Raw genomic sequence first — 113,884 nt, forward strand, 5'->3', positions numbered from 1 at the left:
AGATGGAGGGCGTTGTTCTTCCAGATGGCTATAAACTGGAACTATTAAGTACCGGAGGCAGCCGACAATTTGATACAAACGCAATCATCAACCGCTATGATAACCGTATTGCAATGACGGTACTGGCGGATTTTATATTTTTGGGGCATGAGCAAAACGGCAGTTGGGCGTTGAGTTCCGATAAAACGGAGCTGTTCTCAATGGCGTGCGGAGCATTTCTTGATATTATCTGCGAAACATTCAACAGCCAGGCAATCCCGGCTTTGATTGATATTAACGGAGAGCATTTCAAGGGCATCACAGATTATCCCAAAATGACGCATGGGGATATTGAGGATGCAGACATCACGAAAGTTTCTGCATTTATCAAAGATATGACCGGTATCGGTGTACTGGTTCCCGATGATGGTTTGGAAGATTACATTAGACAGGTGGGACATTTACCGGAGAGAACATCTGACACAAGAACACCTGATGAGGTAAGAGCAACACAACAGACGCAGAACCAACCGCCAGAAAGCGCAACGGCGGCAGGGAAAGAGCCAAAGGATGGCGATGGAGAAATACCCAGTGACATTACTGAGCTGCCAAACGGCGGCTAGGGAGGTACTAATCATGGCAATATTGATAAGACCTGGGAAGAGGTTCAGAAAAGCCAGAGCCGGTAACGGTGCGGAAATCCTGAAAAAGTTGGAGGATTATCTGAAAACAGCCAGTTCAGAACCGGTTGAGCTGTTATGCGGATTCTGGAAAGACCAGTCCAATGCCATCACGTATCAGGAATTAAGACAGGCAGTGCTTGATGGAGAGCTGGACGAAAAGACAGCCGATGAATGGATGCAGGACTATTCTTTATTGGTGCAGGGAAAACTCAACGGTATGTGGCAGAATGCGATTATAGCCGGTTCCACAAGCCAGCCAATAATCCAGGCTCTTGCAGATATGGATTATATTTTTTCAACGAAGCAGGTTCTTGGATGGATACAGGAAAGAGGGGCCGAGCTTGTGACACAATGCACTGATACGCAGAAAGAGGCAATCAAGGTATTCCTGGAAAGGACAGTTCGGGAAAGACATTCGGTTGATGAACTGGCAAAGATGATTCGCCCCTGTATTGGGCTGACGAAGCCGCAGGCGCAGGCAAATCTCAAATATTACGAAAATATGGTCAAAACTTTGAGAGAACAGCATCCGAGGATGAAAGCAGAAAGCATCCAGAAGAAAGCCAGGACAGCCGCAATGAAGTATGCAGAACGTCAGCACCGGCAGAGGGCGGACAATATTGCACAAACGGAAATGGCATACGCTTACAACAAGGGAGCTGATGAGAGCGTGCGACAGGCGCAGGAACAGAAACTTATAGGCGAGGTCATAAAGAGATGGAGCACATCAGGCGATGATATGGTGTGCTCTTTGTGTAGTTCTTTGGAGGGTGTGGAAATTGGCATGGATGAGGAATTTTCTTTCAAGGGAATAGGAACCAAAGTTACAACCGACCTCACACCACCAGCGCATCCGAGATGTGCGTGCGCTATTGAGTACATAGAGGTCACACCTGATAAAAATAAAAAGTAGAGGAGGCGAGGAATCATGCAGAAGTTTTCGGAGCTGATAAAGAAATCAACGGAAGATGGAGTCGGAAAGAAGAAACCGGCAGTGCAGAAAGGGCGGTTCAAGATTGCAAAATCTGATGATGATAAGATGCTGGCGTTTGGATGGGCGAATGTATCCATCACCGCAGATGGGGAATTGATAGAAGATTACCAGGAGGACATCATCGAACCGGAGGAACTTGAAAGTGCTGCTTACAAGTTCGCAGAACTGTACCGGGAGGGCGGAGAGATGCACGAAAGAGGCGGAGCCGCAGTCCTTATCGAATCGGTGGTATTTACCGAGGAGAAAATGAAAGCAATGGGAATCCCGGAGGCACGTTGCCTGTCGGATGGTGGATTGGCTTCAAGGTGCTTGATGAGGATGTCTGGGAAAAGGTCAAAAGCGGCGAATACCCGATGTTCTCCATTGAGGGAGAAGCAGAGCGAGTGGAGGTTGAGGAAGAATGACAATACTTGCAGGAATAGGGATTTCCTTTTCGGTATGGCTGTTGGGGTGCTGTTAATATCCCTAAGCACAGTCACGAGAAAATATTTTGATGAAAAATAATAGCGGTAATACAGGGAGACATCCGGGAGGGTGCTTTTCTTGCATTATAAAGAATTTTTAAGAAAGGAGCAGAGCGATGGCAACAAAATTGAAAAACCTCAAAATCACAAAAGTTGATTTTGTGGACGATGGAGCCAATCCAGAGGCACACATCCGATTGTTTAAGAGCAAGGACGGTGTGGAGCCGCCACATGATGAGGGTGCAGAGAAGAAACCGAATATCTGGAAACGCCTGATTACGGCGATTACAAAAGCCGCAGGAAGTGAACCGGATACATCGGAGCTGGAAAGCGTGATAGATGATATTCAGAAGAGTTCGGAGAGCTTCGGAGAAAGAATTGCCGAAGTAAAAAACCGAAAAATCGCAGATGAAATCTGGGATATCTGTTACGCCCTCCAATCTTCTCTGTGTTCCATTCTGAATGATGAGGAAATGGATGGAACCAGTGCAGCAACAGCAATGCAGGAAAGCCTTGACGAGTTTTGCGAGTTTACAAAAGATGCAATCTCGCAGTGGTCCAGTGGTAAGGCAACCAACATTGTGAAGAAAGAGGAGGTTACGGCATCAGACCTGGCGATGATGAAATCCATCCGCAAGAGATTGGATGATACCATCGAAAAAGCAGAAAAGGCGCAGGATGAGCCTGGAACCGGAGAACCAAAGAAAAAGGACCAGAACAAAAATCAGAACGATGCGAAAGGAGCAGAAGAAATGAAAATTGACAAGAGCAAACTTACACCTGCAGAACTGGCTTTCTTACAGTCCATTGAGAAGCGTTACGGCGAAGAGGAGGTAGCCGCAGGAGCAGAGGGCGTAACTCCACTGGCGCAGAATCCGGAGGGAATACCGGCAACAGAGGTCGGTAAATCCAATACACCGGCGCAGGGAACAGATGGCGGAGAAGATATCTACAAGGGTATGCATCCGGCAGTAAGAGCGGAACTTGAGAACTTAAAGAAGTTCAGAGAGGCAACAGAGGAGCGTGAGCTGAGGACGTTGCCAAAAAGTATGAAATCATCGGAAAGAAGAAAGAAGAGCTTGTACCGGTACTCAAAAGTCTGAAAGCCGCAGGAGGCACAGCATATACAGATATGATTGCTGTACTCGATGGAGCGGTTGCAGCCGTTGAGAAGTCCGGTGCTTTTACTGAAATCGGTAAATCCGGTGGAGCTGGCACAACAGATGGCGCAGCATGGTTAAAGGCAGAAACCCAGGCGGCAGAGATTATGAAATCAAAGAATGTGACAAAGGCGCAGGCACTTGATGAAGTATTCCAGAATGACCCGGAACTTGCAGCAGAATGTGAAAAGGAGGAGTAAGACATGGCAGATTATTTTGGCACAAGCATCAATGAAAGCCCGACTATCGTGTTAGAGGCTGGAAAAGACATTGAGGGCGCACAGGGAATTGCCCTGGCAATCAAGAATGGTAAGGCTGAAAAGCCGACAGCCGGTGCAAATGTTATCGGCTTATCACTGTTTACGAATGATGAGAAAGTAAAGGCCGGTGATGATGTAGACATCCAGGTAAAGGACATCGGAAAGTGGATTGCCGGAGAGGCAGTTGCGGTTGGAGATGAGCTTACAACCAATGCAGAGGGAAAGGCAGTAAAAGCGGCGGCAGGTAATTTTATTACAGCAGTTGCCCTTAGTGCAGCAACAGAAGCAGGTAGCGTGGTAAAGGTTCAGCTTATTAAGGCTGGCTACAAACCGAAAGAGTAAGAAAGAGGAGGACTATAAACGATGGGCAACACAAGAGAAGTAAACGGAAATGCGGCGATTCTTGCGAGAATCAATAAGGGATGGAAACCTAACCGCTATTTAACAAACATGAGCATGGCTTATTTTGCTGACCCGAAAGACCATGTTGCAACCAGTATTTTTCCGATTTGTCCGGTGGATTTTTCTACCGGATTTTATTATGAATTTCTGAAAGGCGACCTTGCAAGAGATAATGTTGCGAGAAAGCCGGCTTTCGGTAAAGTATCACCGGCAAAGATGGGACACACTGATAACAGCTACAAATGCGTTGTAGACCAGATTATCGTAGGCGTAGACCAGATTGGAGCCATAAACTATCAGCGTGCAGGAGTACCGGCATCCATCGACCCAAGACGTAGCAAGGTACGTTTTGTATCAGAACAGCAGTTGCTTCACCTTGATATTTTATTCGCAGAGAGCTTTTTCAAGACAGGAGTTTGGGCGAATGAGTTCACTGGTATTTCATCTGGTACACCGAGCGGCAGCCAGTTCCTGAAATTCAATGATGCGAATTTCGACCCGGTTAATTTCTTCGATGCAAGAAAGAGAGAAATCAAGCTGGCAGGCAGACGTATGCCGAATAAGTTAAGCCTCGGCTATGATTCATTCACAGCATTAAAGAATCACCCGGACATCCTGGAGCGTGTGAAGTACACAGGCGGTACGGCAAATCCGGCAATCGTAAATGAACAGGTACTTGCACAGGTACTTGGATTTGAGGAAGTAAAGGTCCTGGAGGCAACATACAATGCCGCAGAAGAGGGACAGCCGGACGATATGAAGTTTGTATGCGAATCTGATGGAGCATTACTTACATACACAACAAATGCACCGGCTATTGATGAGCCGTCCGCAGGATATATCTTTACATGGGATATGCTCGGCAACGGAAACTACATGGCAACAGACCAGTTCGAGGGCGAGGGTGGTACTCATTCAGAGTTCATCGAGGGCTTAATGTCTACGGATATGAAGAAAACCTCCGATGACCTGGCTTGCTACCTGTCTGCGTGTGTGTAAACAGTAAGGAGGTACAGCGATGAGCTATGTTTGTACAAAAGCTCTTCGTATCAGTGGTGTTGATTATGCCCCTGGGGATGCAATCCCTGATGGGGCAATCCGCCCTGAAAGAGTAAGAGCATTAAAAACATCCGGCTTTATTGGAGAGCTTACAGAGGAAGTAGCACCACCGGCTGATAAGAAACCGGAGGAAAAAGTGGTTATCGAGCAGGTAACAATCCCGGTAAAGGCAGAAGATGGCAGAGAAATGGAGGTATCACTTGTGCTTTCAGGAGTTGTGAAAGTATTTGAGGTTATGCAGATGCCGGAAGAGGATGCTGTCAAAGAAATTGCAGGAATTGAGGATGAAAACATTCTTATTACGATTCATGCCACAGAGAGCAGAGAAGCGGTAAAAGCGGCGGCAAAATCCAGAGCCGTTGAATTAAGCACAGGCGGCGAGAAAAAGGCAGCCACAGGCGGTAAGAAGCCTACAAAGGGTAGTGCGAAAGACACAGACAAAGATACGGAGAAAAAGTAAAGGCGGTGCGTGAATATGGCAACAGGAACTTACAGTTACAACCCGGCAGACCTTAAAGGAAACACGATGAGCCGTATGCGTTTTGAGCTTGGCGATACGATGGTACAGGGAGCCGAAAATACTTGTGCGGTAACGGATGAGGAAATCAATGCTGCCATTGAAATGTACCCGAAGTCATGGAAGAAAGCAAAGCTGATGCTGGTAGAGAGTATCTACCGGCGTTTTTCGTATGAGGTGGATACAAAGACAGGACCATTATCTTTGAGCCTACACGAAAGGGCGGAAACCTGGAAAGAGGCATACGAGGCATTGAAGAAAGAAGTCAAAGCCGAAAATATTTCCGTTCCGGCATTTGCAGGAAACGCAGGCAAGAAACCACCGTATTTCTTTACCGGTATGCAGGAGAATGAAAGGACGAGGCAGGGATGATAAATGCAAACATGATGTATTTAAGACCTGGCAACCTTTTCAAAGAATTTGTGATTGAAAATAACCGGCAGAAAGTGACATCCACCGGGCGAGTAGTGAATGACCATAAAGGGGACGGCATAAAAACTCTGTATGGATGCCTTGCAGATGCAACCACAGAAACTGCGAAAAATAAGTCTACCGAGGACCATACCGTTACACATACGATTGTGCAGAGAGGAACACCTTTAGCGAAGAAAACTGATAAATTAGTGCTGGGAAATCGTGTTTTTTATGTTGTTGCAGTAGATGATACAGGAGGTCTTGGAATTTCCACCCTGTATTATGTCGAGGAAAGGGATGATATAAAAAATGACACCAGAACAGGCTCCTGATGGAGTAAGAGAGGCAGTCGAAAAAGAGGTAAAGCACATCAATCAGAAAGTCCGGTCAAAGGCAGCCAGAGTAAATAATGCATTGAGAAATGCAGAGCTGGAAGTGCTGAAAGGACAGAGAGGCGGAAAGAGATACCGCAAGCCGCATTCAAAACGTACCTATCAGGCATCATCACCCGGAGAACCACCGGCAAGAAGAACAGGTGCATTGCGATTACAGTGGGCCAAAGGCGTTGATGGTGGTTCATCTGGAAGTGGTGGAGCAAAATATACGGCATACATCGAAAGCCAGGTTCCGTATGCAGGGTATTTGGAAAACGGTACAAGCAAAATGGCGGCAAGACCGTATGTGGAAAAAATCAAAGAAAAGGCACTGCCGGAAATAGAAAGTATTTTCAGCGAAGATAGCTGATAGGAGGCGAAGAGATGGAACTGATTACAGAAAAGCCAGTGAAGCAGTTCGACACATCCGCCATAGCGAAAGGCAATCTCATATATGCAAAGCATTCCTCATGGGATGCAGGAAAGAGTGGATTCGTTACAGGAGTGAACGGAAATGAAATTGCGGTGCAGTTTCATCCGGGCATTGGGAATGTGACGAATCATTTTTTTATCCTGGCATCAGAGGCAGCCGCAGGGCAATGGGAAATCCGATGGTCTGTGGATATGTCCGAAGTATATGAGTACGGCATAACGCATGAGGAGGAGCCTGTCGAGAATGGAGGGCAGGAATGAAACTGGAAGAACTGATTCAAAAAAGATTTACAGAGCGTGAGGGATTAACAAAATTCCTTGTCAAGTTTGGAGATTACCCGGCGATATTCAGCCCGGAGGCTCCAAAGGATAACCAGAACTGGGGTACAGATGTTCATTATCCGAGGCTTGTATATAACTATGATATGCAGGCGGATGAGGAGCGGAAGAGCGCAGGAACATTGTCTGTATCGTTGCTATGCCAGAACACAGAGGATGCGACAGAGGAAGATATAACACCGGAAATGCTTGAACCGCTGGTTCGGGATTGTCTGAAAGATGTGTTGCTCCATTCCGAAGATGGAAAGCTGTATGCATTCGCATGGAACCGGACGGACGCATTTGAACTGGCAGAAAGCAAAACAGACCTTATTATCGGTAGCGATGTGAGGTTTGACATCCTGGAATATACAAGCCAGGAAACAACCGACCCGGACCCGGTAATGGCAATGAATAAGTTCGTAAAAGAACTGTATCCAGAGTGCATCGTGGTAGGGCTTGACCGTATGGAGGAAATTACAGAGGCTTCAAGAGAAACGCCTGTTATATATTGCAGGCTCAATAGCATGGAAAAAGTAGAGGAAACGAATACGGTTGTTTGGATGGATGGTAAACTTGCCATCCATATTTTATGCCCGGACACTGATATGAGGCTGAAAATGGCAGCCGCTATCACAAATGCGATGTCACCAGACGGAGAAGTCACAATGCTGGATTACTCACCAATGTTTATCCGCAAATTACAGATGGACAATAAATCTGATTACCTGAAAGACGGTCAGATTTTTGTAACAGGCAGATATGGTTTATTGCGATACAAAGCAAAACCACATCAGCTTAATAGAACCACGCAAAATTATTTTTAGGAGGTATGAAGATGCCAAGAACAAAAGCAGAATCCACAGCAGATGCAGTGGAGGAACAGAAAACCGATGCTGTCGAAGATACTGCACCGGTACAGGCAGAAGAGCCAAAAGCTCCGGCAGAATCCGAGTACACAATCGAGGAACTTGCAGACGGGGCAGGAAACATTTTCAAAGTCCAAAGAGAATGTGTTGTTGCGGCATTAAAAGTCGCAGGAGTAACAACGTGTACAGTGTCTAAAGCCAAAGAGCTTGTGGACGCATTCATGAAAAAGGAGGTCAAATAAGATATGGCTGGAACTTATGTCTTAGGAGAAACAAAAGTCAGACCGGGAGCATATTTCAATATTCAGAAGAAAGGGACAGGACAGCAGAGTGGCACTGTAAGCGGTGTTACGGCTGTCCTTTTTCGTTCCGATTTTGGACCGTTAAATACTGCGGTTGAATTAAATCCCGATGATGGATTTGCAAACACTTTCGGTAATGGAGGCACAACAGATGCCATCCAGGAGGCAATCAACGGCGGAGCGCAGACAATTATTGCTTGCCGAGTTGGTAATGGAGGAACATCGGCAACTGCCACTCTGAACACAGCAGAGGGACAGGCGGCAGTAAAAATCACAGCAGCATATCCGGGAAAGAAAGCCTTTACCGTAACGGTAAGGGAAAAGCTGACAGACAGCACCCTGAAAGAGTGTATCATCTATGCCGGTGTGACAGAATTTGAGAAAGTCGAATTTACCGCAGGCGCAGGAGAAGCAAAAGCACTTGCAGATGCATTTGCAGCAACGAAGAAATTCAAAGCAGAGGTACAGTCTGGAAAAGACCAGGCAATCGTGATGAATGTATCACAGAACGCCTTTACTCCGGGAACCGACCCGCAGGTTACGAATGAGGATTACTCAAACGGATTTGTAGCTGTCGAGCCTTACGAGTTCAATACAATCTGTGTTGATACGGAGGAAACAGCAGTACATATCCTGATGCAGTCATTCATGAAACGTATTTTCGGTGTAGGTTCCCTGACACAGGGAGTTGTAGCAGAAAAGCATACTGTTGACCTGGAAACCAGAATGAGCCATGCGGCATCATTCAATGATGAAAAAATGAACTATGTTCTCAATGCTTATGTGAATGAGCAGGGCAAGGAGATTGACGGATACCAGACGGCGGCACGTTTGGCAGGAATGATTGGAGCTTGCGCTTCAAATTCTTCCCTTACACATACTGTTGTGAGTGGATTCAGTGAAATCCTGGAACGCCTCACAAATACACAGATGATTGCTGCAGAAAAGAAAGGCTGCATCGTACTCAGCTACAGCAGCGCAAAACAGGTGTGGATTGATAATGCTATCAACACTCTTATTACACCGGCTGACAATCAGGATGATGGTTGGAAGAAAATCAGAAGAGTAAAGACCAGATTCGAGCTTATCCGCAGAATGAATGCGGCGGCAGATGCACTTGTCGGAAAGGTAGACAATGACAAGGATGGTCGAAGCACTGTAGTAAGCCAGTTACAGGCAATCGGTGACAATATGATTGCCGAGGGAAAACTGACAGCGATTACCGTTTCCGAAAGCGCAGTAAATGTGGCTGATGGGGACAGTGCTTGGTTTGATATTGACGTTGTTGACAAGGATTCTATGGAACACATCTACCTGTCTTATAGATTCCAGTTCAGCACAAATGCATAAGGAGGTAACGGAAGATGATTAACACAAGAGCAGCCGGAGATTCTCGTTTTGCGAGAACCGGTAAAGATGGAGCGATTTACAACGCTGACGGCGTGTTGCTGGCTACCGTAGACAGCTTCACAGCTAATGTAACTTATAACAATGCCGCATATTCCGTTTTAGGAAATGCGCAGGAGCTTGAAACCGCAAACACATTTAAGGTTGCCCTTACAATGTCCCAGGTTGTGGTTGAGGATGATGCTTTCATCCAGGAGCTTGTCGAGGCTATGGAATCACAGACAATGCCTGTATGGGATTTCCAGGGCGTGCTCAAGGGAAGAAACGGCACCGAGGAAAGAATGGTGTATCGTGAGTGCATTCCGAGTGGACAGGTTGATTTACAGAACATTACCGTCGGGGATGTTATCAAGAGAGCATGGAACTTTGCGGTCAACAGACCACCGAAATTACAGAACTTACTTGCACTGGGTTAAGAAATACAGTGCGATTCACCGGAGGGTGCCGAGATGGCATCCTCCATTTAATTTTAACAATATTTTTTGAAAGATGGAGGAAAAAACGATATGGCAGATACAACAAAAAAAGCAAGTGTACAGATTGTAAATGAGGAGCAGGAGAACATGGCAGTTACGGAAGTGGAAACAACCGAAGAGGAGAACAAAACCCTCATCAGAATGAATGAGGATGATTTCATCCAGGGACTTATCAGTGCGGCTGATTATGCGAAAGATGATACACAGCGCATCGAAATTGCCAGAAATGGAAAGGTGCTTTTCGCATTTGAAATCAGACCGTTATCCGAAGAGGAATACAACAAGTGCAAGAAGAAACACACCAAGTACGTGAGAAACAAACAGTTCGGTATGAAATTACCGGAGGAAACGAACACTGTCAAATTCAGAGATGCACTGATTTATACAGCGACGGTTGAAGCAGACCGCGAAAAGCTCTGGGATAACAAAAAGGTATGGGAAAGCCTTAGAGCAAAAGACCTCCAGATTATGAATGGTCTGGATGTTATCGAATACTGCCTGAAAGCCGGAGAGAAAGACAAGATTATTGAGTGCATCGATTCTCTTAGCGGATTCGAGGAGAATATCGAGGAAGTAGCAAAAAACTAATTAAAGCCGGAGGAAAGACTTGTCTGTTGCATCACATATTCCAACGGACAGGAATTACACCGGATGAATTTTATAAAAAACCGCATGGAGTACAGGCGTTTATGCTTGCGTCCATGCGGATTTATTTAGAAAGCACGAAAGGAGGAGAGGAGGACGGCGGAAACAATACGAATTGAGATACCTATCGAAGTCGATGATAACACTGGTCCTGGTACATCGAGTGTTGAAAAGAACATGAACAAAGTCAAGGATGCAGCCGACAAAGTGAAAAGCTCTACCGACCAAATGAGCACATCTGCGAAAAAGGCAAATGATGAGGTTACAAAGTTTGACCGGTCGGCACAGAAAACACAGAAAAGTTTGTTATCATGGGCGAAAGAAAAGTATTCGGTGCTGTTGGAGGCGAAAGATAAGATTTCACCAATATTGTCAACAATCAAGGGTGGTCTTACCAGTTTTGGAAGAAAGACCTGGAGCGTGACAATGAAAGCAGTAGACCTTGCCACCGCACCGATACGAGGCGTAATAAACCTCCTAAAAAATCCAATCTTGCAAGTGGGGGCGGTTCTCGGTGTCAGTATCGGATTGAAAGATACGATTGATACATATAAGGACTTCGAGGCCGCTATATCACAGGTCAAAGCAGTAAGCGGGGCAACCGGCAGTGAATTCGATAAATTAACAGCCAAGGCAAAGGAGATGGGAGCGACCACAAAATTTACCGCCACGCAGAGTGCAGAGGCATTTAATTATATGGCTATGGCCGGATGGGATTCACAGCAGATGCTTGATGGTATCGAGGGAATCCTGAACCTGGCAGCTGCATCCGGGGAGGATTTAGGAACAACCAGTGATATTGTAACAGATGCGCTCACAGCGTTTGGTTTGAAAGCCAGCGATGCGGCGCATTTTTCAGATGTATTGGCACAGTCGGCGGCGAGTGCAAATACCAATGTTTCCATGATGGGAGAATCTTTCAAATATGTTGCACCAATCGCAGGAGCGATGAAGTACAGCGTTGAGGACACATCTCTTGCCCTGGGACTGATGGCAAATGCAAGCGTAAAGGGTTCGATGGCTGGTACATCCTTAAAAACAGCGTTGGCGAATATGGCGGCACCAACAGATAAGATGGCAACCGCCATGAAGAAATACGGAATCAGCCTTACGGATAGCAACGGAAATATGAAAACGCTGAAAGGCGTTCTTGATAATTTACGTTCAAGCCTGGGAGGATTATCTGAAACCGAAAAGACAGCAGCCGCAAGTACCATTTTCGGTAAAGAGGCTATGTCTGGTATGCTGGCAATTATCAATGCGACAGAATCCGATTACAACAAACTGGCTGAATCTATCAACAATGCAGATGGAGCCGCATCTAAAATGTCTGACACTATGCTGGATAACTTAGAGGGTTCAATCACATTGCTGCAATCAGCTATGGATGGAGTAAAAATCTCATTCGGAGAAAGATTATCTCCTTATGTGAGAGGCATTGCGGATTGGCTGACGGAGCAGATGCCGGAAGTTGAGCAGGGACTTAATGAGATGATGGACTGGGTAGACAGCAAAGTGGACCGAATGAAGAGGAAATTCAAAGAATTATCACAGTCGGATGAGTGGAAAAATGCGGATTTCTTCGGAAAAGTGAAACTTGCCTGGGATGATTTCATCGCAGAACCGTTCAGCGAATGGTGGCACAGCACCGGAAAGCAGAAAATCGCAGATATTGCAGGCGATATGGGAACCAGCATCGGAACCGGATTAAAGCTCGGAATATTAACACTTCTTGGAGTGGATGTTTCGGACACTTTGAATGAGGGTGCGAGCGTTGGGGCTTCGTTTGCGAAAGGATTTGCAGAGGGGTTCGATACAGATGCGATAGCAAGCAAACTGTTTGAGGGCTTCGGAAATATGGTAAAGAGCGCAGGAAAGTTACTTCCAGGGGGAGAATCGGCAGATTTATCCTCCATTTTTTCTGCAATTATGCTTGCCAAAATCGCAGGTCCAGTTGCGAGCCTTGGCAAAGGTGCTTTCAGCGTAGGAAAAGCAATTTTCGGTAAAGATGCAGCCACCGGAACATCACTGGCCGGAAGTATTGGAAGTTCAATCATAGGTTCAGCCGCAAAGGGAACCGGTCTAAAAGGACTTGGCGTAACGATGGGTATGATTGGAAACACATTCGGTTCTGGAGCCACTACCGGTGCAGGATTGATTGCGGCAGGAACAGCCGGTACAGCCGGAGGGGTAGCCGCAGGAGCAACACTTGTAAGTGCAGGAATTGATGCGTACAAAGCATTGAAATCCGATGATAAAGCCGAAAAGTCAGCTTATGGAGAATCCGCCGCATGGAAAGCAGGGGGAGTTGCAGCCGGAGCAGCCGCAGGCGCGGCAATCGGTAGCATTATTCCTGGTCTTGGTACTGCGGTAGGTGCCTTGGTAGGCGCAGGAGTTGGAGGCATTGCAGGTTGGATAAAGGGAAACAAGGTCAAGAAAGAGTATCAGGACAATGTGGAGGAGATGCAGAAAGAAGCTGAAAAAGCTCAAAAGGTATTCGATGCCACTGGATTATCAATCGACAAAGTAAGATTTGCGAATGATGATTTGAACGATGCAATGAATGACAGTTCCGTAACCGCAGAACAGCTTGCATCATACATCCAGGAGGATGTTGCAAAGGTCGGAAAAGAGGCTTTCGGTAACATAAAGTTATCGCTTAGTGAAATTAAAGACCTTGCGAACAAAATCACGTTTGCTGATATGGGCGATGGAATTACAAAGTTCAATGAGGCAACGGAGAGCGCAAAAGAATCCTTATCATCTTTGGAGAGTTCTGTTTCCACGATGAAAAAGGAAAACTGGAAAGTTGGTCTGGGTATGCAGTTATCCGAAACGGATGTGGATGATTACAAAACATCCATTGATAATTTTGTGAAGTCGGCGCAGGACTACATCGAAAACAGCCATTACGAGGCTACAGTTGCCCTAGAATTGCTTACAAACGGCGAGGGCAGCACAGAGGGGCTTGACAGTATGTATAACAACATGAAATCCCAGATAGAAGAACTATCGGGAAAATTGAGTGATACAGTGAACATTGCCCTGGAAGATGGAGTTATCACGCTGGATGAATCGAAAGAAATCACAAATCTGCAAGAACAGATTACAGAAATTACAGAGAAAGTATCAAAAGCGCAGGAGGATGCATCGTTCCAGACCTTGAAAATCAAGTACGGAAATGGTGCAAGTCTTGATATTGATTCATTCAATCAGTTGCAGGAGGAGTTGCAGGCACAGGTAAGTTCTTTCAAAGAAACTTATGATAATGCGCTTACAGTAACCCTCACAAACCTTAATTTGCAGTTATCCGAGGGAGCTATCACGCAGGAGCAGTACGATGCGGCTGTACAGCAGGCTACCGATGGATATTACGCAAACATCAACGATATGGAGGTGAGAGTATCAAGTTTCAATCTGGATACGATAGCAGAGGCTTGGAATGATGAGCTTGCCGGTATTATGCCGGATATGGAGGGTAGCGTTTCTGAAAAATTGAACGCTGCTTTACAGACTGCATTATCAGAAAAACCGGATATATCAAGCTGGACCCAGGAGGATATGATGGGATGGCTTGGACTTGATGATATGACAATAGACACATCAGCTTTTGAAAATATCTATCAGGAGTTGGTGGCAACAGCAGAAAATATGGCACCGACAGCTAAAGAGGAAATCGTGCAAAGTCTGAAAGAATCCATCCCAACGATGGAGGAAGTCATGGCAGAGTACGGTCCAATTTCCAATGAGGCATACGAATCCATAGTAGAGCAATACAAAGAAGCGATGAACAGCTCTTTCGAGAGCGCAGATTTTTCTAGTATTGGCACAACATTAAGCACGAAAATGAGTGATTCGATTTTGAATACTGATACGTCAGCATTCTCAACAGCATTTGCGGAGCTTGGAACGAAATCTGGAACCGATGCGGCAACAGCTTTCCAGGCTGCGGATTACTCCGGTGTAGGTGCGGCTGTTGGAAGTGGAATCAGCAGTGCTATTACAAATGCTGATATGGCACAGATTAACAGTGCGGTAGATGCACTGAAATCAAATACGGATAGTTCCGTAAACAGTGCGTTTGGCGCAGGCGTTTCTACAACAATGCCGGTAAGCGTAACCCTGGACTATTCACTTGTGAATCCGACAAAGACGTTCACGATAGGCGGTGGAGGAAGTGGAAGTACAACACTTACTGTATCGGCTCATGCAAGCGGCGGTTATGTAAATGACAAGCAGTTGTCATGGGTTGGAGAAGAGGGACCGGAGGCAATCATACCTTTAGTTCCCGGCAGAAGAAACAGAGCGCTGGAACTGTACAAAGAGGTTGGGGACATTCTCGGAGTACAGGCAAATGCGAATGGTAACATCATCGGAGAGGCAGCACCTTTAGGTGGAGGAAGTGGAAGTACAACCATCGGAAGTACAGCAACAGAAATGTTTGCTTACAGCTCCATTTCGGACTTTTTATCTCTCAATGATAATTTGTTAGCCGAAGCGATTAGAAACGGAGCCACAGGCTATAACGGATTCACAGAGGGTACAGAAAGCGATTCAGATACGCAGATGAACCTTTGAGCAGTTCGAGCACAGTGGAAACCGGAAAGACAAATATAAACCTTAATATCCAGATGTCACCGCAGTTCAATATTTCGGATTCAGGCACCGGAAAAATGGATGAGGCAAGCATCATGGCAATTATCCGAAAGAACATGAAGTCAATGGCTGATGAACTGGGAGGAGAAATTGCTGACAGACTGGAACAGGTATTTTCAAATATGCCGGTAGTGAAGGAGGGGTAGGCGATGGAAATAAAACTGTTTGAAGCGGCTGATAAAAAGAAGTCGTTTACGTTCTCTTCGTTGCCGGAGAAGATAAGCGGCAGTCTTGGGACGAAGTATCAGACCTATGATATTATCTCCCAGGGTGCCGTAAAGGTGCCAAAGGGAACAGAAGTGGCGGAAATCTCATGGGATGCCGTTTTCTTCGGACCGGACAGAAAGAATCTGGCGGTTGTGAAAGCGGAAAGTTACCAGAAACCCGATAAGTGCATTAAGCAGTTGAGGGAATGGCAGGAAAAGGGAACGGTGCTGAATCTGCTTGTAACAGAAACATGGATTAACATGGATGTTACGATTGATTCATTTACACCCGACCCTTTTGGTGCTTATGGAGATGTAAGCTATGGCATTAAATTTTCACAGGCAAAAGACCTGAAAATCTATACAACAAACGAATTGAAAATTGCCGCCTTTGTAAAAAAGACAGTTCCGAGAAATGATAACTCAAATAAAGGCTCTTCCTACACGATTGTCAGTGGCGATACGTTGTGGGGGATTGCTTCACGAAAACTTGGAAGTGGTACAAAGTGGACGAAGATTTACGATGCAAATGCTTCAACGATTGAGGCGGCAGCCAAGAAACATGGCAAAAGCAGTTCAGACCATGGTCATTGGATATGGCCGGGAACAACGCTGTCGATTCCGGCGGCATAGGAGGTGCGAAGATGATAGATTTATCAAAAATCGCATACCGACTTACCGTTATGGATAGTGGCGGAAAGCAGTATAACATAAAAGAATTTGTCACAGGTCTTGGCTGGGAAGAAAACAAAAATGAGATTTCTGTCCGAACTTCATTTACAGCAAAGAATGATAAGACATCTGCGGGGCGATTATCAGAGTTAATCAAACCCGGATGTCTTATTGGTATTTTTGCGAGTGATGGAGGAAAGCAGGACAGAGAAGTGGCAAGGGGAACGGTGCAGGAATGGAATCCGCAGGAGCAAAGCAGTTCCAATACCCTAAAATGCGTTGCATATGATTCTCTGTATGATTTGCAGAGGAGCCAGGACAACAAATTTTATTCCGCAGGAACCGGTACAAAATCCATTATGACCGGTGCATTTGACGAGTGGGGAATACCCACAAAAGGATATAGCGGACCGAATGTATCTCACGAAAAAATGAAATACAGCAGTTCGTATGTATCTGATATGTTGCTGGATGTTTTGGACGATGCCTACAAAAAGGGCGGAGGAAAATTCATCATCCGGGCGGCGGAGGGGTATGCAGATGTGGTGGAGCGTGGCACGAACACAGATGTTTATGTGTTCCGGGTGGATAACACAAAATCTATCAGCCAGTCAATAAGCACCGCAAGCCTTGTTACCAGGGTAAAGGTGCTGGGGCAGGCAGACGATGATGGTAATTCTCCGGTCGAGGCAACGGTAGATGGGCTTACAAAATACGGAATCCGTCAGAGAATCTACACCAGAGGAAAAGACGAAAGCCTGGATGAGGCAAAGACAGCCGCACAAAAAATCATCGATGAAGATGGTGTGATTGATGAAGAAATCACAGTGCAGGCTCCAGATGTGCCATTCATCCGAAAAGGCGATTTAGTTTACGTTATGATAGGTTCCGCACAGAATTATTATTACGTGGTTGGAATCCGGCACGATTGCGATAATTACAGCATGACAATGGACCTGGAACTTGCTAAGACCGAAACAGCAACACAGACAACAAAGAAAAAGGATTACAATGTCGGAGATATTGTAAATTTTAAGGGCGGTACGCATTATGTATCGTCCTATTCTGGTTCAAGAGGATATAGCGCAAGAGCCGGAAAAGCGAAAATAACAATCAAAAATGGTTCTGGAAAAACTCATCCCTGGCACTTGATACACACTGACAGTGGCAGCAATGTTTACGGATGGGTGGATGATGGAACTTTTGAATAATGGGAGGCGATAACGTGGAAAATTTCGATGCGAATGCCGGTACAAATAAGCTGGCAAATGTTTTAAGTGACAGGATGCGAAGAGAAAATGATACATCGTTATGCCTGGACTTTGGAGAAATCCAGGGAAACGGCAGCCTCATCACAAATACTTTCCCAGTAGCAATTCCGAAAGGTCAATATTCGGTATGCAGACACGTAGGAGGATTATCTTTTACAACAAGCGGCGGAAAGCATGGAGGACATTCAAGCGGCGATGGTTCACATGGTCACACAATTACGCCTCCACAGATAAAGCCTGGGGACAGGGTGCTTGTGGCGTGGGTAATGAATGAAGCCTGCGTCATAGACGTTGTAACAGGTTCGTAGGAGGTAAACGATGGCAAATATTGTAACAGTTGCCGTTCCTGCGTTTATCGAAGAAAGTTCCGAGTATGATACACAATACAAAAGGACAATGAAATGGAATCCCGAAAAAGGGGATTTCGTGAGAAATGCAGCAAACCAGGTTGTGGAGTGTACCGGAGAAGAGGGCTACATGATTTGGTGCATGAAAGTATCTATGACAGAACGATATTCCTGCCTTGCATATTCCAACGATATAGGTGTTGAGATGGAGGACGCACTGGCGCAGGACGATGAAAAGACAGTCGAATCAATGGTGGAGCGAACCATCAGAGATGCACTGCTTGTAAATCCGAGGACTGAATGGGTGCGAGATTTCGAGTTTGAATGGAACGGCGATAGCATGAACTGCTCTTTCAAGGTTAAGGGGAAAGAGTGGGACAAAGTATTTCAAATCAATATTTAGAACGGAGGTGGTAAGATGGCGCAACCAGAATTTCATAGACCGGAGTGCTTCGATGGGAGCACAACCGATGAAATACACGAGCGAATGATGGCGAGCTTGCCGGATGATATAGACGATATGCCTGCCGGATTTCCTTATGATTTCACAAGACCGGCGGCAGAGGAAAAATCAGAGTTTATCAATTATCATCTGATAAGGGCAGTAATGCTTGCGTTTCCGCAGTATGCCTGGGATGATTGGCTCGATTTGCATGGGGCGCAGGTTCATGTGACAAGGCACGCAGAACAGTATGCGACTGGAAACATAACAATTACCGGTGTTGCAGGCAGCGTAATAGCCGCAGGCACCGTTTTTTGCGTACCGGCTGTAGATGATAACCCTGCGATAGAATTTGCCACGAATGAGGACTGCACAATAGCTGATGATGGCACTGTAACAGTAGCCGTAACAGCAGTTGAAAGCGGTATCGGTTCAAACGTGGCAGCGCATACCGTATGTATCATGGCAAAAAGTGACAAGAACATTACCGGCATAGATAATGCAGAGCCGATTTCTGGCGGAACGGTACGGGAAGAGGACGGAGATTATTTCGACAGGATATTTGCTGAATATGATAACAGCAAAACATACCTCGGAAATGACAGCGATTTTGTCCGATGGGCGAAAGAAGCAGGCGCAGGAGATTGCATCGTTGTGGCGGCTTTTGATGGACCCGGAACCGTAAAACTGGTACTGGTAGATGGAAACGGACAGCCGGCAAATGCAAAGTTGATAAATGATGTATATAACTACATTGTTTCTCCGAATGACCGGATGCAGCGATTATTGCCGACAGCGTGCGCAAAACTGTCATGCGTGGCTGCAACCACTGTAAAGATGAATTATACCATTACTGGATTGTTGCTGGATGAATCGGTGGACAAGTCGCGTGTGGAGGAAGATTTCAAAAAGTTGGTGCTTACCGTTTACGGTGTGGCGAAAAACGAGGGGATACTTCGATACAATGATGTGCGCCCGCTGATAACTGCCATTGATGGAGTGGAGGACTTCGACACATTCCTGATAAATGGCAAAATGAGCAATATCAAGTTGGAGAAAGAAGAATATCCGGTTACTGGAACGATTGATTTCAGAAGTTAGGAGGACGGACGATGACAGATGAAGAATTGGAATTATTCCCGACGAGCGAGAGCGCCTTAAAAATGCTGTCCTATGTGACACCCGGATTTTACGATAAATCGTATGTCGGCAAATGGATGTTTCAGGTCATGGGGTTGGAATATGACAAGGCCTTGAAGCTAGCGGAGGAATTACCGGAACAGTTTTTCCCGGAAACAGCGACCTGGGGATTATGCTGGCATGAAATAAAATGGGGATTGCCGGTGCAGGAAAATCTTTCTTACCAGGAGCGCAGACAAGCGATATACGAAAAGAGAGATTATCATTCGCCAATGACACCGTACATTATGGAGCGGTATCTGGAAAATGCAACCGGATTTACGGTACATATAGCAGATTGCCACGATGCAGGACCATTGAAGTATAAGCCGCCTCACCCGAATGTATTTAAGGCTTTTTTCAATGGCGATGGCACGCTGGATTCAAAGAAAGTCCGAAAGCTGATTGATAAATTAAAGGAATCACATACAACATATTTTGTGAATGACTATTCGATGTTCGAAATTGTGTTTTCTGAAAAATTCATGGTCAGCAATATAGGGTTGCTATTCAAAATACCGTTCTGGAAAGCTCGACGGTTTGATGGTTCCGAGTTGTGGGATGGTTCACATCTCATGGATGCGGCTATCGAATATGAAATGCGACTCGGAGTGAAATACAAAGAGGGCGAATTTCGGATTGCAGAAACGTTGGATATTGAGCGAATGACAGCGAGGGCGAAAGTTCCGCTATCAGAAAAAATGCATATTGAGAAGCAGACTGTCAGTGCGAAAGCATTTAACTGGCAGTCTTTGTTTTTTGATGGCTCTGTTCCGATGGATGGAAACTTGCTGATGAATTATTGCAGAGCAGACAATAAGACTACGGCAAATATCAAAATACCGGTGGCATCCATTTCTGAAAGTTATGGAAATGCTACCTGCACAGTGAAAAGGAATCTGGCATATTTTGATGGTTCATTGAAAATGAACGGTTCAAGATTGCTTAATTCATTAAACAGAAAGGAGACTATCTAAGAATGGCACAGAATGTAATTATTACAAAATCAGCCAGAAAGAAAATGGTACAGGCAAGAGCAGGAGCGATTACACTTCCTAAAATTGTCGGCATGGCATTTGGCTCTGGAGGAGTAGACAGCGCAGGAAATGTTATTTCTCCGTCTGAAACACAGACAGCACTGAAAAAGGAACTGCTCCGTAAGCCTATCAGCGGCTATAACTTTATCACAGAAACCACATGCAGATACGAATGCACGCTTGGAGAATCAGAGCTTGCCGGACAGTATATCAGTGAAATTGGGCTGTATGATGCCAACGGCGATATTGTTTGTATCAAGACCTTTACCAGAAAGGGAAAGGATAACGATATTGAAATGACATACACGCTGGATGATGTTTTCTAATCCGGCAGAGAGGAGGAAACCATGAAAGCATACAAACCGAGTTCCGCTACCTACAAAGACAGCATTCCGATAGTGGAAACAACCGACACAAACCATGCGGATAATGTGAACCAGGCACCGAAACAGCTCATTGAGAATGACATCGCATTAAAAGAGCAGATGGACGGATATGGATTTTCAGTTGTCGATGGCACGTTATGCGTAACCTATGAAAGTGAGGAATAAAAGAGATGAGCAAAATTACAGAACCGATGCTGTTGGATAAAACCGGTCAGCAGTTTCTTGGATTGATGGAGAAACAGAACGAATTACTCACAGCGATTGCCAGTGGGTACAATTACAAACCGACTTCCATTGCAGATGTGTTTGCAGTGGTTCAGTCAGGAAATGCAAGCCAGGTTTTTAATTATGGCGACCAGATTATTTTACCATGGACCGACAAAGCAACCGGAAAAACATATGAGTGTCCGCTTGATGTGGTACATTTTGGAGATGTCACACTTGCGGATGGCGAAACTGTACCGGGAATGTTGGTACAGTGGCATTATGCAACGCCTTTTGGCGTGCAGTTCAACCAGTTCCAGGCGTTTAAGTATTGCGAGGAGCAGTTACCGGCAGGAACCTACAATGTCATTATCGGTGATACCTGGGGAAATAACTGCGTAAAGGGTAAAACATACCAGTTCACGCTTACGAAGCCTGTACCAGCGAAAGGACAGCTTGCAGGATTATACAGAGCACCGGATGTCAGCCCGAGCGAATGGAAAGTATATTCATTCGAGAGCAATACGGCAACAGACCCTATCGAAACTGTAGCGATGGTGGAGGGAACAGGCGGAACCGCCCTTGGTACATTATCTTTCAAACCGACATCGCCATTGAATGGATTGCAGAGCACAGCTTACGGATATAACCGTTGGGCGCAGAGTGCTATGCGTCAGTGGCTTAATTCCGAAGAGGCAAACGGTAAGTGGTGGACACCACAGCACAATTTTGACCGTACACCGGACCAGCTCAAAGAAAAGCATGGATTTCTTACCGGATTCGATGAGGAATTTACAAAGAGATTGAAAGCAACGAAAGTATCCACCTGGAAGAACACTCTTACAGACAATGGAGATACGGACGGTATTGAGGTAACTTACGATAAAGTGTTCCTGCCGAGTTTGGAGGCAATGTCAATCAATCCGCAGAAAGCTGGCGAGGACGATGTATGGGAATACTGGAAACGTGCATCCGGTATGGCGGAGAAAATGCAGCAGTACAAGACTTATCCGCAGATTCGTACATTTGCGATTGAGAATCACACTTCGCCGCATTACGTCCGCCTGCGCTCGGCTTATCGGGGCGCCTCGCACGGTACGTGGTATGTGTACGCCGATGGTAACGTCAACTACTACAACGCGTACTGGGCTGTTCGCTGCGCTCCGGCTTGTTGGCTTTGCTAATCGAATAATCGTTTTAATCCCCGGCACCCACGGATGCCGGGATATTTTTTGAAAGGAGGAATCAAGATGGCAGTACCAGAGGGAGAAAGACGACCATGTAAGATGGACGTATTCATGCACGAGTTGGACCTTGTGACATATACGCTCCAGATTACAAGAAATGAGAAAATATTTCTTCCAGAATATAAAGGCTGCGTTACGGACGATATTGTGGAAACCGCAAAGAATATTTACATAGATTCATGGGACGCAAACAATATCAGAGTACAGAAACGTGGCGATAGCAACTGGGAGGAGAGGAGCCGTCTACAGTTAAGAGCCGCAAGAAATTGCAACAGGCTTTTAGCACTCATAGGCATCGCAAAATCCTCGTTTCACCTGAAATCAAAGCGTGTCAAATACTGGGTTGGTAAAGTATTAAAAATCCGGGGAATGATACGAAACTGGAATGAAAGCGATAGTGAACGCTATGCCGTAAAACAACGGAAATAGTGTTTATTATACAGGGATGAGGACTGAAACGCAGAACGTCCGCCTGCGCTCGGCTAATCGGGGCAACTCGAACAATACGTGGTATGTGAACTCCGATGGTAACGTCAACAACAACAACGCGAACTGGGCTAATCGCTGCGCTCCGGATTGTGTGGTATTTAGGACATACGGCTGCCTCACAGAGGTGGTGCTCCGACCAATCTAACACAAGGAGTTCTTATCCTTGCCGAATGGCAAAACACCACTGTAGCGATGCAGTCAGCCCTTGAAAGGACTGGTACTGCTATATACGTTATGGACAATAATTCAAATTACGTGGATAGAGAAGAGATAATCGGTTTCGATGCCTTGTACGATTCAATGATGAAAAGTAAGAAAGGGGTTACCTGGAAAGGTTCGGTTGCTCATTATGTGCTTAACAGCATGGAGGAAACTTACAAATTGAGCGAAGAGCTTGAAAAGGGAACCTATAAAGCAAGGCCGACAACACAATTTAAGATAACATCACCGAAACCCAGGGACATAATAAGTACTTGCTTTCGGGATAGGGTATATCAGCGGAGTTTGAATGATAACGCTCTATACCCGATTATGACAAAACAGCTCATTCGTGATAATTGGGCTTGCCAGAAAGGAAAGGGAACGGACGATGCAAGGGATAGAATGAAAATATTTCTGCAAAGGATGTACCGGAAATATGGCACAGATTTCTATGGTTTACAATGCGACATTCATGGATATTACCCGAATATGAGGCATGACCTTACAAAAGAATTGTTCCGGGATAAACTGGACGATTGGCTGTATGAGCAGACTGCAACTGTTCTTGACGGACAGTACGCAGGGGATGTGGGATATAATCCTGGCAGCCAAATGATACAGATAGCCGGTATTACATTTCTAAGTGAGTACGACCATATGATGAGGGAGCAGACCGAAGCCGAGGATTACGGCAGATATATGGATGATTCAACACTGTTCCATCCATCAAAAGAATATCTGGAAAACCTAAAATTGATAAATGAGAAATACCTTGCAAGCAGGGGAATGGAGTACAACTCGAAGAAAACGAAAGTATTCAGCATTAAAGAGGGCTTTACATTCCTGGGATTCAAGTATCGGTTGACGGATACTGGAAAAGTTATCATGACAGTCAGCTCGGAGAAAGTCAAAGAAAGGCGCAGAAAGCTCCGTAAGCTGGTGAGGAAAGCCAAAAGAGGCGAAATCACAAAGGCGAAAGTAGATGACTGTTATCAAGCATGGAGGAGCCATGCGAGCAAAGGAAATTCCTTTCACCTTATACGCCGCATGGACAAATTTTACAAGAGTTTATGGAATGACCAAGAAACGGAGGTAACTGACAATGAGAATTAAGCAGATGGACGGCAGTATTTATGATAGCCGGGCGAATGAAAACCTGCGTGCAACAGTTGCAGAGCAGGCAGCCACGATTGATTATCTGGCTATGATGGCAGATATTGATATTCCGACAGAAGATAAAAACGAAATGGGAGGCGTAGACGATGAGTGATACACAGAACATGGAACAGGCGCAGGAAGTACAGCACAGTCCTAAATTTGAGGACATCAAAGGTTACCATGACAGCGGTTTCTGGAACGCCGCCATGGTAAAAAATGCTGTCAAGAAAAAGAGAATCACAGCAGAAGAATATACGGAGATTACCGGAAAGGAATACCAGTAAGAGGAGGGAAAAAGCAGGTGCTTTGCAGAAGTCCACCTGGCATAATGCCTTATGAATAAAATATCGATACCGCCCTTGTCAGAATATTACAACTTTGACCGGTTGGAGGATGCGGCAAGGGAATTACATCTGAATACAGAAGAGCAGGAGAATGAAGAAAAATTATTCAACCTGCATAACCATTTGATATGGCATTCGTACCGTCCTTTCGAGGATGCGCTTACGGATGCCATTTTCAGTGTTGTTATTCAGAAAATAATTGAGGATTACAACCTTACTCCGCAGGACGCACCGGCTGACTACCGGGATTTGTTGGAGTGAGAGAAAGGAAGTATAGGACAATGGATTTATTTTCATTAGCCATCGCCATAGGGATTCCATCGGCAATCACAGGTTTTTGCTTTTGGTGCTTGGAACACCACATGGAGAAGCGAGAGGAGCGGGACAAGGAGGAACGCAAGAAAAGGCAGAAAGAGCAGGACGAGAGGGAACAGGCGAGAGAAAAGGGCGAGCTGTGCATCATCAACTGCATAAATGCCTCGCTTGCGCTCGGAGAAGCCACAGCAAAAGCGGTACAGCGTATCCCTGATGCGAAATGCAATGGAGATATGCACGCCGCCCTGGATTATGCTCAGAAAGTGAAGCATGAACAGAAAGATTTCCTGAACTCCCAGGCTTTACATCAACTTTACTGATTGGAGGTTGCGGAGTGAGGAAAAGAAGAGTTACTAAAAATAAAAGTAAAGCCGCCATTCTTTGGATGTGGGAGCATACCAAAATGATTGTGAACTGCCTGTCGGTATTGTATGTGCTGAACTGGCTGTATTCCCTGGTCGTGATTGTGGTTGCGATAAAGGAAACCGGGCAATTCAGCTACCTAGATACTCTTATAAGCGAAACGAATGAAACGTTCCGAATTGTGGTGGGGGCGAACATAGTCAAAGCAGGTGTTGAAAACATATTCAAATACAACGATTTTGGCGGCAAGGGTTCCCGGTATATGGGGACCAGTAACAGTGAAAATGAAAACATAGAAAATGTGGAGGACAACAGAGGATGAATGACATTATTTTTGAAGCATTAAAGTTACTGATTATGGTTTGCGTGGCTGTAATTGCCAGATACGTTATTCCTTGGCTTAAAAGCAGAATCGAGCAGGATAAGATGGCAGCCATCGAAAAGATGGTTACACAGGCCGTACTATACGCGCAGCAGGTACTCACATCAAAGAGTGGAGCCGAGAAAAAAGCTATTGTTACTGACCTGCTAAAAGAAATGCTGACAGCAAAGAATATTTCCATTACTGATGAACAGCTTAACATTTTGATTGAAGCGGCTGTCAAGCAGATGAAGATGGAGGAAAACGCAGGAATCGTAATCGAAGCAGTAGACGAACAGACAACAAAAACTGAATAAAAGACAGGAGATGATACCATGTCGCTCAAAGGAAATAGCAATGAAGAGCGCATCTGGAATTTTCTGATAAGCAAGGGGCTTAATCCATTTGGTGTTGCAGGTTTGATGGGAAATCTGGACCGAGAAAGTGGGTTGAGCCCTATTAACTTGCAGAATACCTACGAGAAAATACTGGGATTTACGGATGATACCTACACAACATCCGTAGACAATGGCGATTATCAGAATTTCGTACATGACAAAGCAGGATACGGCATTGCGCAGTGGACGTATTGGAGCAGAAAACAAAACCTGCAGAAGTATGCGCAGAAAAAGGGAGCCTCCATCGGTGACCTGGAAATGCAACTCGAATTTCTTATACAGGAATTGAGCAGCAGCTATAAATCTGTGCTGAACGTGCTGAAAACAGCAACGAGCGTTTCCCAGGCATCAAATGCCGTACTGCTTAATTTTGAAAAACCGGCAAACCAGGGAAGTTCCGTACAAAAAGAAAGAGCCGAATGCGGACAGAAATTTTATGACAAATATGCGTCTGGAAAAGGAGGAACATCTATCATGGGAAAGACGATTACAACAGGATGGCTTTCAGCCGTTATCAATGGAATTAAAATCAAATCTGATTTGAGATGCAACCTGGATAATTACAGCAGCAGGTCAAGCAGAGATGCTTCATACGTGACTATGCATTACACAGGAAATAATAAGGACACAGCAAGGGCGAATGCAAACTATTTCGGTGGAGCCGGAAGAAATGCATCCGCCCATTTGTTTGTGGATGATACGGAAATCTACCAGAGTGTACCGTTAAATTCTGTAGCATGGCATTGTGGAGCGCAGACATATAAACACGCATATTGCAGAAATGCAAACAGTATCGGTATTGAGATGTGCTGTACCGCCGGAAATTATAAGATTTCCGAAAAGACTAAACAGAACGCCGCATATCTGTGCGCGTATATCTGTAAAATGCTTGGCATCAGTGCAGGCGAAGTTGACAAGTATGTACTCCGTCACTGGGATGTTACAGGAAAGAATTGCCCGGCACAGATGGCAGGAAGTAACAATGCTGAATGGGTAGCATTCAAAAATATGGTAAAATCCATCCTTAATGGTGGAGGAACCGGCAACAGCACTTCCGGTGGAACGCAGACAAAGCAGATGTACAGAGTGCGTAAAACCTGGGCTGATGCAGCGAGTCAGAAAGGTGCATTTACGAGCCTGGAAAACGCAAAAAAATGTGCTGACGAAAATAAGGGTTATAGCGTATTTGATTCCAACGGAAACAAGGTATATCCGGCATCGGCAAATACCGGAACGTCATGCAACTATGTGGTAAAAATCACAGTTGATGGATTGAGATACAGGGACAATCCTGGAACCAGTGGAACAAAGGTACTGGGATATTTGAAAAAGAATTACAAATATACAGTAGTGGAAGAACGCACTGTAAATGGCGTAAAATGGGGCAAGCTGAAATCTGGCGCAGGATGGTTTTCGTTACAGTCAGAATATTCTGTACGCTGTTAATGCTTGACAAATAAGGAGAACGGACCTCTCTATCACACAAAATGTGGTGGAGGGGTTCTTTTTTTATACTCGAAAATATTATGCATATATGGTAGACTGTAGAAAAAGCCAGGAGGTCTAAGAGGAATGAGAAAAAGACATTTTTTATTATTGGCGTTTGCCATAACTGGTCTTGCCCTGAACGGATGTTCGGGGGGGGGTACAACGGATGTTGATACCTCGCAGACCGAGAGCGTAGCGGAAAGCGAAAGTAGCGAAGTAGAGCCGACATCGACGGTAGAAATGCCGGACGGATTCACAAAAATAACGCAAGAACAGGCTGAATCATGCCCGGATGGGGATGGAGCGGTCAAAGCTCTGGAAACGGCTTTACAGTCGATTGGAGTAAAGAAAGTTTCTGATTGCTATTGGGGGAATTACAAGACAGCCGGAAGTGTTGTCGATATGGAGGCTTACCTTATCACAGATGCACAAAACCTTATCGTCAGATGCCAGTACCTGAATAATAACTGGACGGTTGTTTATATCACTGACAGCGAGAACGGACATTTGTATTATCCTACAACCGGTAAGGATGCGTATAACTACACAACAGGGGAATTGATAAAGCAGGAAGAAACAACAGAGCCTGCGGCGGTAGAGGACACGCAGGAGGAATCCAAAGAGCCTGAAACGCAGGAAGTACCACACCGGGATGGAATGTACGGAATCAGTGACAAGAGCTGTCACGATATAGATGCAACCTTTTCCAGGGATAAAGTGCGGAATGATGTTACTGGAAAGTGGAGAGTGTCTGCCATTTCTGCGGATGTGCAGATGGTGGAATACGCAAAAGATTACTACCAATGGAAATTTACGAACGATGATGAGATTCACTGCATTGTGAATTTTTATAATAATACAACAACGAAGATACAGTATCTTAGCGGAAACCTGTTCGTTACGGTCCATGAGTATGTAAAGGGAGAGGAGCACGATGCTAACCTGATGTTCAGTGGAACAGTCCTCCAGGATTTTATAGTTTATCTCGATAATGGAGATATTGAGCAGATACAATAACAGAGTTATCCCCATAGTTATTCACATTATCCACAAAATATTGAGTTGATAAAATAATCGTTTGGTAACCGACCGATACCGAACGGTTATTTTTTTATGCGTTCGGAAAATTTCGGTTTATTTTTTGAGTTTGTACCAGGTTCAAACCTGGACTTCAAAATTTGTACCACCAGTACAGAAAACCGAAAAACCGAACGGTTATTTTCTTACAATCCTTGAAAGCCGCATAAAATAAGGATTTTCTGATGATTCATTTCTAAAATAAAAACCGAATTACCGAACGGTTATTTTCTGAACCGAAAAAACCCGATACAGATACAGAAACAGATAAAGATACAGATATATAAATATATTTATGTTCATTTGTACCTCAAAAACTTTTTCAAAAATTGTAAATAAGCATATTGACACTACTAACCTACGTGTTATTATAATGTCAACAACTCAATAAAACGAGTTGGAATAAACCAAGGCAGGAGGTTAAGAGTACATGGAGGAATTTGAAATGACACAGACAGAGTTGATTTTATTTTTAGAAACATTAGCAGAAAACGTGGAGCTGAAAGCAAAGACCGGAGAAGATGCCGCAGGCATCATACGAAAGAAAATTGAGGTATTAAAAAAGGAAACCCCGACACCTGGTAAGTAAGAGGGTTTCCAATCCGTAATAAGGGTAAGGCGGTTCCTGCCACCGCCAAGCCTTACCCTTTTATTATAGCAGGGCGGTGGAAGAAATCAAGAGCGGAATGCAGGAGGACATAGAGATGGCAGCAACCAAAGAGCAGGAACGGAAAGCGTTGGAAAAAATCAAAAAAATCGTGACAGACCTTGGAGAGGATAGCTATATCAGCATGGCATTTGAGGGATGCTTTGAAATTGCCGAGGGAAACATTGAAAATGATTTCGGATGCAGCATGAAACAGAGAGCCGAAAGTTCGGCGGCAGAGGCAGCAAAATATAAAGAAATGTACGAAAGTGCAGTGAAAGATTATGAAGCAGAGAAGAGAACTGTCGAAGAACTTGAACAGAAAGTTCTCACGTTGGAAGAGGCTGGCGCAATAAAAGCTATTCTTATTGATAGCAAGACGGAGGCGATAAGAAGAACAGAAGAATCCGCCAGAAAAATTGTTGAATTTGCGGACAATCCGGATAGCGCAGAATTTAAGCAGGCTGTGCAGGACAACAGACATAACAAACAGTTGGTTGAGGAAAGCGAAAAACTTATCCAGAGGATTCTTGATACTATGTTTTAGGAGGAGCAGAGCTGATGAAAAAGTACAGAGTAAACGAGAGCGAACATTTCAACCTGTATTCGATGCACGATAAGCTGAAATGCATCGAAATTGACATGCAGGAGGCACCGGCACACACATATACAGACGAGCAGTGGGATGAGGTCCAGGAAAGAATCAGCGAAGTCGAGGAGCTTATGGAAAAGGCGTATTGCGTGGGCGCATTGGTGGACTGGCCAACCTTAAAGAGAATCAGGGAGATTAAAGAGGAACGGCAGTTGATGAGATACAACGCTGCATGGAACAGGGAGCATCGGAGAAAGATGCAGCAATGGCATTTGAATTATAAAACAGTTACCCGCCCCGGAGGTACGAGGGCAGAAAGTGAGGACATACAAATGATGGCGAATATTGTAGCAATGTTTCATTCAGCACTGCATATGGATGATGGATACGTGAATCATATCGCAATAGTCCAGGACGTTGATGGATACCACAATCATTTTCTTTATGATGAGGACAAGGGAAAAGGAGCCGCAGGGACAGGACCATTCAAAACAATAGAGGATGCGAAACAGGATGTCATAGCACATTACCCTGATGCGAAAGAAAAGAAAATCTCCCCGGCAGGGTACAGGTATTACAGCACACAGCGTCCAATCATGCCGGGAGGATACCCGAAGCCAAAAATAACGAAGTCCTGGAGATTGAGAACTTCGACAATAAAAAGTTTGTTGAGGAAGTAGGCTGCCAGGCATGGGGCTATATCGAATACAAAAAGCCGCTCGGACATTTTGATGTTATCAATTATGAATTGGCTGCTGTAAAGATAAAACATTGCATCTGAAATATATCGGCAGGGATGATTGGGGACGGTACGTGTATGAGGATGAAAACGGAAAGCTCTGGAAGAATACAGACTGTTGCAGTCCGAGAGAGTGCTGCGAGGAAAGAGGAGATACGCTCAACTCATCCGCAGGCAACGAATTTGACGGAGAACCTGATTGCTTCATGGCGGCTCACATTAAAGTTGAGTATTTACCGGAAGAGGGAGGCGAGCAGGATGGATAAAGAAAATACCGGCGAACAGCCGGCGAAACTGTACCGGAATAAAGAAACAGGAGAGCTGTTTACATATCGGGAAATGTTGAAAGAATGGCGAGAACGGTACGAGGGGATTAACCCTGCCAATGGATTTTACCAATACCACTGGCACACAAGGTACGATTACTTAGGATAACGGAACAGGAGGGCGGAAAGTGAGAACGATTGATTTACTGTATCAGGCATATGTCGATGAGCGCATGGAGAGCGCAGAAAGCGGAGAGGAGCAGGAGGCGATTCGCCAGTTTAGAAATATATGCAGCAAAGCAGATAACAGCCTTATGAAATTGCAGGGCGATATATGGGACAGTATGGTCCAGTATGGAGATAGCAGAGAAAAGCAGGGATTCATCGCAGGCTTTATGATGGCGTGTGATTTATTCAGAACAGGAGGTACAGGGAGCTATGACAGTAAGGGAAATGCTTAACAGTGCAAGCGATGATGCGATAGCAAGTGCAATATTGAGAGGGGCATTCAAGAAATGCGCGTACTGTATTTATGATGATGCGATTGCACATGAAGCTGGCGAGCGAGCGTGTCCGAATCCGTACACAGGACAGTATTGCAGAGAGGGAATAAAGAAATTTCTTCAAAGCGAGGCAACAGAAACAAAGGCAGATAGAATCAAGAAAGGCAGATAGGAGGCGTGAGGCATGGAGGATTTAATTCTACACCCTGATATTGCAGAGCCGGTAATGACGTTGAGCGATAGAGATATGGGGGCACTCTTCAAAGCGCTTATGATTTACAGATGGAGGGGCGAAGAACCAAAAGACTTGAGTGCGGCGGCGGATATGGCATTTATATTCATTCGGACAAAAATGGATATGGAAACCGAGGCAAGAAAAGAATACTGCCGGAAACAGCAGGAAAGAGGAAAACTTGGAGGCAGACCGAAGAAAAATCCAGAGGAAAGCAAGGAAAAGAAATAAAACTCATTTTTTGAGCTTTTTGTAAATAAAGGTATTGACACCTACCTACTACGTGTTATATTAAACTCATAAGAATGAGTTATGAAACGCACAAAAGTGAGTAGGAGGTCAAAATCATGGCAGCACAGATTATCCAGTTTCCGGTACAACATAGCAACGGTTATAACAATCTGATTCAGTTATTTGAGATTTGCGATTCTTTAGAATCCTGCAATTTCTATCTTGAAAGCGTAGAACAGCTTTTTCAGAAAGGATATATTTCTGAAAAAGAGATGTACACTCTTCGCAGGATTGGCAGAGGAAAACGCCTGGAGCTGACACAGCCAGAAAAGCAGGAGTCGCAGGAGGCAACCGAACCTGGGGTGTATCAGTATACGCCGGAGATGGGAGGCGCAAAGCCTGATTGCCAGATGGAGGCGAGCCGGGGATATTATGGCGGTCATTGGTTTATTGATACGCCACTGGAAATCAAAGGCCGGGGAATTACATTCCTGAAAAAATATACGGATAAGGATTTCTGCACACCGGGGCATTACCGGGTAGGCTGGAACGAATACCGAGTAACCAATAAAGCGTTCGATAAATTAAAAGAACAGTACACAATTTCACAGGAAGTCTGCCTCGATTAAGAGGCAGATACAGAATGGAGGGAGGGCAGAAGCGTGAGCCGGAGAAAGATGCACGCATACGGAGAAAGAGAAAGCGGAGGGAGATACATTCTGGATGATTACGATTTTTCTCGGAATCATACAAAAGCACAGACAATCAAAAGATGGAAAAGGAACTTGAAAAAGAAAGCAAGGTCTGAACGCCGGAGAGTGGAGCACAAGGCGATGAGCACAAACGATGAACAATAGGAGGAACAGCTATGGCAGATATGACATTAAGACAGTTTTGCGAGAGATACCGCAAGGGAGATTTCCTTGCGAAAGACAGAGAAACACAGATTGAGGCAGGCTGGTATGACTGGTTTTGCGATGATAAGGCACTTGCAGGAAGATTGGCGAAAATCTGGGGGATTCTGAAAGGTATCACAAGCGATTACATACTGGATAACTACCGGGTGTGGTTCAAAAATAATTGCCCGATGGTCGGGCCACTTTATGATGATGTAAGATTCGAGCCTCTTGATGAGGAGCAGAGAGATGAGTTGTATTTCGGAGTTGCCATTGATGATAAGCGCAGGGAAAAGAAATACGTTATCTTCACAGCCAGAAATGACTATGAAAACGAATGCGGGTTTAATAATGTCCGGGAGGTTCGACAGTTCATAAATGGGTGGGAAGATGAGCTGAAAAATGAAGAATTTTACAAGGCAAGAGAGAAAAAACGCCAGGAGATGGAAGAGGCAAACAATAAATTTGCAGAGATTATGCAAAGGGCAGATGAAATCCTGGGGAATCTCAAGGAGGACTAAAGTGTGGAATATACCGGATGAGGACGAATACTGGGAGCGCAGGCGAGAAGAATTTGAAAACCCACCACGCAGGCGGAGCCAGTGGGATGATGAAGAGCCGCCGCCATTGAGAGAGGACTATCTGTTCCTGGATGAGGAGCAGGAAGAGTTGGAAAGCAAATACGGCTGCCCGATGGTGGAACTGGACGAAGATGAACTGTTAGAGATTGTAGAACAGTTCGTAAAATTAACGCCCGAGTCTGCCAAATGGGAAGAGAATATGCAGGGCATAAAATATAAATACCAGGAGGAATGTGCGTAATGATAACAGCAAAAATCGTAAAGTATTATAACGATTATAACCAGAAAGCGTTCGACAAGACGTTTGAAAATCTGGACGAATTGGCAGATTGGATATTCGACCAGATGCAGCTTGACTACACCAAAAAGCCGGGATGCGATTTCTTGACATTTCCGACCGATAGATTCGGAAAGTGGTATGAAATTTCAGTACGACCGAATTATGGGGGATATGTGTACTGGATTCACGAAATTGACAGTGAAAGTGGCATTATTTTTTCGAGTGGGAAATATACAGCCGGGAAAGATTTCTGTGCAGAAAAGGTGCAGGAGTGGTTCCAGAAATGCGAGGAGCGAAAGAAACATCCAAAATTCAATTTTGTGGAGGTGTAGGCAGTGGATATTATAGAAAAATTCAAGCAGTATATGCTCGATAATGGTATCACATACGAGGAGGCGGCAAAACGTATCGGATGGACCAGGCAGAATCTGTGGTACAAACTGAATGTGGGAGTATCACCAACCTATGGAACAATCAAAAAAATTGCGGACGGTCTTGGTTTTGAAATTAAACTGACGCAGGATGGAAAGCCGGATATAACAAAGCTGGAAGATATAGCGGCTGATACAGAGGATGATTCTGCAAGATTCATAATTATTGAGCACGTCATAAATTCTATGGGATATTCTCTCGAAATAGTACCACCTGAAAAGTAAACTCAAAAAATTGAGATTTTGTTAATAAAGGTATTGACACCTACCTACTACGTGTTAGTATATACTCAAACAACTCAATATAGTGAGTTACAACACAAGGAGGAATGAAGATGGGATTATTCAAAGAGCTTATGAATGCAGTCGAAAACAGGTTATATGGAACAGGGGCAACCGCTACAGCCAAGGAAAACAACGGCGTACAGATGATTTTGATTCAGACAGGAAAAGCATTACAGGCATTGTATGTTGGCTCAATCCTGAATGAGATGGCAGCCGGTATCATGGATGCGGAAGAGGGAGCAGAGGAAGTGGAAAGAATGTTCTTCCACGCAACAGCAGAATAAGAAAGGAACTCACAAAAATGAGCAAAGAAAAAATTGAAATGACAGAGAAACAGTTCGAGGAATTATGCAAAGCAGTATATCCGCACCTGAAAGCAATTCAGGAGGCATTAAAAGGGAATGGCGAGGAAATGTCAGCGAGCATATCAGTTGGCAGTGATGGATACCTTAACTTCCATCCTTACAATTCAGATTGGGAGCTTTCAAAGTTCAAAGATTCACAGGCAACGATGAAATATGAGCACAGAACAATCTTAAAAATGGAGGAGGACGAATAATGGAGATTCAGTTCTATACAATCAGCGAGGATATGGCAAGAGCCGCCAACGATGCCAATTCAATGAGTGATTATAAGCAGGGCAGCGCAACAGAGGAATACCGCAAGCGAGTGGAGAGTGTCTATGCGGTTGTTGAGAAAATCAAACAGAAGAGACCGAACCTTGCTGAAAAGGCAGAGAGAATGGCAGGGAGATACAGCAAAAAGCTGGCGGAATACTACAATTCCTACTACAGAAACGAAGCGAGCTGTCCGTCAGTTCTGATTTCTGGAGCCGGTAACTTCCCGGTTAAGAAAAAGAACAAGCAGAACAGCCGCAGGGATTCACTCATGCAGGAGTGGAACAGCCTGGAATCCTATGCAAAGAAGATTACAAATCTGCTCACAATGAACCAGCCGATTTTATCCGGGGACGCACAGGCCATTGAGATGTTGGAGGAAAAGCTGGAAAGCCTTACAGAGCTTCAGGACAGAATGAAAGCGGTCAATGCATATTGGAGAAAGCACAAAACAGTCGAGGGATGCCCGGAACTTTCCGTTTCACAGCAGGAAGAATTGAAAAAGGCTATGTCAGAAAGTTGGCATTTGAGCGATGCACCATTCGCAGGGTATCAGCTTTCAAACAATAATGCAAAAATCAAAAATACCAAGGCAAGACTGGAAAGACTGAAAAAGGCAAAAGAGGCAGGAACTAAGGAAACAGGGAACGATTTCTTCAAAGTGGTAGAAAATACAGACCTTATGAGATTACAGCTTTTCTTTGATGGAAAACCGGATGAAGAAACAAGGGATATTGTAAAAAAACATGGTTTCAGATGGTCACCGAAGAATGGATGCTGGCAGAGGCAGCTTACAACGAATGGCAAATATGCTTTGAAAGAAGTTATCACAGAATTACAGAAAACGTCTGCTTCGGGCGTATAGGAGGTAACAGAGGTATGGCAGAACTTTTGACAAGGGCGATTGTAGAAGAATACCGGAAACGTGCAAAAGCTCTGCCGGACACAGCAGGGCAGGACATAAGGGAGCGAAGAGAATTAAGAATTGAGTTACAGAACCGATGCGGAATAACGGAATTACAGGCAGTTAATATCCTGAACGGATTCCATGCGGACAGCTACATAGTAAGTGAATACAGAAAGGCGGCTGAAAATGCATCGGAGAAAGCTCAAGACCATGAAAGACTGGGAAAGAGAGGCAAACGGTAATTGCCAATATAGCTGGTATGATTATGCGAAACCGGGTGACCTGGTGGATGAAAGCGTATTCATATATTTTATGGATGTCACAACACCAAGAATATACAGAGATGGATACTTGCAGGTGGGTGCGCCATACAGCAGAGTGATGGACGATGAGATGGGAACGGAGCGTGACACTTTCCCGACTTTTGAAAGGGTGGAGAAAGGCATATACCGGTTCTGCGGAAATTGCTTTGCAGGAGAAACAAAACATATCGAATAACAGGAGGACAAAAAGAATGAGTATCAATTCAATCAGATTAAGTGCATACGGATTCCGTATGGAGGCAGTAGGCAGCAAGAAGTTTATCAAGAGGGAAAGAGATGCGTTTCTGGAATTTGCGGCAGGAAGAGTAAACGAAACGGCACAGAAATTAGCAGAGGCAGTATGCGCAGAACCGTTGCATCCATTTTGCAACTGCGCCATGCCTGGTGTGGATTCGGACCAGGAGCATGAAAAGTCAAAAGATACCGGAAAAGAGCTGAACATCACACATAAATACAAGAAAACATTTACGCTGGATGAATTAAGAGCACTTATCAGAAACGGAGAAATCCAGAACCATGTTTCGGTTGGAGATACAATCTGGATTATGTTTGACGGAAAAGAGGTTCCATACGATGTTATCGGCTTTGATGTGGAGGAACTTGCGGACAAAACGCTTGACCATAGCATGACAATCCAGGCTCATGTAGCGATTGAGGCGAGAGAGTTCGATACAAAAGGAGATTACGGCAGTAATGTATGGGCGGATTCCGAGCTGAGAGAATATTTACAGAGTGATGAGTTCAAAGAAAGATTTGCAGACCTCATTCCTTACCTGGCAAAAGTGAAGAAAAACAACAGCAATGGAGAACAGACAGAAGATTTGTTTTTCCTACTCTCAAAAGAGGAGTTCGACCCGGAGGAAACACCATACGAATTTTATGAAAATAAGGCGAACAGAGTGAAATTCACAGAGGATGGCAACACCTGCCGACACTGGACCCGCTCGGCTCTTCGGGGCACCTCGTACCTTACGTGGTATGTGTACTCCGATGGTTACGTCCACGGCTACACCGCGTACTGGGCGTTTCGCTGCGCTCCGGCTTGTACCATTGCATAGAAATCTATCAATCTTCTCATCCCGGCACCCATGGATGCCGGGGAGGGGATAGAAAAGAGGCGCAGAATGGCGAAGAAAAGGACGAGAGCAGAGGAATTGCAGGAAAATTTGCAGAAAGATTTTCAAAGATGGGAATATCTCAACACGCATGGAGGCAGCGACCCATTATATGAAGATGGCTTCAACATGAACATTGTGCGGAACCATATCATATATGACAAGCGGAAGTGCCAGGAGGAGTTGGAAGAAAAGGACTACCCGAAAGAATATTTCAGAGAAACACCGCCGCAGGTAGACAATTATTATATGGCGAGGATGGATGAAATCAGGGAAAATGCTAAAAGCTCTCTCTTGGTTTATAAGGCAGATGAAAATTATATTTTTATCATGCAGAATCTTGGGAAGTTGAACGAAAGGCAAAAAGAACAGTGCCATATCGGTGCGGTCATGGGATATATTACAGGATTGCAGAGTTTTATCAATGGGAATGATTATGTCGGAATGAGGCGGCACGAACGCCCGGAAAGATACCAGGACAGTTTTAAATATTGTCGCAAACAGATTGAGGAATACCTGAAAGAGATTCCCAAAGAAAAGGTACTGCCTACCGGACAGCTTACGTTATTTGACCTATTCGATATGAGTGGAGGCTAGAAGATGGAGGAAAGAAAGTGCTTGTATTGCAGGAAGATATTTCAGACGGATATTCCAGGAAAGAAATATTGCTGCCGCAAGTGTTCTGTAAAATACAGGAGGCACAGAAAAGATGGATATAAAAAATAAAAATGAGTTGAAACGGCGAATAGACCTATTCCTGCATGATTTCACACATGAGGAATACCGAATCAACGAAGAATATTGCAAAGAAACCATGCGGATAATGGTAGATTTCATAGGTCATGTAGATAATCGCCTGGATGCGGCGGACAAGAGATTGAAAAAGGCGAAAGCCGGAGAAAAAGCTCTTGCAGAATACATTATCTCAAATGCTCATAGTTGCCCTATACCGGTGGAAATGGTATGCAAACCAGGATTTCAGCAGATAGGATGCGTGCAATGCTTGATAAAGCATCTGGATGTTTTGAATAAGCCGAGGGAGGACTAGGAAATGCTGTTAAATACAAAATGTGAAAGATGCAATGAACCGACCAAACACGTTGTCGGGTTTTGGGATGGAGAAAACGGAAAAAGCGGCTTTGTACATGATTGCGAGAATGAGAAATGCGAAGTACGGCAACTGATTAAGGCTACAGAAACAAAAGCCATGCAGGAAAGATTCAGAATCCAGAATCTGAACAGCCGAAAAAGAATGTACGCAGGGTACATAGCAGCATTACGGAAAGACGCAAAAATATCGATGATGGAAATGTCAAAGATTGCCGGTTGCAGTCCGGCTGAATACAGTGCATATGAGCATGAAAGAAAGCCATTTGATGAGGAGACTTACAGAAAATGTGAAGAGTATTTGCTGAAAAATGAAAAGAAGTTTAAGTCGAGTGGATTATCTGCATCTGAGAGGCTACTGCTCCTTGGACCTTTTGCAGGGGAACAGAAAGACTGGAAAGAACTGGAACGGTGGGTTGATACGGTAAATGGAATTATTTACGATTTGCAGAAAAACAGACAGTAAGGAGAAAAAAGATGGAAGTTAAAATTATTAGTGGATATGGAGAAAATACATTTCAGATGGACGATGCGGATACAATGTCACTTCTTAATAACGCCATGAGATTCCATAATAAAATCAAAGCGATTGACGGTGTTGAGGATAATACTGGTATCAAAGCTGAAAAGGAAGAGGAAATCAAGGAAAGTATCACAGCACAAGAATTTGTGAAAAGAATGCAGGAAAAGCCTCACAGCCGGAATGACAGCCTGTTTGGTACTGGATGGAAGAAAGAACCAGAGAAAACCGAAGAGCCGCAGGATATGGAACATCCTGACGGATACAAAGGGTTCCTGTATATCAAATGCGATAAATGCGGAAAGGAAAAAGGATTCTGTGCAAAAGAAAAAATCAAGTCCTATAAATGTGAATGTGGCAAAGAAACGGAACTGGTAAACCTTAAACCGCTTTATACGAAATGCAAGTGTGGCAATGAATTTAAGTACATGACAAATATGAATACTGCGGAATTTACTTATAAATGCTTTACTTGCGGTAGTCCTGTAGATGTAAAGATGAACAGCAGAAGAACAGCCTATATTACAATCGGGGGGGGTACTAAAGGTTATACCGCAAGCTGGCTCGGAAATATGGTGCATCAGTTAGTTGCTGGTAAAAGAAAGAGAGGCTAAAAATGAATAAAGCAATCGAGATAGGCCGCCTTACGCGCGACCCGGAAGTTAGATATTCGCAGGGGAACAATACAGCAGTAGCAAGATACACTATTGCGGTAGACAGAAAATTCAAAAGAGAGGGAGAACAAACAGCAGATTTCATCCCTTGCGTAGTGTTTGGAAAACAGGCGGAGTTTGCCGAGAAGTATTTCAGAAAAGGAACAAAAGTTGTTATTTCTGGAAGAATCACAACAGGAAGTTATACAAACAAGGATGGTCAGAAAATATATACCACTGAAATAACAGTGGAGGAGCAGGAGTTCGCAGAGAGCAAAGGAAGTAGCGAAGCACAGGGAACCGGTCAGATGCCAACTCCGAATGGCGATGGTTTTATGAGCGTCCCAGATGATGATACCGGCTTACCGTTCAATTAGAATTATGAGGAGAAATATCAATGCTTGCAAATTATGAAAAATTCGGTTTCAAAATTAAGGCGGAGCATCTGCCTGAATCATGCACATGGTGTCCTTTTTGGACGGCTCCAATGGCGGATGTAGAATTTGCTGGATGCTATATAACCGGAAGTGAAGTTCGGCTAGATACCGGGGAGGCTGACAAAAGGCGAATGCCTGATTGCCCGATAAAGTGCAAGAGAGGCAGGGAGCGTAGGAAAAAAGTTTACCGAAAAAAATAAAAGAATAAATAGGCAGGAGGAATAACGATGGACGATTATACAATCAAGGAAAAAGACAAGGAAGTTGCAGGGATTACGGTAACGTATGACGATGGGAGCACGAAAGAAATTCAGCAAGGATGCTGTGTAGACCTGAAAAACGGCAGTGACGATTTAAGCGTAGAACTGTTGAATATAAAAGCGTTCGATTTAGTAAAACTTACATATGGTCTGATGGTTGTGATAGAAAAAAATAGGGCTTGAGGATGCTTTCAATGCGTATGCCAGAGGAGAAACAATACAGGAGGCGCAGGATGAATAGAAAGGCACTGGAAGAAAACCTGGGACGAAGAATAAAGGTCAGACTATTCGACGGAGCAGAATACGAGGGATATTTAAGAAAATCGGGAGATGAACGATATCGGAACGACCCGAACCTGTATTTGCCGAAGAACTATTACTTCTTGACAGATGATTATGGAGTATGCAAAACGTGTTTGTTCCGGGTATCACATATCCAAAATTACAAAATATTAGCTTAAAAGGAGCAGAGAGAATGAAGAAAGCAAGAGCAATGGCGGTTCTTGTAATTGTGGCGGTACTTGTATGTGCCGCCTTTGCTATAAGCAAGAATAGTGCCGAAAAAAGAAAACAGATGATAGCGCAGAAATATGGAATCACGCAGGAAAATACAAAAAATGTTATCAAAATCGAAGAAAATGTATGCAAAACCCAGGAAAGCGATTCAAAAACTCAAGAAAGTGCGCAGGAAGTTCCGGAAAGCGTTATCATACCGGGGAAAAATGAAACAGGGAATCCACTGATTGATGCAGAGTTGCAATCCAAAATAGTAGGCGATAGCTTGATGGCATACATTGAGGTTGACAAAGACACCTTAAAGGGAATATCAGAGGAGGAGTACAGAGCGTTCGCCGAAGAGGTTGTGAGGAACAGCGGATACAGATGGTTCGTAATTAAATGTGGAGATGGCACCGGGATAGTTCATGCCGGCTCATATTATGCTTGTGCCGTATATGGGAAACTGGATACGGATGGATGCATAGCGGAACCATACGGATACATATACCTTACAGACAACGGATTTATTTATGAGGAATAGTACAGAAAAAAAGAACTGGATTACTTCCTATATATATGATATACTGACAAATGTAACATTTCGGCTACATTCCTAAAGGTTCGGGGATGCCATGTTTATCCACGACTAAGGACGCGGGGAAGCAATACAGGCTATCTCCATGGTTTGGGGATAGCCATTTTCGGCTTATAAAAGGAGCAGGTACATGATAAAAGAGACCTGTGCAAAAAAGGGATTGAAAAAGCCTGTGCATGCAAAGAAACCTGTGCAGAAGGTACGGAAAGGGTTACTGTACACTGTTTGGGCAACGCGTGAACAGTGACCGGAAAGGAAGCAAACATGGAAGAAATCCGTTTAAACAAATATTTGAGTGAGCAGGGAATCTGCTCCCGCCGTGAGGCAGACCGCCTGATCGAGGCAGGAAAGGTGACCATCGACGGCCGGAAAGCCAGATGGGAGAAAAAGTAACAGGTCAGGAAGTGATCGTCTGTGATGGAAAGCCGGTTGGAAAGGCGGCGGGCGGCAAAAAAGTAAAACCGGTGCTTCTGGTTGTAAATAAGCCGCGCGGAGTGGTATGCACCACTTCCGACAAGGACCGTGCGGTGAACGTTGTGGACCTGATCCAGTATCCGGCGCGTGTGTATCCGGTGGGACGTCTGGATAAGGATTCCGAGGGACTTCTCCTTATGACGAATCAGGGAGAACTGGCTAACGAGATCATGCATGCAGGCAATTTCCATGAGAAAGAGTATCTGGTCACGGTAGATCAGCCGTTCAATGCCGCATTTTTAAAGAAGATGCGTGAGGGTGTGGAATTAAAGGAGCTTGGAGTGACCACAAGACCATGTCAGGTGGAAGCAACCGGCATGAAATCGTTTAAGATCATCCTGACACAGGGATTAAACCGTCAGATCCGCCGCATGTGCGCGGAGCTCGGCTATCGTGTGGTGACTTTAAAGCGGATCCGTATCATGAACATTCATCTGGGCAAATTAAATACTGGGGATTTCCGCCGGGTAACGCCGCAGGAGATGGAAGAACTGGAATGGCAGTTGGAGCAGGCGCGTCTGGAGCGTGAGGAACTTCTGGAAGGCAGAGACGAGTAGAAGACGAGTTGTTGCCGGACACGCATGCGTGACGAACAGCGACGAAGACAGAATAGAACAACGCCCGATGAAAATGCTGGCGGAAAGATGACAGACCGAAGACATGACAGGAAAAATGGCAGGTGACGAGAATGGATCAAAGAAAGAATGACGATAAGATCACGCGTATGAAGGAGCTGCACCGGCAGCTTTTGGCGGCATCCAGGGCATATTACCAGGAGAGCCGTGAGATCATGAGCAATTTTGAATATGACCGGCTGTACGATGAACTGCTAAAGCTGGAAAAGGAAACCGGCATGGTATTGGCCGGAAGCCCGACCCAGAAGGTAGGTTATGAAGTATTGAGCGAACTTCCGAAGGAGGCGCACGAGGCACCGATGCTTTCTTTGGATAAGACAAAAGAAGTTCCGGTTCTTCAGGAGTGGCTGGGAACCCAGAAGGGACTTTTATCCTGGAAGCTGGATGGTCTGACCATTGTTCTGACATATGAGGGCGGTGAGCTGGTGAAAGCAGTCACTCGCGGCAATGGCGAGATCGGTGAGGTCATCACCAACAATGCGAAGGTATTTTCCAATGTGCCGCTTCGGATCCCGTATCAGGGACAGCTGCTCCTTCGCGGGGAGGCAATCATCAAATATTCGGACTTTGCACGCATCAATGAAGAAATCGAGGATGTGGATGCGAAGTACAAGAATCCGAGAAACTTATGCAGCGGCTCTGTGCGTCAGTTAAACAATGAGATCACGGCGAAGCGGAATGTGAATTTTGAGGCATTCATGCTGGTGCGGGCGGTAAATCCGGCGGATACGCAGGCACCAGATGCAGCAAATGCAGATGGCGTGGATGCAATTGTGGACGATGGAACAGATCATGGTCGTTTCCACAATTCCCGCAAAGAGCAGTTCGAGTGGCTGAAGACACAGGGCTTTGATGTGGTGGAATACAAGGAAGTGACGGCTGCCACACTGCCGGATGCAGTGGCAGAATTTGCCGAGGCAATCCAGAGCTATGATATCCCCTCTGACGGTCTGGTACTTCTGATGGATGACATTGCCTACGGCGATGCGCTTGGCCGCACAGCAAAATTCCCGCGCAATTCCATTGCTTTTAAATGGGCGGATGAAATCCGCGAGACCACGCTTCGGGAGATTGAATGGAGTGCATCCCGGACCGGTCTGATCAACCCGGTGGCGATTTTTGATCCGGTGGAACTTGAGGGGACCACGGTAAGCCGGGCCAGCGTCCACAACATCAGCATCATGGAAGCGATGGAGCTGGGGGTAGGTGATACCATTACGGTATACAAGGCGAACATGATCATTCCGCAGATTGCCGAGAATTTAACCCGCAGCGGAACTATTGTGATTCCGAAGATCTGCCCGGTCTGCGGCGGCGAGACCCAGATCCGCCAGATGAATGATGTAAAATCCTTATATTGCACGAATCCGGACTGCCAGGCAAAGAAGATCAAGAGTTTTTCTCTGCTGGTGAGCCGTGACGCGTTAAACATTGACGGCCTTTCCGAGGCAACCCTGGAGAAGTTCATTGCAGCTGGGTTCATCCACAGCTATGCCGATATCTTTCATCTGGACCGCCATCGTGAGGCGATTGTTTCGATGGAGGGCTTTGGCGAAAAGTCCTACGAGAATCTGATGGCAGCCGTGAAAAAGGCTTCCCACACCAATCTGGTCCGTGTGGTTTACGGCATTGGTGTGGCAGGCATTGGGCTGGCGAATGCGAAGATGCTGTGCCGGTCTTTCGACTATGATTTCGAACGGATGCGCCATGCCACGGAGGAAGAACTGACTGCGATTGATGGAATCGGCGCAGTTTTAGCCGATGCGTGGATCGCATACTTCGCATCTGAGAAAAACGCAAAGCTGGTGGATGATCTGCTTGCAGAGCTTACCATAGAGAAAGTTTCGGAAAATACAGAGGCAGCGATATTTGCGGGGATGACTTTTGTCATCACCGGAACGGTAGAGCATTTTGCAAACCGGAAGGAACTGCAGGCGGCCATTGAGGCACGCGGCGGAAAAGCGACCGGTTCGGTCACCGCAAAGACTACGTATCTGATCAACAATGATGTGACTTCGAATTCGTCAAAAAATAAAAAAGCAAAAGAACTGGGAATTCCGATCATTTCCGAGCAGGATTTCCTGAACATGATGGGGGAAGAAAATAATGCCGATTAAAGTACAAAATGATCTGCCGGCCAGAGCCATTCTGGAATCGGAAAATATATTCGTGATGGACGAGAACCGTGCGATGAGTCAGGATATCCGTCCGCTTCAGATCCTGATCTTAAACCTGATGCCGATCAAGGAGGATACGGAAACCCAGCTTCTTCGGGCACTTTCCAATACACCCCTGCAGGTGGACTGCACCTTTTTGATGCTTTCCACGCACGTTTCCAAGAATACCTCGGCCAGTCATCTGAATAAATTCTATGTGGCGTTCGATGAGATCCGCCGTCAGAAATTTGATGGTATGATCATCACCGGGGCACCGGTAGAAAATATGGAGTTTGAGGAAGTCAATTACTGGGACGAGCTGACGAAGATCATGGAGTGGAGCAAGACCCACGTGCATTCCACCCTTCATATCTGCTGGGGAGCGCAGGCAGGTTTATATTACCATTACGGTATTCCGAAATACAAAAGAGAAAAGAAATTAGCAGGAATCTACCGGCACAAGATCTTAAACCGCAAGATCCCGTTAGTCCGCAGCATGGACGATTACGTTATGGCGCCGCATTCCCGCTATACTGAGGTGCGCCGGAAAGACATAGAAAAACATCCGGAGCTGACGATTGCGGCAGAGTCCCCGGAGGCCGGTATTTTCCTGGTACTTAACAATACCGGAAGCCAGATCTTTGTGCAGGGGCATCCGGAATATGACCGTATGACCTTAAACAACGAATATCATCGTGATTTAAAAAAAGGACTGCATCCGGAACTTCCATGCAACTATTATGAGGACAATGACCCGTTCAATATTCCGGTCCTGTCCTGGAGAAATGCCTCGAATACCCTGTATGCAAACTGGCTGAACTTCTATGTATACCAGACAACCGATTACATTCTGACAACCGATGAAGAGTAACGGTAACGGTTCACCGGCAGGAATTTTCGAAAGGGAAGATTTCATGTGATATCGTTTGGAAAGCAGATGTGTTTCCAAAGTATCACTGAAAACGAGATGGAGGAGGATATGCCGATGAGAGTGTTTCTGGATCAAGGGGAAAAGAAAGAAGCGCTTTGGAAACTGATTCCAAAGCGTTTCCGTTTCCAGCCAGTCCGTCTGCTTGGATGTGAGGCAGACAACGGGGTACTGGCTGGAGAAACAGTTCTGGAAAAAACAGGGGCGGATGTAAAGCTTTTGTGGCTCTGGGTGGAACGCTCATTCCGGAAACAGGGAGCAGGCACGATGCTTCTGGATGCTGCGGTCAGTCTGGCGAAAAAACTGGGAGCAGAGAGTCTGGTTACCGACTACCAGGCTACGCAGCAGGAGAGTAATGTGGGAAGAACTGGACGGGCCGCTGGATGAATATCTCTGGTACCACATTAGGGGAGTACAGGGAAAGACGGGCGGCAAGAATCTGGAGAAACGTCTCGAAAAGGCAGACCAGGCAGCACAGTTTGCACAGTTTCAGGCACGTCAGGCGAGTGTGCAGACGATCCTGGATATGAAGAAGCTGTCAGCGTTTGCATTTTTGCGCCAGGAGATGCAGGATACCGCAGACTGCCTGAACATGGGATTTTATACAATGGGAGACCAGGAGTTTAAAGAGCTTTATGAAAGCCGGAAACGTTATTTTGAATCTGCGGATCTGGCATGCAGGGTGATCCAGGAACAGACTGAGCAGGTGAAAAAGGAGCAAGGATATGCCTGGTCATCAAGTCAGATGCAGGCAGGACTCCTTGCGATTGTAACCTCGTTCTAAATAAACCGTCATGCGGTATCTGACTGATTAACAAATGAACAAAGAGACTGTGGTTGGAGCCTATTTACAACCATCAAGTGGTAGGAGCAAAAAACCAATCCACAGTATCTTAATAAGAATAGCCTAACCTATAGAAAAGGTAAAGAATGGCTATGACTATATAATACGAGGAGACAAAAACAATATGAAAACACAGATGGAGAACTGTTACCCGGCTGTGATCCTGGCATCGGCATCCCCGCGCCGCCTGGAGCTTTTGCGTCAGGCGGGCATAGAGCCGGTGGTAGAGCCGAGCCATGTCACGGAGGTGATCCGCAGCACAAAGCCGGATGAGGTCGTGATGGAGCTTTCCAGGCAGAAAGCAGAAGACATTGCTTTCAGACATACCGGTGAGAATGCTGTGGTGATTGGCGCGGACACTGTGGTGGCATTTGACGGAAACATCCTCGGAAAACCGAAGGATGAGGCAGATGCCATCCACATGATCTCATCCTTTCAGGGGAAAATCCACCAGGTATACACAGGCGTGACCCTGGTATTTTGTGGAAAACCGGGAGAAAATCCAAGCGAGCAGTGGAAAACCATAACCTTTGCGGAAAAGACCGATGTACATGTCTGCCCGATGACAATGGAGCAGATCAAAGCATATGTCAGAACCGGGGAATCTATGGATAAGGCCGGGGCCTACGGGATTCAGGGACGTTTTGCGGTCTGGGTAGAAGGAATCCGGGGAGACTATAATAATGTGGTCGGGCTTCCACTGGGGCGCGTCTGCCGGACACTGCTTGAAAATATAGCAACACAGGAACGACATCAGGAGAATCTATGATCAAGAAAAAAGATTTTTTGAAAGAATATAACATTGAAAAAGAAACCCTGAAAAAGACAGGGATGAAGTGGGAAGAGCTGAATTCCATTTACGACAGCTACTGCCGCATTGAGCCGCAGTTAAAGAAGATCGGCAAGGATTTCGTTAACGATTATCTGTATGACATTGAGAAAGCAGGGATTCACTCTTACCGCTATCGGACCAAAAAGGCAGGGCATCTGCTGGAGAAGATCATCCGCAAAAAGAGCGAGCAGCCGGACCAGTACAAATATATCAACCGGAAGAACTACTATAAATATATGACGGATCTGATCGGAATCCGTGTCTTCTTCCTTTACCGGGAGGACTGGATCTATTTTCATAATTACATTACTTCGGTATTTGAGAATGATCCGGCCAATTATATTGAGGACCGGCTTCTGGACTTCGATGATGACCCGGACCATTACTACATCGCAGAACGGCCGAAGGTCTACCGCAGAACCGGCGATACCCGCATTTACGATAAAAAACTGATCGACATCAAATCGGACGGCATTTATCGTTCCCTGCACTATATCATCAAATACAAGGGTTACTATGTGGAAATCCAGGGCAGAACCCTGTTCGAGGAGGGCTGGAGCGAGATCGATCACGATATTGTGTATCCGTATTATCAGGACGATGAAATGCTTTCCGATTTCTCCACGCTGTTAAACCGTCTGGCCGGTATGGCAGACGAGATGAGCTCCTATTTCCGCCGCATCAAGCAGCAGCGCCAGGAGCAGCTGGAAAGCGAGCATGCGGAGAAAGAAGCGCAGAAGAAGCAGGAGCTGGACCAGCAAAAGAAGCGGGAAAAGCAGGAGCAGAAGAAGGCGGCTGCCAAAAAAACGGAATCGCCGAATTAAACAATATCGCACAGTAACAAATAGAAGGTCCGGGCGTATACGAGTCTGACTTCCTCCATTTTCACATATCGTTGTTCGCTTGCTTTCGCTGACACATGTTCGCCTGCATCGGATTTACATCCGCTGCAATCGGACATGTGTCCTCAAGAGGCGAAACAACTGATATGCTGAAAATTTCAGAAGTCAGACTCATACACGCCCTACTTTTTTGGCTCCGCTGCGTACGAAAAAAACTGCAACCATCACTAAATTGGCGGGGCGGGGGCTTTCGGACTTACTGTGCGATAATGTCGTTTCACCGCCTTAAAATATGTGCGTAGAGCAGCAAAAATCCGTAGCAGAATGAGAGCAGCAGAATCTGGAGTGCGGTCTTGATAAAGAGCGGCATACTCCCGGCAGTTTCCGGCAGCAGGCCGGACAGGGCATAATGGATGCCGGTTGCCAGAAATAACAAAAGAGCCGGTTTTAAGATCATGTCCCAGGCGCTCCAGGTAAAGGCTACCCGCTTTTTCAGGGAGTACAGGTGCATCAGCGCCAGAAACAGTTCACTGGCGAGCATTCCGCAGAGATAGCCATAGATTCCAAAACGCGGGATCGCAGCCAGTACAAAGAAGAGGCGCAGGAGCATGGATGCTGTGTTCTGCAGAAAGGTAATGCGTGTACAGCCGAGTCCGTTTAAAATGCTGCCCATGGTCGTTGCGAGGTAGAGGAAGGGGCACAGCCAGGCAAGAATCTGCATATAGCGTCCTGCGTCCTCATTTTTAAAGACGCTGTCGCCGAGCGGAACGCCAAACAGCACAAAGATCCCAATGCAGAGGATGCCCATATAGAGACTGTAGCGCAGGGCCATGGCTACACTCTGGGCGATGCTTTTTGTCCGCCCTTCTGCCTGGTCCTTTGCCACGCTGGGAAGAAGGAGCACGGCAATGGAATTGGTGATGGCAGAGGGAAAGAGGATAAAGGGCAGGGCCATGCCGGTCAGGACGCCGTAAACAGAAAATGCCCCGGCATCACTTAGTCCGTATTGCTGGAGACGGTTAGGAATCCAGACTGCTTCGGCTCCGGCCAGCAGGTTTAGAACCAGGCGGTTTCCCATTAGCGGCAGGGCCAGTGCCATGAGAGGGAGAAAGCAGGAAGCGGAAAACGGAGCGGTATCCTGTGCCGGAGGTGAAGCTGTGAAGCAGGAGGACGTTTTGTCTGCCAAAGGTGCAGACTGGGATGCGTCAGGAGCTGCCTGTACCGGAGCTGGAAACACGGAATCGGAGTTTTTTCGTGTCCCTGCCTGCGGTGGAAACAGCAGCAGACACAAAAAATTAAAGGAAGCAGCCCCAATCTCACCGATCAGATGCCCGTAAACAGCCAGGCGCACGGTGATCTCCTGACCGGTCGCGGTGCGCTCTGTGGCGATCAGAAAAACGAGAGTCATCCGGACAATCTGCTCTGCAACCTGCGAAAATGCCGGTACTTTCGATTTCTGGGCGCCGTAGCAGTAGCCGTTGGCGCAGGCATGGAAGGAAGCGAAGGGCAAGGAAAGTCCCATGACGGGAAGATACGGGCTGCAGCGCGGCTCCATGAGGATGCGCTCCGCAATCCAGTCCGGATAGCGGCAGATCAGAAAGGCAAGAAGCCCGGATAACAGCATGGAAACACACAGGCCGGTGCGAAACACGCGGTGTCCTTTTTCTTCGTGGGCAGCTATGTACTGGGAAAGCGCAGTCTGGATCGCGCCGCCGCAAAGCGCAAAGCAGATCCCGTAGACGGGATGAACCATGTTGTAGATGCCGAGTCCTTCGGCACCGATGGTGCGGGATAAAAAAATACGGTAGAAAAAGCCCAGAAGCCGGCAAAGAAACCCTGCTGCGGTAAGCAGCAGGGTGCCGGTGAGAAAGGCGCGTTTTTTTTCGGAAAGACCGGAATAAAAAGACATAAAAGCAGCCCCCGGCCGGAAATCTTATTACAGGATATGTAAGTCCTGCGATAATCAGAACCGGGAACGGGGCTGCCTTTTTGGAAGATCGGATCAGAACCGGGGATCCGGTCGGGGTTCGTTTAGTTTTTTACATACCGCTCAACCAGAAGTCCGCTGTGGTAAGCCATGAGAAGCTGCTCCAGATCTGCAATCTTTTCGCGGAGCACGGCACCGGTGTCGGTATCGCCTACCAGCTTTCTGCGGTCTGCATGGCGGACGATGACGCTGTCGGAATGAATGTCAATCTCGCGCTCAATGGCTGCTTCCGTAGATTCAAACGGCTCTAAGGCAGACAAGATCAGACCATAGGAGTTGTAGGTTAAGGTATATCCGGCAATGCCGGTCTCTTTCTGGTATGCCTTAGAGAAGCCGCCGTCGATGACCAGGATCTTGCCGCCGCATTTGACCGGGCTCTCGCCGTTTTTCGAGCGGACCGGAACATGACCGTTGATGATGTGGCTGCCGGTCTCCGGAAGACCGAATTCGGTCAGAATGTGGTTCACCACGGTTTCATTTTCCAGATATTTGTAGTACGGATTCTTCTTTTCCGCGTGGGTCTCTTTTTCTGCCAGGAAGTAGCGCTCAAAGGTAGCCATCTTATCTTTACCGAAGAGAGGTGAATCCTTATTCAGCCAGATGTACCACATGATGTCGCGTCCAAGGCGTTTTTCGCGATCGGAAACACCCATGAAAGCCTTGCGGATATAGCTTTCCAGAACGTCGTAGAGTGCCCTGCCGTGGAAGTAGGAGCCGTTGATCTCTACCTCCTGGAAGGTTCCGTCTGGATTTAACGGGATGCAGCCATGGTAGAGCAGGTTCCCGTTGTAGATCTTGTAGAGACTTCCCTTAGCCAGCAGGAATCTGACATGCTGCTGGAGCTTTTCACAGTTTAAGAATGCCTTGCTTAAACGATCCATGATATCAGCCTCGATCGGGGTGTAAGCGTATGGATCCTTCGGGTCGATGGTCGGGAAGTTGTTGTCTAACAGGGTGTAGGTGTGCGGAGTCAGGTTACCCTTTTCATCCGGCATGTCCAGGGTGATGGTGCCGTGCTCGTAGTCGATGCGGTGCAGCAGGTTGCGGTGCTCCATGTGGTATTCCGGATGCGCCTTAATGAGCTGTCCCTCTGCCTTGAACTGGATGATGGAGATGGCCTTGTGCATTTTTAAGTTGACCTCTACCTCGTACTGGTTTAACTCGTTGGAGCCTTTTAACTTAAAGCAGGTACACGGGTCATCGCTGTAGGTGTTTAAGGCAAAGGTGGCAAGCGGCAGCAGGTTGATGCCGTAGCCATCCTCTAAGATGTCCAGATTTCCGTAGCGGGCACAGATACGGATGACATTGGCAATGCAGCCAGGCTGGCCAGCGGCAGCGCCCATCCACAAGACGTCGTGATTGCCCCACTGGATATCTACGGAATGGTAGCTCATGAGCTTGTCCATGATCTTGTGCGGACCCGGGCCACGGTCGAAGATATCGCCCACGATATGTAAGTGGTCAATGACCAGACGCTGGATCAGCTGGCTCATGGCAATGATGCATTCCCGGCCGCGCGACATGAATGATCGTGTTGACGATCGCATTGTAATAGGAGGCCTTGTCCACGCTGTCATCTTTTTCAGTGATCAGCTCCTCCAGAATGTAGGCGAAATCCGGTGGCATAGCCTTGCGGACCTTGGAACGGGTATACTTGCTGGCAGCCCGCTTGCAGATCTCGATCAGGCGGTACAGGGTGATGCGGAACCACTCATCTTTGTCTTCCGTGACCTTTAAGATCTGGTCCATTTTTTCCCTTGGGTAGTAGATCAGTGTGGCAAGGGTCCGTTTGTCCTTGTGGGACAGGGTATTTCCAAATACCTCATTGACCTTGCGGCGCACGGATCCGGAACCGTTCTTCAGCACATGGGCGAAAGCTTCGTCCTCCCCGTGGATATCGGTCAGAAAATGTTCCGTTCCTTTTGGCAGGTTTAAGATTGCCTCCATGTTGATGACTTCGGTAGAAGCGGCTGCGATCGTGGGATACAGGTCCGCGAGACGCTCTAAATAACGGATTTCCGGATAATTCATAAAAACCCTCCTTGTGAAAGAACATATTATATAGTAGATTATATCATAGATAAAGAGAAAAGCCGGGAATCGGATTGTACTTTTTCGGAAAATCGAGAAAAATTTTCATAAATTCATCAATTCCTATTGAAATACTATGAAATAAATACTATAATAAGCCTGTCATAAAGACATGCTGGCTGGCATAGCTCCCAGCTGGAATTTTATGTATATTTTCCAGAAAGGTGGATTTATATAATGAAGAAAACAATCTATTTGGATAATGCGGCAACAACCAAGACCAGACCGGAAGTCGTAGAGGCTATGCTTCCGTATTTTACCGAATTTTACGGAAACCCGTCCTCAATCTACAGCTTCTCCGACGAGCCGAAGAAGGCAGTCGCAGCAGGCCGTGAGGCAATCGCAAAATCAATCGGTGCGAAGACCAACGAGCTGTATTTCACCGGCGGCGGCAGCGAGTCCGACAACTGGGCATTAAAGGCAACCGCAGAGGCATACAAGAGCAAAGGCAACCACATCATCACCAGCAAGATCGAGCATCATGCAATCCTGCACACCTGTGAGTGGCTGGAGCAGCACGGCTATGAGGTTACTTACATCGATGTAGACGAGAACGGTGTATTAAAGCTGGATGAGTTAAAGAAGGCCATCCGCCCGACCACCATCCTCATTTCTGTTATGTTCGCAAACAACGAGATCGGAACCATCCAGCCGATCAAAGAGATCGGTCAGATCGCAAAAGAGCACGGTATCCTGTTCCACACCGATGCGGTTCAGGCATACGGACATGTGCCGATCAATGTTGACGAGTTAAACATCGACATGATGAGTGCCAGCGGCCACAAGATCAACGGACCGAAGGGAATCGGTTTCCTCTACATCCGTACCGGTGTGAAGATCCGTTCCTTCATCCATGGCGGTGCACAGGAGCGCAAACGTCGTGCAGGTACCGAGAACGTTCCGGGTATCGTAGGCTTTGGCAAGGCAGCTGAGATCGCTGCAGCAAACATGGAAGAGCGTTCCAAGTACGAGAGTGAGCTGCGTGATTACCTGATGGACCGTGTCATTGCGGAGATCCCATATGCACGCATCAACGGCGGCCGTGAGAACCGTCTTCCGAACAACGCAAACTTCTCCTTCCAGTTTATCGAGGGTGAGTCCATGCTGATCATGCTGGACGATAAGGGCATCTGCGGTTCCAGCGGTTCCGCATGTACCTCCGGTTCCCTGGATCCGTCCCATGTGCTTTTAGCCATCGGACTTCCTCACGAGATCGCTCACGGTTCCCTGCGCTTAACCTTAAGCGAGGAGACCACCAAAGAGGATATCGATTACACCGTAGAGAGCTTAAAGGCAATCGTAAGCAGACTGCGCAGCATGTCCCCGCTGTATGAGGATTTCGTAAAGCACCAGGCAAAATAAATAAAGGCCTGTCTTAGAAATAAACGTATTAGCCAGACAAAAAGGCCGTGACCATAAGAACCCTGGTCCGGCCTTAGAAAAGGAGATAAAACATATGTATTCAGATAAAGTAATGGATCATTTCCAGCATCCGAGAAATGTAGGCGAGATTGAGAATGCCAGCGGTGTCGGCACCGTCGGCAACGCAAAGTGCGGCGATATCATGAGAATTTACTTAGATATCGACGACAATGGCGTGATCCGTGACTGTAAGTTCAAAACCTTCGGTTGCGGCGCTGCAGTAGCAACCAGCAGCATGGCAACCGAGATGGTAAAAGGAAAAACTATCCAGGAAGCACTGGAAGTAACCAACAAGGCCGTTATGGAGGCTCTGGACGGACTTCCGCCGGTTAAGGTACACTGTTCTTTACTGGCAGAGGAAGCCATTCATGCAGCTCTGTGGGATTATGCTGAGAAGAACGGCATCAAGATCGAAGGATTAGAGAAGCCGAAGAACGATATCAGCGAAGGCGAAGAGGACGAAGAATATTGATCCAGGCAGAAAACAAAAAGAAAGTAGTAGTAGGAATGTCAGGCGGCGTCGATTCATCGGTTGCCGCCTGGCTTTTAAAACAGCAGGGGTACGATGTGATTGGCGTTACCATGCAGATCTGGCAGGATGAGGAAGAGACCGCGCAGCAGGAAAACGGAGGCTGTTGTGGTCTTTCTGCCGTTGATGACGCAAGACGCGTGGCATGGCAGTTAGAGATCCCCTATTATGTCATGAACTTTAAAAAAGAGTTCAAGGACAATGTCATGGACTATTTTGTGGGCGAGTATTTATGCGGACGGACTCCGAACCCCTGCATCGCCTGCAACCGCTATGTCAAGTGGGAGTCCCTGTTAAAGAGAAGTCTTGATATCGGTGCGGACTACATTGCGACCGGTCATTACGCGAGAGTGGAGCAGCTGCCAAACGGCCGCTATGCGCTGAAAAAGTCGGCAACCGCGGCAAAGGACCAGACTTACGCCCTGTACAATTTAACGCAGGACCAGCTTTCCCATACGCTGATGCCGGTGGGCGAGTACACCAAGGACCAGATCCGTAAGATCGCTGAGGATATTGGCTTACAGGTGGCGCACAAGGCAGACAGCCAGGAAATCTGTTTTATCCCAGATAATGACTATGCGGGATTTATTGAGCGCGAAGCAGAGAACGTGCCGGGACCGGGCAATTTTGTGACGTCAGACGGCACTGTGATCGGCCGTCATGAGGCATCACCCATTACACGATCGGCCAGAGAAAGGGCTTAAACCTTGCTATGGGACATCCGGTATTTGTAACGGAGATCCGCCCGGAGACGAATGAGGTCGTCATCGGCGGGGCAAACGATGTGTTTACCGATACGCTGGTCTGCAACAAGTTAAACTGGATGGCGATCGACGGTCTGCACGGTGAGCCGATGGAGGTCAGTGCCAAGATCCGCTACAGTCACAAAGGCGCTCCCTGTGTCATCGAGGAGATCGGAGAGGATCTGGTACAGTGCCATTTCTCAGAACCGGTCCGTGCCGTGACACCGGGGCAGGCAGTGGTATTCTATGATGGCGATTATGTAGTAGGCGGAGGAACGATCATCCGATGAGAAAGAAAACATTTGTATTTGCCATGGCAGCAGCAGTGGCTTTGATGACAGCGGGCTGCCAGTCAAAATATGAGAAAGTGGAAGTACCGGGAAATGCGGCAGAAGCACCGGAGTCTGCCGGGGAAAAACAGAAAGCGGACGGGGAAAACCAGCAGGCGGGCGGAAAGAGCCAGACAGAAGGCAAAGACCAGCAGGCAGATGGAGCAGTCAATGAGAAGATTGCACAGAACGGTGGATCCGAAAGCGAAAAACAGCAGGCAGAGGTCAGCGTGAATAAAACAGAACTGACTACAGAGTCTGCCCCTTCCATGGAAGCACGGAATGAGACTGTGTATGTAAAAGCAACCACATTGAACCTGCGTGTTGCTCCGGAGCCGGGGGCAGAGGTTGTGGCAGCACCGGTAAACGGAACACAGCTGAAAAGGACCGGTGACAATGGAAACTGGAGTCAGGTGGAATATCAGGGTAAGACCTGTTATGCCGCATCTGCTTATCTGAGTACAGAGCAGCCAGAAGAACAGTCTGCTGCTTTGGCACAGCCGGCAGGAAATTCTGGTTCGGCAATGTCTTCTGATTCCGCAGCTTCTTCCAGATCTGCAGCATCCGTTCAGAATGCCGGTGAAGTGGGGCTGAACATGGATTGGAAATATGCTTCCCTGTCTAAGATCAACAGCGGAAAAGCGGTGCTGTACCGCTCCGAATCTGCTTCCCGCAAGAATAAAGTGGTTTGCGTCAATGCAGGACACGGAACGAGCGGCGGCAGCAGTGTGAAGACCCAGTGCCACCCGGACGGAACCCCGAAGGTGACCAGCGGCACCACAAGTGCCGGTGCGACCACGGCGGTGGCAGTATCCGGCGGCATGACTTTTGCGGATGGAACCCCGGAGGCGAAGGTGACCCTGGCCATGGCCAAGGTATTGAAGGATAAGCTTCTGGCAAAAGGGTACGATGTCTTAATGATCCGCGAGAGCGATGATGTCCAGTTAGACAATGTAGCCCGCACGGTCCTGGCGAACAATCTGGCAGACTGCCACATTGCCCTTCACTGGGATTCCACGAAGAGCAACAAAGGCGCATTTTACATGAGCGTGCCGAATGTGGCCTCCTACCGTGCCATGGAGCCGGTGGCATCACACTGGAAACAGCACAACGCACTGGGCGAGAGCCTGGTTGCCGGTCTGAAAAGTGCCGGTGTAAAGATCTTTTCCGGCGGCAGTATGGAGATGGACCTGACCCAGACTTCGTATTCTACGGTTCCGTCCATCGATATTGAGCTGGGGGACGGTGCTTCCGACCATTCCGCAGCAACGCTGGACCAGCTTGGAAACGGACTTGTGGCAGGCGTGGACCAATATTTTGGAAATTAAAAAAATAAGGGGAAATAAGAACGGAGATATTTACAATCCGCCATTTTTCGTGTATACTACAAAAGTTACTGAGGTGCAGTGATGCAGTGTCAGAAACAAATGGAGATATACCCAAGTGGCTGAAGGGTCCGCACTCGAAATGCGGTAGGTCGGGCAACCGGCGCGAGAGTTCAAATCTCTCTATCTCCGTAAGCAACCGGAATTCCCCGGATCTCCGGGAGGTTCCGGTTTTTTCTTTTTATAAAACCCATAAAAGAGATAGGAGAAAAGTGATGAAGAAGAAATTTTTAACTGCTCTGGTATCTGCCGGAGTTGCAGCGCTGGCATTAAGCGGCTGCGGCGGCGGGGCTTCCGAGAGCACAAAGGCAGCAGACCAGACTGATTCTGCAGCAGAGAGCAGCGCCCAGACCGCTGGGGAAGACGGCGCAAGAAAGGTTCTGCGCTATGGCCAGGCAAACTCCGGCGAGGGCCTGGACATGCAGAAATCTACCAGTTCCAGATCAGCAGCGATCGCAGATGAAGTAACTGAGAGCCTGCTTCGTTTCGACGATGACAACAACGAGGAGCCGGTCCTGTTAACCGATTTCCCGTCCGTTTCTGACGATGGACTGACCTACAGCTTTGAGTTAAAGCAGGGTGTACACTTCACCAACGGCACCGAGCTGACCAGCAAGGACGTAAAATTTACGTTTGAGCGTATGTTTACCCCGTCTACCGCAGCAAAGAGCACCGCATACTTCAATATGATCCAGGGTGCACAGGATATGCTGGCTGGAAGCGCAACAGAGCTTTCTGGTTTTGAGATCGTGGACGATTATCATTTCAATATCACCCTGGAGTATCCATTTGCTCCGTTTGTAAAGAATATCGGTACTTCTTACGCAGATATCTTCCCGGAGGATGCATGTACCGCAGCTGGTGAGAACTGGGGACTTGGAACCGACCTGATTGGTACCGGCCCGTACAAGATCGAAGAAAACGATGATACGACTCAGGTTGTTCTGGTGAAAAATGAAGATTACCATGGCGGCGAGGTAAACTTAGACGAACTGCAGTTCATTTTCTATGACGATGACCAGACCAAGCTGATCGCATACGAGAACGGCGATATTGACCTGGCAGACTTAAATGCAAGCCTGTTAAGCCAGTATCAGGCAAACTATGCAGACGAGATCACCGCTTACTACCCGCTGGGAACTGCATTCATCTCCATGAACTTAAATGACCAGTACTTAAGCGATGTAAACGTAAGAAAAGCCATTTCCCTTGCGATCAACCGTGAAGAGCTGGTAGATGCTGTGTTAAACGGCGCTGGTATTCCGGCAACCTCTTACTTAAACAATGGTATTCCGGGACATGACGATTCCCTCTCTGTTTACGAGTACAACCCGGAGAAGGCAAAAGAGCTTCTGGCTGAGGCTGGTTATGCAGACGGCATTACCATTACCTCTGAGGTACGCCAGTCCGACCAGGCTGTATACTCTGCGATCCAGGGTTATCTGGCAGAGGTTGGCATCAACATGGAACTGAACGTGGTTGATAATGCAACCTACAACTCTGACAGAACCGCTGGCAAGATCCCGTTAACTGGTATGACCTGGAACGCCCTGTATCCGGACGGCGATTTCCAGATGTACAACTACTTCTACTCCAGCAAGTCCGATGCACAGGGTGTCTTCTATCACAACGACGAGTTCGACAAGCTGCTGGATGATGCAAGAAAATCCACCGATGAGGATGCGCGTGCAGAGATGTACAAAGAGGCAGACAAGATCCTGTCCCAGGATGACTACGCATGTATCCCGCTGTACTATCCGCAGAGCCAGTTCATCGCAAAACCGTATGTGAAGAACTATAAGGTTGGCAACCTGATCTATCATTTCTGGAACGCAGATATCGATACTGCAGCACAGAACCAGTAACCAAAAGCGCTCCGGCGCGGGAGTCCGGCTTGCCGGGCTCCCTTTTTGCTTCGATGATTCATAAAAAGGAGGAGATCGCTTGATCCGATACATTATTAAGCGGGCGGCCCTGGCTGTCGGCATCATTTTTTCCATCTCCCTGATCACATTCTTTATCCTGAATGTAATCCCGGGAGACCCGGTAGCGGCTATGCTGGGTGAGTTCGCGGATGCGGACAAGATTGCCCAGGTGAAGGCCCAGATGGGACTTGACACTCCGCTTCCGGTTCAGTATATCAACTGGCTGAAAGACCTTCTGCACGGAGATATGGGAACCAGCTATTTCCAGAAAAAACCGGTCATTACCCTGATTCTGCAGGCATTCCACTATACGGTCATCATGCAACTGCCGCTTATATTGTGGCGCTGATCGTGGGTCTGACCACCGGTATCCTGGCAGCAGTTTACCATGACCGTCCACTTGACCGCATTCTCATGAGCCTTTCTGCACTGGGAATTTCCGCACCGTCTTTCTGGGTGGCGATCATTCTCCAGATTTATGTGGGACTGCGCTTTGATATTTTCCCGGTGTCAGGGGTAAAGAGCCCGATCGGCTATGTACTGCCGTCTGCAGCCCTGGGTGTGCGCTATGCGGCATCCATTGCACGCATCACCCGTTCCAGCATGCTGGAGGTGACCGGACAGGACTTTGTTAAGACGGCATATGCGAAGGGCTTATATTCCTGGCGCATTATCCTGATCCATATTTTCCAGAATGCGCTGGTGCCGATCATCACCGTGATCGGTACCGATATCGGTGCGCTTCTGACCGGTTCCATGATCACAGAGAATGTGTTCAACATTCCTGGAATCGGAAAGCTTCTGATCGATGCCATCCACCGGCGTGATATTCCGCTGGTGCAAGGCGGAGTCATTTATGTGGCAGCGATTTGCGTGCTGATCTATTTTATCGTAGACATTTTGTATGCGGTGATCAATCCGAATATCCGCCTGACGAAAGGAGAATAGCGGATGAAAAAGAAGAATTATTATTCCGAGAGCTTAAAGCGCTTCTGGAAAAACAAGATGGCAGTACTGTCCCTGTTTATCCTGGTGTTCTTAGCGGTATCGGCTGTGTTTGCCCCTGTGTTAACCCCTTATGATCCGAATAAACAGGTTCTGGCGGACAAGCTTTTGTTTCCAAGCTCCGAGCACCTGTTCGGAACCGATGAATTCGGCCGCGATATCTTAACCCGCTGCCTTTACGGCTGCCGGGTATCCTTAAGTGTCGGCATCATTTCCCAGCTGATCGCGTCCGTGATCGGTTATTTCATGGGTGTCTGTGCGGGTTATTTTGGCAAAAAGGTGGACGATGTGATCTCGTTCCTGATCCAGGTATTTTCCAGCTTCCCAGCCCTGCTGTTTGCGATGGCGCTTATGTACGCGCTTGGCTCCGGCATCCTGAATCTGTATCTGACGCTGGGCTTCTTATCTTGGGCGAATACCGCAAGACTGATTCGTGGTACCGTGCTGCAGTTAAAGGAGCAGGAATACATTCAGGCCTGCCGCATTGATGGAGGAAGCAGCCTGCGCATCATCTTAAAGCATCTGTTTCCAAACTGTATTCCGATGCTGATCGTTTCCTGTACCCTGGGAATCCCGTCTGCGATTCTGACGGAGGCAAGCTTAAGCTATCTGGGACTTGGTGTTCCGAGCCCGACTGCCAGCTGGGGCTCCATGATCTCCGGTGCGCAGACCTTTATCCGTACCAATACCTATTACAGCCTGTTTCCGGGACTGTGCATCATCCTGACCGTGATCGCCTTCAACACACTGGGAGACGGACTGCGTGATGTACTTGACCCGAAGATGCGCAAGTAGAAAGGAAGCTGACATGGAAAACGAAAACATTCTTACAATTAAAGATCTGGATGTGCGGCTGTTTACGGACCGCGGTGAGCTTCCGGTCATCGACCGTTTAAGCCTCAGCTTACAGGCAGGGGAAACCCTGGGGATCGTAGGCGAGAGCGGCTGCGGAAAGAGTATGCTTGCTTCCGCGATCATGGGACTTGTGGCGCATCCGGGCAAGGTGACCGGAGGAAGCATCCGCTTCGGGGGACAGGAACTGGTGGGCATGAAAAAGCGGGATCTGCGTAAGATCCGCGGAACCGGGATCTCCATGATCTTCCAGGAGCCGATGACCAGCTTAAATCCGCTGATGACCTGCGGACGCCAGATCATGGAGACCATTACTTCCCACGAAAAAGTATCAAAAGCAGAGGCGAAGGAGCGGGCACTTTCCATGATCCGTTCTGTCGGCATCGCAAGAGCGGAAAAGGTATTTTCCGAAGTGCCGGCCCAGCTTTCCGGCGGTATGCGCCAGCGTATCATGATCGCCATGGCATTGATCTGCCGTCCGCAGCTTCTGATCTGTGACGAGCCGACCACGGCGCTGGATGTGACGGTACAGGCCCAGATTTTGGGACTGATCCGCCGCTTGCAGAAGGAAACCGGAACTTCCGTTATTTTCATCAGCCATGATATGGGCGTTATTTCCCAGATGGCAGACCGGGTGGCCGTCATGTATGCCGGTCAGCTGGTAGAATACGCAGATGCTGAAAAAATCTTTTCCGAGCCGAAGCATCCTTACACCCAGGGACTGCAGGCCGCAATCCCGCGTCTGGATGAGCAGAAGGATACGCTGCGCAGCATTCCGGGCAATGTCCCGATGCTGTATGAGCTTCCGAAGGGCTGCATTTTCTTTCCGCGCTGTGCATTTGCAACTGAGCGCTGCCATGCCGAGAGACCGGGCCTGGTAGAAACCGAGGGGCATCTGGTGCGCTGCTTCCAGTATGAGGCTTCTGAATCTGAAAAAGAGCAGGACGTGTCTGAAAAAGACCAGGCCGTGCAGCATGATGACAGGAATGCCGGATCTGCTGCCCAGGGCGCGGAGCAGAAAGACGAAAAAGGAGGAGCGCAGGTATGAGTGAAACGATTCTCCAGGTAAAGAACTTAAAGAAATACTATATGGTAGGAAGAAAAGGCCTGTTCGGGGAAAAGGAATATGTGAAATCCGTAGACGGCGTCAGCTTTGAGCTGCACCGCGGCGAGACGCTTGCGATCGTAGGCGAGAGCGGCTGCGGTAAATCCACGACCGTAAAATCCCTGATCCGGGTGACAGAGCCGACCTCCGGCGAGGTCATTTTAAACGGGCAGGACTTTTTAAAGCTGAAGGGCGAGGAATTAAAGAAAGCCAGAAAAAATATCAAGATGATCTTCCAGGATCCGTACAGCTCCTTAAACCCGCGTATGACGGTGCGGGACATCATCGGGGAACCGGCCGACATCGAGCACTGCTATAAAACGGAAGAGGAGCGGGAAAAGCTGATCCTCGATACCATGGAAATGGTTGGCCTGAACAGGGATTTCGCAGACCGCTATCCGCATGAGTTTTCCGGCGGCCAGCGCCAGCGTATCGGCATTGCGAGGGCGATCATCTTAAAGCCGGAGATCATCATCTGCGATGAGCCGGTATCTGCGCTGGATGTGTCTGTGCAGGCGAAGATCATCAACCTGTTGAAGGAGCTCCAGCAGAAGCTGAACATCTCCTATATTTTTATTTCCCACGACCTGGGCGTGGTCAAGCACATTGCAGACCGCGTCATGGTTATGTACCGGGGCCGCGTGGTGGAGGAAGGAACCAGAGACGAGATCTTTGCGAATCCGAAGCACGACTACACGAAGCTTTTGTTAAGCAGTATCCCGAAGATCGGAGAAAAAATGAATTTCGAAGCATTTGATTCTTCGTATCAGCGTGCTATGATGAAATGGAGCATGCGCAGAAATAGAATGATGCAAGGAGAAGAAACGACATGAAATTGGACAGAAATCAGATCGAGGCGGATTTTCGTGCCCTGATCGGACCGCTGTGTGATGCAGTGGGACCTTCCGGGTTCGAGGATGAGGTCGCTGATCTTTTGAGAAAAGAGCTGTCAGATTGCGATGTGAAGCTTTCCGATGATGTGATGGGAAACCTGATTGCCTATAAAAAAGGTACTAAAAAAGGAAGCATTCTTATTGCGGCCCATATGGACGAGATCGGACTGATCATCCGTCACATTGACAGCAAGGGATTTTTGTGGGTGGAAACCCTGGGCGGCATTGCACCGCAGCAGTTTTTCGGCAAACACGTGATCATTAAAACAGAGACCGGCCATGTAGACGGTATCGTGCAGTCTCTGCATCCGGGACGCCCGGACCGCTGCTCGGAGATGCCGAAATCCGCACAGGAGTTTTACATTGAAGTGGGCGCGGAAAGCCGCGAGGAAGTATATGAGATGGGAATTGAAGAAGGAAATGCAGTTTCCATCTGCTATCCGGTGATCTTTCTTGGAAAGCACCGGGTAGGAGCCAAGGCGCTGGATGACCGGGCACTGGTATTTATCCTTCTGGAGGTATTGAAACTCTTAAAGGACGACACCGATGTCCCGGATATCTACGGACTTTTTTCTACGCAGGAAGAGGTTGGCGCCCGCGGTGCCATTGCGGCAGCTACCCGCTTAAAACCGGATGTTGCACTGGCTCTGGACATGAGCCTTGCAGTCGACATCCCGGGAGTGTCTGAGAGCCGGTATATCAACGAGCTGGGCAAGGGAACCTCCATCAAGGTGATGGATAAGTTGAGCGCAGGTGTTGGCGGTATCCTGGCAAACCGGGACCTTGTCCGGGATATGAAAAAAATCGCAAAGACCCACGAAATCCCCTACCAGATCGAGGCCTATGCGGCAGGTGCTACCGATGCAAGCTTTATGCAGACCTTAAACGGCGGCATTAAGAGCGGCGGCATCCAGATCCCGATGCGTTATGTACATTCCTATGAAGTCTGCGATGTCCGCGATGTGGTTGATACCGTAGAGCTTCTTTACTGGTATGTAAAAGAAGGAGAAATTTAGTAAAGGAGAACAAAGTTATGAGCATCAGAGTTGGTATTTTAGGTTACGGTAATTTAGGAAAGGGCGTTGAGAGCGCAATTGCCCAGAACGCTGACATGGAGCTGGCAGCAGTCTTCACCCGCAGAAGCCCGGAGAGCGTGAAGGTCCGCACTGCAGGTGTGAAGGTTCTTCACGCAGACGAGCTTTCCCATATGCAGGATGAGCTGGATGTCCTGATCCTCTGCGGCGGCAGCGCAACCGATCTTCCGGTCCAGACTCCGCAGTACGCTTCCATGTACAATGTAGTAGACAGCTTCGATACCCACGCAAGAATCCCGGAGCATTTCGCAGCAGTCGATGCAGCAGCAAAGAAAGCCGGCAAAGTCAGCCTTATTTCCTGCGGCTGGGATCCGGGTATGTTCTCCTTAAACCGCCTGTACGCAAACTGTGTTCTGCCGGAGGGCAAGGATTACACCTTCTGGGGCAAGGGCGTAAGCAGGGACATTCTGATGCAGTACGCCGCATCGAGGGCGTAAAGGACTGCAGACAGTACACGATCCCGGTCGAGAAGGCAGTCGAGGCAGTCAGAAGCGGTTCCAATCCAGAGCTGACCACCAGAGAAAAACATACCAGAGAGTGCTTCGTAGTTGCAGAGGAAGGCGCAGATCTTGCAAAGATCGAGAACGAGATCAAGACCATGCCGAACTACTTCTCTGATTATGACACCACCGTACACTTCATCACCGAGGAAGAGATGAAGCGTGACCACAGCGGACTTCCGCACGGCGGCATGGTGATCCGCACCGGCGTAACCGGCATGGAGAAAGAGCACAAGCATGTGATCGAGTACAGCTTAAAGCTGGATTCCAATCCGGAGTTTACCGGTTCTGTTATCGTGGCTTACGCAAGAGCAGTCAGCCGCATGAACAAAGAGGGCATGAGCGGATGCAAGACTGTATTTGATATTGCACCGGCATACCTTTCCCCGAAGAGCGCAGAAGAGCTGCGTGCACATATGCTGTAAAGTATAACAATATTGATAACTTAATAGGGCCGTGTGAGTTGCCTTTCGGCAACTCACACGGCCCTTGTCATATACTGAAATTGTTAAATAAGACTTTATCGGATCTGGAAAGTGTGATAAGATTTTCCGTAGACAGGATTAAACGTAGAAGGAGGACTGGACTTCCATGATCAGACTGGTGGTATCAGATATAGATGGAACGTTGTTAGAGGACGGAGGACATGAACTGAATCCGGAGCTGTTTGAGGTGATCTTGAAGCTGCGGGAGAAGGGAATGCAGTTTGCGGCCGCCAGCGGGCGGCAATGGGCGAGCATTGAGCAGGTGTTTGACCCAATTAAGGAAAAGATTTTTTATCTGTCTGACAACGGTGCTTATGTGGGGTGTCATGGACGGCAGTTATTTGTGCATCCGATTGAGCGTTCCCTGGTGGAAGAACTGGTGAAGGATATCCGGAAAGCCGGTCTTACCGTTATGGTAGGCGGACCGGATGTGGCTTATATGGAAAATCCGGATCCGGAGTTTGAGGACTGGATCTTGAACGGCTACAAATTCCAGGCAAAGAGTGTGGAAGATGTACTGGCAGTGGATGACCAGTTTATCAAGGTGTCTGCATACCGCAAGACCGATATTGAGGGTCACACAAAAGAGCTGCGCGAAAAATATGGAGACCGCCTGAAGATGACCATTTCCGGTGATATGTGGCTGGACTGTATGGCAACCGGCGTGAATAAGGGCGAGGCAGTAAAGCTTTTGCAGGAGAGTCTGGGCATTTTGCCGGAGGAGACCATTGCGTTTGGTGACCAGTTAAACGATATCGAGATGCTGGGCTGTGCTTATTACAGCTTTGCAATCGGAAATGCAAGACCGGAGGTAAAGGCAGCTGCCCGGTTTGAAGCCGATACCAATGTGCGGGACGGCGTGCTGAAAACTTTGCAGCTTTTGTTTTAGGAAAAATTCTGACAGATAGGAAGTCTCAGTTGTGACAGCAGAATTTGCCGGTTTGGAATGCAGAAAGTCCACGGCGCAGAGAAAAGGATTTCGATAGATATGGAAAAGAAACTGGTATGCCCTAACTGCGGGGAGCCCTTTGAAATCGATGAAAAGGGTTATGCGGCGATCGCAAAGCAGGTACGGGATAAGGAATTTAAGGAAGAACTGAGCCGCCAGCAGGCTTCGTTTGAGTCGGAAAAGAAAACGGCGCTGGAGCTGGCAAAGGCGCAGACGGCAGAAAATTATGAGAAGCAGCTGGCAGCGAGAGAAGCAGAGATACTGAAGCTGAAGGCGCGAAGTGAGCAGGCTGGGAAAGAACAGGAGCTGGCAGTCACGAAGGCTGAGGCAGCAGTAAAGGAACGGCTGCAGGAACAGCTGCAGAGTCAGCAGAAGGAGCTTACAGAGCTGAAGGCACAGGCAGAGCTTGCGAAAAGACAGGCGGAGCTGGCCGGAACGCAGGCTGCGAAACAGGAGAAAACGCTGCGGGAGAGCTATGACATGCAGCTCAAACAACAGCAGGACTCCATGGCAGAGCTGAAGGAGCGTTACGAGGAGCAGCTAAAGCAGCAGGAGCAGTCCATGAAGGAACGCTACGAGACGGAGCGGAAGCTTCAGGAGCAGGCGGTAAAGGAGCGGTATGAGATCCAGCTGAAAGACAAGGAAGAGATGATCGAATACTACCGCGATTTGAAGGCGAAGCAGTCTACGAAAATGGTGGGCGAGACTTTGGAGCAGCACTGTGAGGTTTCCTTTAACCAGGTGCGTGCGATCGGCTTTCAGAACGCTTATTTTGAGAAGGACAATGAAGTCTCCAAGAGCGGAAGCAAGGGCGATTACATCTTCCGTGATTACGATGAAAACGGGCTGGAATATATCTCCATCATGTTTGAGATGAAGAATGAGAACGAGACGACTGCGACTAAGCATAAAAATGCAGATTTTTTAAAGGAACTGGACAAGGACCGGAAGGAAAAGGGCTGCGAGTATGCGGTCCTGGTCACTTTGCTGGAGGCGGACAACGATTTTTATAATACCGGGATCGTGGATATGTCCCACAAATACCCGAAGATGTATGTGATCCGCCCGCAGTTTTTTATCCAGATCATCACGATCCTGCGCAACGCGGCCATGAACTCGCTGCAGTACAAGCGGGAGCTGGAGGCAGTGCGCAACCAGAATCTGGACATCACCCGTTTTGAGGAAAAGCTTCTGGATTTTAAAGATAAGTTCGGCCGCAACTACACGCTGGCCAGCGACCGCTTCCAGAAGGCCATCGACGAGATCGATAAAACTATCGATCATTTGCAGAAGGTGAAGGATAATCTTCTGGCTTCGGAAAACAACCTGCGTCTGGCAAATAACAAGCTGGACGATCTGACCATCAAGAAGCTGACCTGGAAGAATCCGACCATGCAGGAGAAATTTGCCGAGGCACGGGCCGGAAGACTTTCTGAGAGTGAAGCAGCATCCGGGGAACAGCAAAGCGAGTAGAAATAGAAACAAAATTGGAATTGAAAGATTATGACAGATCAGGAACAGCAAAGCATGCAAAACAGAACAAACGAAAAAGATAGAAAAAATAGTTGTGCCGCAGGCAGGTGTATAATGAGAAAATGGCTGGCAGCGATTCTGGCAGTGATTCAGATTTTTCTTCTTACGGCCTGCAGCGTGAACCTTCCCATGGTTTCGGAAAGCACGGAAACGGACGGCTACAGCGATGCCCAGACCATGCTGGTCATTGCGACGGAGCGTAACCGTTACCGCAAGGTTTACACGGACCAGATCTGGAGTGTGGAGGTCAGTGACGATCAGACGCCGTTCCAGACGTATCTGCTGGACCAGATCCGCAGCTTTTTAGGAGAAGTGAAAACCATGAATCTTTTGGCAGATGAGCAGGGACTGACATTAAACAGCCAGGAGCGGGAGCAGTTAAAGCAGTTGTCTGACGATTACTATGACTCGCTTACCGATGCCGATAAGGCCTACACGAAGGCAACAAGGGATGATGTCTATACGATGTATGAGGCATACCACCGCGCAAACCGGATTGTGGATGAGTTGACGAAGGACGTCAGTCTGGAGGTCAGTGACAGTGAGGCACGTGTTATCCAGGTGCAGGAGATCGCAGTCAGCGAAGAAAGCAAAGCGCAGGAACTGTATGATCAGTTGACCAACAGTGGGGCAGATTTCGCAGCTACAGCAAGAAAAGAGTCTGAAAACACGGACATTGAGGCTTTGGTGGGCCGCGGGGAACGGGAGGCTGCCTATGAGAATCCGGTCTTTGCGCTGGAAAGCGGACAGATCACAGAGCCATTTGCATATCAGGGAAAGTGGTATCTGGTCAAATGCGTCAATGACTTTGACGAGGACGCTACATTGGAACGGAAAAACAAGCTGGCGCTGGAACGGAAAAACCAGGCTTTCCACCGCATTTATGATTCCTTCGCGGCAGAGCATCCTGTGGAGATCCAGGGAAGCATCTGGAATAAGGTTTCGTTAAATGATGGTGCGGACTGTACCACTTCTGACTTCTTCGAGCGCTATCAGGAATCGATGGGAGAGTAAACAGAACAGTTACGAACAGGAAACATGTATGAGTCTGCACAGGACCATTCAGACCATGCAGGAACACGGTACAGCAGACAAATAGGCCAGCAAGACAAGGGCAGCAAAGCAAGGGGGATTTTGCGGATGATCGCATTAAAAATAGAAGATTTGAAAAGCTTCACGGCACAGCTGTTTGTGGGGGAAACATTCGACGGCTGGCTGGTGCGTGAGGCAAGCATTGTTACGTTTAACAGCTTTACCATAGACGGACATATCCGGCAGGGCTATTACTCAGAGGAAGAACTGGAGGCAAACCGTGTGGAAGAGTTTTCTTCCTGGAAGATGCTCCGGCCAATCTGCTATTCCCTGATCAAGGGAAAGCGGCTTCCAGAAAGCTTTCAGATCACGCTGCAGCTTTCCCCAGAGGAAAATGAGAAGTTTTTAAGGCGTGTGAAGCCAGACTTTCCGGTGGAGCAGTTAGCGGCTTTGTACCTGAATATCCGCTACGAAAACCATGCAGCCTCCTGCGTGACCGGGACATCGCTGAAGGTTTTTACGCTGGACAAGCAGATCGAGCATGAGTGGGACGATACGGTGCGCAGATATTTCAAAAAGCTGCAGATCCCGTATGTATCTGCCGAGTAGTGGGACGGCTCATGCAGTGCAAATAACAACAGGCTGATGTTTGTGCAGAGCATGAACAGGCTGTTACGGGGAATGTGACCGAAGAGGGGGAAAACGGGTATGGTAAAGGTATTTCTTGTGGAAGATGAAGCGATCATACGGCGCGGCATCAAAAAGAATGTAGAGTGGGAGAAAAACGGGTTTACGTTTGTCGGGGAAGCCGGTGACGGGGAATATGCGTATCCGCAGATCTTAAAGACGGAGCCGGATATCCTGATTACGGATATCAAGATGCCGTTTATGGATGGACTGGAGCTCAGCCGTCTGGTAAAAAAGGCACTTCCCGACACGAAGATCATTATTTTAAGCGGGTACAATGAATTTGATTATGCAAAAGAGGCCATCACGATCGGAATCAGCGAGTATCTCTTAAAACCGGTCACGGCAGCCAGCCTGACGGCGGTGCTCCGGAAGGTGAGGGAGGAGATCCGGGAAGAAAAAGAGAAATCCAGGCTGTTAGAGCGCTATTTTGTGAGCTATGAACAATACAATGAGTTTCTCGATAAGACCGATTATACCGGAGTGAACCGGAAACTGATCGAGGATTTCTTAAAGCTTGGCTCCGCAGGAGAAGAGGGCCTTTTTGTGGACGAATATTTTGCCGCTGTGGGAGAAAATAATTATAAATCGTTATTGCTCCGCCAGTATATGACGATCGATATTTTTTATTGTGTCCAGGAATTTTTAAAGGGACTTCATGTCAGCATGGATGAGCTTGCGCCGGAGTTTGGGGACATTAAGTATATCCCGAAGATCGCCGGAAGCGTGGAAGAGACGATGCATTATTTAGAAAAGCTGTTTGCGGCAGCCCTGTCTGAGCGGGATAAGGTATCCTCAAACCGCTATGGTTCCTTAATTGACATGGCAAAGCAGTACCTGAAGGAGCACTTTGAGAGCAACGAGATCTCGCTCAACACCGTCTCTGCAGAGGTCGGGGTCAGCAGCAGTTATTTTTCTTCGATCTTTAAGCAGGAGACCGGGCAGAGCTTTGTGGAGTATCTGACAAAGCTCCGGATCGATAAGGCCTGTGAGCTTTTGCGGTGCACGACACTGCGAAGTGCGGAGATCGGGGAGCGTGTGGGCTACAATGACCCGCACTATTTCAGCGCGACCTTTAAAAAGGTGACCGGGGTATCGCCGAAGGATTATAAAAACGGCGGCCAGGAACCGGAAAGAAGGACGGTATGACTCTGTGGGCGCGGATAGCCAGAAGGGTATCCTTAAAGGACCGGATGCGTCTTCTGATCATCCTGACGGTCATTCCGCTTACCATGATGGTGCTGGCGATCGCAGGCATGATCCATAATTACTCCAGCTCCTACAATAAGATCATGAATAACTTAAAGGTCATCAACACCTACAACATGAATTTTAAATCCGATATGGAATATTCCATGTACCGGGTTATGATCGGTCTCATCAACACGAGAAAGTTTGATGCGGGGGATATCATCGAAGGCCAGACGCAGTATGCCACAGTGGTAAAGAACCCGTTTCATATGATCGAGGATGCCCGGTACGATATGGAGTACAGAATCACAAGAAAACCGGGGACAGACGGGGACATTAACATCAAAGGAATCCTGTCATGCCTGGATTCCCTGGAAAAAGCGGTGCAGAAGATGATCGAAAATTCCCATAAGGCCGGAAGATACGATGAAAACCAGGCAATCTGGGAAAATGATGTCCAGGGCCTGTGCTCGATGATTCAGGATTACATCAATAAGTACATTTACTATGAGACCCATAATATGGAAGAACTGCAGCAGGATCTGGAGCAGCAGACCAACCAGATCGTCTATGGATTTCTGGGACTTCTGGGGGTGATCCTGGTAACGGGAATCTTCTTTTCTACTTTGCTTACGAATTCGGTGACGAGACCGATCAACAGCCTGAAGATGACGGCAGAGCGTCTTGGAGGCGGAGACTGGGATGCCCGGGCCGAGCTTGGCAGTCTGGAGGAGATCAATGTCCTGGCCCGCACGTTTAACCAGATGAGCGGGGAGATCGCCGGACTGATCGGGCGGATCCGCAAGGAACAGAAAAATCTGCATATTGCGGAAATGAAGCTGTTGCAGGCGCAGATCAACCCGCATTTTCTGTATAATACTCTGGACTCGATCGTCTGGATGGCGGAGGACGGCGATAACCAGAAGGTCGTGGAAATGACAGCCGATCTAAGCGATTTTTTCCGTACTGTCTTATCCGAGGGACGCGATTTTATCACGATCAATGAGGAAAAGCGGCATATCGAAAGCTATTTAAAGATCCAGAAGATCCGTTACGAAGATATTCTGGATTACCGGATCATCATTGATGAGCGGATCGGACAGAAACAGATCCTGAAGATGATCCTGCAGCCGGTCGTGGAAAATGCACTTTATCATGGCATTAAAAACAAGCGGGGCGGCGGCAGGATCACCATACGCGGCTATGAGGATAAAAGTGGTCTGGTGTTTGAAGTGGAAGACAACGGGCGTGGAATGGATACCGGCACATTAAAGCGTCTGCGGGAAAAGGTAAGCGGCAGTGATGCAGCGCAGGAGGTCAGTGAAAAAGGCGGGTTTGGCATGTCAAATGTGGCGCAGCGGATCCGCATGTATTATGGCGGCGATGCGGCGATCACGATCGAGTCGGAAGAGTATGTGGGTACCTGTGTGAAGATTTATATCGGGCACGGATGCCCCGGTGCAAGAACGGAGTGAAAGAGAATGCCCGGACTGGAAGCTTCATCACTTAAAAACATATAAAAACAGATAAAATCAAAAGAAAACACACTTCTTCTTAAAGAAAACACACCGATTTCCCGAAAACGGGAAAAAATTTCAAAAGAATTCGAAAAAACAGTAAAATAATCCCATTTTTTTCAAAAAAGCTCTGTTTCAAAAAACAGGGCTTTTTTTTATAATGAAATTACAAAATGAATACGGAACATATTCAAAAAGGAGGAAGGTATTTATGAAAAAGCAACTCACAGCAATCGCACTCACAGCAGCTATGGTAGGTTCCCTGACCGCTTGCGGCGGCAGCAAGCCTGCTGAGACAACCGCAGCTCCGAAGGAAGAGGCTAAGACCGAGGCACCAGCAGAGACTGAGGCGAAAGCAGAAGAATCTAAGGAAGAGGCAGCAGCAAGCGGAGATTTGATCACCGTTGGTTATGCACAGGTTGGTGCAGAGTCTGACTGGAGAACTGCAAACACCGAGTCCTTCAAATCTACCTTTACCGAAGAGAACGGCTATAAGCTGATCTTCGACGATGCACAGCAGAAACAGGAGAACCAGATCAAGGCAATCCGTTCCTTCATCCAGCAGGAAGTTGACTACATCGTAGTAGCACCGGTTGTTGAGACTGGTTGGGAAACTGTTCTGGAAGAAGCAAAAGAAGCAGGAATCCCGGTTATCCTTTCTGACCGCCAGATGCAGCTTTCCGATGACTCCCTGTATGAGGCATGGGTAGGCGGTAACTTCGTAAAAGAAGGCGAGACCTGTGGTGACTGGCTTGCAAAATATCTGGAAGACCAGGGACGCGGCGATGAAGAGATCAATATGGTAACCATTCAGGGTACCATCGGTGCTTCCGCACAGGTTGGCCGTACAGAAGGTATGGATAACAAGTTAAAAGAGCACTCCAACTGGAAGATGTTAGACAGACAGTCTGGTGAGTTCACCCAGGCAAAAGGCCAGGAAGTTATGGAGTCCTTCTTAAAGAGCTACCCGGATATCGACGTTGTTATCTGTGAGAACGATAACGAGGCATTTGGTGCGATCGATGCGATCCATGCAGCAGGCAAGACCTGTGGCCCGGACGGCGACATCATCGTAGTAAGCTTTGACTCTGTAAAGGCAGCATTTGAATCCATGATCAAGGGCGACTTAAATGCAACCTTCGAGTGCAACCCGCTTCATGGACCGCGTGTAGCTGAGATCATCCAGAAACTGGAAAAAGGCGAGAGCGTAGACAAGATCCAGTACGTAGACGAGGCATACTTCGATACCTCCATGGATCTGGAAAACATTCTGAAAGACAGAGCATATTAATTTAGAATCACCCATCCGGAATTGAACGGAATGGCATAAAAACGTGAGTTCCGTCAGGAAGAATACAGAGTGCGGAGCCGGAGGCCTAGGCTTCCGGCCCCGCACTTTTGGCTTTATGGATTTTTGAAACGTGACTGTGAAGGTACTGAACAGTTACGAAGCATGTGAGATAAGATGATAGGAGGCAAAGCTTTTATGGAACAAGGATCAGTTCTTGAAATGAGAGGGATTTATAAAACATTCCCGGGCGTAAAAGCTCTGCAGAATGTGGATTTTACACTGAAAAAGGGTGAGATCCATGCACTTATGGGGGAAAATGGTGCGGGAAAATCTACCCTGATCAAGGTATTGACAGGCGTGGAGGAATTTGAAACAGGACAGATCATGATCGACGGATTCGATCAGCCTGTTGTGAACCGGAGCCCTCAGGAGGCACAGCAGAGAGGAATCAGCACGGTATATCAGGAGGTAAACCTCTGTCCGAACCTTTCCGTCGCAGAGAATCTTTTTATCGGCAGAGAACCGAGAAAAGGCGGTCTGATCGACTGGAAGACTATGAATAAGAGAGCAAGTGAGCTGTTAAAAAGCCTGGATATAAACGCAGATGTGACACAGACGATTGATCATTATTCCATCGCGATTCAGCAGATGATCGCGATCGCACGTGCGGTGGACATGTCTGCAAAGGTTCTGATCCTGGATGAGCCGACCTCTTCCCTGGATGACAACGAGGTAGAAAAGCTGTTTGTCCTGATGAGAAGATTAAAGAGTGAAGGCGTCGGGATCATTTTCGTAACACATTTCCTGGAGCAGGTTTATGCGGTCTGTGACAAGATCACGGTACTTCGGAACGGACAGCTGGTCGGACAGTTTACAACCGCAGAGCTGCCGCGTTTCCAGCTGGTAGCAAAGATGATGGGCAAGGACTTCGATGACCTGGCTGCGATCAAGCACAGCGGGGAAGAAGAACGGAACTTCGATGGTGCCGATGTTGTCATCAAAGCAGCAGGTGTCGGAAAGAAGGGCTACATTAAGCCGTTTGATCTGGTCATCCGCAAGGGCGAAGTCATCGGTCTGACCGGACTTCTTGGTTCCGGACGTTCCGAGACCGTCCGTGTGATCTACGGTGCAGAAAAACCGGATACCGGCGAACTGGAAGTAAAGGGAGAGAAACTGATCTCCAGACATCCGCTGGATTCCATGAACCGCGGCATGGCATACCTTCCGGAGGACCGGAAAAACGAAGGTATCATTGCAGATCTGTCGGTAAGGGAGAATCTGATCATCGCACTTCAGGCGAAGCAGGGAATCTTCCATCTGCTGAGCAGAAAGCAGCAGGAGGAATACACCGACAAATACATCGACATGCTTCAGATCAAGACAGCCAGCCGGGAAACACCGATCAAATCCTTATCCGGTGGAAACCAGCAGAAGGTGATCATCGGCAGATGGCTGCTGACCAACCCGGATTTCCTGGTTCTGGACGAGCCGACACGAGGCATCGATGTCGGAACCAAGACCGAGATCCAGAAGCTGGTCGTAGAACTGGCAGAAAAAGGAATGGCAGTTGTGTTCATCTCTTCCGAGGTAGAAGAAATGCTGCGTACCTGCGACCGCATGATCGTCCTGCGTGACGGTGCGAAGGTCGGAGAGCTGAGCGGCGCAGAGATGAACCAGGCTTCCATTATGACAACGATCGCAGGGGGGCAGTAATTATGAAAGAATTCAATATCAAAAAACTGACATCGCAGAGATTGTTTTTGCCGATCTTTTGCCTGGCGCTCGTTCTTTTAGTCAACGTCATGACAACGCCGGACTTCTTTGCAGTCTCAGTCCGTGACGGCGTTCTTTACGGCTACATCATTGATATCATCAACCGTGCTTCGGAGCTTGTGATCCTGGCAATCGGTATGACACTGGTTGTATCGGCTTCCGCAGGTACCGATATTTCCGTAGGTGCGATCATGGCAGTGAGTGCAGCAGTATGCTGTAACCTTCTGACCGGCGGTGAGCGTGCGGCAACCGAATATGCATGCCCGCTGATCCTTGGTTTCCTCGCAGCCCTTGTGATCGGCGCATTGATCGGATGCTTTAACGGTGTCCTGGTCGCAAAATTAAAGATACAGCCGATGGTAGCAACCCTGATCATGTTTACGGCAGGACGCGGAATCGCACAGCTGATCACCGACGGACAGATCACCTACGTCCGCGTAGAAAGCTACAAGGTATTAGGAAGCTTCCTTCCGCATGTTCCGGTACCGACCCCGTTTATCGTGGCCATGCTTATGGTGATTTTAACTTCTTTGATTTTGAAGAAGACGGCACTCGGCCTGTATATCCAGTCCGTCGGAATCAACGCGAAGGCATCCAGGCTCGTCGGAATCAAATCGACGATGATCGTTTTCCTTACATATGCATTCTGTGGAATCTGCTCCGGTCTGGCCGGCATGATCGCTTCCAGCCGTATCTACTCTGCAGATGCCAACAACATCGGCCTGAACATGGAGCTGGATGCGATCCTGGCCGTAGCGATCGGCGGAAACTCCTTAGGCGGTGGTAAATTCTCACTGGCAGGCTCGATCATTGGTGCTTATACGATCCAGGCGCTGACGACCACCCTTTACGCCATGCACGTTTCATCGGACCAGGTTCCGGTCTACAAGGCAATCGTGGTAGTCATCATCGTGGCCCTTCAGTCACCGGGCTTTGCGAAATGGCGTAAGTCCCTCGCACAGAAAAAAGACGCGCAGATGAACGCAGGAAAGGAGGCTGCATAATGAAACAGAAAAAAAAGCTGAACCAGACCAGCTTCCTTTTGCTGATCACGATCGTATTGTTCTTTGTTATGTATGCCATCGGATGTATTGTTTTTAAAGAGCAGGGCTTTGCAAAGACCCAGAACTTCTTAAACCTGTTTATCTCCAATGCCGGACTGATCGTCATTGGTGTCGGCATGACCACCGTCATGATCACCGGTGGCATTGATATCAGCGTCGGCTCGTTTGTAGCGATGGCCTGCATGATGCTGGCCTGGATGATGGAGCGCGCACAGATCGGTGCAGTCCCGGCCGTCATCATCGTGCTGGTAACCGGTATCGTATTTGGACTGGTGCAGGGATTTTTAGTAGCTTACATGGACATCCAGCCATTCATTGTGACCCTGGCCGGAATGTTCTTTGCCAGAGGTATGACCGCGATCATCTCCAAGGACATGATCAGTATTACCAATGAAACCTTCATGGCATGGGCAAAAGCCAAGATCTACCTTCCGTTTGGCGGCTACGTAAACCGGAAGGGCGTCATGATCTATCCGTACATTTACCCGACCGTTGTGATCGCGCTGATCATTCTGATCCTTGCGTTTATCATGCTGCGTTATACCAAATTTGGCCGCAGCATCTACGCAGTCGGCGGCAATGAGCAGTCCGCCCTGATGATGGGCTTAAATGTACGCCGCGTGAAATTAAAAGCGTATGTGCTGGACGGATTCCTCTGCGGAGTCGGCGGTATCCTGTTCTGCTTAAATACTCTGGGCGGCTTCGTGGAGCAGGCAAAAGGCTTTGAGATGGATGCGATCGCATCTTCCGTTATCGGCGGCACCCTCTTAACCGGTGGTGTCGGCAACGTAATCGGAACCCTGTTCGGTGTTCTGATCAAGGCAACGATCGAGGCATTCATTACTTTCCAGGGAACCTTATCCTCCTGGTGGACCCGTATCACGATCGCAGCACTCCTGTGCTTCTTCATCGTGCTGCAGTCTGTACTTGCCATGATCAAGAAGAAAGATTAAACAAATTTTATAGAAATTAAAAATATTAGCACTCATTTTGAATGAGTGCTAATATTTTTGTTGACTTTTTGCATTTACGGTATTAGAATACTGTTATAGAAATTATGTAACAGAAAAGGAGCATCTGATTATGAGCAGAACAGGTAATTTATCCATAAACAGTGAAAATATATTCCCAATCATCAAAAAGTGGCTGTATTCCGACCACGACATTTTCTATCGTGAGCTGGTTTCCAACGGCTGCGATGCCATCACCAAGTTAAAGAAGCTGGAGCTGATGGGCGAGTACACCAGGCCGGAGGATATGGAGTACAAGGTACAGGTTACTGTAAACCCGGATGACAAGACCATTGCCATTACCGATAACGGTCTTGGTATGACTGAGGCTGAGGTAGAAGAGTATATCAACCAGATCGCATTTTCCGGCGCTCAGGATTTCCTGGAGAAATACAAAGACAAAGCCAATGAGGACCAGATCATCGGTCACTTCGGTTTAGGCTTCTACTCCGCATTCATGGTAGCAGATAAGGTAACCATCGATACCCTTTCCTACAAAGAGGGCAGCAAGCCGGTGCACTGGGAGTCTGAGGGTGGTCTGACCTCGAGATGAAGGATGGTGAGAAAGCAGAGCAGGGAACTACCATTACCCTGTACTTAAACGAGGACAGCTACGAGTTCTCCAACGAGTACCGCGCAAGAGAGGTCCTGGAGAAATACTGTTCCTTCATGCCGGTGCCGATCTTCTTAAACAACGAGAAGGCAGAGCCGCAGTACGAGACCATCGAGAAGGACGAGCTGACCGACAAGGACACCATCATTGAGACCATCGTAGAGCCAGCCAAGACCGAAGAAAAAGAAAATGAGAACGGCGAGAAAGAGACCGTTGAGACCGAGCCTGCAAAAGAGAAATACAAAATCCTCAAACGCCCGGTTGCATTAAATGACACCACCCCGCTTTGGAGCAAGCATCCGAATGAGTGCACCGATGAGGAGTACCGCGACTTCTACCGCAAGGTCTTCCACGACTACAAGGAGCCGCTGTTCTGGATTCACTTAAATATGGACTATCCGTTCAACTTAAAGGGTATCCTGTACTTCCCGAAGATCAACACCGAGTACGATTCCATCGAGGGAACCATTAAGCTGTACAACAACCAGGTCTTCATTGCCGATAACATCAAGGAAGTTATTCCGGAATTCTTAATGCTGTTAAAGGGCGCCATCGACTGCCCGGATCTGCCGTTAAATGTTTCCAGAAGCGCCCTGCAGAACGACGGCTTTGTGAAGAAGATTTCCGACTACATCACCAAGAAGGTAGCCGATAAGTTAAGCGGTATGTGCAAGACTGACCGTGAAAACTACGAGAAATACTGGGACGATATCGCTCCGTTCATCAAATTCGGCTGCATCAAGGATGAGAAATTCGCAGAGAAGATGAACGACTACATCCTCTTTAAGAACCTGGACGGCAAATACTTAACCTTAAAGGACTGCCTGGAGGAGAACAAAGAGAAACATGAGAACACTGTCTTCTATGTAACCGACGAGAAGGAGCAGAGCCAGTACATCAACATGTTCAAGAAGGAAGGCCTGGACGCTGTCATCCTGCCGCACAGCATCGACAGCCCGTTCATCGGCCACTTAGAGCAGAAGAACGAGGGCTTAAAGTTCCTGCGTATCGATGCAGACTTAAACAGCACCTTCAAGGAAGAAGTTAAGGAAGATGACGAAGAATTCAAGAAAACTTCCGAAACCCTGACCGAGACCTTCAAGAAAGCACTCGGCAACGATAAGCTGGAAATCAAGGTTGAGAAGCTGAAGGATGAGAACATCTCCTCCATGCTGACCGTATCAGAGGAAACCCGCCGTATGCAGGATATGATGAAGATGTACAACATGTATGGTATGGATCCGTCTATGTTCGGCGGAGCAGGCGAGACCCTCGTCTTAAACGCAAACAACAAGCTGGTACAGTATGTCCTGAACCACGGAGACGGCGAGAACACCAACAAGATCTGTGAGCAGCTCTATGACCTGGCCCTGCTGGCACACGGCAGCTTAAGTCCGGAGCGTATGACTGGATTTGTGGCACGCACCAATGAGATTATGATGATGCTCGCTGAGAAGTAAACAATATCGCACAGTAAATATCAATAAGTCCGAAAGCCCCCGCCCCGCCATGCGTAACCGCATTCACGCGAATTTTCGCCCGTTTTGCTCCGCCGCCTATTGACCGTTCCTCCGCTAACTCGCTCACTGCGTTCGCTCAGACAGAGCTCCGAAACGGTCACTATGCTCACAAAACGGGCAAAATTAGCTAAAAGAATGCGCTTATGCATGGCGGGGCGGGGGCTTCCTGCTATACTGGCTCCATTACATATAAAAAAACTGCAACCATTACTGATTTGGCCGATAGTTATCCTATTTTCGCCATTTCAGCAGGCGAAAATAGGAAAGCCTTATGACACCGGCGCAATGCCGCGAAATGATAAAATAAAAAAAGTAATATGAGCAGAAAAAAAGTTATGTCTTAAAAAAAGAACAGAAATCTTACTTGCCAAATTCTTTCATTTCCTTATAATAGATAAAATAAACGTGCGTTTTTGGACGCAGTATACAATCTTAGGTTAGACAAGAGGTAAGACAGATGTACAAAGGCATAAAGAAATTGGCAGAATTGATTTTGGAATCCGAGGAAAAATTTCTGACAGGTCAGGATGAGCAGGAAATCTGCCTGGGCACTCTTTTAAAAACCCAAAGCACAGATGAAATCTGGTTGAGCGAAGATGGGAAATATCATACGGTTATGATCGGCAACAAAGAAGAACAGGAAAGCAGCATGCAGGTGTGCCATGAGGCGCAGCATCCGGTTTGCCTTCCGAAGTTATTGTGGGTTGCCAATGCGCTTCAGAAACTGCTTGAGCAGGCAAATGGCAATCTGCCGATCGAGGAGAATGAAAATCCGGAACTGATCCGTAATGCAGCTGAGATCATCCGGAAATATGCAGACGGGCTTTCCCACGATGCGCGCAGCGCAAAGGAAATCTGTGCAGAGGGCGGTCAGAATATCGCGTAAAATTATATGCAAAATTTCTATACAAAAAAGTCTCTTATGTTCCGGTGGGAATGATACACCGGCATAAGAGACTTTTTCGTTTTCTTTCATAAAAAATGAGGCATCAGGGTATTTCTTACTTTTCTACAACCGGATGGTCAGCCCCAGATAATCCTCATAATACTGCATGATCAGACAGGACATGATCATACGATGGCGGGTGTATCCGTCTTCCAGAGGAATTTCCGTGATCTCATTGATCTTGTTTAACTTGTTCAGCAAAGTATTAAGCAGGTGTCAGCATGCAGCTTGTACATGTCAGCTACAAATGCATCGACTTCCGGAATGTTGTTGCCGTATTTTGGCTGGGAAGCAAAATCAGCACGCATCTCGTCGTAGCCTTCCCAGTCAGCATCCAGGGCTGCCATTAACTGTGCCATGGTATATTTCTTCTCATCAAAGATGAGTTTCTTGATCGCGTAAAGACCATTTCCGGCATTGACTGCGCCGACTGCACCCAGCACGGCACCGTTCTCAAACTGGAAGCGGCGGTTGAACATATCTTTTCCGACTTTTACGCCGTCTTTCATCAGGCTGGAGCGGAATACGTCCGGGAACAGATCACGCTCTGCGATCATCTCTACGTTGATGCGCTCGTTTGCCATGCGCATGAGGTGGTGGATCTCATCGAAGACAGCTTCTTTGATCTCGTCAAAGGTTTCCATCTTTGTGACATCGCCGACTTCCTTGGATTATTTGGATTCTTCCACATTTAAAAAGAAACGGAGAAACCTATGAAAGGAATGAAACTTGCAAGAGACTACTTTATGCAGTACGGACGCCCTATGCTAGAGGAGCGTTTCGGGGCATATATGTCGCGCATCACAATTGGTCTGTGTGGGGAAGGTTCCGAGTGTTTTGGATTTGACGATGAAATTTCAAGAGACCATGATTTCGGTCCAGCCTTCTGCTTATGGCTGGACCGAAATCATGGAAGAGATCGGGGAGCGCCTCATAGCAGAATATGAGGCACTCCCTGCCTCATTTTATGGGATGCCGGTCCGCCGTGACGGCCGTATGAGCGGCCACCGGGTTGGTGTGTGGGAGAGTGGGGAGTTTTACCGTCATTTCCTTGGCAGTACAGTGGGACCGCAGACACAGATGGAGTGGCTGAATCTGCCGGACAGCTACCTGGCGGTGGCAGCGAATGGCTGCATTTTTAAAGAGGGGAGCGGTTCCTTTCTGGAAGTCCGCAGCCGCTTAAAAGCAGGTCACCCGGAAGATGTGCGCATCAAAAAAATGGTGGCGCGGGCAGCCAATATGTCCCAGTCCGGACAGTACAACCTACCGCGCAGCGTGCGGCGCGGGGAATATGTGGAAGCCGGGCTGGCGCTCGCGGAGTTTGTGCGCCATGGGATGGTCATGATCTACCTGCTGAACCACCGGTATGCGCCGTTTTATAAATGGATGCACAGGGGGCTTGGAGAGCTTCCGATTCTGGGAACGACACAGAAGCTGTTTGCGCAGTTAATGGATCCATGCCCAGAGTCGCTCTTTTGGGAGCAGAAACAGGAACTTATTGAAACGATCTGCGGCCTGATTTCTGCCGAGTGGCAGCGACAGGGGCTGATCGGGACGACAGATCCTTTTTTGCAGAATAGTCTTGATGAACTCATGAAACAGATTCAGGACCCGCAGATTGCGGTATTGCCGTGGCTATACGGGTAGGGTGTATACAACTTGTCATCTGGACGAGCGATAGATTTGGAAAGAACCGGACAACCAAAGCACTGGAATGAGAATGACAGGCCGGATGCGGCGATGAAATAAAAAGAAGGAGGCGATATAGAGATGGAGCAAGATGGAAAAAGCATGGCACAGGAAGAATCGAATCGGGGAAACAAAGAATGGAATCCGGAACGGAAAGATGCAAATCTTGATAACGAAGCCTTGATCAAGGAAATCGTCCAGACGGAATGGGCGATGTTTGACCGGGTTTCTAATGCAGGCGGAAGAGCCGGCTGCCAGGATGACTGGGAACCTCGATATTATGCGGCGAAGCCAGTTTGTGGTATGGGACCGGGTAAGCCTAGAATCTTACCGGAATGATCTGCAGCAGGCAGAAAAACAGGGCAGAAATCTTCTCACAGAAAAATACGCTTATATGATGCAGGATACCTGCCCGGAAGAATACCAGAAGATTGAAAAAGAGCTTCCGGTGCTTTCTGCCGAAAAACAGAAACTGGTGTCGGAACTGACCGAACTTCAGACCAGATGGATGGAGCGTTTCCATGAAAGTCATCCATTGTTTGGCAGTCAGGGGCGGCAGTCCGGAAGAAAGATGCTTACCCGGGGGAGGCATCGGTGGAGACGTATGCAATGGGAGAGTTATCGACCTATTCCGAAAAGACCCTCGCATGTTTAAAAGCCTGCTATGAAACATTAGAACAGCAGGAAAAACATCCGGAGGTCTTACAGATGGACTACATGGCGCGCTGCTATGGGTATCAGTCTGCAGAGGAAGCAGAGCAGTGGCTGAGACAGTCCCGGAGCCAGTCAATATAGGATTTTTCGCGCATGATAGCGCCTTCCAGTACCATGAAGTCGCCGAATTCGCGGGTGCCGATGGCTGGAGCAATGTTATTGTGATGTTCCTGCATCATATCGGACAGATACTGTTCTTTTAAGATATGCTTTTGAAGCTGGTTGGTAAGATGGGTTTTTAACTGCTCCGGGGTCATAAAATCAGAAAAGTACATGCGCAGGCGGAAGACATCCTTCGGGGTGGCTTCCAGCGCTTCGTCTTTCATGAGCCATTCCTGAAGCTGCTGTTTTCCGGCATCGGTGATGGAGTAGAGTTTTTTCTCCAGCTTTTCTCCCTGGATGATCACTTCGCAGGTGACCAGTTTTTCTTCCATGAGACGGCTCAGTTCCGGATAGACCTGGCTGTGCTTGGCGTACCAGAAATTTGCAAGGTTATTGCTGTTAAATTCGCGGGTAATATCGTAGCCGGTCATGGGCTCCCGATTGATCAGTCCCAGAATCGCATATTTTAAAGTTCTCATAAGAACGTTCCTCCTATATCAAAAGCGGCAGCTCCTGGGAAGACAGCCGTACTGTATATCACAGTATGTCATGATTGATATGTAAATTTTAACATAAAAATGGAAAATGAAAAATAGAAAAATAATTTGGCTGACTTGAAATTTTAAATTCCAGTGCGCGGGTAAATTCCACCAGACATTAAAATCCTTTGATTTTATCGAATTATAATGAGCAAAATCTATGGATAACTGTTATAATTAAGCTAACTTCCTATAAAATATCTGAGTTTATGACATAGAAAAGAGACCTCTGGACATTTGGTGTGCAAGGCTAAATTCCACAGGTCACATCTAAAAAATGTGAATTGCTAAGTTCCAGTCTGACAGCAGATTTTTATGGTAAGTTAACGGTTAAAGCGAATCAGCTTGGGTGTCAGATTGACCTCGTCGGGTGGAATCGGCCTAAGCTGAAGTGCTTTTAAAATGTCAATGCCGTAGTTTTCGAGTGCAACATCATAAGGAGTGTGGCCACCCAGGATTTCTCTGGGAGTGGAGTTGATATGATCCACAATGCTTCTCAGATCCCATTGAGTGAGAAATTCAAAGATGGTTTTCTTGGGGAGAACCATGCGGAGCATAGTGTGTGCCTGCTCAATACCACCTTTTTGTCCGCTTCTCATGGGATCGCAGAAATAGATACTGGAACGGATCATGCCATCAGTTCCGGTTTCTAAAGAATCAGGATCTCCGAACTCTGATCCGCGGTCTGTTAGAATCGTGTTGAATAAAGTGAGGTTCCCAGTTGATGTTCCAACTTGTCAAAAATAAGCCGCACAGCGCCCTTAGTACAGCGGTTCATAATGAAAGCCAGGAATAACTTCTCACGAGTCAAAAAGAAGGTGAGAATGACACGTTTGGATTCCTGCGAAGAATGGACGGTATCCATTTCGGTGAAATGATCAAGTTCCAGCTTTTGAAAATCTGAAAACATACGGCCTTGAAAAACCGTACGATCTTTGATCTGAGTTTTATGAACTTTGCGAGGTTTGAACTTTACCTTGCGCTTCAAATCAACATTTCTTGCCGTAAGGACACCATCATTGAGGTAGGAGTAAAGTGTTCTTACTGACATATCCAACTCAGGATGGTTTGTAATGATCTGATAGGGCGATTGTCCCTGATAAATAAGAGGTGTAATGACCATGTCCTTTTGACGCAGTTCATGCTTTGTCATGTTTATACCAGACCTGGACGAAGACAGACGTTCCTTGTATTTGCGGTCTGCAAAGACAGCATCGTAACGGTACTTGTGAGCAATAGAACAATGATTGATGGCTTTTGGACATCCATTGCAGACGTAAGGAGCCTTATCAAGACGGTTACACTGTTCTTTAACGAAATCGGGGCAGGTTTGGTTACAGGTTGGACAGGAAGTACACTTCATGTTGCAGAGTATGATTTTTCTGCATACATTTGTTTTTCTGCAGTGGTATCTGTGAATGCAGAAGTTGCGAGCGTTAAGAAAGGATCCTTTATGATACCAATCGGTTACACGGTGGAGCTTCACTTCCTTCGAAATGGTAGTAGGATCCTTGCATAAGAATCGGGCGATATCTTTAAAGGAGCAGCCATTGTTCAGGGAACGCTCAATGTATTTACGGTCTTCAAGGGAAAGATGTTTCTGGTTACCAGGAATATATTTGCTCATGGAGATCTCCTTCTACTGCTGTCAGAAGGTCTCCATGAGCATAGCACGAATATATGAAAGATTAAACTCTACTCATGCAGAAGTAAATTCCACCGCCCAATCGGGCGGTGGAATTTACTTTTGAAAGTTTCAGGACCTTCTATTATTACTGTGCTAAATTGTTATCCTTAGAAAATTATGGTAGAATGAAGAAAACAGATTACGGAAGGAGATACGCGTATGGGACTGATCAGAGCAGCATCGGAGGCACTTAGGGGGACCATGGCAGACCAGTGGAAGGAATTTTTCTACTGTGATGCCCTGGAGAAAGACATTCTGGTGAAACGGGGGCAGAAACGCACGTCTTCCCGTTCTTCCAATACAAAGGGAAATGATAATGTCATTTCCAACGGCAGCGGCATTGCGGTGGCAGACGGCCAGTGCATGCTGATCGTGGAGCAGGGAAAGGTTGTAGAGGTTTGTGCGGAGCCGGGCGAATTTACCTATGACAGCTCTACCGAGCCGAGCATTTTTACCGGAAACTTGGGAGACAGTATCAAGGAAACATTTAAGCTGATTGGCAAGCGTTTTACATACGGAGGTGATACGGCAAAGGACCAGCGGGTGTATTACATTAACACCAAGGAGCTTGGAGAAATTCTGTTTGGAACAGCAACTCCGATCCCGTTCCGTGTGATCGTGAGTGAAGAGATGGGCTATAAGCTGTCCGTTGATATCCGTTGTAACGGCTTATTTACTTATAAAATCTGTGATCCGGTCCTGTTTTACACGAATGTGTGTGGAAATGTAACAGACACCTATGACAGTGACGAGATTGCGGCCCGCTTAAAGAGTGAGATGATGAATGCCCTGCAGCCTGCTCTGGCAAAGCTTTCTGCACAGAGAATCCAGTATTACGAGATTCCGGCACATACCATGGAAATTTCAGATGCGTTAAATGAGGTGCTTTCCAGCAGCTGGCGGCAGAAACGTGGTATAGAGGTTTATTCTGTCAACATCAATTCCTTAAGTATTCCGGATGACCAGAGAAAGAAGCTGACCGAGTGGGAGGAGAATGCCATGACGACCAACCCGAACACGGCGGCAGCACGTCTGGTCGGCGGTCAGATCGATGCCATGAAGGCGGCAGCAGCCAACAGCGGCGGTGCCATGACTGGATTTATGGGCATGGGTATGGCGATGAATGGCGCAGGCGGCATGAATGCGCAAAATCTGTTTACCATGGGACAGCAGCCTCAGTACCAGCAGTCTGGCAGCGGCCAGCCGGTTCAGGGTCAGTTCGCTCCAGGACAGCAGCCAGCAGCCGGACAGTCTGGCCAGGCGGGCGCGGCAGATACCTGGACCTGCTCCTGCGGTGCTACCGTAAGCGGCAAATTCTGCCCGGAGTGCGGGACAAAGAAGCCGGAACCGAAAATGCAGCCGGCCGGAGGCTGGACCTGCGCAAAATGCGGCACTATGGCAACGGGCAAGTTCTGTCCGGAGTGTGGTTCCCCGAAGCCTGCAGATGCAGACGGCTGGACCTGCTCCTGCGGAACGGTGAACAAGGGAAAATTCTGCAGCAATTGCGGTGCAAAGAAACCGGCAGGCGCATTGCTTTACAAATGCGACAAGTGCGGCTGGGAACCGGAAGACCCGGAACATCCGCCGAAATTCTGTCCGGAATGTGGCGATCCATTTGATGATGGTGATATCGTACGGTAGGTGAAGTTTAGAAAAAACACAAAAAAGATCGGAGAAGTACATGGGAGAATTACAGGAATACAAGTGTCCCTGCTGCGGAGGCGGAATCCGTTTTGACAGCAAGGCACAAAAGCTGAAATGTCCGTACTGCGACACAGAATTTGAGATTGAAGCACTGCAGCAGTACGACACGACCCTGAAAGAAGAAAAGACCGATGACATGAAGTGGGAAAAGGCAGAGGGTAGTACCTGGGAAGAAGGCGAGGAGCAGGGACTGAACACTTATCACTGTGAATCCTGCGGAGGCGAGATTGTGGCAGATGAAAATACGGCAGCATCCACCTGCCCATTCTGCGGAAATCCGGTCGTCATGACCGGAAAGCTTTCCGGTGACCTGCGCCCGGATATCCTGATCCCGTTTAAGCTGGACAAGAAGACGGCCAAGGCCGGACTTATGAAGCATCTGGAGGGAAAGAAGCTCCTGCCGAAGATCTTTAAGGACCAGAACCATATCGATGAGATCCGCGGGATCTACGTTCCGTTCTGGCTGTTTGATACTGAGGCGGACGCAGATATCCGCTACCGCGGAACCAGAACCCGCTTCTGGAGTGACAGCAGATACGACTATACCGAAACCAGTCATTTCCTCATTAACCGGGGCGGAACGATCGGATTTGATCAAGTGCCGGTCGATGGAGATTCCAAGATCCCGGATGATCTGATGGAATCCATTGAGCCATACGATTTAAAAGAGGCTGTTCCATTCCAGACGGCATACCTGGCGGGATATCTGGCTGACCGTTACGATGTGGATTCGGAAAAAAGTGCTCCACGCGCAAATGAGCGTGTGAAAAAGTCGGTGGAGCGGGCATTTGAAGAGACTGTGAGCGGCTACAGTACCGTTGTAGCGGAAAACAGCAGTGTGCAGCTGCATGACGGCAGCGCCCAGTATGCACTGCTTCCGGTGTGGATCTTAAATACCACATGGGAAGGAAAGCATTACCTGTTTGCCATGAACGGCCAGACCGGAAAATTTGTGGGAGATCTCCCGGCTGATAAGAATGCGGTACGCAAAATGACCATAAAGCTTACGGTGCTCATTACGGTTGTAGTCTATGTCCTGCGTCTGATCTTGTGGATGTTTGGGATTTAACGGGAGGGAATGGAAGATGAAAAAGAGAAAAACATATGCAGCCGTTATGCTTACGGCAGGTCTCCTTTCCCTTTTTGGCTGTGCTCCGGCATTTGCAGATACGGAAGGGTTTTCTGAAGAATATAGCCGTTTCCAGAATCCGGACGGTCTGATGGATGCGGAGGATGCACAGCAGCTCAATGAGGAGCTCGACGAGATCAGCCACGACCAGAACTTTGATGTGACGGCAGTGCTGGTAAACAGCCTGAACGGACAGTCTCCGGAGGTTTATGCAGACTTCCTGTATGATACCTGTGACTTTGGTTATGGCGATGACCGCGACGGAGCCATGCTTTTAGTCAGCCTGGAGGACCGGGACTGGTATTTGTCCACCAGTGGATATGGTATTACCGCGTTCACGGATGCCGGCATCGGATATATCGGAGAACAGATCAAACCGCAGCTGGCAGACGGAGAATATCTGGAGGCTTTTGAAAACTATATTGAGCTATGCGATGACTTCATCAGTCAGGCCAGGGACGGAAAGGCCTACGATGTGGACCGGATGCCGAGAAAGCCGTTGTCAGCAATCTGGCTGGGAATTTCCTTTGTAATTGGTCTTGGCGGTGCACTTTTGGTGGTCGGAGCCAATAAGAGTGAATTGAAGAGTGTCGGAATGCAGCAGGAAGCGCGGAATTATGTCCGCCCGGGCAGCATGAAGGTCACGAAACGCAGTGACTTTTTCCTGTACCGCCAGGTGACGAGAACGGAAAAGCCAAAGGCGAAGAGTTCCGGAGGCGGGGGCAGCAGCACACATACCTCATCCGCGGGAAAAACGCATGGTGGAGGCGGTGGAAAATTCTGATGGACCGATGGATCGGCCCCGGAGAGCCTGAATAAAAGGAAAAGTCTCTTATGTGTGAAGCGATGGAATCACCCATCTGCACATAAGAGACTTTTTGGTTTCAGCGGAAATTGCATCTTGTGAAATGTGTCTTGTGAAATACATTCTGTGAGATGCATTTTATGAATGCTATGCTTCCTCCTGCGGACAGCGTGCAATACAGTTTTCAAGCCATGCAATGTAGGATTCCTCCCGCATGATAGCTCCTTCAAGCACCATGAAGTCCCCAAATTGCGGGGTGCCGGGAACAGGAGCAGTATTATGATGGTTTCCCTGCATGATATCGGACAGATATTTCTTTTTCAGGAGATGCTTCTGAAGCTGGCGGGAAATCTGCGTTTTCAGCTGTTCCGGGGTCATAAAATCGGAAAAGTACATACGAAGACGGAACACATCCTTGGGGGTCGGTTCTAATGCCTCATCTTTCATGAGCCATTCCTGAAGCTGTTGTTTCCCCTCTGACGTGATGGAATACAGCTTCTTTTCAAGCTTTTCTCCCTGGATCACGATTTCGCAGGTGACAAGCTTTTCTTCCATCAGGCGGCCAAGCTCCGGGTAAACCTGGCTGTGCTTGGCATACCAGAAATTTGCCAGGTCATTGCTGTTAAATTCGCGTGTAATATCGTATCCGGTCATGGGATGACGGTTGATCAGTCCCAGAATCGCATATTTTAAAGTCCTCATAGAAATCCCTCCCTTACTCACTAGCTCCAGTGTAGCACAAAAAACGAAAATGGAAAAGTGCAACAAAAGAGCATAAAAAAAATTGTTAAAAATCCCCATATCTAGAATGACATATCTATATTTACATAATTTTCCCAGTACGTTATAATAAAAATAATACAAAAAAGGGAGAAAAGAAAACTATGAAAATGTTAATGAGAATCCTGCTGTACTGTGTCGGACTTTTGTTCCTGGCGTTCGGCGTAGCCTTTTCGGTAAATTCCAACCTGGGTGTATCTCCGGTCAATTCTTTACCGTATGTTATTTCACTGATCCTGAAAGTAGATCTTGGCCGATGCATCATTGGTGTTTTTGTGGTTTACATGGTGGTACAGATCATCATCAAACGCAAAGAGTATCAGTGGTTCAACTTAACCCAGCTGATCTTTTCCACGATTTTTGGTTACTTTGCAGACTTTGCAAAAGGCGTGATGCACGGTTTTGTGATTCCGACTTATTTTGGCCAGCTTCTTATGATGGCAATCAGCATCGTTTTAGTAGCTTTGGGTGTTGCAATCTACATGGATGTAAAACTGGTAAACATGCCAATGGAGGGTATGACTCTCGCAATCAGCGATTGTTTCCCGAACATTGAGTTCCACAAGATCAAGATCATCGTAGACTGCTCCTCCGTAGCGATCGGCGTGGTCTTATCCTTCCTGTTTATGCATGGACTGTTCGGTATCCGTGAGGGCACTGTTTTAAGTGCGATCCTGGTAGGAAAGATCCTTCCGGTTATGAAGAAACGCGTAAGCCCGGTTATACAGAAACTCTGTTTCTAAAAAATAACAATTTAATTGTAAAACAATGGCCCGTGAAAGTTGCCAAAGGCAACTTTCACGGGCCTGTTAAGTTATCAATATTATTCTTTAGTGTGTCTGTCCTTCGGCAGTCTGGATATCGTTTTCGTACTTTCCGATGGCGGAAATAGCTGCCTCGATGCCGCGGGCAATATCCTGCAGGTTCATGGACGGAGCCGGTGCTGGTCTGCCAACGACCTGCTCCGGGATAAACGGAACATGCATAAAGCCGCCGCGTACGCCCGGATATTCCTTTGCCAGGGTGTAGAGAACACCGTACATTAAGTGGTTGCAGACAAAGGTGCCGGCAGTGTTGGAAACGCTGGCAGGAAGTCCTGCCTCGCGGATGTTCTGTACCATAGCCTTGATCGGCAGATCAGAGAAGTATGCCGGGGCACCGTCCTCGTAAATCGGCAGATCGATCGGCTGGTTGCCTTCGTTATCTTTAATGCGTGCGTCATCTAAATTGATGGCAACGCGCTCCGGGGTGATGTCGTAGCGGCCGCCTGCCTGGCCGATGCAGAGTACGGCATCTGGCTTTTCTTTTGCGATGGCAGCAGCAACGGTTGCGATGGATTTGCGGAATACAGTCGGAACCTCTGCTTTTACGACCTCTACGTTGTTAACGTGGGAGGATACAAGCTTTACGGCTTCCAGGGCCGGGTTTACCTTGTCTCCGCCGAAGGGATCAAATGCGGTTAAAAGAAGTTTCATAAGAAAACCCTCACTTTCTTTCTATTGTGTTTCTGTTCTGCATTTTGTGAATCTATCTTGGATCATGATTCCAAAGCGGCAGGGCAGTCAGAATGCCAGAAAATACATCAGCAGGATATGGAGCACCAGCATGGTGAGTGCCACCGGAAGCTGGGATTTGATGACTGCATATTTGCTTTTTGTTTCCAGCAGAGCTACCGGGACAATGTTAAAGTTTGCAGCCATCGGTGTCATAAGGGTTCCGCAGTAGCCTGCAGTCAGTCCCAGTGCACCAACTACCACCGGGTTTGCGCCCTGGGCGATCAGAAACGGGATACCGATACCAACGGTGATCACGGAGAAGGCTGCAAAGCCGTTGCCCATGATCATGGTGAAGAGGGCCATGGCGATACAGTAAACGGCGGTTGCTGCGAACAGGTTGCCGGCCGGGATGACTGCGCTGACACCGTGTGCGATGACATCGCCGACGCCTGCTGCGGTGAACAGGGAACCAAGTGCAGCCAGAACCTGTGGCAGGATGCCGGTGACACCGACATTGTCCACCAGGCGGGTTCCGTCGGTAACTGCGTAGGATGGCGTGGTCTTAAAGAGCAGGAGTGCTACGACCAGGGCGATCGCACCGGAAATGCCGATGGCGTTGTTTGCACCGAGAACCTTTAAGAAGGTTGCAACCAGAACTGCACTGACAGCCAGGGTAAGCGGCGGGATAAATACAGAGTAACCGATCTTGTCAGCTGCCTTGCGGGTTTCCCCGGCACTTGGAACATCGCTTTTGGAAGGAGCTACCAGCCGGAAGGCGGTGAGTGCTGCCATCAGCACCACACAGGCACCGGTGATCCAGCGCGGAAGATATGCTCCGGCGATGAAGGTGAATGCCAGGATGAACCAGAACAGCGCAGTGCTATGACGCTTAGCGCAGTCCGGATCCTTTAATGCCTTAACGCCGTTGGAAACGAAGAAAAGGCCGATGATGCAGTAAAAGATTTCTGCAATGATAGTGCTTACGGTCCAGGTCATATTACTTTCCCTCCTGTTTCTTCCGGTCTGCGAACCGGCGTTTTAAGATCTGGTCAAAGATCAGGGCGTAGATCACACCTACCACCACAGAAAGTACTGCGACCGGAACAGACTGTCCGGCAATCTGAAGGGCATCGACCGGGTAGCCCTGCTCCGATAAGGTAGAGACAATGAGAAGCGTTCCAGATGAACCCATGAAGCAGTTCTGTGCGAAGAAGTTGCCGTAGTTTTCACTGCCGGCACACATGCCCTTGATCGCATCCTCGGTTTTCTCATCTAATTTGCCATATTGCACCACAGCAGCGGCCTGCGCCATTGGTTGATGAGTGGGCGGATGAACTGCGGATGTCCGCCGATACGAAGGGAAAATGCAGAGGCGATGGTACGGATGATCTGCCAGATGGCGATCAGGCGGCCGGTTGTTGCATTCTTTAAGGATGTGATAAAGTCCACAGCCTTGTCTTTTAAGCCGTTTCGCTCACAAAGACCGATAACCGGCAGTGTGAGAATGAACAGGGTGGCAGTGCGGTTCGTGATGAATGCAGTGCCGAGTGTGTCAAGAATCTGCATCGGACTCATACCGGCTACGAGTCCAGTCGCAAGTCCGGCAACGACAACAACGGCAAGAGTATCAAGCTTTAAGATAAAGCCGACGATGACGATCAGGACACCGATCAGTTTGATAACTTCCATGAAAAAATCCTCCTTATGTTATAAGTGCTATGTGACTGTGTGGGAAGCAGGGTGCATAGCAATATTAAAATTTTAACATAAGGAAGGAAAAGTCACAATGATATTTTTCGGATGTCTGGTCTTGCTTGCATTATCAGTAAACTATGCTATAATAAGTAGTAATAAAAACCATGTAAGATAGAGTATACGCTGCTGACTGTAAATGATACGGACGGCAGCCGGGATTCGGAGGAAGAATATGAGCTATAAGATTTTTGGTGACAGCTGCCTGGATCTGACAGAGGAATTAAAAAAAGATCCGCGGTTTGAAATGATTCCCCTGACACTTCAGGTAGATGATCATATGGTGATCGACGATGAAACATTTGACCAGAAGGCATTTATTGCTATGGTGAAGGCAAGTCCAAACTGCCCGAAGACAGCCTGTCCTTCTCCGGAGGCATTCAAGAAAGCCTGTGAGTGCGATGCAGATGATGTTTATATCATTACCCTGTCCAGCCATTTGAGCGGTACTTATAACAGTGCAGTGCTTGGAAAGCAGCTTTATGAGGAAGAGCATGGAGTGGGAAGCAAGAACATTCTTGTCATCGATTCGGAATCGGCTTCAGCCGGGGAACTCAACGAGGCACTTGCAATCTGCGATATGTATGAGGAGGGTCTTGGCTTTGAGGAAATCTCAAAGCGGATCCTGGCCATGCGCGATGAGCAGCAGACGTATTTTGTCATCGATACATTAGAGCCGCTGCGCAAGAATGGGCGTCTCACCGGTCTGCAGGCATTTTTCGCGACAGCATTAAATATCAAACCGGTCATGGGGGCAGACCATGGCGTTATTATTAAACTGGATCAGGCGCGTGGCATTGCAAAAGGCCTTGCCCGTATGTGTGAGCTTGCTACAAAACGTGCCGGAAAGCCGGAAGAAAAGCGTGCGGTGATCGCCCACGTGAACTGTCCGGAGCGTGCGCTGCAGGTGAAGGCAGAGCTGGAAAAACGCGGCAATTACCGGGACATCGTGATCACAGATACAGCCGGAGTTGCAACCGTGTATGCCGGTGACGGCGGAATTGTCCTTGCAGTTGGTTAAATTCATAACAAAATAATACAATTTTTGTCTGTTATTAAAAAAATAAGAAAACAGGTCGAAGAAGCCACTGGTCTGCCGGAGCTTTTTCCCCTGTTTTTTTTCTTTTATCTCCCCCATTAAAAAAGCTGATCGTAGAAAAATGTACAAAAAGTAAGGTTATGTCTCGAAAAAAAACAATCCGGGCTGTTGCTGGTATACAATGAGCACAAAAAAACAGACGAATTTGAGAAAAAATTATATAAAACACTTGCATTTCCCTAATAATATGTTATGATGAAGTTAGCAAAAATATATTTAGCAAAAATAAAAAAAAGTAAGGAGGGGAGGCGCAGACGGACTGAAGTCTGGTTGGGGGCCGGACTCGTTGCTCAAGCTGAATATCTGTTTCTTTTGTTGCTACGGACAGAATGAACAGTCCCGTTCGTTTGTACCTCAAAAAAAGCATGAAGGAGAAAACAAAAGAAACCGGAAACGGGAACGTATTGTTTGACTTTTATGGAAAAGCACCGGAAACATCCAAGCTGATTCCGTTAAGTTTACAACACGTTCTGGCAGCAATCGTCGGTGTTATCACACCGTCCATGATCATCGCAGGGGTATGCGGTCTGACCGATGAGGAGAAGACCATGATGATCCAGGCAGCGCTTATTTTCACCGCGCTGGCGACATTTTTGCAGCTGTTTCCGCTGTTCCATAAAATTGGTGCGGCACTTCCGGTTATCATGGGTACCAGTTTTGCTTACGTACCGACTCTGACTGCCATCGGCGGTGAGTTTGGCATTGGCGCGATTATGGGCGCGCAGATTGTTGGCGGTGTTGTCGCAATCGTTTTCGCGGTCTTTGTAAAGCAGATCCGGAAACTGTTCCCGGACATCGTTACCGGTACGGTTATCTTTACCATCGGTCTTTCCCTGTATCCGACGGCAATCCGTTATATGGCAGGCGGTTCCGGACATCCGGAATTTGGTGGTTTAAAGAACTGGTTCATTGCGCTTTTAACATTTGCAGTTGTTTTATTCCTGAACAACTTTACAAAGGGCGTTTTGAAGCTGGGTTCCCTTTTCTTCGGTATTATCGTTGGTTATGTAGTATCTTTGTTTCTGGGCATGGTGGATTTCACCAATGTGCTGAATACCACCTCTGTTGTGGCATTCCCGCAGCTGATGCACTTCAAAATTGAATTTGCTCCGGCAGCCTGTGCTTCCCTGGCTATCGTGTACGCAGTCAATGCAGTGCAGACGATCGGTGATCTTACCTCTACGACCGTAGGCGGTATGGATCGTGTCCCGACAGACAATGAGCTTCAGGGCGGTATCCTGGTTCAGGGTGTTGCAAGTATCGTAGGCGCGTTCTTTGGAGCACTGCCGACAGCTTCCTACAGCCAGAACGTGGGCATCGTAACCATGAACAAAGTAGTAAACCGCGTGATCTTCGCGGTATCTGCAGCAGTGCTTCTGGTAGCAGGCCTGATTCCTGGCCTCTCTGCAGCACTGACCACCATTCCGCAGTGTGTAATCGGCGGCGCTACGCTTTCCGTATTTGCGCAGATCGCAATGACCGGTGTGCGTCTGTTCACCAAAGATGGCATGACTGCAAGAAAGACTACCGTAGTTGGTATGTCAGTAGCACTTGGCGTTGGTATTACCCAGGTATCCGGATGCCTGCAGGGCCCTGGAATCCCGGCGTGGATCAACACCGTATTTGGAAGTTCGTCCGTGGTAGTGGCAACGATCATGGCGATCATCTTAAATCTGACGCTTCCGCCGGAAGAATAAGATCTGGGATGATAAGAGACACAAAGAAAGCCGAACAGTTAAGAATCCTGTTCGGCTTTTGTTTTAGAGGAATCAGAAGCTTCTTCTTCGGCTTTGATCTCGTTTAAGTAACTATAGAGTGTGAACTTGGAGATGCATAAGATCTGGCACACACGCTGGCCGGATTTTGTGATGAGGAATGCACCGGCGTCGTTCAAAAGACGGATAAACTGAACTTTATCGTCCTTGGTCATAACAGCGGCAGGTTTGCCGATGCGTTTAAATGCCTGGTCGATCAGTTCGTCCAGAAGGTCAGTAACATTCATGGAAACGGTCTCCGGACCGGAGTCTTCCGAATCATTGGAAGCGGTAGCAGTCAGGCTCTGGATATGGGTCTGTGCTGCCAGCAGAATGGTGATATCGTAGTTGATGCTCAGAATCCCGGTGATCTTTCCTTTGGGATTGCGAATGTAAATGGTACTGGATTTTAAAATTTTTCCATCCTTGGTCTTGGTTAAGTAGGCAAGTTTGTCTTCGGTGTGTTTTTCTCCGTTCTGCAAGGATTCCAGAACAATGTGAGAAGGACCATCGCCGAGTTGCCGGCCGCTGATGTAGCCGTTTTCAATGGCAACAATGGAGTGCTCCACATCATGCTTTCCAGATCGTGTACGACGATCTCGCAGTTGGAACCGAACTGGGCAGCGAGGCCGTGGGCCAGGCGGGTGTAAAAATCAATGGTGTTTTTATCCATGGTTCGCTCCTTTCTGATAGTGAATGACAGGAAATAAGTCAATCATACAATTTGTTTGGCGTTAATTATTATAACAAGCCAAAAAACAGAATGCAAGAAGAAATGATTAAATTAACTAATTTATAGCAGGAGGTATATTAATGTTACTTATAGGAAACGGAAGAGTTATCACAAGAAACCATGCAAATCCGTACCTGGAGAATGGTGCGGTCGTAACCGATGGGGAGAATATCAAAGAGGTAGGAAGCTTTGAGGATATGAAACAGAAGTATCCGGAAGCAGAGTTTGTGGATGCCCACGGCGGTGTGATCATGCCTGGTCTGATCAATGCGCACACTCACATTTATTCTGGTCTGGCACGCGGCCTTTCCATCGTTGGAAACAACCCGACCAACTTCCTGGAAGTGCTGGAAGGCACCTGGTGGGCAATTGACCGCCAGCTCGACTTAGACGGAACCAGAGCCTGTGCATGGGCAACTGTGTTAGACAGTATCCGCGATGGCGTGACCACGATCTTCGACCACCATGCAAGCTTTGGAGAGATCCCGGGTTCCCTGTTCGCGATCCGCGATGTCGTAAAAGAAGCAGGCATCCGTTCCTGCCTCTGCTACGAGGTTTCCGAGCGTGACGGCGAGGAGAAGACCGCACAGAGCATCAAAGAAAATGCGGATTTTGCGAAGTGGGCGAAAGATGCTGACGACAGCATGATCAAGGCGATGTTCGGCGGACACGCCCTGTTTACCATTTCGGATAAGACCTTCGAGAAGATGGTAGAAGCCAATAACGGCATGACCGGCTTCCATATCCATGTAGCCGAGGGCATGAACGATGTTTATGACAGCTTGAGAAATTACGGCTGCCGTCCGGTAAACCGTCTCTTGTACAACGGCATTCTGGGCGAAAAGACCATGCTTGGCCACTGCATCCACATCAGCCCGGCTGAGATGGATATCATCAAGGAGACCGGTACCATGGTAGTCAACAACCCGCAGTCCAACCAGGCAACGCCGTAGGCTGCTCCCCGGTTCTGCAGATGATGGCTAAGGGAATCACGGTTGGTATGGGTACCGATGCTTACACCCACGACATGTTAGAGAGCATGAAGGCATTCTTAACCATCCAGCGTCATAACGCAATGCTGCCGAACGTAGCATGGTGTGAGGATGTGAAGATGCAGTTTGAGAATAACCGCATTATCGCTGAGAAATATTTCGGCAAGACGCTTGGCATCTTAAAAGAGGGTGCAGCAGCCGATGTCATCATTATGGACTACAAGCCATTCACCCCGTTCTCTGATGAGAATATCGACGGCCACATGATCTTTGGCATGGAAGGCAAGAACTGCCGTACCACCATCATCAACGGTAAGGTTCTCTATAAAGACAGAGAGTTTGTAAACCTGGATGAGGACAAGATTAACGCATGGACCATGGAGCAGAGTAAAAAGCTCTGGGGCAAATTAAACCACAGAGTATATTAATCTGGAAACAGAAACAACGTTTGATCCGGTCAGCACAGATGACTGTGTTGGCCATACAAAATAAATCATGCAAAAACATATATAAGGAAGCAAGGGTTAAACAAATGGCTTCCGGCAGGAGGATAACATGAGCGAAATTATGAGACCAATGACGATCGATCACCTGATGCACTGGATCATGTCCGAGTATGAGCAGAAAAAGAGCATCTTCGGCATCGAGAAACTTGTAAAACATGAGAACGGACAGGCACTGCCGATCTTTGAAGAGAAGATCGAATCTCCGTTTGGTCCGGCAGCAGGCCCGAACAGCCAGCTGGCACAGAACATTGTAGCAGCTTATGCGGCTGGCTCCCGTTTCTTCGAGTTAAAGACCGTTCAGGTCATGGATGGCGCAGAACTGGCAGCATGCATCAACCGCCCGTGTATCATTGCAGGGGATGAGTGCTACAACTGTGAGTGGTCTACCGAGCTGTACGTTCCGCAGGCATACGCGGAGTACGTAAAAGCATGGGTTGCATGTAAGCTGATCGCAAAAGAGTATGGACTTGGCGATCCGGATGGCTTCGTATTCAATATGTCCGTTGGTTATGACCTGGAGGGCATCAAGTCCCCGAGGTTGACAAGTACATCAACGATATGATTGAGGCAAAGGATACCGAAGTCTTCAAAGAGTGCATCAATTGGGCATTAGAGCACGTGAACGAGTTCAAGAACGTAGATGAGGAGTACATCAGAAACATCAGCTCCAACGTTTCCAACTCCATCACCGAGTCCACCCTGCACGGCTGCCCGCCAGCAGAGATTGAGCGTATCGCAACCTACCTGATCACAGAGAAGCACTTAAACACCTTCATCAAGTGCAACCCGACTCTTCTTGGTTATGAGTACGCAAGAAAACGTCTGGATGGTCTTGGATTCGATTACATCGCTTTCGACGATCATCACTTCTTAGAGGATCTGCAGTGGGCTGACGCAGTTCCGATGCTGCACAGACTGTATGACCTCTGCCAGGAGAAGGGGCTGGAGTTCGGCGTGAAGATCACAAACACCTTCCCGGTAGACGTAACCAGAAACGAGCTTCCGAGCAACGAGATGTACATGGCAGGACGTGCATTGTTCCCGTTAAGTATCCATGTAGCACGCCTTCTGACGGATGAGTTCCAGGGCAAGCTGCGTATCTCCTACTCCGGCGGCGCAACCATCGAGAACATCAAAGAGCTGTTTGACGCAGGTATCTGGCCAATCACCATGGCTACCAACATCTTAAAGCCGGGCGGCTACCAGAGAATGAGCCAGATCGCAGATGAGCTGATGGAGTGCGGCAGCGAGCGCTTCTCTGGCGTAAATGTGGCAGCACTGGCAGCCATCGATGACGGCGTAGAAGCAAAGGCAATGTACAAAAAACCGGTGAAACCGCTTCCGGAGCGTCACGTAGATAAGAAGCTTCCTCTGTTTGACTGCTTCAATGCACCGTGCCGAGGCGGCTGTCCGATCGAGCAGGATATCCCGGCTTACTTACAGGCTATGGTAGACGGTGACGCGAAGAAGGCACTGGAGATCATCTTAGAGCGCAACCCGCTTCCGTTCATCACCGGTACGATCTGCCCGCATCACTGCGGAGACAAGTGCATGAGAAACTACTATGAGGAGACCTTGCATATCCGCGAGACCAAGCTGGCAGCAGCAAGCCAGGCTTACAACGAGATCCTTCCGGCCCTGAAGGTGAGCGGCAGCGTAGAGGGCAAGAAGGTTGCCATCATCGGCGGCGGCCCGGCAGGTCTGGCAGCAGCAACCTTCCTTTCCCGTGCAGGTGTAGCTGTAACCGTATTTGAGCGCAAAGAGCAGCTGGGCGGCGTGGTACGCAACGTGATTCCGGAGTTCCGTATCGGTGCAGATTCCATCGACAAGGATGTAGAGCTGTGCAAGGCATACGGCGCAGAGTTTAAACTTGGTGCAGAGATCACTTCCGTAAAAGCATTAAAGGCAGAGGGTTACACCGATGTCATCGTTTCCATCGGTGCATGGAAGCCGGGCAGATCTCCGCTTGCATACGGCGAAGTAACCGATGCCCTGGAGTTCTTAATGGAGGCGAAGAAGAACGGCGCATCCATGAATATCGGCAAGGATGTAGTGGTTCTTGGCGGCGGCAACACCGCGATGGACGTTGCAAGAGCAGCAAAACGCATTCCGGGTGTAGAACATGTCCGCCTGATCTACCGCAGAACCAAACGTTACATGCCGGCAGATGAGGAAGAGTTACAGTTAGCGATCGAGGATGGCGTAGAGTTCTTAGAACTGCTGGCACCGGTCGGCGCAGAGAACGGCAAACTGAAATGTTCCGTTATGGAGCTTGGTGCTCCGGATGCTTCCGGCAGAAGATCTCCGGTAGACACCGGAAAGACCGAAGAGTATCCGGCAGACACCATCATCGCAGCAATCGGTGAGACCATCGATACCAGCCTGTATGCAGAACTTGGCATCGAGATGGATGCAAAGGGACGTCCGGTAGTAGATGGAAACATGATGACTACCGAGGCAGGTGTTTATGCGGTTGGTGATTCCAGAAGAGGACCTGCTACGGTTGTGGAGGCAATTGCAGATTCCGCAAAAGCAGCAGCAGCGATCGCAGGCATCAGCTACGATAAATACGCTGAGGAGAATATCGCAGCAGACGAGAAGATGTACACTGCTAAGAAGGGTGTCCAGAGCCGTGATACCAAAAAGACTCCGGATGACCGCTGCTTAGGCTGTCCGACGGTATGTGAGGTATGTACCGATGTCTGCCCGAACCGTGCAAACGTGGCGATCCATGTACCTGGCAAGTGCAAAGCACAGATCATCCATGTGGATGGCATGTGTAATGAGTGCGGCAACTGCGAAGTATTCTGCCCATACAAGGGAGGAAGACCTTACAAAGATAAATTCACTTTATACTGGACGGAAGAGGATTTCCTTGACAGCACCAACGAGGGCTTTTTGGTGCTTGATGGAACTCAGGTGAAGGTTCGTCTGGATGGCAAGGTTGAGACCGTTGATGTTGCACAGGAGACAGATCTGCCTGCAGATGCAGTGGCAGTGATCCGTACCGTATTAAAGGATTACGCATACCTGATCCGCTAATTTGAAATCACATAGGACCTGGAAGCTGTTTTTCGGGAATTTATCCGCTGCCGTGCACCCCTTACGTGCATGGCAGCGCAAGAAGGAGTTAGGGGTTTACATGAAAAGAAAGAAACATATTGCAGTGGTTCACTGTGCAGGCGGGGCAAGACTGAACGAAGGCATTGACCGTGCATCGCTGCCGAAGGACTGCAGCCAGATCATGGAACAGTATCCCGATGGGATCCTAAGCTGCAGCTATGGATGCTTAGGAGGCGGAAGCTGTGTGGCAGCCTGCAGGCTGCATGCACTTTCCATCAATGAAAAAGGAGTTGCCGAGGTTGACCGGGAAATTTGTGTCGGATGCGGACTTTGCGTCAAGGCCTGTCCGAAGCATCTGATCCGTCTGGAGGCACCGGAGGGAACCATTCAGCCGAAATGTTCCAATGAACAGAAAGCGGCAGAAGCCGGAAAGGCATGTACGTCCAGCTGTATCGGCTGTAAGATCTGTGAAAAATACTGTCCGTCCGATGCGATCCATGTGATCGGTTTCCATGCAGTGATCGACCGGGAAAAATGCATTGCATGCGGCATGTGCGCGACAAAATGTCCGCGCGGAGTGCTCCATGATGCAGACGGTATCTTTGCGGCAAAGTAATGAGAGCTGCTGTTTGCGCAACGCCTAAGCAGCAACGAATTAGAACAGGAGAAGGAAAATCAATGGGAGAAGTATTTGAGTTTACAGTAAACGGCAGCGTGCAGCGCACGGAGGAAGATAAACCGCTGCTTCGGTTTCTGCGGGACGATCTGCATCTGTTTTCTGTAAAGGACGGCTGCAGTGAGGGTGCCTGCGGTACCTGCACCATCGTCATTGACGGAAAAGCAGTCAAGTCCTGCGTACTGACTACCCGGAAAGCAGTTGGGAAAAACATTCTGACCGTAGAAGGCTTGAGCGAGGAATGGCAGGATGCATTTGTATACGCATTTGGTTCGGTGGGAGCCGTGCAGTGTGGATTCTGTATTCCGGGAATGGTCATGGCAGGTACGGCGCTGCTGCAGAAAAATTTAAATCCGACGGAAGAGGATATTAAATATGCCCTGCGGGGAAATATCTGCCGCTGTACCGGCTACAAAAAGATCATCGAAGGAATCCAGCTGGTTGCAGCCATTCTCCGGGGAGACGCCGCTATCGATGAAGATCTGGAAAAGGGCGATGTTTACGGTGTCGGCCAGCGCGCATTCCGTGTGGATGGCCGGAAGAAGGTTTTAGGCTACGGCAAATATCCGGACGATATCGTCATGGACAATATGGCGTATGTATCTGCAGTCCGCAGCAAATATCCGCGGGCCCGCGTCTTAAAGATCGACGCATCCAAAGCAGAAGCGCTTCCGGGTGTACTTGGTGTGCTGACTGCTGCCGATGTTCCGAACAATAAGGTCGGACACATTCAGCAGGACTGGGATGTCATGATCGCAGAAGGAGATATTACCCGCTGCGTGGGCGATGCAATCTGCCTTGTAGTGGCTGAGAGTGAAGACATTTTAAATAAGGCGAAGAAACTGGTAAAGATCGATTATGAAGAACTGGAGCCGGTAAGGGGCATTGCAGATGCAAAACGGGAAGATGCACCGAAGGTGCATTCGAAGGGAAACCTCTGCCAGACCCGCCACGTGGTGCGCGGAGATGCGGCAAAAGCACTTGCCGAGTCCAAATACACGGTAACCGATTCCTTCCGTACTCCGTTTACGGAGCATGCATTTCTGGAGCCGGAATGCGCGATTGCATTCCCTTATAAGGACGGCATCAAGATTTTAAGCACCGATCAGGGTGCGTTTGATACGAGAAAAGAGACCGCCATTATGTTTGGCTGGGAGCCGGAGCGTATTGTGGTGGAAAACCAGCTGATCGGCGGCGGTTTTGGTGGAAAAGAAGATGTTTCCGTCCAGCATATCGCAGCACTGGCTGCCTGGAAATACCAGATTCCGGTAAAGGCAAAGTTCAGCCGCCAGGAATCTTTATTCTTCCATCCGAAGCGTCATGCCATGGAAGGAACCTTTACGCTGGGCTGTGACGAAAACGGTATTTTCACCGGACTGGACTGTGAGATCAATTTCGATACCGGCGCTTATGCATCTCTTTGCGGACCGGTTCTGGAGCGTGCCTGCACCCATTCCGTGGGTCCGTACTGTTACCAGAACACAGACATCCGCGGTTACGGTTACTATACCAATAACCCGCCGGCCGGTGCGTTCCGCGGCTTTGGCGTATGCCAGAGTGAGTTTGCACTGGAATCCCTGATCAATGTGCTGGCAGAGAAGGTCGGCATTACCCCGTGGGAGATCCGTTACCGCAATGCCATCGAACCTGGAAAGGTCCTTCCGAACGGACAGATTGCAGACTGCTCCACCGCATTGAAAGAGACTCTGGAGGCGGTGAAGGATGTCTACGAGAAGAATATGGATCATGCCGGAATCGCCTGTGCCATGAAGAATGCCGGCGTTGGTGTCGGACTTCCGGATAAGGGCCGTGCGAGACTGGTGATCGAGGATGGAGTCTGCGTGATCTACTGCGCGGCTTCGGATATCGGGCAGGGATGTCTGACGGTATTCTGCCAGGCTGTAGCACAGACAACCGGGCTTCCGCTTTCTAAGATCCGCAATGCGGTAGCGAACACGGAGAATGCGCCGGATTCCGGAACGACATCCGGTTCCCGCCAGACGCTGCTTTCCGGTGAAGCGGTCCGCGGTGCCTCTGCCCTGTTAAAAGAGGCAATGGATGAGGTTGGCGGAGACTTAAGCAAGCTGGAAGGCCGCGATTTCTTCTATGAATACTTTGAGCCGACCGATAAGCTGGGCGCAGATGTTCCGTTCCCGAAGAGCCACATTGCATATGGCTACGCAACCCATGTCGTGATCCTGGATGACGAAGGAAAAGTCAAAGAGGTTTATGCCGCACACGATTCCGGAAAGGTCGTAAACCCGATCTCCATCCAGGGCCAGATCGAGGGCGGTGTGCTCATGGGTATGGGTTACGCACTTACGGAGGACTGGCCGTTAAAGGACTGCGTTCCGCAGGTGAAGTATGGCACGCTGGGACTTCTGCGTTCCACCCAGATCCCGGATATCCATGCCATTTACGTGGAGAAGGATGAACTCCTCGGTGTGGCATACGGAGCAAAGGGAATCGGCGAGATCGCAACCATCCCGACGGCACCGGCGATCCAGGGCGCATATTATGCACTGGACCATAAGTTCCGCAAGTCCCTTCCGTTAGAAGATACATATTATAGGAAGAAATAGGTTTTCACATATTCTGGTTTTATGATAGATGAACAAAATGAGAAAAAAATAAAAAAAAGTTTTGTACATACTTGACATAGAGCCAGAATGTGTTATGATAGCTATAGAAACAAACAAAAAGTTTGAACAAATACAAAAAGTTTGTCAGGAGAGTAAACATGGAGAAAATTCTTTGGGCATTGAACAAGATGCCGAAAAGCGAAGACAAGTGCCTGCCTGTTATGAGCATTGAGAATATCAAACAGGCGCGTGAGTTCCACAAGAGCTTCCCACAGTATTCCATCACCCCGCTCGCAAAGCTGGACGGTATGGCTGAGGGTCTTGGCCTTGGCGGTCTGTTTGTAAAGGACGAGAGCTATCGCTTTGGCTTAAACGCATTTAAGGTGCTGGGCGGTTCTTTCGCAATGGCACGCTACATCGCAAGTGAGATGGGACGTGATGTGTCCGAGATGACATACGATTATCTGACCAGCGAGAAATTCCGTGAGGAGTTTGGCCAGGCTACCTTCTTTACCGCTACTGACGGAAACCACGGCAGAGGCGTTGCATGGGCAGCAAACAAGCTGGGCCAGAAGGCAGTTGTACATATGCCGAAGGGCAGCACCAAGACCCGCTTCGACAACATCGCAAAAGAGGGCGCTAAGGTAACCATCGAGGAAGTCAACTACGACGACTGTGTACGTATGGCAGCAGCTGAGGCAGAAGCAACCCCGCACGGTGTAGTCGTTCAGGATACCGCATGGGAAGGCTATGAGGAGATCCCGGCATGGATCATGCAGGGTTACGGAAGCATGGCAGGCGAGGCTGCAGAGCAGCTGCGTGAGGTTTCTGTAAACCGTCCGACCCACGTATTCGTTCAGGCAGGTGTCGGAAGCCTTGCAGGTGCAGTAGTTGGTTACTTCACCAACCTGTATCCGGAAAATCCGCCGAAATTCGTTGTTATGGAAGCTGGCGCTGCAGCATGCCTGTACAAGGGTGCAGTTGCAGGAGATGGCGAGCCGCGCATCGTTGGCGGTGACCTTCAGACGATCATGGCCGGTCTTGCATGCGGCGAGCCGAACATCATTGGCTGGGATATCTTAAGAAACCATGTATCCGCATTCGTTTCCTGCCCAGACTGGGTAGCAGCAAAGGGTATGAGAATGCTGGCTGCTCCGGTTAAGGGAGATCCGAAGGTTGTATCCGGTGAGTCCGGAGCTGTTGGTATGGGTGTGATCTCTACCATCATGCAGGACGACGAATACAAAGAGCTGCGCGATGCATTAGAGCTGAACCGCGACAGTAAGGTCCTGATGTTCTCTACCGAGGGAGACACCGATCCGGACAAGTACAAAAAGATTGTATGGGGCGGCGAGTATCCGACCGTTTAAGCAGGTACAGGATTTCGGCACCAGATCAATAAGAACTATATAACAAGAACATATATCATTCAGGAGGGTAAAACAATGGGACTTGATTTTGAAAAGATCAAATCAGCAGCAGAAGGATACCGTGCAGATATGACTGCATTTTTGAGAGCCATGATCTCTCATCCGAGCGAGAGCTGCGAGGAGAAGGAAGTTGTAGCATGCATCAAGGCTGAGATGGAGAAATTAAACTTCGATAAAGTAGAAGTAGACGGTCTTGGCAACGTAATCGGCTGGATGGGCGAAGGCGATAAGATCATCGCAATCGATTCCCACATCGATACCGTAGGTATCGGCAACATCAACAACTGGGAAGCAGATCCGTACGAGGGCTACGAGACTGACGAGATCATCTACGGCCGCGGCGGTTCCGACCAGGAAGGCGGTATGGCAAGTGCTGTTTACGGCGCAAAGATCATGAAGGATTTAAACCTCATTCCAGAGGGCTACAAGATCATGATCGTTGGTTCCGTACAGGAAGAGGACTGCGACGGTATGTGCTGGCAGTACATCTACAACAAGGACAAGATCGTTCCGGAGTTCGTAATCTCTACTGAGCCGACCGATGGCGGTATCTACCGTGGACATCGCGGACGTATGGAGATTCGTGTAGACGTAAAGGGCGTTTCCTGCCATGGTTCCGCACCGGAGCGTGGTTCCAACGCAATCTACAAGATGGCTGACATCATTTCCGATATCCGCGCACTGAACAACAACGGCTGCGACGAAGATACCGACATCAAGGGTCTGGTAAAGATGCTGAGCCCGAAATACAATCCGGAGCACTACGAGGATGCTCAGTTCCTTGGAAGAGGAACCTGCACCGTTTCCCAGATTTTCTATACCTCTCCGAGCCGCTGTGCAGTAGCAGATAGCTGTGCAATCTCTGTTGACCGTCGTATGACTGCAGGCGAGACCTGGGATTCCTGTCTGGAAGAGATCCGTCAGCTGCCGAGCGTAAAGAAATACGGCGATGACGTAGAGGTTTCCATGTACATGTACGACCGTCCGTCATGGACCGGCGAAGTATATGAGACCGAGTGCTACTTCCCGACCTGGATCAACAAAGAGAACGCAGCACATGTACAGGCTCTGTACGATGCTCATGTTGCACTGTTCGGCGACAAGCGTATGGGACCGGATTCCACCAAGGAGCTCCGCAACCGTCCGCTGATCGATAAGTGGACCTTCTCCACCAACGGTGTTGCAATCCAGGGACGTTACGGCATTCCGTGCGTAGGATTTGGCCCGGGTGCTGAGAGCCAGGCTCATGCTCCGAACGAGATCACCTACAAAGATGACCTTGTAAGATGTGCAGCTATGTATGTAGCAGCAGCAAACCTGTACGATGCTTCCAAGAAAACGGATGATATTTCCCAGTTCCGTGCAGGCAAGACCAACAACGATATCAAATAATCTGATATTATTTCAGTAACCGGCAAGTCAGCGCCATGCTGCGCTGACTGCATCAAAATAATAATTTCACATGTGAAAAGAAGGAGATCAAAATGGACAAAGTATTACAGGGTTACATTGACAAACTGAACAAACTGAACTTTAAAGATATGTACGAGGGCGATTTCTTCCTGACCTGGGAGAAGACCGACGACGAGATCGAGGCTGTTTTCACCGTTGCTGACGCTCTGCGCTACATGAGAGAGCACAACATCTCTACCAAAGTATTTGAGTCCGGTCTGGGCATTTCCCTGTTCCGTGATAACTCCACCCGTACCCGTTTCTCATTCGCATCTGCCTGCAACCTGCTGGGTCTTGAAGTTCAGGATCTGGACGAGGGCAAGAGCCAGATCGCTCATGGTGAGACCGTTCGTGAGACCGCTAACATGATCTCCTTCATGGCAGACGTTATCGGTATCCGTGATGATATGTACATCGGCAAGGGCAACAAGTACATGCATGATGTAGTAGATGCAGTAACCGAGGGTCACAAAGACGGCGTTCTGGAGCAGAAACCTACCCTGGTTAACTTACAGTGCGATATCGACCATCCGACCCAGTGTATGGCTGATATGCTTCACATCATCAACACCTTCGGCGGCGTTGAGAACTTAAAGGGTAAGAAGGTAGCTATGACCTGGGCTTACTCCCCAAGCTATGGCAAACCGCTTTCCGTACCGCAGGGTGTTATCGGCCTGATGACCAGATTCGGTATGGATGTTGTTCTGGCTCATCCGGAAGGATATGAGGTAATGCCGGAAGTTGAGGAAGTTGCACGTAAGAACGCTGAGAAGACCGGCGGCAGCTTCACCAAGACTAATTCCATGGCAGAGGCATTCAAGGATGCTGATATCGTATATCCGAAGAGCTGGGCTCCGTTCGCAGCTATGGAGAAGAGAACCAACCTCTACGCTGAGGGCGACACCGACGGCATCAAGGCTCTGGAGAAAGAGCTGCTGGCTCAGAACGCAGAGCACAAAGACTGGTGCTGCACTGAAGAGTTAATGGCTACCACCAAGGATGGCAAGGCTCTGTACCTGCACTGCTTACCGGCTGATATCAACGACGTATCCTGCAAGGACGGCGAGGTAGAGGCATCTGTATTCGACCGCTATCGTACTCCTCTGTACAAAGAGGCAAGCTACAAGCCATACATCATCGCAGCTATGATCCTGCTTGCAAAACAGCAGTGCCCGCAGGAGACTCTTGCAAAGCTGGCTGAGAAAGCAACCGAGAGACATATGGCTTAATCTGCCAACACGGCAGTACCGTAACCGGTAAGGTGACCGGTTATGTTACATCAGTAAATTGGGTACACCCCCTTTTTATACAACAACTTGCTCTGTCAGCGGATGCGCCACTGGCGTCTCCCTGACATGCGATGCAGCAAAAGCGGTGGCAGTCCTTAAACGGGCTGCCATCACTGCTTTGAAAATGAACAATAAGAAATATAGTCCGTAGGAGAAGGCGGACTTCAGGAGATTATATTATGGGAAAAAGAATTGTAATCGCTCTTGGCGGCAATGCATTGGGGAATAACCTGCCGGAGCAGATGATCGCAGTAAAGAAAACGGCTTCCGCGATCGTAGATCTGATCGAGGCTGGAAATGAAGTGGTAATCGCACATGGAAACGGACCGCAGGTTGGCATGATCCAGAATGCCATGTCTGAGCTGACCCGTTCCAATCCGGAAAAATATATTCCGTGCCCGCTGTCTGTATGTGTGGCTATGAGCCAGGGCTACATCGGATACGATCTGCAGAATGCGCTGCGTGAGGAAATGCTGGATCGCGGTATCAATACCGGATGTACCACCATCCTGACACAGGTAGAGGTAGATGCGAATGATCCTGCTTTCGAGAATCCGACAAAGCCGATCGGCGCATTTATGACAAAGGAAGAGGCAGACAAGCTGGTCAAAGAGAAAGGATATAAGGTTGTTGAGGACGCAGGACGCGGCTACCGCCGTGTTGTTGCTTCTCCGAAGCCGAAGTCCATTATCGAGATCGATACCATCCGCAGCCTGGTTGAAAATAATTATGTTGTTGTCGCATGTGGCGGTGGCGGTATCCCGGTATTCGTAAGCGGAGGCCATCACTTAAAGGGTGCTGCAGCGGTAATCGATAAAGATTTCGCAGCAGAGAAGCTGGCAGAACAGTTAAACGCAGACTGCCTGATCATCTTAACCGCAGTGGAGAAGGTTGCCGTTCATTTCGGCAAGCCGGATCAGGAGTGGCTGTCTGAGCTGACTCCGGAGACTGCACAGAAGTATATCGAGGCTGGTGAGTTTGCACCGGGCTCCATGCTTCCGAAGGTACAGGCTGCTGTCGCATTTGCGGAGTCTGCACCGGGACGCGAGTCTCTTATCACCCTGCTTGAAAAAGCAAAAGATGGTATCAACGGTCTGACCGGTACCAGAATCCATCAGTAAATAACACAGATACAATATGCAAAGCAATCAGCGGACGCGCCACTGGCGCCTCCTCGATATGCAAAGCAACGAAATAACCGCAGGAGTGGTCTGTCCGCTCTTGCGGTTAAAGTTGCATACAGGGGTAAAACCGAAAGATTTTCGCATAGAAATAGGAGTGAAGAAAACGATGAAAACGATAGTGAAGAACGGAATGCTCTGCACCGAGAGCGGTGTCTATGAAGCAGATATTCTGATCGAAAACGGCGTGATCCGTGAAATCGGGACTGGTCTTGCGGAACATGAAAGCAAACTGGGTTTGGCAGATGCAGAGATTGAAATCGTTGATGCATCTGGAAAGTATGTCTTACCGGGAGCGGTAGACATCCATACCCACATGGATCTGGATGTGGGGATCGCCCGCGTCATTGACGATTTTTACACTGGAACCATTGCAGCTGCCTGCGGCGGCACCACCTCCATTGTGGATCACATGGCATTCGGACCAAAGGACTGCAGCCTGTGGCATCAGGTCAGGGAATATCATAAGCTGGCAGATGGCAACGCCGTGGTAGACTATGGTTTCCACGGAGTGTTCCAGCATGTAAATCCGCAGGTACTGGAAGAGATGGGCGAGATTGCAAAAAAAGAGGGCATCACCAGTTTTAAGGTCTACATGACCTATGGCTACGGACTGAATGATAAAGAACTGATGCAGATTTTAACCCAGGCGAAAAAAGATGGCATTCTGATCGCTTCCCATTGTGAGAATGACGGTATGGTGAACTATTACCGGGAAAAATTTGTGAAGGAGGGGCATACCCAGCCGCGCTACCAGCCGCTCAGCCGTCCGGCCGAGACTGAGGCTGAGGCCGTGAACCGTTTCCTGTATCTGGCAGAATCAGCAGGGGAAGCACCGGTTTATGTTGTACATTTATCCAGCAAACAGGGACTCATGGAAGTGCGCCGTGCGAGAAGACGCGGACAGAAGCATTTTGGCGTGGAAACCTGTCCGCAGTATCTGTTTCTGACAGATGACCGCTACGCAGATGATCAGGAGGGCTTAAAGGCAATCATGGCACCGCCGCTTCGAAAGAAAGAGGATAATGCGGCGCTCTGGCAGGCGCTGGAGGATGGGGAACTGGATGCAGTTGCGACCGACCACTGCCCATTTACCTTTGCCAAACAAAAGCAGCAGGGCGCGAAAGACTTTACCCAGTGCCCGAGCGGAGCTCCGGGTGTGGAGGAACGTCTGCCGTTGATGTTTTCTGAGGCAGTAAAGGGAGAACACCTGACAATCCCGCAGGTAGTGCATTACCTTTGCACCAACCCGGCGAGAATCGCAGGCCTGTATCCAAAGAAGGGTACCATCCAGGCAGGTTCCGATGCAGACCTGGTACTCATCGATCCGAAAAAAGAGTGGACCATTACCACGGAGAAGATGCACGGCAACGCAGACTACACCTGCTATGAGGGCAGGAAGGTGACTGGTGCGATCGAGAAGGTATTCCTGCGTGGCCATGAGATCGTTTCGGATGGCACTTTTACCGGAACACGCGGGGAAGGACAGTATCTGAAGCGGGGAACGAGCTCTCTGGCAGAATAAGGTAAAACTAGAAGATCTGGTCCGGAGCTTTGGAAAAGCCCCGGAGACGGATACAGCCCGCAAAAAGCGGAAAGAAAGGAAGCACAGACATGCAGAATACGGATGCAGTGGCATGGACGAAGAAATTAGTCGGTATTGAGAGCACAAATCCGGGAAAAGAAGAGCATGAAATCGCCGGATTTTTGGAGCAGGAGATCAAGGCAGCACTCCCGGAGTGCGGAGAACTGAAAAAGGATTACACGAAGGATGGACGTCCGGTCCTGATGGCGGTCCTTCCGGGAGAAACAAAGGAAGAACTGGTGTTTATCTGTCACATGGATACCGTTCCGGTCGCCGGTGGCTGGACAAAGAATCCACTGGGAGAGGATGGGGAAGATGGCCGTTTCTTTGGCCGTGGTTCCTGCGATATGAAATCCGGCCTGGCGTCTGCCCTTTGTGCATTTCTGGAGGCAGCAGCGCAGAGGAAGGACACCGGCAAAGTTCCGGAGCGTACCTTAAAGTGGATTGGAACCTGTGATGAAGAAGGGGACATGACCGGTGCGGAGCGTGTCATCGAGCTTGGCTGGGTGACGAAAGACAGCCTGGTAATGGATACAGAGCCGACAGACGGTGAGATCCAGACTGCCCACAAGGGACGATACTGGTTTGAAGTCACCATGCATGGAAAGGCGGCTCATGCAAGCCGTCCGGAGCAGGGTATGGATGCAATCGCCGGAATGGCATATCTGCTGGCTTCCGCCCGCAATCGGATGAAGGAATTAAAGGAAGACCCGTTCCTGGGAAAATCCACGATCGTGTTCGGCGAGATCCAGGGCGGCGTCCATCCGTACCAGGTTCCGGCAGAATGTAAGGTGTCTGTGGATATGCGTGTGGTTCCGCCTTATCACATCGGGGATGTGAAGGCACTTCTGGAAGCTGCCGCAGAGGATGCGGCAAAGGAAATCCCGGGATTACAGGCAGAAATAAAAGTTACCGGAAACCGCCCGCCGATCGCACATCATGAAGATGCAAAGCTGCTGGCATGTCTCAAGGCAGCCGTAGAAGCAGCAACCGGAAAAGCACCGGTGGTTTCTGCATTTCCGGGTTACACCGATACGGCGGTCATTGCCGGAATGACTGGAAACTGTAACTGCCTTTCTTACGGACCTGGCACCCTTGCTATGGCACACAAGGCCGATGAGTACGTGGATGAGGCAGATATCCGCCGGTGCCAGAAAGTGTATGAAGTGTTGGTGGAACGCTGGCTGTGGGCGTAAGGAAAAGTCAGTGGACAGATAAATATCCATGTGCTATCATGAGATTTATAAAATTCCGGAAAGGAGGCATGGCATGGCAGGAGGTTTATTTTGCAGCAGCGGCGGCTGTACGGCGAAGCTTGGACCGGATATCCTGGAGCGGGTATTGAGCCGGATCGAGCGCGGCGCACCGGATAAAAACCTGCTGGTCGGGTTTGACAGCAGCGATGACGCTGCCGTTTACCGCGTCAGCGATGACGTGGCTGTGGTGCAGACTCTGGATTTCTTTCCGCCAATGCTGGAAGATCCTTATGTGTTTGGCCAGATCGCGGCCACAAATGCGCTGAGCGATGTGTACGCCATGGGAGGCGAGGTCATCAGTGCTTTAAACATTGTATGTTTCCCGCAGGATGAGGACTTAAATGTGCTCGGAGAGATCATGCGGGGCGGTTCGGAGAAGGTGGTTGAGGCCGGAGCTGTGCTCTGCGGCGGACATTCCATCAATGACAAGGATGTGAAGTACGGACTTTCCGTCAACGGTGTCGTACATCCGGACCGGATCTATAAAAATAATGGCGGACAGGCAGGCGATGTGCTGATCCTGACGAAAAAGCTGGGTGTCGGGATCATGAACACCGCAAACCGCGTGGGAGTGGCATCAAAAGAAGCCATGGCAGAGGCGATAGCTTCCATGACTACGCTGAACAAATATGCGGCGGCCATTTCCAAACGGTATACGGTACATGCCTGTACGGATGTGACCGGATTCAGCTTTTTGGGTCATCTGCATGAAATGCTGGACAAGCGTCTGTGGGCTGTGGTGGACACGTTGAGTATTCCGTATATTAAAGAGGCATACACCCATGCGGAAAACTTTATGATCACGGCTGCCGGGCAGCGAAACCGCAATCATGTAGGCTCGTTTGTGGACTTTAAGGGTGTTCCGTTCCCGTTAGAAGAAATTTTATTTGACCCGCAGACTTCCGGCGGGCTGTTGTTTGCAGTGCCGCAGGAGGAAGGAAAAGCGCTCTTACAGGAATTAAAAGAGGCTGGACTTCCGGCACAGATCGTGGGAAGAATGATCCAGCCGGGAGATGCCGGATTTCAGAAGGAGATCACGGTGCTATAGGAAGCAGGCAGGATGGAAAGCAGCATGAACGATAACAGAAGGAGAGGAAGAAAACGATGACAACTGTAGATGCAAGAGGCGATGTTTGCCCGATTCCGTTAATGAAAGCGAAAGAGGCAATCAAAAATTTAAATGGTGCAGGTGATGTAGAGGTTCTCGTAGATAACGAGATCGCGGTACAGAACCTGGAGAAGATGGCTGGTCAGATGGGATATGGCGCAGAGTCCTCCAAAACGGAAGAGAAAACCTGGAAGGTGGTCCTTCATGTGAGCGGTCAGGAGAAATCTGCCGAAGAGATCCCGGCAGACAGCTGTCTGGTACCGGCTAAGAAAAAAACAGTAGTTGCCGTGACTGCAGATCATATGGGCGAGGGCAATGAAGAGCTTGGTAAGGTCCTCATCAAAGGATTTTTATTTGCCCAGACCCAGCTTGAGACTCTGCCGGATACGATTTTATTCTACAACGGCGGTGCAAAGCTGACCTGCGAAGGCTCCGATTCCATCGAAGATTTGAAGAAGCTGGAAGCAGCAGGCGTGCAGATTCTGACCTGCGGTACCTGCTTAAACTACTATGGACTGACCGAAAAATTACAGGTTGGCGGTGTCACCAACATGTATGTGATCGCACAGACCATGGCAGAAGCTGACCTGGTTGTACGGCCATGATCTATCTGGACAATGCGGCCACCTCTCTGCACAAGCCGGAGACGGTGACCGATGCCGTTTATAAGGTCCTGGTTTCCGGCAGTGTCGGCAATGCAGCGCGGGGAAGCAATGAGGCATCTTTGCAGGCACTGCGTCTGGCCGTGGAGACGAGAAGCCGCCTGGGAGAACTGTTTGGGTATCCGCATCCGAACCAGGTGGCATTTTCCATGAATGCAACGGACAGTCTGAACATGGCCATCCAGGGGTTGTTTGAGCCGGGAGACCATGTGATCACGACGCAGATGGAGCATAATTCCGTGCTGCGTCCTCTGTACCGGAAAGAAAAAGAGGGCGTGGAGCTGACCATCGTTCCCTGTGATGAACGGGGGCGGCTGTGCCTGGATGTTTTGCAGGGAAGTATCCGGCCGGATACCAAAGCACTGGTCTGTACCCATGCCTCGAATCTGACCGGCAATGTGAACGACCTGGAAAAGCTTGGCTCACTTTGCCATGAAAATGGCACTTTATTTGTGGTGGACGCAGCCCAGAGTGCAGGTCTTCTTCCGATTGATATGGAGCGGATGCAGATCGATGTGCTGTGTTTTTCCGGTCATAAGGGACTTTTAGGACCCCAGGGAATGGGCGGGATCTGTGTGCGGGAAGGCGTGAAACTGAAACCGTTTCGTGTGGGCGGCACGGGAATCC

Annotated in this window: 120 protein-coding genes, 1 tRNA gene and 10 pseudogenes (1 of these 131 cut by a window edge); 119 read left to right on the forward strand and 12 right to left on the reverse strand. The window is 48.2% G+C overall.

Annotated elements, in window-relative coordinates; genetic code table 11:
* The 72 genes and pseudogenes from DXA97_RS05445 to DXA97_RS05795 form a co-directional block, all read left to right on the forward strand.
* A pseudogene (locus DXA97_RS05445) lies at positions 1–602 on the forward strand (hypothetical protein); the annotation flags it as partial.
* 13 nt (positions 603–615) lie between these two features.
* On the forward strand, positions 616–1,575 hold the full coding sequence (locus DXA97_RS05450) for a phage minor head protein (protein WP_118651918.1): 960 nt from the start codon (positions 616–618) through the stop codon (positions 1,573–1,575).
* 126 nt (positions 1,576–1,701) lie between these two features.
* Positions 1,702–2,060, forward strand: a pseudogene (locus DXA97_RS05455) (XkdF-like putative serine protease domain-containing protein).
* A 176-nt stretch (positions 2,061–2,236) separates the two neighbouring features.
* A complete protein-coding gene (locus DXA97_RS05460) occupies positions 2,237–3,223 on the forward strand; it encodes a hypothetical protein (RefSeq protein WP_118718868.1) in 987 nt (328 codons plus the stop codon).
* 29 nt (positions 3,224–3,252) lie between these two features.
* Positions 3,253–3,480, forward strand: a complete 228-nt coding sequence (locus tag DXA97_RS05465) for a hypothetical protein (protein WP_118718869.1) — start codon at positions 3,253–3,255, stop codon at positions 3,478–3,480.
* 3 nt (positions 3,481–3,483) lie between these two features.
* Complete coding sequence (locus DXA97_RS05470) at positions 3,484–3,882, forward strand: capsid cement protein (protein ID WP_118651912.1); 399 nt, start codon at positions 3,484–3,486, stop codon at positions 3,880–3,882.
* Positions 3,883–3,903: 21 nt separating this feature from the next.
* Complete coding sequence (locus tag DXA97_RS05475; protein ID WP_118651910.1) at positions 3,904–4,941, forward strand: hypothetical protein; 1,038 nt, start codon at positions 3,904–3,906, stop codon at positions 4,939–4,941.
* Positions 4,942–4,960: 19 nt separating this feature from the next.
* The gene (locus DXA97_RS05480) at positions 4,961–5,461 is read left to right on the forward strand and encodes a hypothetical protein (protein WP_118651908.1); all 501 of its coding nucleotides are present in this window, start codon (positions 4,961–4,963) and stop codon (positions 5,459–5,461) included.
* Between the two features lie 15 nt (positions 5,462–5,476).
* On the forward strand, positions 5,477–5,890 hold the full coding sequence (locus DXA97_RS05485; RefSeq protein WP_118651906.1) for a hypothetical protein: 414 nt from the start codon (positions 5,477–5,479) through the stop codon (positions 5,888–5,890).
* Positions 5,887–6,264, forward strand: a complete 378-nt coding sequence (locus DXA97_RS05490; RefSeq protein WP_118651904.1) for a hypothetical protein — start codon at positions 5,887–5,889, stop codon at positions 6,262–6,264. Before DXA97_RS05485 ends, DXA97_RS05490 begins: the two co-directional genes overlap by 4 nt.
* Positions 6,242–6,676: a hypothetical protein gene (locus tag DXA97_RS05495; RefSeq protein ID WP_118651902.1), complete on the forward strand. Its 435-nt coding sequence runs from the start codon at positions 6,242–6,244 to the stop codon at positions 6,674–6,676. Before DXA97_RS05490 ends, DXA97_RS05495 begins: the two co-directional genes overlap by 23 nt.
* Positions 6,677–6,690: 14 nt before the next feature.
* Entirely contained in the window at positions 6,691–6,999 is a 309-nt protein-coding gene (locus tag DXA97_RS05500; RefSeq protein ID WP_118651900.1) for a DUF5026 domain-containing protein, read from the forward strand.
* The gene (locus DXA97_RS05505; protein ID WP_118718870.1) at positions 6,996–7,883 is read left to right on the forward strand and encodes a hypothetical protein; all 888 of its coding nucleotides are present in this window, start codon (positions 6,996–6,998) and stop codon (positions 7,881–7,883) included. The genes DXA97_RS05500 and DXA97_RS05505 overlap by 4 nt, the downstream gene beginning before the upstream one ends.
* A gap of 11 nt (positions 7,884–7,894) precedes the next feature.
* Positions 7,895–8,167 carry a hypothetical protein gene (locus tag DXA97_RS05510; RefSeq protein ID WP_118718871.1) on the forward strand — a complete coding sequence of 91 codons (273 nt, stop codon included), beginning with the start codon at positions 7,895–7,897 and terminating at the stop codon, positions 8,165–8,167.
* 3 nt (positions 8,168–8,170) lie between these two features.
* Positions 8,171–9,577, forward strand: a complete 1,407-nt coding sequence (locus DXA97_RS05515; RefSeq protein ID WP_118651894.1) for a phage tail sheath subtilisin-like domain-containing protein — start codon at positions 8,171–8,173, stop codon at positions 9,575–9,577.
* Positions 9,578–9,591: 14 nt separating this feature from the next.
* Positions 9,592–10,050 carry a hypothetical protein gene (locus DXA97_RS05520; RefSeq protein ID WP_118651892.1) on the forward strand — a complete coding sequence of 153 codons (459 nt, stop codon included), beginning with the start codon at positions 9,592–9,594 and terminating at the stop codon, positions 10,048–10,050.
* 90 nt (positions 10,051–10,140) lie between these two features.
* The gene (locus DXA97_RS05525) at positions 10,141–10,698 is read left to right on the forward strand and encodes a hypothetical protein (RefSeq protein WP_118651890.1); all 558 of its coding nucleotides are present in this window, start codon (positions 10,141–10,143) and stop codon (positions 10,696–10,698) included.
* Positions 10,699–10,932: 234 nt separating this feature from the next.
* Positions 10,933–15,333, forward strand: coding sequence for a phage tail tape measure protein (locus tag DXA97_RS20055; protein ID WP_182436804.1), 4,401 nt, complete (start codon positions 10,933–10,935; stop codon positions 15,331–15,333).
* Positions 15,334–15,560: 227 nt separating this feature from the next.
* The gene (locus DXA97_RS05540) at positions 15,561–16,250 is read left to right on the forward strand and encodes a LysM peptidoglycan-binding domain-containing protein (RefSeq protein ID WP_118651886.1); all 690 of its coding nucleotides are present in this window, start codon (positions 15,561–15,563) and stop codon (positions 16,248–16,250) included.
* Between the two features lie 11 nt (positions 16,251–16,261).
* The gene (locus DXA97_RS05545) at positions 16,262–17,500 is read left to right on the forward strand and encodes a hypothetical protein (protein WP_118718873.1); all 1,239 of its coding nucleotides are present in this window, start codon (positions 16,262–16,264) and stop codon (positions 17,498–17,500) included.
* Positions 17,501–17,514: 14 nt separating this feature from the next.
* Positions 17,515–17,868 (forward strand): hypothetical protein, encoded by a 354-nt coding sequence (locus DXA97_RS05550; protein WP_243101372.1) that lies wholly within the window; start codon positions 17,515–17,517, stop codon positions 17,866–17,868.
* Between the two features lie 10 nt (positions 17,869–17,878).
* Positions 17,879–18,310 carry a DUF2634 domain-containing protein gene (locus DXA97_RS05555; protein ID WP_118651880.1) on the forward strand — a complete coding sequence of 144 codons (432 nt, stop codon included), beginning with the start codon at positions 17,879–17,881 and terminating at the stop codon, positions 18,308–18,310.
* 15 nt (positions 18,311–18,325) lie between these two features.
* Positions 18,326–19,450: a baseplate J/gp47 family protein gene (locus DXA97_RS05560; RefSeq protein WP_118651878.1), complete on the forward strand. Its 1,125-nt coding sequence runs from the start codon at positions 18,326–18,328 to the stop codon at positions 19,448–19,450.
* Positions 19,451–19,461: 11 nt separating this feature from the next.
* Positions 19,462–20,505 (forward strand): putative phage tail protein, encoded by a 1,044-nt coding sequence (locus tag DXA97_RS05565; RefSeq protein ID WP_118651876.1) that lies wholly within the window; start codon positions 19,462–19,464, stop codon positions 20,503–20,505.
* Between the two features lie 2 nt (positions 20,506–20,507).
* On the forward strand, positions 20,508–20,891 hold the full coding sequence (locus tag DXA97_RS05570) for a phage tail protein (protein ID WP_118651874.1): 384 nt from the start codon (positions 20,508–20,510) through the stop codon (positions 20,889–20,891).
* A 21-nt stretch (positions 20,892–20,912) separates the two neighbouring features.
* On the forward strand, positions 20,913–21,116 hold the full coding sequence (locus tag DXA97_RS05575; RefSeq protein ID WP_118651872.1) for a hypothetical protein: 204 nt from the start codon (positions 20,913–20,915) through the stop codon (positions 21,114–21,116).
* Between the two features lie 5 nt (positions 21,117–21,121).
* Positions 21,122–22,339, forward strand: a complete 1,218-nt coding sequence (locus DXA97_RS05580) for a DUF6273 domain-containing protein (RefSeq protein ID WP_118718874.1) — start codon at positions 21,122–21,124, stop codon at positions 22,337–22,339.
* A gap of 66 nt (positions 22,340–22,405) precedes the next feature.
* Positions 22,406–22,831: a hypothetical protein gene (locus tag DXA97_RS05585; RefSeq protein ID WP_118651868.1), complete on the forward strand. Its 426-nt coding sequence runs from the start codon at positions 22,406–22,408 to the stop codon at positions 22,829–22,831.
* 315 nt (positions 22,832–23,146) lie between these two features.
* Positions 23,147–24,205 carry an RNA-directed DNA polymerase gene (locus tag DXA97_RS05590; RefSeq protein WP_182436805.1) on the forward strand — a complete coding sequence of 353 codons (1,059 nt, stop codon included), beginning with the start codon at positions 23,147–23,149 and terminating at the stop codon, positions 24,203–24,205.
* Positions 24,195–24,362 (forward strand): hypothetical protein, encoded by a 168-nt coding sequence (locus tag DXA97_RS20060; protein ID WP_182436806.1) that lies wholly within the window; start codon positions 24,195–24,197, stop codon positions 24,360–24,362. The genes DXA97_RS05590 and DXA97_RS20060 overlap by 11 nt, the downstream gene beginning before the upstream one ends.
* Positions 24,355–24,534 carry an XkdX family protein gene (locus tag DXA97_RS05595; RefSeq protein ID WP_243101367.1) on the forward strand — a complete coding sequence of 60 codons (180 nt, stop codon included), beginning with the start codon at positions 24,355–24,357 and terminating at the stop codon, positions 24,532–24,534. Before DXA97_RS20060 ends, DXA97_RS05595 begins: the two co-directional genes overlap by 8 nt.
* 51 nt (positions 24,535–24,585) lie before the next feature.
* A complete protein-coding gene (locus DXA97_RS05600; RefSeq protein WP_118651864.1) occupies positions 24,586–24,855 on the forward strand; it encodes a hypothetical protein in 270 nt (89 codons plus the stop codon).
* Between the two features lie 20 nt (positions 24,856–24,875).
* Positions 24,876–25,229, forward strand: a complete 354-nt coding sequence (locus DXA97_RS05605; RefSeq protein WP_118651862.1) for a serine/threonine protein kinase — start codon at positions 24,876–24,878, stop codon at positions 25,227–25,229.
* A gap of 14 nt (positions 25,230–25,243) precedes the next feature.
* Complete coding sequence (locus DXA97_RS05610) at positions 25,244–25,594, forward strand: hypothetical protein (RefSeq protein WP_118651861.1); 351 nt, start codon at positions 25,244–25,246, stop codon at positions 25,592–25,594.
* Positions 25,591–25,950: a phage holin gene (locus DXA97_RS05615; RefSeq protein WP_118651860.1), complete on the forward strand. Its 360-nt coding sequence runs from the start codon at positions 25,591–25,593 to the stop codon at positions 25,948–25,950. The genes DXA97_RS05610 and DXA97_RS05615 overlap by 4 nt, the downstream gene beginning before the upstream one ends.
* Positions 25,951–25,968: 18 nt before the next feature.
* Positions 25,969–27,477 (forward strand): phage tail tip lysozyme, encoded by a 1,509-nt coding sequence (locus DXA97_RS05620; protein WP_118718875.1) that lies wholly within the window; start codon positions 25,969–25,971, stop codon positions 27,475–27,477.
* A gap of 126 nt (positions 27,478–27,603) precedes the next feature.
* Positions 27,604–28,536, forward strand: coding sequence for a hypothetical protein (locus tag DXA97_RS05625; protein ID WP_118651857.1), 933 nt, complete (start codon positions 27,604–27,606; stop codon positions 28,534–28,536).
* Positions 28,537–29,026: 490 nt separating this feature from the next.
* Positions 29,027–29,185 carry a hypothetical protein gene (locus DXA97_RS20065; RefSeq protein ID WP_182436807.1) on the forward strand — a complete coding sequence of 53 codons (159 nt, stop codon included), beginning with the start codon at positions 29,027–29,029 and terminating at the stop codon, positions 29,183–29,185.
* A 148-nt stretch (positions 29,186–29,333) separates the two neighbouring features.
* A complete protein-coding gene (locus DXA97_RS05630; protein WP_147354084.1) occupies positions 29,334–29,789 on the forward strand; it encodes a hypothetical protein in 456 nt (151 codons plus the stop codon).
* A gap of 14 nt (positions 29,790–29,803) precedes the next feature.
* Positions 29,804–30,514 carry a hypothetical protein gene (locus DXA97_RS20750; RefSeq protein ID WP_243107568.1) on the forward strand — a complete coding sequence of 237 codons (711 nt, stop codon included), beginning with the start codon at positions 29,804–29,806 and terminating at the stop codon, positions 30,512–30,514.
* A 133-nt stretch (positions 30,515–30,647) separates the two neighbouring features.
* The gene (locus DXA97_RS05640; RefSeq protein ID WP_182436808.1) at positions 30,648–30,839 is read left to right on the forward strand and encodes a hypothetical protein; all 192 of its coding nucleotides are present in this window, start codon (positions 30,648–30,650) and stop codon (positions 30,837–30,839) included.
* Entirely contained in the window at positions 30,832–31,008 is a 177-nt protein-coding gene (locus DXA97_RS20070; protein ID WP_182436809.1) for a hypothetical protein, read from the forward strand. The genes DXA97_RS05640 and DXA97_RS20070 overlap by 8 nt, the downstream gene beginning before the upstream one ends.
* A gap of 19 nt (positions 31,009–31,027) precedes the next feature.
* Positions 31,028–31,300 carry a hypothetical protein gene (locus DXA97_RS05645; protein ID WP_118651849.1) on the forward strand — a complete coding sequence of 91 codons (273 nt, stop codon included), beginning with the start codon at positions 31,028–31,030 and terminating at the stop codon, positions 31,298–31,300.
* Positions 31,278–31,514: a hypothetical protein gene (locus DXA97_RS05650; RefSeq protein ID WP_147354083.1), complete on the forward strand. Its 237-nt coding sequence runs from the start codon at positions 31,278–31,280 to the stop codon at positions 31,512–31,514. Before DXA97_RS05645 ends, DXA97_RS05650 begins: the two co-directional genes overlap by 23 nt.
* 12 nt (positions 31,515–31,526) lie before the next feature.
* Positions 31,527–31,805, forward strand: coding sequence for a DUF6291 domain-containing protein (locus DXA97_RS05655; protein ID WP_118718878.1), 279 nt, complete (start codon positions 31,527–31,529; stop codon positions 31,803–31,805).
* 116 nt (positions 31,806–31,921) lie between these two features.
* Complete coding sequence (locus DXA97_RS05660; RefSeq protein WP_118651843.1) at positions 31,922–32,434, forward strand: hypothetical protein; 513 nt, start codon at positions 31,922–31,924, stop codon at positions 32,432–32,434.
* A gap of 239 nt (positions 32,435–32,673) precedes the next feature.
* Positions 32,674–33,222 carry a hypothetical protein gene (locus DXA97_RS05670; RefSeq protein ID WP_118651841.1) on the forward strand — a complete coding sequence of 183 codons (549 nt, stop codon included), beginning with the start codon at positions 32,674–32,676 and terminating at the stop codon, positions 33,220–33,222.
* Position 33,223: 1 nt separating this feature from the next.
* Entirely contained in the window at positions 33,224–33,523 is a 300-nt protein-coding gene (locus DXA97_RS05675) for a hypothetical protein (RefSeq protein WP_118651839.1), read from the forward strand.
* Complete coding sequence (locus DXA97_RS05680) at positions 33,523–33,894, forward strand: hypothetical protein (protein WP_118651837.1); 372 nt, start codon at positions 33,523–33,525, stop codon at positions 33,892–33,894. The genes DXA97_RS05675 and DXA97_RS05680 overlap by 1 nt, the downstream gene beginning before the upstream one ends.
* A 3-nt stretch (positions 33,895–33,897) precedes the next feature.
* Positions 33,898–34,218, forward strand: a complete 321-nt coding sequence (locus tag DXA97_RS05685; protein WP_118651835.1) for a helix-turn-helix transcriptional regulator — start codon at positions 33,898–33,900, stop codon at positions 34,216–34,218.
* A gap of 110 nt (positions 34,219–34,328) precedes the next feature.
* Positions 34,329–34,562, forward strand: coding sequence for a hypothetical protein (locus DXA97_RS05690; RefSeq protein WP_118651833.1), 234 nt, complete (start codon positions 34,329–34,331; stop codon positions 34,560–34,562).
* A gap of 17 nt (positions 34,563–34,579) precedes the next feature.
* Positions 34,580–34,837, forward strand: coding sequence for a hypothetical protein (locus DXA97_RS05695; protein WP_118651831.1), 258 nt, complete (start codon positions 34,580–34,582; stop codon positions 34,835–34,837).
* Entirely contained in the window at positions 34,837–35,760 is a 924-nt protein-coding gene (locus DXA97_RS05700; RefSeq protein ID WP_118651829.1) for a hypothetical protein, read from the forward strand. The genes DXA97_RS05695 and DXA97_RS05700 overlap by 1 nt, the downstream gene beginning before the upstream one ends.
* A 14-nt stretch (positions 35,761–35,774) precedes the next feature.
* The gene (locus tag DXA97_RS05705; protein ID WP_118651827.1) at positions 35,775–36,044 is read left to right on the forward strand and encodes a hypothetical protein; all 270 of its coding nucleotides are present in this window, start codon (positions 35,775–35,777) and stop codon (positions 36,042–36,044) included.
* Positions 36,013–36,300 (forward strand): hypothetical protein, encoded by a 288-nt coding sequence (locus DXA97_RS05710; protein WP_118651825.1) that lies wholly within the window; start codon positions 36,013–36,015, stop codon positions 36,298–36,300. The genes DXA97_RS05705 and DXA97_RS05710 overlap by 32 nt, the downstream gene beginning before the upstream one ends.
* Positions 36,301–36,316: 16 nt before the next feature.
* Positions 36,317–37,183, forward strand: a complete 867-nt coding sequence (locus tag DXA97_RS05715; protein WP_118718879.1) for a DUF6273 domain-containing protein — start codon at positions 36,317–36,319, stop codon at positions 37,181–37,183.
* A 66-nt stretch (positions 37,184–37,249) separates the two neighbouring features.
* A complete protein-coding gene (locus tag DXA97_RS05720; RefSeq protein WP_118651821.1) occupies positions 37,250–37,837 on the forward strand; it encodes a hypothetical protein in 588 nt (195 codons plus the stop codon).
* A 112-nt stretch (positions 37,838–37,949) separates the two neighbouring features.
* Complete coding sequence (locus DXA97_RS05725) at positions 37,950–38,288, forward strand: hypothetical protein (RefSeq protein ID WP_118651819.1); 339 nt, start codon at positions 37,950–37,952, stop codon at positions 38,286–38,288.
* Positions 38,289–38,291: 3 nt separating this feature from the next.
* A complete protein-coding gene (locus tag DXA97_RS05730) occupies positions 38,292–38,813 on the forward strand; it encodes a helix-turn-helix transcriptional regulator (RefSeq protein WP_118718880.1) in 522 nt (173 codons plus the stop codon).
* A gap of 11 nt (positions 38,814–38,824) precedes the next feature.
* Entirely contained in the window at positions 38,825–39,481 is a 657-nt protein-coding gene (locus tag DXA97_RS05735) for a hypothetical protein (protein ID WP_118718881.1), read from the forward strand.
* Between the two features lie 2 nt (positions 39,482–39,483).
* On the forward strand, positions 39,484–39,897 hold the full coding sequence (locus DXA97_RS05740) for a single-stranded DNA-binding protein (protein WP_118651813.1): 414 nt from the start codon (positions 39,484–39,486) through the stop codon (positions 39,895–39,897).
* A gap of 20 nt (positions 39,898–39,917) precedes the next feature.
* Positions 39,918–40,157 (forward strand): hypothetical protein, encoded by a 240-nt coding sequence (locus tag DXA97_RS05745; RefSeq protein ID WP_118651811.1) that lies wholly within the window; start codon positions 39,918–39,920, stop codon positions 40,155–40,157.
* A 27-nt stretch (positions 40,158–40,184) separates the two neighbouring features.
* Positions 40,185–40,400, forward strand: coding sequence for a hypothetical protein (locus DXA97_RS05750; protein WP_118718882.1), 216 nt, complete (start codon positions 40,185–40,187; stop codon positions 40,398–40,400).
* 292 nt (positions 40,401–40,692) lie between these two features.
* Positions 40,693–41,256 (forward strand): hypothetical protein, encoded by a 564-nt coding sequence (locus tag DXA97_RS05760; RefSeq protein ID WP_118651805.1) that lies wholly within the window; start codon positions 40,693–40,695, stop codon positions 41,254–41,256.
* Positions 41,257–41,574: 318 nt separating this feature from the next.
* Positions 41,575–41,703, forward strand: a complete 129-nt coding sequence (locus DXA97_RS21950) for a S4 domain-containing protein (RefSeq protein ID WP_347561475.1) — start codon at positions 41,575–41,577, stop codon at positions 41,701–41,703.
* A complete protein-coding gene (locus tag DXA97_RS05765) occupies positions 41,688–42,341 on the forward strand; it encodes a pseudouridine synthase (RefSeq protein ID WP_347561476.1) in 654 nt (217 codons plus the stop codon). Before DXA97_RS21950 ends, DXA97_RS05765 begins: the two co-directional genes overlap by 16 nt.
* Positions 42,342–42,472: 131 nt before the next feature.
* A complete protein-coding gene (gene ligA, locus DXA97_RS05770; RefSeq protein ID WP_118718883.1) occupies positions 42,473–44,536 on the forward strand; it encodes an NAD-dependent DNA ligase LigA in 2,064 nt (687 codons plus the stop codon).
* Positions 44,526–45,446 carry a homoserine O-succinyltransferase gene (metA, locus tag DXA97_RS05775; protein WP_118718884.1) on the forward strand — a complete coding sequence of 307 codons (921 nt, stop codon included), beginning with the start codon at positions 44,526–44,528 and terminating at the stop codon, positions 45,444–45,446. Before ligA ends, metA begins: the two co-directional genes overlap by 11 nt.
* A 114-nt stretch (positions 45,447–45,560) precedes the next feature.
* Positions 45,561–45,890 carry a GNAT family N-acetyltransferase gene (locus DXA97_RS05780; protein ID WP_182436810.1) on the forward strand — a complete coding sequence of 110 codons (330 nt, stop codon included), beginning with the start codon at positions 45,561–45,563 and terminating at the stop codon, positions 45,888–45,890.
* On the forward strand, positions 45,859–46,287 hold the full coding sequence (locus DXA97_RS05785; RefSeq protein WP_118718886.1) for a hypothetical protein: 429 nt from the start codon (positions 45,859–45,861) through the stop codon (positions 46,285–46,287). The genes DXA97_RS05780 and DXA97_RS05785 overlap by 32 nt, the downstream gene beginning before the upstream one ends.
* 184 nt (positions 46,288–46,471) lie before the next feature.
* On the forward strand, positions 46,472–47,116 hold the full coding sequence (locus tag DXA97_RS05790) for a Maf family protein (protein WP_243107569.1): 645 nt from the start codon (positions 46,472–46,474) through the stop codon (positions 47,114–47,116).
* Positions 47,113–48,003, forward strand: a complete 891-nt coding sequence (locus DXA97_RS05795; protein WP_118718887.1) for a GTP pyrophosphokinase — start codon at positions 47,113–47,115, stop codon at positions 48,001–48,003. Before DXA97_RS05790 ends, DXA97_RS05795 begins: the two co-directional genes overlap by 4 nt.
* 295 nt (positions 48,004–48,298) lie before the next feature.
* On the opposite strand, the gene DXA97_RS05800 is transcribed toward DXA97_RS05795, so the two are convergent.
* Both DXA97_RS05800 and DXA97_RS05805 read right to left on the reverse strand, forming a co-directional pair.
* Positions 48,299–49,930, reverse strand: coding sequence for an oligosaccharide flippase family protein (locus tag DXA97_RS05800; protein WP_118718888.1), 1,632 nt, complete (start codon positions 49,928–49,930; stop codon positions 48,299–48,301).
* Between the two features lie 122 nt (positions 49,931–50,052).
* Positions 50,053–52,039, reverse strand: a pseudogene (locus tag DXA97_RS05805) (fructose-1,6-bisphosphatase).
* Between the two features lie 237 nt (positions 52,040–52,276).
* Between DXA97_RS05805 and nifS the strand changes: the two are divergent.
* The 25 genes and pseudogenes from nifS to DXA97_RS05925 all read left to right on the forward strand — a co-directional run bounded on the left by nifS (position 52,277) and on the right by DXA97_RS05925 (position 79,432).
* Entirely contained in the window at positions 52,277–53,461 is a 1,185-nt protein-coding gene (gene nifS, locus DXA97_RS05810) for a cysteine desulfurase NifS (RefSeq protein WP_118541822.1), read from the forward strand.
* A 94-nt stretch (positions 53,462–53,555) separates the two neighbouring features.
* Positions 53,556–53,993, forward strand: coding sequence for a Fe-S cluster assembly scaffold protein NifU (nifU, locus tag DXA97_RS05815; RefSeq protein WP_118706253.1), 438 nt, complete (start codon positions 53,556–53,558; stop codon positions 53,991–53,993).
* A gap of 35 nt (positions 53,994–54,028) precedes the next feature.
* Positions 54,029–55,083 (forward strand): annotated as a pseudogene (mnmA, locus tag DXA97_RS05820) (tRNA 2-thiouridine(34) synthase MnmA).
* Entirely contained in the window at positions 55,080–56,450 is a 1,371-nt protein-coding gene (locus DXA97_RS05825; protein WP_182436811.1) for an N-acetylmuramoyl-L-alanine amidase, read from the forward strand. Before mnmA ends, DXA97_RS05825 begins: the two are co-directional and overlap by 4 nt.
* A 101-nt stretch (positions 56,451–56,551) precedes the next feature.
* Positions 56,552–56,639 (forward strand) — tRNA-Ser (locus DXA97_RS05830).
* Positions 56,640–56,722: 83 nt separating this feature from the next.
* Positions 56,723–58,372, forward strand: a complete 1,650-nt coding sequence (locus DXA97_RS05835) for an ABC transporter substrate-binding protein (RefSeq protein WP_118718889.1) — start codon at positions 56,723–56,725, stop codon at positions 58,370–58,372.
* Positions 58,373–58,451: 79 nt separating this feature from the next.
* Positions 58,452–58,781, forward strand: a complete 330-nt coding sequence (locus DXA97_RS20755) for an ABC transporter permease (RefSeq protein ID WP_243107570.1) — start codon at positions 58,452–58,454, stop codon at positions 58,779–58,781.
* Positions 58,772–59,380: an ABC transporter permease gene (locus DXA97_RS05840; protein ID WP_243107571.1), complete on the forward strand. Its 609-nt coding sequence runs from the start codon at positions 58,772–58,774 to the stop codon at positions 59,378–59,380. The genes DXA97_RS20755 and DXA97_RS05840 overlap by 10 nt, the downstream gene beginning before the upstream one ends.
* A gap of 3 nt (positions 59,381–59,383) precedes the next feature.
* Positions 59,384–60,232, forward strand: coding sequence for an ABC transporter permease (locus DXA97_RS05845; RefSeq protein ID WP_118718890.1), 849 nt, complete (start codon positions 59,384–59,386; stop codon positions 60,230–60,232).
* 13 nt (positions 60,233–60,245) lie between these two features.
* Positions 60,246–61,337, forward strand: a complete 1,092-nt coding sequence (locus tag DXA97_RS05850) for an ABC transporter ATP-binding protein (protein ID WP_118718891.1) — start codon at positions 60,246–60,248, stop codon at positions 61,335–61,337.
* The gene (locus DXA97_RS05855; protein WP_118718892.1) at positions 61,334–62,227 is read left to right on the forward strand and encodes an ATP-binding cassette domain-containing protein; all 894 of its coding nucleotides are present in this window, start codon (positions 61,334–61,336) and stop codon (positions 62,225–62,227) included. The genes DXA97_RS05850 and DXA97_RS05855 overlap by 4 nt, the downstream gene beginning before the upstream one ends.
* Positions 62,224–63,303, forward strand: coding sequence for a M20/M25/M40 family metallo-hydrolase (locus DXA97_RS05860; protein WP_118718893.1), 1,080 nt, complete (start codon positions 62,224–62,226; stop codon positions 63,301–63,303). The genes DXA97_RS05855 and DXA97_RS05860 overlap by 4 nt, the downstream gene beginning before the upstream one ends.
* A gap of 17 nt (positions 63,304–63,320) precedes the next feature.
* Positions 63,321–64,306: pseudogene (locus DXA97_RS05865) on the forward strand (diaminopimelate dehydrogenase).
* A gap of 166 nt (positions 64,307–64,472) precedes the next feature.
* A complete protein-coding gene (locus DXA97_RS05870) occupies positions 64,473–65,255 on the forward strand; it encodes an HAD family hydrolase (RefSeq protein ID WP_118718894.1) in 783 nt (260 codons plus the stop codon).
* Between the two features lie 99 nt (positions 65,256–65,354).
* Positions 65,355–66,788 (forward strand): DUF2130 domain-containing protein, encoded by a 1,434-nt coding sequence (locus DXA97_RS05875; protein WP_118719031.1) that lies wholly within the window; start codon positions 65,355–65,357, stop codon positions 66,786–66,788.
* A 114-nt stretch (positions 66,789–66,902) separates the two neighbouring features.
* Complete coding sequence (locus tag DXA97_RS05880) at positions 66,903–67,862, forward strand: peptidylprolyl isomerase (protein ID WP_182436812.1); 960 nt, start codon at positions 66,903–66,905, stop codon at positions 67,860–67,862.
* A 126-nt stretch (positions 67,863–67,988) separates the two neighbouring features.
* Complete coding sequence (locus DXA97_RS05885) at positions 67,989–68,489, forward strand: DUF5721 family protein (RefSeq protein WP_118719033.1); 501 nt, start codon at positions 67,989–67,991, stop codon at positions 68,487–68,489.
* A gap of 99 nt (positions 68,490–68,588) precedes the next feature.
* On the forward strand, positions 68,589–69,716 hold the full coding sequence (locus tag DXA97_RS05890) for a response regulator (RefSeq protein WP_118718896.1): 1,128 nt from the start codon (positions 68,589–68,591) through the stop codon (positions 69,714–69,716).
* Entirely contained in the window at positions 69,713–71,233 is a 1,521-nt protein-coding gene (locus DXA97_RS05895; protein WP_118718897.1) for a sensor histidine kinase, read from the forward strand. The genes DXA97_RS05890 and DXA97_RS05895 overlap by 4 nt, the downstream gene beginning before the upstream one ends.
* 253 nt (positions 71,234–71,486) lie before the next feature.
* Entirely contained in the window at positions 71,487–72,566 is a 1,080-nt protein-coding gene (locus DXA97_RS05900) for an ABC transporter substrate-binding protein (protein WP_118718898.1), read from the forward strand.
* A 195-nt stretch (positions 72,567–72,761) separates the two neighbouring features.
* Positions 72,762–74,279, forward strand: coding sequence for a sugar ABC transporter ATP-binding protein (locus DXA97_RS05905; RefSeq protein WP_118718899.1), 1,518 nt, complete (start codon positions 72,762–72,764; stop codon positions 74,277–74,279).
* A 2-nt stretch (positions 74,280–74,281) separates the two neighbouring features.
* Positions 74,282–75,343 carry an ABC transporter permease gene (locus tag DXA97_RS05910; RefSeq protein WP_118718900.1) on the forward strand — a complete coding sequence of 354 codons (1,062 nt, stop codon included), beginning with the start codon at positions 74,282–74,284 and terminating at the stop codon, positions 75,341–75,343.
* Positions 75,343–76,356: a sugar ABC transporter permease YjfF gene (locus DXA97_RS05915; protein ID WP_118541860.1), complete on the forward strand. Its 1,014-nt coding sequence runs from the start codon at positions 75,343–75,345 to the stop codon at positions 76,354–76,356. The genes DXA97_RS05910 and DXA97_RS05915 overlap by 1 nt, the downstream gene beginning before the upstream one ends.
* Before the next feature lie 130 nt (positions 76,357–76,486).
* Positions 76,487–78,486 (forward strand): annotated as a pseudogene (gene htpG / locus DXA97_RS05920) (molecular chaperone HtpG).
* Positions 78,487–79,003: 517 nt separating this feature from the next.
* Positions 79,004–79,432 (forward strand): hypothetical protein, encoded by a 429-nt coding sequence (locus DXA97_RS05925; RefSeq protein ID WP_118718901.1) that lies wholly within the window; start codon positions 79,004–79,006, stop codon positions 79,430–79,432.
* Positions 79,433–79,555: 123 nt separating this feature from the next.
* On the opposite strand, the gene DXA97_RS20075 is transcribed toward DXA97_RS05925, so the two are convergent.
* Positions 79,556–79,693, reverse strand: a complete 138-nt coding sequence (locus DXA97_RS20075) for a hypothetical protein (protein ID WP_182436813.1) — start codon at positions 79,691–79,693, stop codon at positions 79,556–79,558.
* A pseudogene (locus tag DXA97_RS05930) lies at positions 79,687–80,145 on the reverse strand (pyruvate formate lyase family protein); the annotation flags it as partial. The gene DXA97_RS20075 and the pseudogene DXA97_RS05930, both read right to left, overlap by 7 nt.
* 196 nt (positions 80,146–80,341) lie before the next feature.
* On the opposite strand from DXA97_RS05930, the gene DXA97_RS05935 reads away from it, so the two are divergent.
* The 3 genes from DXA97_RS05935 (at position 80,342) to DXA97_RS05945 (ending at position 81,836) form a co-directional block, all read left to right on the forward strand.
* Positions 80,342–81,139, forward strand: a complete 798-nt coding sequence (locus tag DXA97_RS05935; RefSeq protein WP_118718903.1) for a DUF4037 domain-containing protein — start codon at positions 80,342–80,344, stop codon at positions 81,137–81,139.
* A 123-nt stretch (positions 81,140–81,262) separates the two neighbouring features.
* Positions 81,263–81,520 carry a DUF4125 family protein gene (locus tag DXA97_RS05940; protein WP_118718904.1) on the forward strand — a complete coding sequence of 86 codons (258 nt, stop codon included), beginning with the start codon at positions 81,263–81,265 and terminating at the stop codon, positions 81,518–81,520.
* Positions 81,462–81,836 carry a DUF4125 family protein gene (locus tag DXA97_RS05945; protein WP_182436814.1) on the forward strand — a complete coding sequence of 125 codons (375 nt, stop codon included), beginning with the start codon at positions 81,462–81,464 and terminating at the stop codon, positions 81,834–81,836. The genes DXA97_RS05940 and DXA97_RS05945 overlap by 59 nt, the downstream gene beginning before the upstream one ends.
* An 82-nt stretch (positions 81,837–81,918) precedes the next feature.
* Here the strand turns inward: DXA97_RS05945 and DXA97_RS05955 are convergent, their stop codons facing one another.
* The 3 genes from DXA97_RS05955 to DXA97_RS05960 all read right to left on the reverse strand — a co-directional run bounded on the left by DXA97_RS05955 (position 81,919) and on the right by DXA97_RS05960 (position 84,163).
* Positions 81,919–82,476 (reverse strand): PadR family transcriptional regulator, encoded by a 558-nt coding sequence (locus tag DXA97_RS05955; RefSeq protein ID WP_118718907.1) that lies wholly within the window; start codon positions 82,474–82,476, stop codon positions 81,919–81,921.
* A 383-nt stretch (positions 82,477–82,859) separates the two neighbouring features.
* Complete coding sequence (locus DXA97_RS20760) at positions 82,860–83,168, reverse strand: hypothetical protein (protein WP_243107572.1); 309 nt, start codon at positions 83,166–83,168, stop codon at positions 82,860–82,862.
* Positions 83,169–83,224: 56 nt separating this feature from the next.
* A complete protein-coding gene (locus tag DXA97_RS05960; RefSeq protein WP_243107573.1) occupies positions 83,225–84,163 on the reverse strand; it encodes a helix-turn-helix domain-containing protein in 939 nt (312 codons plus the stop codon).
* A 219-nt stretch (positions 84,164–84,382) separates the two neighbouring features.
* Between DXA97_RS05960 and DXA97_RS05965 the strand changes: the two genes are divergently transcribed.
* The 3 genes from DXA97_RS05965 to DXA97_RS05975 are packed head-to-tail and all read left to right on the forward strand — an operon-like array spanning position 84,383 to position 87,840.
* On the forward strand, positions 84,383–85,864 hold the full coding sequence (locus tag DXA97_RS05965) for an SPFH domain-containing protein (protein WP_118718908.1): 1,482 nt from the start codon (positions 84,383–84,385) through the stop codon (positions 85,862–85,864).
* 40 nt (positions 85,865–85,904) lie between these two features.
* Positions 85,905–86,996 carry a hypothetical protein gene (locus DXA97_RS05970; protein WP_118718909.1) on the forward strand — a complete coding sequence of 364 codons (1,092 nt, stop codon included), beginning with the start codon at positions 85,905–85,907 and terminating at the stop codon, positions 86,994–86,996.
* A gap of 16 nt (positions 86,997–87,012) precedes the next feature.
* Positions 87,013–87,840, forward strand: coding sequence for a TPM domain-containing protein (locus DXA97_RS05975; protein ID WP_118718910.1), 828 nt, complete (start codon positions 87,013–87,015; stop codon positions 87,838–87,840).
* A gap of 168 nt (positions 87,841–88,008) precedes the next feature.
* Here the strand turns inward: DXA97_RS05975 and DXA97_RS05980 are convergent, their stop codons facing one another.
* Positions 88,009–88,563 carry a PadR family transcriptional regulator gene (locus tag DXA97_RS05980; protein WP_118718911.1) on the reverse strand — a complete coding sequence of 185 codons (555 nt, stop codon included), beginning with the start codon at positions 88,561–88,563 and terminating at the stop codon, positions 88,009–88,011.
* A gap of 182 nt (positions 88,564–88,745) precedes the next feature.
* Here DXA97_RS05980 and DXA97_RS05985 point away from each other — a divergent pair, with 182 nt between their 5' ends.
* The gene (locus tag DXA97_RS05985) at positions 88,746–89,384 is read left to right on the forward strand and encodes a DUF6198 family protein (RefSeq protein ID WP_118718912.1); all 639 of its coding nucleotides are present in this window, start codon (positions 88,746–88,748) and stop codon (positions 89,382–89,384) included.
* Between the two features lie 87 nt (positions 89,385–89,471).
* Here the strand turns inward: DXA97_RS05985 and pcp are convergent, their stop codons facing one another.
* The 3 genes and pseudogenes from pcp to DXA97_RS06000 all read right to left on the reverse strand — a co-directional run bounded on the left by pcp (position 89,472) and on the right by DXA97_RS06000 (position 91,817).
* Entirely contained in the window at positions 89,472–90,116 is a 645-nt protein-coding gene (gene pcp, locus DXA97_RS05990) for a pyroglutamyl-peptidase I (RefSeq protein ID WP_118718913.1), read from the reverse strand.
* An 87-nt stretch (positions 90,117–90,203) separates the two neighbouring features.
* On the reverse strand, positions 90,204–91,133 hold the full coding sequence (locus tag DXA97_RS05995; protein WP_118718914.1) for a DUF979 domain-containing protein: 930 nt from the start codon (positions 91,131–91,133) through the stop codon (positions 90,204–90,206).
* Between the two features lies 1 nt (position 91,134).
* A pseudogene (locus DXA97_RS06000) lies at positions 91,135–91,817 on the reverse strand (DUF969 domain-containing protein).
* A 247-nt stretch (positions 91,818–92,064) separates the two neighbouring features.
* Between DXA97_RS06000 and DXA97_RS06005 the strand changes: the two are divergent.
* The gene (locus DXA97_RS06005; RefSeq protein ID WP_118718915.1) at positions 92,065–92,910 is read left to right on the forward strand and encodes a DegV family protein; all 846 of its coding nucleotides are present in this window, start codon (positions 92,065–92,067) and stop codon (positions 92,908–92,910) included.
* A 443-nt stretch (positions 92,911–93,353) separates the two neighbouring features.
* Positions 93,354–94,685 carry a solute carrier family 23 protein gene (locus DXA97_RS06010; RefSeq protein ID WP_118542124.1) on the forward strand — a complete coding sequence of 444 codons (1,332 nt, stop codon included), beginning with the start codon at positions 93,354–93,356 and terminating at the stop codon, positions 94,683–94,685.
* 38 nt (positions 94,686–94,723) lie between these two features.
* Here DXA97_RS06010 and DXA97_RS06015 read toward each other — a convergent pair whose 3' ends face one another.
* A complete protein-coding gene (locus DXA97_RS06015) occupies positions 94,724–95,311 on the reverse strand; it encodes a helix-turn-helix transcriptional regulator (protein WP_347561477.1) in 588 nt (195 codons plus the stop codon).
* Between the two features lie 244 nt (positions 95,312–95,555).
* Between DXA97_RS06015 and ssnA the strand changes: the two are divergent.
* The 13 genes and pseudogenes from ssnA to DXA97_RS06080 all read left to right on the forward strand — a co-directional run.
* Positions 95,556–96,895: pseudogene (gene ssnA / locus DXA97_RS06020) on the forward strand (putative aminohydrolase SsnA).
* Positions 96,896–97,022: 127 nt separating this feature from the next.
* A pseudogene (gene ygfK, locus DXA97_RS06025) lies at positions 97,023–100,015 on the forward strand (putative selenate reductase subunit YgfK).
* A gap of 100 nt (positions 100,016–100,115) precedes the next feature.
* Entirely contained in the window at positions 100,116–100,652 is a 537-nt protein-coding gene (locus DXA97_RS06030) for a 4Fe-4S binding protein (protein ID WP_118718916.1), read from the forward strand.
* A gap of 62 nt (positions 100,653–100,714) precedes the next feature.
* Positions 100,715–103,294, forward strand: coding sequence for a selenium-dependent xanthine dehydrogenase (gene xdh / locus DXA97_RS06035; protein ID WP_118718917.1), 2,580 nt, complete (start codon positions 100,715–100,717; stop codon positions 103,292–103,294).
* A gap of 158 nt (positions 103,295–103,452) precedes the next feature.
* Positions 103,453–104,664, forward strand: a complete 1,212-nt coding sequence (gene dpaL / locus DXA97_RS06040) for a diaminopropionate ammonia-lyase (RefSeq protein WP_118718918.1) — start codon at positions 103,453–103,455, stop codon at positions 104,662–104,664.
* 75 nt (positions 104,665–104,739) lie between these two features.
* Complete coding sequence (locus DXA97_RS06045; protein WP_118708894.1) at positions 104,740–106,116, forward strand: YgeY family selenium metabolism-linked hydrolase; 1,377 nt, start codon at positions 104,740–104,742, stop codon at positions 106,114–106,116.
* A 92-nt stretch (positions 106,117–106,208) separates the two neighbouring features.
* Positions 106,209–107,405, forward strand: a complete 1,197-nt coding sequence (gene ygeW / locus DXA97_RS06050; RefSeq protein WP_118718919.1) for a knotted carbamoyltransferase YgeW — start codon at positions 106,209–106,211, stop codon at positions 107,403–107,405.
* A gap of 239 nt (positions 107,406–107,644) precedes the next feature.
* Positions 107,645–108,586 (forward strand): carbamate kinase, encoded by a 942-nt coding sequence (arcC, locus tag DXA97_RS06055; RefSeq protein ID WP_118718920.1) that lies wholly within the window; start codon positions 107,645–107,647, stop codon positions 108,584–108,586.
* 169 nt (positions 108,587–108,755) lie between these two features.
* The gene (gene hydA / locus DXA97_RS06060) at positions 108,756–110,171 is read left to right on the forward strand and encodes a dihydropyrimidinase (protein WP_118718921.1); all 1,416 of its coding nucleotides are present in this window, start codon (positions 108,756–108,758) and stop codon (positions 110,169–110,171) included.
* A gap of 89 nt (positions 110,172–110,260) precedes the next feature.
* The gene (locus DXA97_RS06065; RefSeq protein WP_118708842.1) at positions 110,261–111,427 is read left to right on the forward strand and encodes a M20 family metallopeptidase; all 1,167 of its coding nucleotides are present in this window, start codon (positions 110,261–110,263) and stop codon (positions 111,425–111,427) included.
* Positions 111,428–111,500: 73 nt separating this feature from the next.
* Entirely contained in the window at positions 111,501–112,535 is a 1,035-nt protein-coding gene (gene selD, locus DXA97_RS06070; protein ID WP_118544303.1) for a selenide, water dikinase SelD, read from the forward strand.
* Between the two features lie 56 nt (positions 112,536–112,591).
* On the forward strand, positions 112,592–113,200 hold the full coding sequence (yedF, locus tag DXA97_RS06075; RefSeq protein ID WP_118544302.1) for a sulfurtransferase-like selenium metabolism protein YedF: 609 nt from the start codon (positions 112,592–112,594) through the stop codon (positions 113,198–113,200).
* Positions 113,197–113,884, forward strand: the 5' portion of a protein-coding gene (locus DXA97_RS06080; RefSeq protein WP_118718922.1) for an aminotransferase class V-fold PLP-dependent enzyme. Its footprint extends 458 nt past the window's final position; the window shows 688 of its 1,146 coding nt (coding positions 1–688); it begins with the start codon at positions 113,197–113,199; the stop codon falls past the right edge of the window. Before yedF ends, DXA97_RS06080 begins: the two co-directional genes overlap by 4 nt.

This window comes from Clostridium sp. OF09-36 (assembly GCF_003481985.1).
Taxonomy (GTDB): domain Bacteria; phylum Bacillota; class Clostridia; order Lachnospirales; family Lachnospiraceae; genus Brotaphodocola.

Excerpts from the sequence above, each read along its gene's own strand:
- DXA97_RS05905 (WP_118718899.1), top strand. The coding sequence starts at position 72,762 with ATGGAACAAGGATCAGTTCTTGAAATGAGAGGGATTTATAAAACATTC.
- arcC (WP_118718920.1), top strand. The coding sequence starts at position 107,645 with ATGGGAAAAAGAATTGTAATCGCTCTTGGCGGCAATGCATTGGGGAAT.
- DXA97_RS05605 (WP_118651862.1), top strand. The coding sequence starts at position 24,876 with ATGGATTTATTTTCATTAGCCATCGCCATAGGGATTCCATCGGCAATC.
- DXA97_RS05515 (WP_118651894.1), top strand. The coding sequence starts at position 8,171 with ATGGCTGGAACTTATGTCTTAGGAGAAACAAAAGTCAGACCGGGAGCA.
- DXA97_RS05895 (WP_118718897.1), top strand. The coding sequence starts at position 69,713 with ATGACTCTGTGGGCGCGGATAGCCAGAAGGGTATCCTTAAAGGACCGG.
- DXA97_RS05660 (WP_118651843.1), top strand. The coding sequence starts at position 31,922 with ATGGCAGCACAGATTATCCAGTTTCCGGTACAACATAGCAACGGTTAT.
- DXA97_RS05965 (WP_118718908.1), top strand. The coding sequence starts at position 84,383 with ATGGGACTGATCAGAGCAGCATCGGAGGCACTTAGGGGGACCATGGCA.
- DXA97_RS05525 (WP_118651890.1), top strand. The coding sequence starts at position 10,141 with ATGGCAGATACAACAAAAAAAGCAAGTGTACAGATTGTAAATGAGGAG.
- DXA97_RS05505 (WP_118718870.1), top strand. The coding sequence starts at position 6,996 with ATGAAACTGGAAGAACTGATTCAAAAAAGATTTACAGAGCGTGAGGGA.
- DXA97_RS05885 (WP_118719033.1), top strand. The coding sequence starts at position 67,989 with ATGATCGCATTAAAAATAGAAGATTTGAAAAGCTTCACGGCACAGCTG.
- DXA97_RS05465 (WP_118718869.1), top strand. The coding sequence starts at position 3,253 with ATGATTGCTGTACTCGATGGAGCGGTTGCAGCCGTTGAGAAGTCCGGT.
- DXA97_RS05785 (WP_118718886.1), top strand. The coding sequence starts at position 45,859 with ATGTGGGAAGAACTGGACGGGCCGCTGGATGAATATCTCTGGTACCAC.
- DXA97_RS20070 (WP_182436809.1), top strand. The coding sequence starts at position 30,832 with ATGGATAAAGAAAATACCGGCGAACAGCCGGCGAAACTGTACCGGAAT.
- DXA97_RS05500 (WP_118651900.1), top strand. The coding sequence starts at position 6,691 with ATGGAACTGATTACAGAAAAGCCAGTGAAGCAGTTCGACACATCCGCC.
- DXA97_RS05955 (WP_118718907.1), bottom strand. The coding sequence starts at position 82,476 with ATGAGAACTTTAAAATATGCGATTCTGGGACTGATCAATCGGGAGCCC.
- nifU (WP_118706253.1), top strand. The coding sequence starts at position 53,556 with ATGTATTCAGATAAAGTAATGGATCATTTCCAGCATCCGAGAAATGTA.
- DXA97_RS05975 (WP_118718910.1), top strand. The coding sequence starts at position 87,013 with ATGAAAAAGAGAAAAACATATGCAGCCGTTATGCTTACGGCAGGTCTC.
- DXA97_RS05765 (WP_347561476.1), top strand. The coding sequence starts at position 41,688 with ATGGGAGAAAAAGTAACAGGTCAGGAAGTGATCGTCTGTGATGGAAAG.
- DXA97_RS05615 (WP_118651860.1), top strand. The coding sequence starts at position 25,591 with ATGAATGACATTATTTTTGAAGCATTAAAGTTACTGATTATGGTTTGC.
- DXA97_RS05490 (WP_118651904.1), top strand. The coding sequence starts at position 5,887 with ATGATAAATGCAAACATGATGTATTTAAGACCTGGCAACCTTTTCAAA.
- DXA97_RS05900 (WP_118718898.1), top strand. The coding sequence starts at position 71,487 with ATGAAAAAGCAACTCACAGCAATCGCACTCACAGCAGCTATGGTAGGT.
- DXA97_RS05620 (WP_118718875.1), top strand. The coding sequence starts at position 25,969 with ATGTCGCTCAAAGGAAATAGCAATGAAGAGCGCATCTGGAATTTTCTG.
- DXA97_RS20750 (WP_243107568.1), top strand. The coding sequence starts at position 29,804 with ATGAAAAAGTACAGAGTAAACGAGAGCGAACATTTCAACCTGTATTCG.
- DXA97_RS05795 (WP_118718887.1), top strand. The coding sequence starts at position 47,113 with ATGATCAAGAAAAAAGATTTTTTGAAAGAATATAACATTGAAAAAGAA.
- DXA97_RS05730 (WP_118718880.1), top strand. The coding sequence starts at position 38,292 with ATGCTGTTAAATACAAAATGTGAAAGATGCAATGAACCGACCAAACAC.
- DXA97_RS05855 (WP_118718892.1), top strand. The coding sequence starts at position 61,334 with ATGAGTGAAACGATTCTCCAGGTAAAGAACTTAAAGAAATACTATATG.
- DXA97_RS05790 (WP_243107569.1), top strand. The coding sequence starts at position 46,472 with ATGAAAACACAGATGGAGAACTGTTACCCGGCTGTGATCCTGGCATCG.
- xdh (WP_118718917.1), top strand. The coding sequence starts at position 100,715 with ATGGGAGAAGTATTTGAGTTTACAGTAAACGGCAGCGTGCAGCGCACG.
- DXA97_RS05745 (WP_118651811.1), top strand. The coding sequence starts at position 39,918 with ATGCTTGCAAATTATGAAAAATTCGGTTTCAAAATTAAGGCGGAGCAT.
- DXA97_RS05890 (WP_118718896.1), top strand. The coding sequence starts at position 68,589 with ATGGTAAAGGTATTTCTTGTGGAAGATGAAGCGATCATACGGCGCGGC.
- DXA97_RS05475 (WP_118651910.1), top strand. The coding sequence starts at position 3,904 with ATGGGCAACACAAGAGAAGTAAACGGAAATGCGGCGATTCTTGCGAGA.
- ygeW (WP_118718919.1), top strand. The coding sequence starts at position 106,209 with ATGGACAAAGTATTACAGGGTTACATTGACAAACTGAACAAACTGAAC.
- DXA97_RS05680 (WP_118651837.1), top strand. The coding sequence starts at position 33,523 with ATGATAACAGCAAAAATCGTAAAGTATTATAACGATTATAACCAGAAA.
- DXA97_RS05650 (WP_147354083.1), top strand. The coding sequence starts at position 31,278 with ATGACAGTAAGGGAAATGCTTAACAGTGCAAGCGATGATGCGATAGCA.
- DXA97_RS05710 (WP_118651825.1), top strand. The coding sequence starts at position 36,013 with ATGAAAGACTGGGAAAGAGAGGCAAACGGTAATTGCCAATATAGCTGG.
- DXA97_RS05915 (WP_118541860.1), top strand. The coding sequence starts at position 75,343 with ATGAAACAGAAAAAAAAGCTGAACCAGACCAGCTTCCTTTTGCTGATC.
- DXA97_RS05580 (WP_118718874.1), top strand. The coding sequence starts at position 21,122 with ATGAGCAAAATTACAGAACCGATGCTGTTGGATAAAACCGGTCAGCAG.
- DXA97_RS05570 (WP_118651874.1), top strand. The coding sequence starts at position 20,508 with ATGGCACAGAATGTAATTATTACAAAATCAGCCAGAAAGAAAATGGTA.
- DXA97_RS05995 (WP_118718914.1), bottom strand. The coding sequence starts at position 91,133 with ATGACCTGGACCGTAAGCACTATCATTGCAGAAATCTTTTACTGCATC.
- DXA97_RS20055 (WP_182436804.1), top strand. The coding sequence starts at position 10,933 with ATGAACAAAGTCAAGGATGCAGCCGACAAAGTGAAAAGCTCTACCGAC.
- metA (WP_118718884.1), top strand. The coding sequence starts at position 44,526 with ATGCCGATTAAAGTACAAAATGATCTGCCGGCCAGAGCCATTCTGGAA.
- DXA97_RS20760 (WP_243107572.1), bottom strand. The coding sequence starts at position 83,168 with ATGATCCGTTCCAGTATCTATTTCTGCGATCCCATGAGAAGCGGACAA.
- DXA97_RS05595 (WP_243101367.1), top strand. The coding sequence starts at position 24,355 with ATGAGTGATACACAGAACATGGAACAGGCGCAGGAAGTACAGCACAGT.
- DXA97_RS05585 (WP_118651868.1), top strand. The coding sequence starts at position 22,406 with ATGGCAGTACCAGAGGGAGAAAGACGACCATGTAAGATGGACGTATTC.
- DXA97_RS05545 (WP_118718873.1), top strand. The coding sequence starts at position 16,262 with ATGATAGATTTATCAAAAATCGCATACCGACTTACCGTTATGGATAGT.
- DXA97_RS06005 (WP_118718915.1), top strand. The coding sequence starts at position 92,065 with ATGAGCTATAAGATTTTTGGTGACAGCTGCCTGGATCTGACAGAGGAA.
- DXA97_RS05540 (WP_118651886.1), top strand. The coding sequence starts at position 15,561 with ATGGAAATAAAACTGTTTGAAGCGGCTGATAAAAAGAAGTCGTTTACG.
- dpaL (WP_118718918.1), top strand. The coding sequence starts at position 103,453 with ATGGAGAAAATTCTTTGGGCATTGAACAAGATGCCGAAAAGCGAAGAC.
- DXA97_RS06010 (WP_118542124.1), top strand. The coding sequence starts at position 93,354 with ATGAAGGAGAAAACAAAAGAAACCGGAAACGGGAACGTATTGTTTGAC.
- DXA97_RS05555 (WP_118651880.1), top strand. The coding sequence starts at position 17,879 with ATGGCAAATATTGTAACAGTTGCCGTTCCTGCGTTTATCGAAGAAAGT.
- DXA97_RS05720 (WP_118651821.1), top strand. The coding sequence starts at position 37,250 with ATGGCGAAGAAAAGGACGAGAGCAGAGGAATTGCAGGAAAATTTGCAG.
- DXA97_RS05695 (WP_118651831.1), top strand. The coding sequence starts at position 34,580 with ATGAGCAAAGAAAAAATTGAAATGACAGAGAAACAGTTCGAGGAATTA.
- DXA97_RS05880 (WP_182436812.1), top strand. The coding sequence starts at position 66,903 with ATGAGAAAATGGCTGGCAGCGATTCTGGCAGTGATTCAGATTTTTCTT.
- DXA97_RS05700 (WP_118651829.1), top strand. The coding sequence starts at position 34,837 with ATGGAGATTCAGTTCTATACAATCAGCGAGGATATGGCAAGAGCCGCC.
- DXA97_RS05600 (WP_118651864.1), top strand. The coding sequence starts at position 24,586 with ATGAATAAAATATCGATACCGCCCTTGTCAGAATATTACAACTTTGAC.
- DXA97_RS05760 (WP_118651805.1), top strand. The coding sequence starts at position 40,693 with ATGAAGAAAGCAAGAGCAATGGCGGTTCTTGTAATTGTGGCGGTACTT.
- DXA97_RS20060 (WP_182436806.1), top strand. The coding sequence starts at position 24,195 with ATGAGAATTAAGCAGATGGACGGCAGTATTTATGATAGCCGGGCGAAT.
- DXA97_RS06030 (WP_118718916.1), top strand. The coding sequence starts at position 100,116 with ATGAAAAGAAAGAAACATATTGCAGTGGTTCACTGTGCAGGCGGGGCA.
- DXA97_RS05870 (WP_118718894.1), top strand. The coding sequence starts at position 64,473 with ATGATCAGACTGGTGGTATCAGATATAGATGGAACGTTGTTAGAGGAC.
- DXA97_RS05470 (WP_118651912.1), top strand. The coding sequence starts at position 3,484 with ATGGCAGATTATTTTGGCACAAGCATCAATGAAAGCCCGACTATCGTG.
- DXA97_RS05845 (WP_118718890.1), top strand. The coding sequence starts at position 59,384 with ATGAAAAAGAAGAATTATTATTCCGAGAGCTTAAAGCGCTTCTGGAAA.
- DXA97_RS05970 (WP_118718909.1), top strand. The coding sequence starts at position 85,905 with ATGGGAGAATTACAGGAATACAAGTGTCCCTGCTGCGGAGGCGGAATC.
- DXA97_RS05480 (WP_118651908.1), top strand. The coding sequence starts at position 4,961 with ATGAGCTATGTTTGTACAAAAGCTCTTCGTATCAGTGGTGTTGATTAT.
- DXA97_RS06045 (WP_118708894.1), top strand. The coding sequence starts at position 104,740 with ATGGGACTTGATTTTGAAAAGATCAAATCAGCAGCAGAAGGATACCGT.
- DXA97_RS05460 (WP_118718868.1), top strand. The coding sequence starts at position 2,237 with ATGGCAACAAAATTGAAAAACCTCAAAATCACAAAAGTTGATTTTGTG.
- DXA97_RS05925 (WP_118718901.1), top strand. The coding sequence starts at position 79,004 with ATGTACAAAGGCATAAAGAAATTGGCAGAATTGATTTTGGAATCCGAG.
- DXA97_RS20065 (WP_182436807.1), top strand. The coding sequence starts at position 29,027 with ATGGAGGAATTTGAAATGACACAGACAGAGTTGATTTTATTTTTAGAA.
- DXA97_RS05715 (WP_118718879.1), top strand. The coding sequence starts at position 36,317 with ATGAGTATCAATTCAATCAGATTAAGTGCATACGGATTCCGTATGGAG.
- DXA97_RS05485 (WP_118651906.1), top strand. The coding sequence starts at position 5,477 with ATGGCAACAGGAACTTACAGTTACAACCCGGCAGACCTTAAAGGAAAC.
- DXA97_RS05875 (WP_118719031.1), top strand. The coding sequence starts at position 65,355 with ATGGAAAAGAAACTGGTATGCCCTAACTGCGGGGAGCCCTTTGAAATC.
- DXA97_RS05510 (WP_118718871.1), top strand. The coding sequence starts at position 7,895 with ATGCCAAGAACAAAAGCAGAATCCACAGCAGATGCAGTGGAGGAACAG.
- DXA97_RS05860 (WP_118718893.1), top strand. The coding sequence starts at position 62,224 with ATGAAATTGGACAGAAATCAGATCGAGGCGGATTTTCGTGCCCTGATC.
- DXA97_RS05560 (WP_118651878.1), top strand. The coding sequence starts at position 18,326 with ATGGCGCAACCAGAATTTCATAGACCGGAGTGCTTCGATGGGAGCACA.
- DXA97_RS05980 (WP_118718911.1), bottom strand. The coding sequence starts at position 88,563 with ATGAGGACTTTAAAATATGCGATTCTGGGACTGATCAACCGTCATCCC.
- DXA97_RS05835 (WP_118718889.1), top strand. The coding sequence starts at position 56,723 with ATGAAGAAGAAATTTTTAACTGCTCTGGTATCTGCCGGAGTTGCAGCG.
- DXA97_RS05450 (WP_118651918.1), top strand. The coding sequence starts at position 616 with ATGGCAATATTGATAAGACCTGGGAAGAGGTTCAGAAAAGCCAGAGCC.
- selD (WP_118544303.1), top strand. The coding sequence starts at position 111,501 with ATGGCAGGAGGTTTATTTTGCAGCAGCGGCGGCTGTACGGCGAAGCTT.
- DXA97_RS05935 (WP_118718903.1), top strand. The coding sequence starts at position 80,342 with ATGAAATTTCAAGAGACCATGATTTCGGTCCAGCCTTCTGCTTATGGC.
- DXA97_RS05625 (WP_118651857.1), top strand. The coding sequence starts at position 27,604 with ATGAGAAAAAGACATTTTTTATTATTGGCGTTTGCCATAACTGGTCTT.
- DXA97_RS05960 (WP_243107573.1), bottom strand. The coding sequence starts at position 84,163 with ATGAGCAAATATATTCCTGGTAACCAGAAACATCTTTCCCTTGAAGAC.
- DXA97_RS05575 (WP_118651872.1), top strand. The coding sequence starts at position 20,913 with ATGAAAGCATACAAACCGAGTTCCGCTACCTACAAAGACAGCATTCCG.
- DXA97_RS05780 (WP_182436810.1), top strand. The coding sequence starts at position 45,561 with ATGAGAGTGTTTCTGGATCAAGGGGAAAAGAAAGAAGCGCTTTGGAAA.
- DXA97_RS05670 (WP_118651841.1), top strand. The coding sequence starts at position 32,674 with ATGGCAGATATGACATTAAGACAGTTTTGCGAGAGATACCGCAAGGGA.
- DXA97_RS05910 (WP_118718900.1), top strand. The coding sequence starts at position 74,282 with ATGAAAGAATTCAATATCAAAAAACTGACATCGCAGAGATTGTTTTTG.
- DXA97_RS05655 (WP_118718878.1), top strand. The coding sequence starts at position 31,527 with ATGGAGGATTTAATTCTACACCCTGATATTGCAGAGCCGGTAATGACG.
- DXA97_RS06065 (WP_118708842.1), top strand. The coding sequence starts at position 110,261 with ATGCAGAATACGGATGCAGTGGCATGGACGAAGAAATTAGTCGGTATT.
- DXA97_RS05945 (WP_182436814.1), top strand. The coding sequence starts at position 81,462 with ATGCGGCGAAGCCAGTTTGTGGTATGGGACCGGGTAAGCCTAGAATCT.
- pcp (WP_118718913.1), bottom strand. The coding sequence starts at position 90,116 with ATGAAACTTCTTTTAACCGCATTTGATCCCTTCGGCGGAGACAAGGTA.
- DXA97_RS05725 (WP_118651819.1), top strand. The coding sequence starts at position 37,950 with ATGGATATAAAAAATAAAAATGAGTTGAAACGGCGAATAGACCTATTC.
- DXA97_RS05750 (WP_118718882.1), top strand. The coding sequence starts at position 40,185 with ATGGACGATTATACAATCAAGGAAAAAGACAAGGAAGTTGCAGGGATT.
- DXA97_RS05740 (WP_118651813.1), top strand. The coding sequence starts at position 39,484 with ATGAATAAAGCAATCGAGATAGGCCGCCTTACGCGCGACCCGGAAGTT.
- DXA97_RS05800 (WP_118718888.1), bottom strand. The coding sequence starts at position 49,930 with ATGTCTTTTTATTCCGGTCTTTCCGAAAAAAAACGCGCCTTTCTCACC.
- DXA97_RS05565 (WP_118651876.1), top strand. The coding sequence starts at position 19,462 with ATGACAGATGAAGAATTGGAATTATTCCCGACGAGCGAGAGCGCCTTA.
- yedF (WP_118544302.1), top strand. The coding sequence starts at position 112,592 with ATGACAACTGTAGATGCAAGAGGCGATGTTTGCCCGATTCCGTTAATG.
- DXA97_RS05735 (WP_118718881.1), top strand. The coding sequence starts at position 38,825 with ATGGAAGTTAAAATTATTAGTGGATATGGAGAAAATACATTTCAGATG.
- DXA97_RS05985 (WP_118718912.1), top strand. The coding sequence starts at position 88,746 with ATGAAAATGTTAATGAGAATCCTGCTGTACTGTGTCGGACTTTTGTTC.
- DXA97_RS05520 (WP_118651892.1), top strand. The coding sequence starts at position 9,592 with ATGATTAACACAAGAGCAGCCGGAGATTCTCGTTTTGCGAGAACCGGT.
- ligA (WP_118718883.1), top strand. The coding sequence starts at position 42,473 with ATGGATCAAAGAAAGAATGACGATAAGATCACGCGTATGAAGGAGCTG.
- DXA97_RS05825 (WP_182436811.1), top strand. The coding sequence starts at position 55,080 with ATGAGAAAGAAAACATTTGTATTTGCCATGGCAGCAGCAGTGGCTTTG.
- DXA97_RS05940 (WP_118718904.1), top strand. The coding sequence starts at position 81,263 with ATGGAGCAAGATGGAAAAAGCATGGCACAGGAAGAATCGAATCGGGGA.
- DXA97_RS05495 (WP_118651902.1), top strand. The coding sequence starts at position 6,242 with ATGACACCAGAACAGGCTCCTGATGGAGTAAGAGAGGCAGTCGAAAAA.
- DXA97_RS05705 (WP_118651827.1), top strand. The coding sequence starts at position 35,775 with ATGGCAGAACTTTTGACAAGGGCGATTGTAGAAGAATACCGGAAACGT.
- DXA97_RS05690 (WP_118651833.1), top strand. The coding sequence starts at position 34,329 with ATGGGATTATTCAAAGAGCTTATGAATGCAGTCGAAAACAGGTTATAT.
- DXA97_RS21950 (WP_347561475.1), top strand. The coding sequence starts at position 41,575 with ATGGAAGAAATCCGTTTAAACAAATATTTGAGTGAGCAGGGAATCTGC.
- nifS (WP_118541822.1), top strand. The coding sequence starts at position 52,277 with ATGAAGAAAACAATCTATTTGGATAATGCGGCAACAACCAAGACCAGA.
- DXA97_RS05850 (WP_118718891.1), top strand. The coding sequence starts at position 60,246 with ATGGAAAACGAAAACATTCTTACAATTAAAGATCTGGATGTGCGGCTG.
- hydA (WP_118718921.1), top strand. The coding sequence starts at position 108,756 with ATGAAAACGATAGTGAAGAACGGAATGCTCTGCACCGAGAGCGGTGTC.